Annotated in this window: 109 protein-coding genes and 1 pseudogene (1 of these 110 running past the window's edge); 63 read left to right on the top strand and 47 right to left on the bottom strand. The window is 75.1% G+C overall.

All coding sequences use genetic code 11. The features are described from left to right. Both ABD358_RS19135 and ABD358_RS19130 read left to right on the top strand, forming a co-directional pair. Positions 1–524, top strand: the 3' portion of a protein-coding gene (locus tag ABD358_RS19135; protein WP_344632292.1) for an ester cyclase. The gene continues 172 nt to the left of window position 1, outside the view; 524 of the gene's 696 nt are visible here — the last part of the coding sequence; its start codon lies off the left edge, out of view; it ends in the stop codon at positions 522–524. 194 nt (positions 525–718) lie between these two features. After that, positions 719–1,246: a peptidase inhibitor family I36 protein gene (locus ABD358_RS19130; protein WP_344632291.1), complete on the top strand. Its 528-nt coding sequence runs from the start codon at positions 719–721 to the stop codon at positions 1,244–1,246. 123 nt (positions 1,247–1,369) lie between these two features. On the opposite strand, the gene ABD358_RS19125 is transcribed toward ABD358_RS19130, so the two are convergent. After that, positions 1,370–1,954: a TetR/AcrR family transcriptional regulator gene (locus ABD358_RS19125; protein WP_344632290.1), complete on the bottom strand. Its 585-nt coding sequence runs from the start codon at positions 1,952–1,954 to the stop codon at positions 1,370–1,372. 108 nt (positions 1,955–2,062) lie between these two features. On the opposite strand from ABD358_RS19125, the pseudogene ABD358_RS19120 reads away from it, so the two are divergent. Together ABD358_RS19120 and ABD358_RS19115 are read left to right on the top strand one after the other, a co-directional pair. After that, positions 2,063–2,635, top strand: a pseudogene (locus ABD358_RS19120) (MFS transporter); the annotation flags it as partial. A 35-nt stretch (positions 2,636–2,670) separates the two neighbouring features. Beyond that, positions 2,671–2,886: a hypothetical protein gene (locus tag ABD358_RS19115; RefSeq protein WP_344632289.1), complete on the top strand. Its 216-nt coding sequence runs from the start codon at positions 2,671–2,673 to the stop codon at positions 2,884–2,886. Between the two features lie 97 nt (positions 2,887–2,983). Here the strand turns inward: ABD358_RS19115 and ABD358_RS19110 are convergent, their stop codons facing one another. The 4 genes from ABD358_RS19110 to ABD358_RS19095 form a co-directional block, all read right to left on the bottom strand. Next, complete coding sequence (locus tag ABD358_RS19110; protein WP_344632318.1) at positions 2,984–5,416, bottom strand: Tex family protein; 2,433 nt, start codon at positions 5,414–5,416, stop codon at positions 2,984–2,986. Positions 5,417–5,514: 98 nt separating this feature from the next. After that, positions 5,515–5,640, bottom strand: coding sequence for an LPFR motif small protein (locus tag ABD358_RS19105; RefSeq protein WP_344632288.1), 126 nt, complete (start codon positions 5,638–5,640; stop codon positions 5,515–5,517). A gap of 71 nt (positions 5,641–5,711) precedes the next feature. Further along, positions 5,712–6,575: an SCO6745 family protein gene (locus tag ABD358_RS19100; RefSeq protein WP_344632287.1), complete on the bottom strand. Its 864-nt coding sequence runs from the start codon at positions 6,573–6,575 to the stop codon at positions 5,712–5,714. 10 nt (positions 6,576–6,585) lie between these two features. Beyond that, positions 6,586–7,365, bottom strand: a complete 780-nt coding sequence (locus ABD358_RS19095) for an enoyl-CoA hydratase/isomerase family protein (RefSeq protein ID WP_344632286.1) — start codon at positions 7,363–7,365, stop codon at positions 6,586–6,588. A 252-nt stretch (positions 7,366–7,617) separates the two neighbouring features. Here ABD358_RS19095 and ABD358_RS19090 point away from each other — a divergent pair, with 252 nt between their 5' ends. Then, positions 7,618–8,148 (top strand): ATP-binding protein, encoded by a 531-nt coding sequence (locus tag ABD358_RS19090; RefSeq protein WP_344632285.1) that lies wholly within the window; start codon positions 7,618–7,620, stop codon positions 8,146–8,148. On the opposite strand, the gene idi is transcribed toward ABD358_RS19090, so the two are convergent. From idi to galE, 3 genes are all read right to left on the bottom strand, one after another. Then, positions 8,134–8,694: an isopentenyl-diphosphate Delta-isomerase gene (gene idi, locus ABD358_RS19085; protein ID WP_344632284.1), complete on the bottom strand. Its 561-nt coding sequence runs from the start codon at positions 8,692–8,694 to the stop codon at positions 8,134–8,136. The genes ABD358_RS19090 and idi overlap by 15 nt on opposite strands. Positions 8,695–8,837: 143 nt before the next feature. Further along, complete coding sequence (locus ABD358_RS19080) at positions 8,838–9,773, bottom strand: cation diffusion facilitator family transporter (protein ID WP_344632283.1); 936 nt, start codon at positions 9,771–9,773, stop codon at positions 8,838–8,840. Between the two features lie 154 nt (positions 9,774–9,927). Continuing rightward, a complete protein-coding gene (galE, locus tag ABD358_RS19075) occupies positions 9,928–10,935 on the bottom strand; it encodes a UDP-glucose 4-epimerase GalE (protein ID WP_344632282.1) in 1,008 nt (335 codons plus the stop codon). Between the two features lie 260 nt (positions 10,936–11,195). On the opposite strand from galE, the gene ABD358_RS19070 reads away from it, so the two are divergent. The 11 genes from ABD358_RS19070 to ABD358_RS19020 all read left to right on the top strand — a co-directional run bounded on the left by ABD358_RS19070 (position 11,196) and on the right by ABD358_RS19020 (position 23,280). Continuing rightward, positions 11,196–13,010, top strand: a complete 1,815-nt coding sequence (locus ABD358_RS19070) for a DUF5941 domain-containing protein (RefSeq protein WP_344632281.1) — start codon at positions 11,196–11,198, stop codon at positions 13,008–13,010. Beyond that, on the top strand, positions 13,007–13,756 hold the full coding sequence (locus ABD358_RS19065) for a phosphocholine cytidylyltransferase family protein (protein WP_344632280.1): 750 nt from the start codon (positions 13,007–13,009) through the stop codon (positions 13,754–13,756). The genes ABD358_RS19070 and ABD358_RS19065 overlap by 4 nt, the downstream gene beginning before the upstream one ends. Beyond that, the gene (locus ABD358_RS19060; protein ID WP_344632279.1) at positions 13,744–14,814 is read left to right on the top strand and encodes an iron-containing alcohol dehydrogenase family protein; all 1,071 of its coding nucleotides are present in this window, start codon (positions 13,744–13,746) and stop codon (positions 14,812–14,814) included. Before ABD358_RS19065 ends, ABD358_RS19060 begins: the two co-directional genes overlap by 13 nt. Further along, on the top strand, positions 14,783–15,577 hold the full coding sequence (locus ABD358_RS19055) for a CDP-alcohol phosphatidyltransferase family protein (protein ID WP_344632278.1): 795 nt from the start codon (positions 14,783–14,785) through the stop codon (positions 15,575–15,577). Before ABD358_RS19060 ends, ABD358_RS19055 begins: the two co-directional genes overlap by 32 nt. An 87-nt stretch (positions 15,578–15,664) precedes the next feature. Continuing rightward, complete coding sequence (locus ABD358_RS19050) at positions 15,665–16,537, top strand: glycosyltransferase family 2 protein (protein WP_344632317.1); 873 nt, start codon at positions 15,665–15,667, stop codon at positions 16,535–16,537. Positions 16,538–16,642: 105 nt separating this feature from the next. Beyond that, complete coding sequence (locus ABD358_RS19045; protein ID WP_344632277.1) at positions 16,643–17,590, top strand: ABC transporter permease; 948 nt, start codon at positions 16,643–16,645, stop codon at positions 17,588–17,590. Further along, positions 17,577–18,395: an ABC transporter ATP-binding protein gene (locus ABD358_RS19040; protein WP_344632276.1), complete on the top strand. Its 819-nt coding sequence runs from the start codon at positions 17,577–17,579 to the stop codon at positions 18,393–18,395. Before ABD358_RS19045 ends, ABD358_RS19040 begins: the two co-directional genes overlap by 14 nt. A 401-nt stretch (positions 18,396–18,796) precedes the next feature. Further along, positions 18,797–19,723, top strand: a complete 927-nt coding sequence (hpnC, locus tag ABD358_RS19035) for a squalene synthase HpnC (protein WP_344632275.1) — start codon at positions 18,797–18,799, stop codon at positions 19,721–19,723. Then, positions 19,720–20,682 carry a presqualene diphosphate synthase HpnD gene (hpnD, locus tag ABD358_RS19030; protein WP_344632274.1) on the top strand — a complete coding sequence of 321 codons (963 nt, stop codon included), beginning with the start codon at positions 19,720–19,722 and terminating at the stop codon, positions 20,680–20,682. Before hpnC ends, hpnD begins: the two co-directional genes overlap by 4 nt. Further along, the gene (gene hpnE, locus ABD358_RS19025) at positions 20,679–22,178 is read left to right on the top strand and encodes a hydroxysqualene dehydroxylase HpnE (protein ID WP_344632273.1); all 1,500 of its coding nucleotides are present in this window, start codon (positions 20,679–20,681) and stop codon (positions 22,176–22,178) included. The genes hpnD and hpnE overlap by 4 nt, the downstream gene beginning before the upstream one ends. A 28-nt stretch (positions 22,179–22,206) precedes the next feature. Beyond that, the gene (locus ABD358_RS19020; protein WP_344632272.1) at positions 22,207–23,280 is read left to right on the top strand and encodes a polyprenyl synthetase family protein; all 1,074 of its coding nucleotides are present in this window, start codon (positions 22,207–22,209) and stop codon (positions 23,278–23,280) included. A gap of 76 nt (positions 23,281–23,356) precedes the next feature. Here the strand turns inward: ABD358_RS19020 and ABD358_RS19015 are convergent, their stop codons facing one another. Then, positions 23,357–24,151 carry a tyrosine-protein phosphatase gene (locus ABD358_RS19015; protein ID WP_344632271.1) on the bottom strand — a complete coding sequence of 265 codons (795 nt, stop codon included), beginning with the start codon at positions 24,149–24,151 and terminating at the stop codon, positions 23,357–23,359. A 185-nt stretch (positions 24,152–24,336) separates the two neighbouring features. Here ABD358_RS19015 and ABD358_RS19010 point away from each other — a divergent pair, with 185 nt between their 5' ends. The 6 genes from ABD358_RS19010 to ABD358_RS18985 all read left to right on the top strand — a co-directional run bounded on the left by ABD358_RS19010 (position 24,337) and on the right by ABD358_RS18985 (position 29,017). Beyond that, complete coding sequence (locus ABD358_RS19010) at positions 24,337–25,011, top strand: alpha-ketoglutarate-dependent dioxygenase AlkB family protein (protein ID WP_344632270.1); 675 nt, start codon at positions 24,337–24,339, stop codon at positions 25,009–25,011. Between the two features lie 258 nt (positions 25,012–25,269). Beyond that, positions 25,270–27,048, top strand: a complete 1,779-nt coding sequence (locus tag ABD358_RS19005) for a sensor histidine kinase (protein WP_344632269.1) — start codon at positions 25,270–25,272, stop codon at positions 27,046–27,048. A gap of 47 nt (positions 27,049–27,095) precedes the next feature. Next, positions 27,096–27,512 carry a roadblock/LC7 domain-containing protein gene (locus ABD358_RS19000; RefSeq protein ID WP_344632268.1) on the top strand — a complete coding sequence of 139 codons (417 nt, stop codon included), beginning with the start codon at positions 27,096–27,098 and terminating at the stop codon, positions 27,510–27,512. Positions 27,513–27,515: 3 nt separating this feature from the next. Beyond that, a complete protein-coding gene (locus ABD358_RS18995; protein ID WP_344632267.1) occupies positions 27,516–27,890 on the top strand; it encodes a DUF742 domain-containing protein in 375 nt (124 codons plus the stop codon). Continuing rightward, entirely contained in the window at positions 27,868–28,458 is a 591-nt protein-coding gene (locus ABD358_RS18990) for a GTP-binding protein (protein ID WP_344632266.1), read from the top strand. Before ABD358_RS18995 ends, ABD358_RS18990 begins: the two co-directional genes overlap by 23 nt. Further along, positions 28,439–29,017, top strand: a complete 579-nt coding sequence (locus tag ABD358_RS18985; RefSeq protein WP_344632265.1) for a GAF domain-containing protein — start codon at positions 28,439–28,441, stop codon at positions 29,015–29,017. Before ABD358_RS18990 ends, ABD358_RS18985 begins: the two co-directional genes overlap by 20 nt. Positions 29,018–29,112: 95 nt before the next feature. On the opposite strand, the gene ABD358_RS18980 is transcribed toward ABD358_RS18985, so the two are convergent. Continuing rightward, entirely contained in the window at positions 29,113–30,324 is a 1,212-nt protein-coding gene (locus ABD358_RS18980; RefSeq protein ID WP_344632264.1) for an acyl-CoA dehydrogenase family protein, read from the bottom strand. 432 nt (positions 30,325–30,756) lie between these two features. Here ABD358_RS18980 and ABD358_RS18975 point away from each other — a divergent pair, with 432 nt between their 5' ends. Beyond that, the gene (locus ABD358_RS18975; RefSeq protein ID WP_425576369.1) at positions 30,757–31,677 is read left to right on the top strand and encodes an alpha/beta fold hydrolase; all 921 of its coding nucleotides are present in this window, start codon (positions 30,757–30,759) and stop codon (positions 31,675–31,677) included. A 42-nt stretch (positions 31,678–31,719) separates the two neighbouring features. Here ABD358_RS18975 and ABD358_RS18970 read toward each other — a convergent pair whose 3' ends face one another. Both ABD358_RS18970 and ABD358_RS18965 read right to left on the bottom strand, forming a co-directional pair. Beyond that, the gene (locus ABD358_RS18970) at positions 31,720–32,646 is read right to left on the bottom strand and encodes a transketolase family protein (protein WP_344632263.1); all 927 of its coding nucleotides are present in this window, start codon (positions 32,644–32,646) and stop codon (positions 31,720–31,722) included. 63 nt (positions 32,647–32,709) lie between these two features. Next, the gene (locus ABD358_RS18965; protein WP_344632262.1) at positions 32,710–33,441 is read right to left on the bottom strand and encodes a transketolase; all 732 of its coding nucleotides are present in this window, start codon (positions 33,439–33,441) and stop codon (positions 32,710–32,712) included. A 56-nt stretch (positions 33,442–33,497) separates the two neighbouring features. Here ABD358_RS18965 and soxR point away from each other — a divergent pair, with 56 nt between their 5' ends. Both soxR and ABD358_RS18955 read left to right on the top strand, forming a co-directional pair. Continuing rightward, positions 33,498–33,971, top strand: coding sequence for a redox-sensitive transcriptional activator SoxR (gene soxR, locus ABD358_RS18960; RefSeq protein WP_344632261.1), 474 nt, complete (start codon positions 33,498–33,500; stop codon positions 33,969–33,971). A gap of 77 nt (positions 33,972–34,048) precedes the next feature. Further along, positions 34,049–34,393, top strand: a complete 345-nt coding sequence (locus ABD358_RS18955) for a DUF3140 domain-containing protein (RefSeq protein WP_344632260.1) — start codon at positions 34,049–34,051, stop codon at positions 34,391–34,393. Positions 34,394–34,421: 28 nt separating this feature from the next. On the opposite strand, the gene ABD358_RS18950 is transcribed toward ABD358_RS18955, so the two are convergent. Both ABD358_RS18950 and ABD358_RS18945 read right to left on the bottom strand, forming a co-directional pair. Then, on the bottom strand, positions 34,422–36,614 hold the full coding sequence (locus ABD358_RS18950) for a putative bifunctional diguanylate cyclase/phosphodiesterase (RefSeq protein ID WP_344632259.1): 2,193 nt from the start codon (positions 36,612–36,614) through the stop codon (positions 34,422–34,424). Next, the gene (locus ABD358_RS18945; RefSeq protein WP_344632258.1) at positions 36,611–37,426 is read right to left on the bottom strand and encodes an SAM-dependent methyltransferase; all 816 of its coding nucleotides are present in this window, start codon (positions 37,424–37,426) and stop codon (positions 36,611–36,613) included. The genes ABD358_RS18950 and ABD358_RS18945 overlap by 4 nt, the downstream gene beginning before the upstream one ends. A 194-nt stretch (positions 37,427–37,620) precedes the next feature. On the opposite strand from ABD358_RS18945, the gene ABD358_RS18940 reads away from it, so the two are divergent. Next, positions 37,621–37,971: a DUF8129 domain-containing protein gene (locus ABD358_RS18940; RefSeq protein ID WP_344632257.1), complete on the top strand. Its 351-nt coding sequence runs from the start codon at positions 37,621–37,623 to the stop codon at positions 37,969–37,971. 67 nt (positions 37,972–38,038) lie between these two features. Here the strand turns inward: ABD358_RS18940 and ABD358_RS18935 are convergent, their stop codons facing one another. Next, on the bottom strand, positions 38,039–38,473 hold the full coding sequence (locus ABD358_RS18935; RefSeq protein ID WP_344632256.1) for a DUF2267 domain-containing protein: 435 nt from the start codon (positions 38,471–38,473) through the stop codon (positions 38,039–38,041). 161 nt (positions 38,474–38,634) lie between these two features. Between ABD358_RS18935 and ABD358_RS18930 the strand changes: the two genes are divergently transcribed. Next, a complete protein-coding gene (locus tag ABD358_RS18930) occupies positions 38,635–39,036 on the top strand; it encodes a ChaB family protein (RefSeq protein ID WP_344632255.1) in 402 nt (133 codons plus the stop codon). A 160-nt stretch (positions 39,037–39,196) separates the two neighbouring features. Beyond that, complete coding sequence (locus tag ABD358_RS18925) at positions 39,197–39,598, top strand: hypothetical protein (protein WP_344632254.1); 402 nt, start codon at positions 39,197–39,199, stop codon at positions 39,596–39,598. 45 nt (positions 39,599–39,643) lie between these two features. Here ABD358_RS18925 and ABD358_RS18920 read toward each other — a convergent pair whose 3' ends face one another. The 12 genes from ABD358_RS18920 to ABD358_RS18865 all read right to left on the bottom strand — a co-directional run bounded on the left by ABD358_RS18920 (position 39,644) and on the right by ABD358_RS18865 (position 52,462). Beyond that, positions 39,644–40,633: a glycosyltransferase family 2 protein gene (locus ABD358_RS18920; RefSeq protein ID WP_344632253.1), complete on the bottom strand. Its 990-nt coding sequence runs from the start codon at positions 40,631–40,633 to the stop codon at positions 39,644–39,646. Further along, positions 40,623–41,495 carry a glycosyltransferase family 2 protein gene (locus tag ABD358_RS18915; protein ID WP_344632252.1) on the bottom strand — a complete coding sequence of 291 codons (873 nt, stop codon included), beginning with the start codon at positions 41,493–41,495 and terminating at the stop codon, positions 40,623–40,625. Before ABD358_RS18915 ends, ABD358_RS18920 begins: the two co-directional genes overlap by 11 nt. Beyond that, entirely contained in the window at positions 41,492–42,451 is a 960-nt protein-coding gene (locus tag ABD358_RS18910; RefSeq protein ID WP_344632315.1) for a glycosyltransferase family 9 protein, read from the bottom strand. Before ABD358_RS18910 ends, ABD358_RS18915 begins: the two co-directional genes overlap by 4 nt. A gap of 67 nt (positions 42,452–42,518) precedes the next feature. Next, on the bottom strand, positions 42,519–44,012 hold the full coding sequence (gene rfaE2 / locus ABD358_RS18905) for a D-glycero-beta-D-manno-heptose 1-phosphate adenylyltransferase (protein WP_344632251.1): 1,494 nt from the start codon (positions 44,010–44,012) through the stop codon (positions 42,519–42,521). Then, positions 44,009–44,695, bottom strand: coding sequence for a D-sedoheptulose-7-phosphate isomerase (locus ABD358_RS18900; protein WP_344632250.1), 687 nt, complete (start codon positions 44,693–44,695; stop codon positions 44,009–44,011). Before ABD358_RS18900 ends, rfaE2 begins: the two co-directional genes overlap by 4 nt. 23 nt (positions 44,696–44,718) lie before the next feature. Then, a complete protein-coding gene (locus ABD358_RS18895) occupies positions 44,719–45,951 on the bottom strand; it encodes a glycosyltransferase (RefSeq protein ID WP_344632249.1) in 1,233 nt (410 codons plus the stop codon). Further along, positions 45,948–46,910: a glycosyltransferase gene (locus ABD358_RS18890; protein ID WP_344632248.1), complete on the bottom strand. Its 963-nt coding sequence runs from the start codon at positions 46,908–46,910 to the stop codon at positions 45,948–45,950. The genes ABD358_RS18895 and ABD358_RS18890 overlap by 4 nt, the downstream gene beginning before the upstream one ends. After that, the gene (locus tag ABD358_RS18885) at positions 46,907–47,956 is read right to left on the bottom strand and encodes a glycosyltransferase family 9 protein (protein WP_344632247.1); all 1,050 of its coding nucleotides are present in this window, start codon (positions 47,954–47,956) and stop codon (positions 46,907–46,909) included. Before ABD358_RS18885 ends, ABD358_RS18890 begins: the two co-directional genes overlap by 4 nt. After that, positions 47,953–48,612 (bottom strand): D-glycero-alpha-D-manno-heptose-1,7-bisphosphate 7-phosphatase, encoded by a 660-nt coding sequence (locus ABD358_RS18880; protein ID WP_344632246.1) that lies wholly within the window; start codon positions 48,610–48,612, stop codon positions 47,953–47,955. Before ABD358_RS18880 ends, ABD358_RS18885 begins: the two co-directional genes overlap by 4 nt. After that, positions 48,609–49,664: a glycosyltransferase family 2 protein gene (locus tag ABD358_RS18875; RefSeq protein WP_344632245.1), complete on the bottom strand. Its 1,056-nt coding sequence runs from the start codon at positions 49,662–49,664 to the stop codon at positions 48,609–48,611. Before ABD358_RS18875 ends, ABD358_RS18880 begins: the two co-directional genes overlap by 4 nt. Then, positions 49,661–51,298, bottom strand: coding sequence for a carbamoyltransferase family protein (locus ABD358_RS18870; RefSeq protein WP_344632244.1), 1,638 nt, complete (start codon positions 51,296–51,298; stop codon positions 49,661–49,663). The genes ABD358_RS18875 and ABD358_RS18870 overlap by 4 nt, the downstream gene beginning before the upstream one ends. Positions 51,299–51,496: 198 nt before the next feature. Then, complete coding sequence (locus ABD358_RS18865) at positions 51,497–52,462, bottom strand: NAD-dependent epimerase/dehydratase family protein (protein WP_344632243.1); 966 nt, start codon at positions 52,460–52,462, stop codon at positions 51,497–51,499. 60 nt (positions 52,463–52,522) lie between these two features. On the opposite strand from ABD358_RS18865, the gene ABD358_RS18860 reads away from it, so the two are divergent. Both ABD358_RS18860 and ABD358_RS18855 read left to right on the top strand, forming a co-directional pair. Beyond that, positions 52,523–52,750 (top strand): DUF6480 family protein, encoded by a 228-nt coding sequence (locus ABD358_RS18860; RefSeq protein ID WP_344632242.1) that lies wholly within the window; start codon positions 52,523–52,525, stop codon positions 52,748–52,750. A gap of 14 nt (positions 52,751–52,764) precedes the next feature. Further along, on the top strand, positions 52,765–53,727 hold the full coding sequence (locus ABD358_RS18855) for a polysaccharide pyruvyl transferase family protein (protein ID WP_344632241.1): 963 nt from the start codon (positions 52,765–52,767) through the stop codon (positions 53,725–53,727). A gap of 44 nt (positions 53,728–53,771) precedes the next feature. On the opposite strand, the gene ABD358_RS18850 is transcribed toward ABD358_RS18855, so the two are convergent. Beyond that, on the bottom strand, positions 53,772–54,893 hold the full coding sequence (locus tag ABD358_RS18850; protein ID WP_344632240.1) for an NAD-dependent epimerase/dehydratase family protein: 1,122 nt from the start codon (positions 54,891–54,893) through the stop codon (positions 53,772–53,774). A 282-nt stretch (positions 54,894–55,175) separates the two neighbouring features. Here ABD358_RS18850 and ABD358_RS18845 point away from each other — a divergent pair, with 282 nt between their 5' ends. The 8 genes from ABD358_RS18845 (at position 55,176) to mnhG (ending at position 62,051) form a co-directional block, all read left to right on the top strand. Continuing rightward, positions 55,176–55,559 (top strand): hypothetical protein, encoded by a 384-nt coding sequence (locus ABD358_RS18845; protein WP_344632239.1) that lies wholly within the window; start codon positions 55,176–55,178, stop codon positions 55,557–55,559. Continuing rightward, positions 55,556–55,756 (top strand): DUF2180 family protein, encoded by a 201-nt coding sequence (locus ABD358_RS18840; RefSeq protein ID WP_344632238.1) that lies wholly within the window; start codon positions 55,556–55,558, stop codon positions 55,754–55,756. Before ABD358_RS18845 ends, ABD358_RS18840 begins: the two co-directional genes overlap by 4 nt. A 120-nt stretch (positions 55,757–55,876) precedes the next feature. Then, positions 55,877–58,798 (top strand): Na+/H+ antiporter subunit A, encoded by a 2,922-nt coding sequence (locus ABD358_RS18835; protein ID WP_344632237.1) that lies wholly within the window; start codon positions 55,877–55,879, stop codon positions 58,796–58,798. Next, the gene (locus tag ABD358_RS18830; protein ID WP_344632236.1) at positions 58,795–59,169 is read left to right on the top strand and encodes a sodium:proton antiporter; all 375 of its coding nucleotides are present in this window, start codon (positions 58,795–58,797) and stop codon (positions 59,167–59,169) included. The genes ABD358_RS18835 and ABD358_RS18830 overlap by 4 nt, the downstream gene beginning before the upstream one ends. Then, positions 59,166–60,743 carry a proton-conducting transporter transmembrane domain-containing protein gene (locus ABD358_RS18825; protein ID WP_344632235.1) on the top strand — a complete coding sequence of 526 codons (1,578 nt, stop codon included), beginning with the start codon at positions 59,166–59,168 and terminating at the stop codon, positions 60,741–60,743. The genes ABD358_RS18830 and ABD358_RS18825 overlap by 4 nt, the downstream gene beginning before the upstream one ends. Continuing rightward, positions 60,740–61,390, top strand: coding sequence for a Na+/H+ antiporter subunit E (locus ABD358_RS18820; protein WP_344632234.1), 651 nt, complete (start codon positions 60,740–60,742; stop codon positions 61,388–61,390). Before ABD358_RS18825 ends, ABD358_RS18820 begins: the two co-directional genes overlap by 4 nt. Then, positions 61,387–61,653 carry an MrpF/PhaF family protein gene (locus ABD358_RS18815; protein ID WP_344632233.1) on the top strand — a complete coding sequence of 89 codons (267 nt, stop codon included), beginning with the start codon at positions 61,387–61,389 and terminating at the stop codon, positions 61,651–61,653. The genes ABD358_RS18820 and ABD358_RS18815 overlap by 4 nt, the downstream gene beginning before the upstream one ends. Then, entirely contained in the window at positions 61,650–62,051 is a 402-nt protein-coding gene (gene mnhG / locus ABD358_RS18810; protein ID WP_344632232.1) for a monovalent cation/H(+) antiporter subunit G, read from the top strand. Before ABD358_RS18815 ends, mnhG begins: the two co-directional genes overlap by 4 nt. A gap of 24 nt (positions 62,052–62,075) precedes the next feature. On the opposite strand, the gene ggt is transcribed toward mnhG, so the two are convergent. Beyond that, entirely contained in the window at positions 62,076–63,947 is a 1,872-nt protein-coding gene (gene ggt, locus ABD358_RS18805; RefSeq protein WP_344632231.1) for a gamma-glutamyltransferase, read from the bottom strand. Between the two features lie 250 nt (positions 63,948–64,197). Here ggt and ABD358_RS18800 point away from each other — a divergent pair, with 250 nt between their 5' ends. Continuing rightward, on the top strand, positions 64,198–64,482 hold the full coding sequence (locus ABD358_RS18800; protein WP_344632230.1) for a DUF6343 family protein: 285 nt from the start codon (positions 64,198–64,200) through the stop codon (positions 64,480–64,482). Between the two features lie 93 nt (positions 64,483–64,575). On the opposite strand, the gene ABD358_RS18795 is transcribed toward ABD358_RS18800, so the two are convergent. After that, positions 64,576–65,757 carry a zinc-dependent alcohol dehydrogenase gene (locus tag ABD358_RS18795; protein ID WP_344632229.1) on the bottom strand — a complete coding sequence of 394 codons (1,182 nt, stop codon included), beginning with the start codon at positions 65,755–65,757 and terminating at the stop codon, positions 64,576–64,578. A 170-nt stretch (positions 65,758–65,927) separates the two neighbouring features. On the opposite strand from ABD358_RS18795, the gene ABD358_RS18790 reads away from it, so the two are divergent. Both ABD358_RS18790 and ABD358_RS18785 read left to right on the top strand, forming a co-directional pair. Then, entirely contained in the window at positions 65,928–66,593 is a 666-nt protein-coding gene (locus ABD358_RS18790; protein WP_344632228.1) for a HemK2/MTQ2 family protein methyltransferase, read from the top strand. Continuing rightward, positions 66,577–66,810, top strand: a complete 234-nt coding sequence (locus tag ABD358_RS18785; RefSeq protein ID WP_344632227.1) for a CDGSH iron-sulfur domain-containing protein — start codon at positions 66,577–66,579, stop codon at positions 66,808–66,810. Before ABD358_RS18790 ends, ABD358_RS18785 begins: the two co-directional genes overlap by 17 nt. Before the next feature lie 46 nt (positions 66,811–66,856). Here ABD358_RS18785 and ABD358_RS18780 read toward each other — a convergent pair whose 3' ends face one another. The 5 genes from ABD358_RS18780 to ABD358_RS18760 all read right to left on the bottom strand — a co-directional run bounded on the left by ABD358_RS18780 (position 66,857) and on the right by ABD358_RS18760 (position 70,491). After that, on the bottom strand, positions 66,857–67,288 hold the full coding sequence (locus ABD358_RS18780) for an HIT family protein (protein ID WP_344632226.1): 432 nt from the start codon (positions 67,286–67,288) through the stop codon (positions 66,857–66,859). Positions 67,289–67,363: 75 nt separating this feature from the next. Further along, the gene (locus ABD358_RS18775; protein ID WP_344632225.1) at positions 67,364–67,666 is read right to left on the bottom strand and encodes a DUF6980 family protein; all 303 of its coding nucleotides are present in this window, start codon (positions 67,664–67,666) and stop codon (positions 67,364–67,366) included. Next, positions 67,663–68,154, bottom strand: a complete 492-nt coding sequence (locus ABD358_RS18770) for a hypothetical protein (protein ID WP_344632224.1) — start codon at positions 68,152–68,154, stop codon at positions 67,663–67,665. The genes ABD358_RS18775 and ABD358_RS18770 overlap by 4 nt, the downstream gene beginning before the upstream one ends. A gap of 130 nt (positions 68,155–68,284) precedes the next feature. After that, positions 68,285–69,358 (bottom strand): iron-containing redox enzyme family protein, encoded by a 1,074-nt coding sequence (locus tag ABD358_RS18765; protein ID WP_344632223.1) that lies wholly within the window; start codon positions 69,356–69,358, stop codon positions 68,285–68,287. Beyond that, positions 69,355–70,491: a carboxylate-amine ligase gene (locus tag ABD358_RS18760; RefSeq protein WP_344632222.1), complete on the bottom strand. Its 1,137-nt coding sequence runs from the start codon at positions 70,489–70,491 to the stop codon at positions 69,355–69,357. The genes ABD358_RS18765 and ABD358_RS18760 overlap by 4 nt, the downstream gene beginning before the upstream one ends. A gap of 236 nt (positions 70,492–70,727) precedes the next feature. On the opposite strand from ABD358_RS18760, the gene ABD358_RS18755 reads away from it, so the two are divergent. After that, on the top strand, positions 70,728–71,315 hold the full coding sequence (locus tag ABD358_RS18755) for a hemerythrin domain-containing protein (RefSeq protein WP_344632221.1): 588 nt from the start codon (positions 70,728–70,730) through the stop codon (positions 71,313–71,315). Between the two features lie 105 nt (positions 71,316–71,420). On the opposite strand, the gene ABD358_RS18750 is transcribed toward ABD358_RS18755, so the two are convergent. Beyond that, a complete protein-coding gene (locus ABD358_RS18750) occupies positions 71,421–72,623 on the bottom strand; it encodes a hypothetical protein (protein WP_344632220.1) in 1,203 nt (400 codons plus the stop codon). A gap of 280 nt (positions 72,624–72,903) precedes the next feature. Between ABD358_RS18750 and ABD358_RS18745 the strand changes: the two genes are divergently transcribed. Then, positions 72,904–73,578, top strand: a complete 675-nt coding sequence (locus ABD358_RS18745) for a hypothetical protein (protein WP_344632219.1) — start codon at positions 72,904–72,906, stop codon at positions 73,576–73,578. Further along, a complete protein-coding gene (locus ABD358_RS18740; RefSeq protein ID WP_344632218.1) occupies positions 73,575–75,116 on the top strand; it encodes an FAD-dependent oxidoreductase in 1,542 nt (513 codons plus the stop codon). The genes ABD358_RS18745 and ABD358_RS18740 overlap by 4 nt, the downstream gene beginning before the upstream one ends. Positions 75,117–75,187: 71 nt before the next feature. Here ABD358_RS18740 and ABD358_RS18735 read toward each other — a convergent pair whose 3' ends face one another. Further along, positions 75,188–76,471 carry a transglycosylase family protein gene (locus tag ABD358_RS18735; protein WP_344632217.1) on the bottom strand — a complete coding sequence of 428 codons (1,284 nt, stop codon included), beginning with the start codon at positions 76,469–76,471 and terminating at the stop codon, positions 75,188–75,190. 382 nt (positions 76,472–76,853) lie between these two features. Beyond that, a complete protein-coding gene (locus tag ABD358_RS18730; RefSeq protein ID WP_344632216.1) occupies positions 76,854–77,732 on the bottom strand; it encodes a DUF72 domain-containing protein in 879 nt (292 codons plus the stop codon). Between the two features lie 69 nt (positions 77,733–77,801). Between ABD358_RS18730 and ABD358_RS18725 the strand changes: the two genes are divergently transcribed. Then, entirely contained in the window at positions 77,802–78,236 is a 435-nt protein-coding gene (locus ABD358_RS18725) for a hypothetical protein (protein WP_344632215.1), read from the top strand. 58 nt (positions 78,237–78,294) lie between these two features. Here the strand turns inward: ABD358_RS18725 and ABD358_RS18720 are convergent, their stop codons facing one another. Both ABD358_RS18720 and ABD358_RS18715 read right to left on the bottom strand, forming a co-directional pair. Then, complete coding sequence (locus ABD358_RS18720) at positions 78,295–78,492, bottom strand: hypothetical protein (RefSeq protein WP_344632214.1); 198 nt, start codon at positions 78,490–78,492, stop codon at positions 78,295–78,297. A 217-nt stretch (positions 78,493–78,709) separates the two neighbouring features. Continuing rightward, entirely contained in the window at positions 78,710–78,955 is a 246-nt protein-coding gene (locus tag ABD358_RS18715) for a chaplin (RefSeq protein ID WP_344632213.1), read from the bottom strand. 267 nt (positions 78,956–79,222) lie between these two features. Between ABD358_RS18715 and ABD358_RS18710 the strand changes: the two genes are divergently transcribed. The 9 genes from ABD358_RS18710 (at position 79,223) to ABD358_RS18670 (ending at position 90,755) form a co-directional block, all read left to right on the top strand. Further along, entirely contained in the window at positions 79,223–80,314 is a 1,092-nt protein-coding gene (locus tag ABD358_RS18710) for a DUF3344 domain-containing protein (RefSeq protein ID WP_344632212.1), read from the top strand. Between the two features lie 74 nt (positions 80,315–80,388). After that, entirely contained in the window at positions 80,389–81,669 is a 1,281-nt protein-coding gene (locus ABD358_RS18705; protein ID WP_344632211.1) for a glycosyltransferase family 4 protein, read from the top strand. Beyond that, positions 81,666–83,198 carry a sugar transferase gene (locus tag ABD358_RS18700; protein WP_344632210.1) on the top strand — a complete coding sequence of 511 codons (1,533 nt, stop codon included), beginning with the start codon at positions 81,666–81,668 and terminating at the stop codon, positions 83,196–83,198. Before ABD358_RS18705 ends, ABD358_RS18700 begins: the two co-directional genes overlap by 4 nt. 1 nt (position 83,199) lies before the next feature. Continuing rightward, positions 83,200–84,717, top strand: a complete 1,518-nt coding sequence (locus ABD358_RS18695) for an O-antigen ligase family protein (RefSeq protein ID WP_425576368.1) — start codon at positions 83,200–83,202, stop codon at positions 84,715–84,717. Next, positions 84,714–86,447: a lipid II flippase MurJ gene (locus tag ABD358_RS18690; RefSeq protein WP_344632209.1), complete on the top strand. Its 1,734-nt coding sequence runs from the start codon at positions 84,714–84,716 to the stop codon at positions 86,445–86,447. The genes ABD358_RS18695 and ABD358_RS18690 overlap by 4 nt, the downstream gene beginning before the upstream one ends. Continuing rightward, complete coding sequence (locus ABD358_RS18685; protein ID WP_344632208.1) at positions 86,437–87,270, top strand: polysaccharide deacetylase family protein; 834 nt, start codon at positions 86,437–86,439, stop codon at positions 87,268–87,270. The genes ABD358_RS18690 and ABD358_RS18685 overlap by 11 nt, the downstream gene beginning before the upstream one ends. A gap of 64 nt (positions 87,271–87,334) precedes the next feature. After that, complete coding sequence (locus ABD358_RS18680) at positions 87,335–88,594, top strand: glycosyltransferase (RefSeq protein ID WP_344632207.1); 1,260 nt, start codon at positions 87,335–87,337, stop codon at positions 88,592–88,594. A gap of 8 nt (positions 88,595–88,602) precedes the next feature. Further along, positions 88,603–89,532, top strand: a complete 930-nt coding sequence (locus ABD358_RS18675; RefSeq protein WP_344632206.1) for a YveK family protein — start codon at positions 88,603–88,605, stop codon at positions 89,530–89,532. A gap of 98 nt (positions 89,533–89,630) precedes the next feature. After that, positions 89,631–90,755, top strand: coding sequence for a GNAT family N-acetyltransferase (locus ABD358_RS18670; RefSeq protein WP_344632205.1), 1,125 nt, complete (start codon positions 89,631–89,633; stop codon positions 90,753–90,755). 35 nt (positions 90,756–90,790) lie between these two features. On the opposite strand, the gene ABD358_RS18665 is transcribed toward ABD358_RS18670, so the two are convergent. Next, entirely contained in the window at positions 90,791–91,954 is a 1,164-nt protein-coding gene (locus ABD358_RS18665; protein WP_344632204.1) for a glycoside hydrolase family 26 protein, read from the bottom strand. Between the two features lie 263 nt (positions 91,955–92,217). Between ABD358_RS18665 and ABD358_RS18660 the strand changes: the two genes are divergently transcribed. The 3 genes from ABD358_RS18660 (at position 92,218) to ABD358_RS18650 (ending at position 97,863) form a co-directional block, all read left to right on the top strand. Next, a complete protein-coding gene (locus ABD358_RS18660) occupies positions 92,218–93,621 on the top strand; it encodes a carboxylate--amine ligase (protein WP_344632203.1) in 1,404 nt (467 codons plus the stop codon). Between the two features lie 18 nt (positions 93,622–93,639). Further along, the gene (locus tag ABD358_RS18655; RefSeq protein ID WP_344632202.1) at positions 93,640–94,902 is read left to right on the top strand and encodes an NAD(P)-binding domain-containing protein; all 1,263 of its coding nucleotides are present in this window, start codon (positions 93,640–93,642) and stop codon (positions 94,900–94,902) included. 354 nt (positions 94,903–95,256) lie between these two features. After that, positions 95,257–97,863, top strand: coding sequence for a glycoside hydrolase family 9 protein (locus tag ABD358_RS18650; protein ID WP_425576370.1), 2,607 nt, complete (start codon positions 95,257–95,259; stop codon positions 97,861–97,863). Between the two features lie 121 nt (positions 97,864–97,984). Here the strand turns inward: ABD358_RS18650 and ABD358_RS18645 are convergent, their stop codons facing one another. Then, positions 97,985–98,866: a putative protein N(5)-glutamine methyltransferase gene (locus ABD358_RS18645; protein ID WP_344632200.1), complete on the bottom strand. Its 882-nt coding sequence runs from the start codon at positions 98,864–98,866 to the stop codon at positions 97,985–97,987. Between the two features lie 238 nt (positions 98,867–99,104). Between ABD358_RS18645 and ABD358_RS18640 the strand changes: the two genes are divergently transcribed. Beyond that, positions 99,105–99,986, top strand: a complete 882-nt coding sequence (locus ABD358_RS18640; RefSeq protein WP_344632199.1) for a hypothetical protein — start codon at positions 99,105–99,107, stop codon at positions 99,984–99,986. An 81-nt stretch (positions 99,987–100,067) separates the two neighbouring features. On the opposite strand, the gene ABD358_RS18635 is transcribed toward ABD358_RS18640, so the two are convergent. Beyond that, on the bottom strand, positions 100,068–100,703 hold the full coding sequence (locus tag ABD358_RS18635) for a TetR/AcrR family transcriptional regulator (protein ID WP_425576367.1): 636 nt from the start codon (positions 100,701–100,703) through the stop codon (positions 100,068–100,070). Between the two features lie 122 nt (positions 100,704–100,825). Between ABD358_RS18635 and ABD358_RS18630 the strand changes: the two genes are divergently transcribed. Then, positions 100,826–101,374: an NAD(P)H-dependent oxidoreductase gene (locus ABD358_RS18630; protein WP_344632198.1), complete on the top strand. Its 549-nt coding sequence runs from the start codon at positions 100,826–100,828 to the stop codon at positions 101,372–101,374. Positions 101,375–101,495: 121 nt separating this feature from the next. Here ABD358_RS18630 and ABD358_RS18625 read toward each other — a convergent pair whose 3' ends face one another. Both ABD358_RS18625 and ABD358_RS18620 read right to left on the bottom strand, forming a co-directional pair. After that, on the bottom strand, positions 101,496–103,274 hold the full coding sequence (locus ABD358_RS18625; RefSeq protein WP_344632197.1) for a multicopper oxidase family protein: 1,779 nt from the start codon (positions 103,272–103,274) through the stop codon (positions 101,496–101,498). Between the two features lie 232 nt (positions 103,275–103,506). Next, positions 103,507–104,508 (bottom strand): hypothetical protein, encoded by a 1,002-nt coding sequence (locus tag ABD358_RS18620; RefSeq protein ID WP_344632196.1) that lies wholly within the window; start codon positions 104,506–104,508, stop codon positions 103,507–103,509. Between the two features lie 219 nt (positions 104,509–104,727). On the opposite strand from ABD358_RS18620, the gene ABD358_RS18615 reads away from it, so the two are divergent. Continuing rightward, complete coding sequence (locus ABD358_RS18615) at positions 104,728–105,306, top strand: sugar O-acetyltransferase (RefSeq protein ID WP_344632312.1); 579 nt, start codon at positions 104,728–104,730, stop codon at positions 105,304–105,306. 115 nt (positions 105,307–105,421) lie between these two features. Beyond that, on the top strand, positions 105,422–106,570 hold the full coding sequence (locus tag ABD358_RS18610) for a glycoside hydrolase family 12 protein (protein WP_344632195.1): 1,149 nt from the start codon (positions 105,422–105,424) through the stop codon (positions 106,568–106,570). A gap of 112 nt (positions 106,571–106,682) precedes the next feature. On the opposite strand, the gene ABD358_RS18605 is transcribed toward ABD358_RS18610, so the two are convergent. Both ABD358_RS18605 and ABD358_RS18600 read right to left on the bottom strand, forming a co-directional pair. Beyond that, positions 106,683–107,351 carry a peptidoglycan recognition protein family protein gene (locus ABD358_RS18605; RefSeq protein WP_344632194.1) on the bottom strand — a complete coding sequence of 223 codons (669 nt, stop codon included), beginning with the start codon at positions 107,349–107,351 and terminating at the stop codon, positions 106,683–106,685. Between the two features lie 150 nt (positions 107,352–107,501). Beyond that, complete coding sequence (locus ABD358_RS18600; RefSeq protein WP_344632193.1) at positions 107,502–109,163, bottom strand: IclR family transcriptional regulator domain-containing protein; 1,662 nt, start codon at positions 109,161–109,163, stop codon at positions 107,502–107,504. Between the two features lie 163 nt (positions 109,164–109,326). On the opposite strand from ABD358_RS18600, the gene ABD358_RS18595 reads away from it, so the two are divergent. Further along, the gene (locus tag ABD358_RS18595) at positions 109,327–110,082 is read left to right on the top strand and encodes a CoA transferase subunit A (protein ID WP_344632192.1); all 756 of its coding nucleotides are present in this window, start codon (positions 109,327–109,329) and stop codon (positions 110,080–110,082) included. Further along, entirely contained in the window at positions 110,082–110,729 is a 648-nt protein-coding gene (locus ABD358_RS18590; protein WP_344632191.1) for a CoA transferase subunit B, read from the top strand. The genes ABD358_RS18595 and ABD358_RS18590 overlap by 1 nt, the downstream gene beginning before the upstream one ends. Positions 110,730–110,831 lie beyond the last annotated feature (102 nt).

Raw genomic sequence — 110,831 nt, 5'->3', positions numbered from 1 at the left:
ACGAGGAGGCGATGAGGAACTCGCACCTGCCCGAGACCGACCGGATCTTCCAGGAGATGCTGCGGATCTGCGACGAGGCGCCCACGTTCACGGACCTGGACGTCTCCCGCGACGAGCAGCTCAACACCGGCATGGCCCGCACCTTCGTCGAGGAGGTGATCAACCGGAGGAACTACGACGTGGCGGACGCGCTGTGCACCCCCGACTACAGGGAGCACGACCCCGCCCTGTCGTCCTACGGCGTCGGGCTCGCGCGGGCCAAGGAGGAGAACCGGGAGATCCTGGAGGCGTTCCGGCCCGTGCTCACCGTCGAGAGCATGATCGCCGAAGGCGATCTGGTGTGCGCGCGGCTCTCCTACACGGGCCGCCACGTCGGCCCGTTCAAGGGCGTCGAGCCCACGGACCGGGAGATCACGGGGACCGGCCACGTCACCTTCCGCTGCGAGAACGGGAAGATCGCGGAGGGCTGGTGGAACTGGGACGACCTCGGCCTGCTGCGGCAGATCGGTGCCGTCGAGATCTAGCGCCCGGCGTTTGGCCGCGGTGCGCGGGAGCGTGGCCGAGGATGTGACACGCCGTCAGGCCACTGTCACCCACATGGGTGTTGTTCGCCCCTTTCGCGGTGAAACGCCTGCCGGATTCGCGAGGATGACGGCGACCGTTTCACCAGGCCGCCCCTCCTCTCCGGGGAGGGGCGGCGACCGGAAGGGGGAAATCCATGCGTACACGTGTGGCGCACTTCGTCGGTGCCGTGGCCCTTGCCGCGGGGCTGCTCACGGGGGCTCCGTCCGCCGCCGTCGCCGAACCCGCCGCGACGGGAGCGGTGGCCCTCTACGAGGGCCAGCGGATCAACCTGCTCAAGGACGGCTGGAGGGGGGCCCACACCTGTGTGGTCACCACCGCGCAGGACGTCGACTGCTACGGCACGCGCGGTGAGGCCGACGCCGCCCTCGGCCACGACGGGTCCGCCGGGACGAAGGCCCTCCCGGACTGCGCCCGGGGCTGGCTGTGCATCTTCGAGCACGCCAACGGAGGCGGACGCCGGCTGATCTTCAACGACGAGCAGTGGCACGACCTCGACCAGTACGGCTTCGCCAACCGGGCCAGCTCGTGGCGGAACAACCAGAGCCGCGGCGACTCGGGCGGCCTGCAGATGGGCAACGGGCAGCAGATCTGGCTCGGCGCCCCGGAGTACAGCGCCAACCTCGGCAGCTACAACGACCGCGCGCGCTGGGTCCACGGCTGACGGACCGGCGACACCGGCTCGAGGAAGAGGAAGGGGCCGGGCCCATCGGGGCCCGGCCCCTTTCGCCGTCCGGGCGTCCGGGCGCCCTGGAGCGGGAGGAGGCGTCCCGGGACCGGAGGGGCGTCAGGAGAACGGCGTCGCCATCTCGTCGAGGATCTCCTCGATGACCTCGGCGGGGTCGCGCGTCTGCTCCTCCTCGGTCCACAGGTGCATGCCGATCCGCGCGGCGGTGAGGAACGCCGCCGCCACGACCTGCGGACGCACCCCCTCGGGGCACTGCCGCTCGGCGAGGGCGAGGGCGAGGTCGCGTTCGAGCGCCGCGTGGTTGGCGAGCTGCCGGGCGAGGACGGAGGGGTGCCGTTTGGCCAGGCGGGTGCGCACGGCCCACTCGGGGTCCAGGCGGCCGTGCCGGTGGAACAGGGCGCGCACCGCCCGGCGGAGCGCGGTCCAGGCGGGCTCGTCGGCGGGGCGGTCCCGCACGGCCCGGACGAACGCGCGGATGTGCTCCTCCTCGCCGTAGAGGAGGGCGTCCTCCTTGCCGGCGAAGTAGTTGGAGAACGTCCTGCGCGAGATCCCGGCCATGTCCGCGATGGCCTCGACGGTGACGTGCTCGAAGCCGTGCTCGACGGCGAGGCGGAGCGCCGCCTCGTGTACGGCCTGCCGGGTGGCGGCCTTCTTGCGCTCCCGCAGTCCCAGTGTGTTCTCCATGCCGCCATCATCCTACGGTCGGTAAAGACTTCCCAATGAGAAAATTTGCTCACCGGGCATGCAAAGCGCAGGGGTTCCCCGTCCCCCTTCCCCTTCCGGAGGTTGTGCGTGAGCGCACACACGGCCGCGCCCGCGGAAGCCGGGCCGGCGGACCACCGCGCTGTCCTGCGCTCGTTGACCGGGCTGCTCATCGTGCTGTTCACGGCGGTGATCAGCAGCACCGTCGTCTCGGTGGCGCTCCCGCAGATCGTGGGCTCGCTCAAGGGCTCCCAGACCCGGTACACCTGGGTCGTCACCGCGATGCTGCTGACGTCCACGGCGTCCACCCCGGTCTGGGGCGGGCTCGCCGACCTGTTCAGCAAGAAGCTGCTGTTCCAGATCGCGATCGGCCTCTTCGTCGTCTCCTCGCTGGCGTGCGGTTTCGCCCGGAACACCGGCCGGTTGATCGCCTTCCGCGCCGTCCAGGGCCTGGGCGTGGGCGCGCTCCAGACCCTGGTACAGGTGATCATCGCCGCGATGATCAGCCCCAGGGAGCGCGGCCGGTACAACGGCTACCTCGGCGGCGTCATGGCCGTCGCCACCGTCGGCGGGCCGCTGCTGGACGGCGCCATCACCGACGTCTCCTGGCTCGGCTGGCGCTGGTGCTTCTTCATCGCCGTCCCGTTCACGCTGGCCGCCGCGGAGCGGGCGGCGGGTCCACGCTCGACCTGACGGGCATGCCGCCCGCCGCCGTGGAGATCGTCCGCGCCGCCTACGGCGACGGCACCGGCCACATCTTCCTGATCTCCGCGGGCATCGCCGCGGTCGGCGTGATCGCCACCCTGTTCCTCACCCCCGTGAGGCTCCGCGACAGCGTCGACCTGACGCCGGGCGCGGGCGGGACGGACGACCGGGCCCCGCTGGAGAAGACCGGCGGGACCGCGGCCGGCTGACCCGCGGCGACGCACCCGCGGCGGGAAGCGGCCGGGCTCCGGCGGACCAGCCGTCCGCCGGAGCCCGGCCGCCGTGTTTCCGGTCGGCCTGCGCGGCTCAGCGGCCGCCGGAGCCGAGCAGGCCCGCGCGGCGCAGGGCCTCGGCCATCTCGCTGTTGACGGGAGCCGCGTCGCGGTTCCGGCCGCCGCCCCGCCGCTGGCGCTGGCCCTGCCCCTGGCGCTGGCCCTGCCCCTGGCGCTGGCGCGGGGCGCCGCCGCGCCGCTCGCGCGCCGGACGGCCGCCCTGCTCGCCGCCCGCCGCCGGACGGGCGTCGTCGTCCAGCCGCATCGTCAGCGAGATCCGCTTGCGCGGCACGTCCACGTCCAGCACCTTGACCTTCACGATGTCGCCCGGCTTGGCGACCTCGCGCGGGTCCTTCACGAAGGACCGCGACATCGCCGAGACGTGGACCAGGCCGTCCTGGTGGACGCCGATGTCCACGAAGGCGCCGAACGCGGCGACGTTGGTCACCACGCCCTCCAGGACCATCCCCGGCTCCAGGTCGCCGATCTTCTCCACGCCCTCCCTGAAGGTGGCCGTGCGGAAGGCCGGGCGCGGGTCGCGGCCCGGCTTCTCCAGTTCCCTGAGGATGTCGGTGACCGTGGGCAGGCCGAAGGTGTCGTCCATGAAGTCCTGCGGGCGCAGGCTGCGCAGCACCTTCGTGTTGCCGATGAGCGCCGCCACGTCCTCGCCCGTGGCCTTCACCATCCTGCGCACCACCGGGTACGCCTCGGGGTGCACCGCGGAGGCGTCCAGCGGGTCGTCGCCGCCGCGGATGCGCAGGAAGCCCGCGCACTGCTCGTACGCCTTGGGACCCAGCCGGGGGACGTCCCGCAGCGCCCTGCGGCTGCGGAAGGGGCCGTTGGCGTCGCGGTGGGCGACGATGTTCTCCGCCAGCCCCGGGCCGATGCCCGACACCCGCGACAGCAGCGGCACCGAGGCGGTGTTGACGTCCACGCCGACGCCGTTGACGCAGTCCTCGACGACCGCGTCCAGCGAGCGGGACAGCTTCACCTCGGACACGTCGTGCTGGTACTGGCCGACGCCGATGGACTTGGGGTCGATCTTGACCAGTTCGGCCAGCGGGTCCTGGAGGCGCCGGGCGATGGAGACCGCGCCGCGCAGCGAGACGTCCAGGTCCGGCAGCTCGCGGGAGGCGAAGGCCGAGGCGGAGTACACCGAGGCGCCCGCCTCGGAGACCATCACCTTGGTCAGCTTCAACTCCGGGTGCGCGGCGCACAGTTCGGCGGCCAACCGGTCCGTCTCCCGGGAGGCGGTGCCGTTGCCGATGGCGATCAGCTCGACGCCGTGCTCCCTCGCCAGCCGCGCCAGGGTCGCCAGCGACTCCTTCCAGCGGTTCTGGGGGACGTGCGGGTAGACGGTGTCGGTGGCGGCGACCTTGCCGGTGGCGTCGACGACCGCCACCTTCACGCCCGTGCGGTAGCCCGGGTCCAGGCCCATCGTGGCGCGGGTGCCGGCCGGGGCGGCCAGCAGCAGGTCGCGCAGGTTGGCGGCGAACACCGCGACCGCGTCGTCCTCGGCGGCCGTGCGCAGCCGCAGCCGCAGGTCGATGCCCAGGTGCACCTGGATGCGGGTCCGCCAGGCCCAGCGCACCGTGTCGGCCAGCCACTTGTCGGCGGGACGGCCGCGGTCGGCGATGCCGAACCGGCGGGCGATGGCGCGCTCGTACTCGCCCGGGCCGGCGGGCGCGCCCTCGGCGGCGTCCTCCGGCTCCGGGTCCATGGTGAGGTCGAGGACCTCCTCCTTCTCGCCCCGGAGCATCGCCAGCACCCGGTGCGAGGGCAGGTCGGTGAACGGCTCGGAGAAGTCGAAGTAGTCGGCGAACTTGGCGCCCTGCTCCTCCTTGCCCTCCCGCACCTTCGCCACGAGCCGGCCGCGCCGCCACATCGTCTCGCGCAGTTCGCCGATGAGGTCGGCGTCCTCGCCGAAGCGCTCGGTGAGGATCGCCCGCGCGCCCTCCAGCGCGGCGGAGGCGTCCGCGACGCCCTTGTCCGGGTTCACGAACGCCGCCGCGGCGGCGGCCGGTTCCACCGTCGGATCGGCCAGCAGCCCGTCGGCCAGGGGCTCCAGCCCCGCCTCGCGGGCGATCTGCGCCTTGGTGCGCCGCTTGGGCTTGTAGGGCAGGTAGATGTCCTCCAGCCGCGCCTTGGAGTCGGCGGCGCGGATCCGGGCCTCCAACTCGGCGTCGAGCTTGCCCTGGGCGCGCACGGACTCCAGGATCGCCGTCCGCCGCTCCTCCAGTTCCCGCAGGTAGCGCAGCCGCTCCTCGATCGTGCGCAGCTGCGCGTCGTCCAGGGCGCCGGTGGCCTCCTTGCGGTAGCGCGCGATGAACGGCACGGTCGAGCCGCCGTCGAGCAGTTCGACGGCGGCCCTGACCTGCCGTTCGCGTACGCCGAGTTCCCCGGCGATCCTGCCCTCGACGGACGCCGGGCCGGCCGCTTCGCCGGCCGCAGCTCCCTCGACGGGCATCTCTCCGATGGACTGTGTCACGATCCGTTCCGCCTTCTCGGTGCTGGGTGTTCCCCCGGTAGCCCGCATTGTTACAGGCGGCACCGACGCGCGGACGGTCAGACGCGGCGACCGGCGTGGGAAGCCCCGCCGAAGAGGCGGGCCAGGAGACGGAAGGGCAGTGTCACCACGGTGGCGACGGCGCCGCCGACGGTACGGAGTGCGTCTGCTATCGCTTTGAACATGCCATAACGGGTGACCGCTCGGATTCCGGGCAAACCACCGGATCCGCCGGCCCGTTACCGGCCCCGCCCGCTCAGCCCTTGCCGAACAGGCCGTCGGGGAAGGCGCCCGCGCCGACGACCGCGGCGGTGAAGGCGCCGCACAGCTCGGTCAGCCGCTCGGTGCCGGCCGCGCCCAGGTGCTCGTAGGGGGCGCGGTCGAGCCGGTCGGTCTCCTCCTCCAGCTCCTTGCGCAGGGCGACGCCGGCCTCGGTCAGCTCGCCCTCGGCGTCCAGCAGTCCGCGCCCGCGCAGCCGCTCCTGGGCCTCCTCCCAGTCCCGCCGGGTGTGGCCGCGGGTGGCGAGCACCCACCTGGGAGCCATCCCGCGACCGCTGGCGGTGTGGCTGACCAGCGCCTCCAGCGGGTCCAGCCCGGCGTGCCGCAGGGCGATGACGTGGCCGTCGCCGCGGTGCTCGCGCAGCAGGGAGGCCGCGTGCCACAGCGCCAGGTGAGGGGCCTCGGGCACGGGGAGGTCGGCGTGCGCGGCGTACAGCGGGCGGCCGGGACGGACACACCCCTCCGCGGCGCGCAGCGCCAGCCCGGCCGCCTCGGCCATCTCCCCGGAGGCCACCGCCTCCTCGCCCAGCAGCCGCCGCAGCATGGAGTCGGCGGCGCGCAGCCGCGCGGCGAGCACGGTCTCGGGGGAGGCCAGTTCCCACACGCCCGGCAGGTGGCGGGCGACGAGGTCGTGGTGGAAGTTGTAGAAGGTTGCGGTGACGACCCCGGGACCCACCCGGCCGAGCGCCGCGGCACGCGCGGCGAAGTAGACCGCGGAGGGGTCCTCGATGCCGTAGGGGGCGAGCTCCCGGGCCAGGTCGGGGGCGAAGTACAGGGCCGAGTGCAGCGGGTTGACGACGTTGTGGCAGCGCCGTCCGGCGCGTGCGGGGAGCGAGGTCATGACCGGCACGCTACCTGCCGGTAATGGGCCAGGTGAAGACCGGCGGGCGTCGTTCGAGGAAGGCGGCGACCCCCTCGGCGGCCTCGCCGCTCTCCCGCGCCCGGCGCTCCCAGTACGCGATCCGCTCCGGGTCCGGCGGGGCGCCCGCGCCGTCGGCGAACTCCTTGGCCGCGGCCTGGGTGAGCTGCGAGCGCGAGACCAGCAGGCGTGCGAACTCCGCCACCCGGCGGCCGAGTTCCGCGTCCGGGTGCACCTCGTCGACCAGTCCGGTCCGCAGGGCGCGTCCGGCGTCGATCAGCTCGCCGGAGAACAGCAGGTACTTGGCGGTGGCCGGGCCGACCAGGGACACCAGCCGACGGGTGGAGGAGGCCGGGTAGACGATGCCCAGCTTCGCCGGGGTGATCCCGAAGAGGGACCCCTCGGCGGCGAAGCGCAGGTCGCAGGCGGCGGCGAGCTGGCATCCGCCGCCCACGCAGTGGCCGCGCACGGCCGCCAGGGTGGGGCGGGGGAAGGCCGCCAGGGCCTCCTCGGCGGCCACCGCCAGTCCCCTGGACTCCCCGGGACCGCCCCGCAGCGCGCCGATGTCGGCGCCCGAGCAGAAGGTGTCCCCCGCGCCGGTGAGGACGAGCGCCCGTACCGCGGGGTCGGCGGCGAGCTCCTCCAGCACGGCGGGGACGCGACGCCACATCCCGGGCGTCATCGCGTTCCGCTTGGCCGGGTTGCGGATGGTGAGGGTGGCGACGCCGCCCTCGACGGCGGTGAGCACGGCCGGCTCGGTGGGCTGGGGCATGGGCCGGATGGTAACGGCCGCGGGGACGGGCCCCCGTCGCGGGCCGCGGGGCCCGGCGCGCAGGGTCGGTCACGGCCGTGAACGGTGCGTAAGTCTTCTGTCAATTGCCATCGATAAGTGCCGACTTGCGGTCACCCCGCCGGACCGCCCGCGCCGGGGCCCAACACTCGACCCGATACTCGACGGAGCGCCGGTCCACGAGGCCGGGCCGGCGGACACACGGCGGGCGAGCCGGGAGCGGGGGGCGGGCAGATGGAGATCCGTGGGGACGCCTTCCCCGAACCGGACGGGCACGCGCCGGCCCCGGGCGGGCCGGCGGTGCGGCCGCAGCCCTACGAGGGCACCTGGCGGTTCACCGCCCCGGTGCGGGACTCCTCCGTGCCCCGGGCCCGCCACCTCGTGCGCGACCTCCTCCGGCGCAGGGGCGCCCCCGTCTCCGACGAGCTGCTCCACGGCCTGCTGCTGATTCTCTCGGAGCTGGTCACCAACGCCGTACGGCACGCGGCCCTGCTCTCGGAGGAGATCGGCGTGGAGGTGGCCGTCGGCCCGGACTGGGTGCGGATCGGGGTCGAGGACGGCCACCCCTACCGCCCCTCGGCGCCGCCCGCCGACCCGGCCCGGGAGCACACCGGAGGGCGCGGCCTGCTCCTGGTCGAGGCCACCGTCACCGAGGCGGGCGGGATTTTCGAGGTGCACCGGACCGCGTCCGGCGGCAAGGTGGTGTGGGCCGTCCTGCCGATGGGCCGCCGGCCCGCCGGAGGACCGGGGTCACCAGCCCGCTGAGGCCCCGGCCACCTCGCGGATGCCCGCGCGCGCCGCGTCCAGCACCGTCATGAACCAGGCCGAGAACGGCTCGGCCTCGTGCCGCTTCAGCAGCTCCTCGGGCGTCACGAACGCCGTCTCGGCGATCTCCTCCGGGTCCGGGCGCGGGGTGTCCCGCACCAGTCCGGCGAAGAGGTGGTTGTACTCCTGCTCCACCAGGCCCGAGGCCGGGTCCGGGTGGTTGTAGCGCACCGTGCCCGCCTCCCGCATCAGCCAGGGAGCCACCCCCAGCTCCTCGCCCACCCGGCGCGCGGCGGCGGCGAAGGGCGGCTCACCGGGGTACGGGTGACCGCAGCAGGTGTTGGACCACACGCCGGGGGAGTGGTACTTCCCCAGCGCCCGGCGCTGGAGGAGCAGCCGGCCCATGTCGTCGAAGAGGAAGACGGAGAAGGCCCGGTGCAGGCGGCCGGGGGCTTGGTGGGCGGACAGCTTCTCCGCGGTCCCGATGGTCGCGCCGTTCTCGTCGACCAGTTCGAGCATGATCGGGTCCGCCGTGCTGTTCGTCATGTCCGCCCTTCGCCAGAATGTGCCGGAACAGTGCTTCTCCGATGTTCCGACTTTCCGTCCCAGTGTGCCGCACGCCACCAGGTGGTGCGCGCCGTCCCGGGGCGGAGCGGACGGCCGCGGACGGGCCGCGGACCCGTCCCGTCTCAGTGGCACAGACGGCCCTCGTACGCCGCGTGCCCGCGCGGTTCGAGCTGGAAGGTGCAGTGCTCGACGTCGAAGTGACGGCCCAGGCAGCTCTGCAGGTCGTGCAGGATCCTGTCGTGGCCCGCCGACTCCAGCTCCGCCCGGTCGACCACCACGTGCGCGGAGAGCACCGGCATGCCCGAGGTGATGGTCCACACGTGCAGGTCGTGCAGGTCCTCCACGCCCGGCACCCCCAGGATGTGCTTCCGCACCTGGGCCATGTCCACGTGCCGGGGCGCGGCCTCCAGCAGGACGTCGACCGCCTCGCGCGCCAGCCGCACCGTGCGCGGCACGATCAGCACCGCGATCAGCAGCGAGGCCACGGCGTCGGCCCGCTCCCAGCCGGTCACCACGATCACCAGCGCGGCGACGATCACGGCGAGCGACCCCAGGGCGTCCGCCGCCACCTCCAGGAAGGCGCCGCGCACGTTCAGGCTCTCCCGCTGCCCCTTCATCAGCAGCAGCATGGACAGGCCGTTGAGGGCCAGACCCACCACGCCGAACAGGACCGTCAGCCCGCCGGGCACCTCCTCCGGACGGTGCAGCCGGTGCAGGGCCTCCACCAGGATGTAGCCGCCGACCCCGAGCAGCAGCACGCAGTTGAGCAGCGCCGCGAGGATCTCGGCCCGGGCGAACCCGAAGGTGCGGCGCTCGCTGCCGGGCCGGTTGGCGACGTGGATCGCCAGCAGCGCCATCCCGACGCCGACCACGTCGGTCGCCACGTGGCCCGCGTCCGCCAGCAGCGCCAGCGAACCGGTCAGGGCGGCGCCGGCGGTCTCGGCCAGCAGCAGCACGACCGCGATGGCCAGGGCGGCGCGCAACCGCCCCCGGTACGCCGCCGCCGCGGTGCCGGGGCCGCCGGGAGGCGGCCCGCCGTGGTTGTGCCCTGCGCCCATGGTCGATGCCTCCGTCATATCGCGGTCGATCGGCGGACGACCTCAGTCAACTACGGGAGGGGGGTATGGGGCAACGCGGCACTGAACACCGTTGTCATCCCCTGTGACCTGCGCTTTCCCGGTTCGCTGCCCGGTGGCCCGCCCGGCCGCCCCGTCAGCCGTCCGACCCCGTCCCGCCGGGCGCGGCGGCCTCCGGACGGCGCAGGCGCCAGCCCTCCCACGCCGAGGCCACCATCTGGCGTACCCCGTACCGGGGGGCCCAGCCCAGCTCCCTGCCGATCCGCTCGGCCGAGGCGACCACCCCCGCCGGATCCCCCGGACGGCGGGGGACGACCACGGGAGCGGGCTCGCGGATCCCCGTGACCTCGGCCACCAGATCGGCCAGCTCCCGCACGGACACGCCCCGGCCGGTGCCCACGTTCACCGTCAGGTCCTCGCCGGGCGGAAGCTCCGCCAGCCGGCGGGCGGCGGCCAGGTGGGCGTCGGCCAGGTCCGCCACGTGGACGTAGTCGCGCACGCAGGTCCCGTCCGGCGTGGGGTAGTCGTCACCGAAGATCCGCGGCGCCTCACCGCGCGTGAGGGCGCCGAAGAACATCGGGATGACGTTGGACACACCGGTGTCGGCCAGTTCCGGCCGCGCCGCCCCCGCCACGTTGAAGTAGCGCAGGCACGCGGTGGCCAGCCCGTGCGCCCGCCCGGCGGCGCGGACCAGCCACTCGCCCGCGAGCTTGGTCTCGCCGTACGGGTTCAGCGGGGTGCACGGGGTGTCCTCCGTGACCAGGTCCACATCCGGCATGCCGTAGACGGCGGCGGAGGACGAGAACAGGAAGCGCCGCACCCCCGCCGCGACCACCGCCTCCAGCAGCACCGTCAGGCCGTGGACGTTCTCCCGGTAGTACGTCAGCGGCCGCTCCACGGACTCGCCGACCTGCTTCCTCGCCGCCAGGTGCACCACGCCCGTGACGCCGTGGCCGGCGATCGTCTCCTCCAGCAGGGAGCGGTCGGAGACCGCGCCCCGCACCAGCGGCACGCCGGGCGGCAGCCGGTCCGGCAGACCGGTGGAGAGGTCGTCGAGCACGACGACCCGCTCACCGGCCCCGGTCAGGGCCCGCACCACGTGCGCGCCGATGTATCCCGCTCCACCTGTGACCAGCCATGTCATGCCCGCAGCCTAGCCACACCGCCCCGGAAGGCGGATCACCGAGCCGGTCGCCGCGGTCCGGGACGCCGGACGCCGCCGCGTGACGGCGGTGCAACCCCTCTCCGGTGAATCCGCGGTGAACTGCCGCTTCCGCCGATCCGATAACCTCTGGCCACGTGTTGCCCGCCCCGGACGGGTGAGGGCGCACTGTGACGCTGCCCGGTCGCCGTCCGCAGGGACCGCGCCGCGGACAACACGGCTTCCAAGGAGTGAGTTCGTTCTTGTCGACCGCCATTCTCACCGGTCCGCCGGTCGCGGGGGCGCCCCTGGAGGGCGATCTGCGGTCGCTGGGGTTCGACGTGCGGGTGGCGGCCGACGCCGCCGGGGTGGCGGCGGAACTGGCCGCCGTCCCGGCGGGCGAGCGCGTCGCCCTCGTCGACCCCCGCTTCGTCGGCCACCTCCACAGCCTGAGGCTGGCCCTGACCGACCCGCGCTTCCCCGCCGCCGCCGTCCCCGGCGCCCTCACCGCCCGGCCCGAGGCGCGCGCCGCCCTGGCCCGGGCCGTGGCCGCCACGGCCCCCACGGACACAGCCCGGGACGGCCTGCCCGACCGGGTGGCGGCCGCCCTGGAGGACGACGCGGACGCCCCCGCCGTCCACCGGCCCGAACTGGGGACGCTCGTCGCCGCCGTGCCCGCCGGCGAGGCGGAGCGGGAGGAGGCCCGGCGGGCCGTGGCGGCCGTGGACGAGGAGGCCGTGCGGCTGCGCTCGGCCGTGAAGTCCCGCGACGGCTTCTTCACCACCTTCTTCATCAGCCCCTACTCCCGCTACATCGCCCGCTGGTGCGCCCGCCGCGGACTCACCCCCAACCAGGTGACCACCGCCTCGCTGCTCACCGCGCTGATCGCGGCGGCCTGCGCCGCCACCGGCACGCGGGGCGGCTTCGTCGCCGCCGGCGTGCTGCTGATCGCCTCGTTCGTGCTGGACTGCGCCGACGGCCAGCTCGCCCGCTACGCGCTGAAGTACTCCACGCTCGGCGCCTGGCTGGACGCCACCTTCGACCGCGCCAAGGAGTACGCGTACTACGCGGGCCTGGCGCTCGGCGCGGCCCGCGGCGGCGACGACGTGTGGGCGCTGGCCCTGGGCGCGATGGTGCTCCAGACCTGCCGGCACGTCGTGGACTTCTCCTTCAACGAGGCGAGCCACTACGAGGGGGAAGGGACGGCGGGCGGCGCCGGCCCCACCGCCGCCCTCTCCGGGAGGCTCGACAGCGTCGGCTGGACGGTCTGGGCCCGCCGCATGATCGTGCTGCCGATCGGCGAGCGCTGGGCCCTGATCGCCCTCCTCACCGCGCTCACCACCCCCCGCACGACCTTCGTCGTCCTGCTGGCCGGCTGTGCGGTCGCCGCCTGCTACACCACCGCCGGACGGGTGCTGCGCTCGCTCGCCCGCAGGGGCCGGCGCACCGACCGCGCCGCCCGGGCCCTGGCCGACCTGGCCGACTCCGGGCCGCTCGCCGGGGCACTGGCCGCCGCGCTGAAGGGCGTGAGGCTGCCGGCCCCCGCCGTACCGGCCCTCGCCCTCCTGGGCTCGGCCGCCCTGCCGGCCGCCGCGCTGTGGACGCCCGTGGGCAGCCCCTGGCCGGTCCTGGCCGCGGCGGTCCACGCCCTCCTGGCCGCGCTCGCCGTCGCCCGTCCCCTGAAGGGCGCACTGGACTGGCTGGTGCCGCCCCTCTTCCGCGCGGCGGAATACACCACGATCCTGGTCCTGGCCGCACGGTCGGGGACGGACGGCGCCCTGCCCGCCGCCTTCGGGCTGGTCGCGGCGGTCGCCTACCATCACTACGACACGGTGTACCGCATCCGCGGTGGCACCGGAGCCCCTCCGCACTGGCTGGTGCGGGCGATCGGCGGACACGAGGGACGCGCCCTGGCGGTCACGGCCGCCGCCGCCCTCTGGGCCGGGAGCCAGGGCTTCACGATCGCGCTCGCGGTCCTGGCCGGGGCCCTGGCGCTCACGGTGCTCGCCGAGAGCGTCCGCTTCTGGGTGTCCTCGCAAGCACCCGCCGTACACGACGAAACAGGAGAACCCGCATGATCGGCCTCGTGCTGGCCGCCGGCGCCGGACGGCGTCTGCGCCCCTACACCGACACCCTCCCCAAGGCCCTGGTGCCGGTGGACCCGGAGGGCGAGGGCATCACGACCGTGCTCGACCTCACCCTCGGCAACTTCCGCGAGGTCGGCCTGACCGACGTCGCCGTGGTCGTGGGGTACCGCAAGGAGGCCGTGTACGAGCGCAAGGCCGCCCTGGAGAAGAAGTACGGCCTCACCCTCCACCTGGTGGAGAACGACAAGGCCGAGGAGTGGAACAACGCCTACTCCCTGTGGTGCGCCCGCGAGGTGATCAAGGAGGGCGTGATCCTCGCCAACGGCGACACCGTCCACCCCGTCTCCGTGGAGCAGACGCTGCTGGAGGCCCGCGGGAAGGGCCAGAGGATCATCCTCGCCCTCGACACGGTCAAGAAGCTCGCCGACGAGGAGATGAAGGTCGTCGCCGAGCCCGGCCGGGGTGTGCGCAGGATCACCAAGCTGATGGACCCCGCCGACGCCACCGGCGAGTACATCGGCGTGACCCTCATCGAGGGCGAGGCGGCCGCCGACCTGGCCGACGCCCTGAAGACCACCTACGAGCGCGACCCGCAGCTCTACTACGAGGACGGCTACCAGGAGCTGGTGGACCGCGGCTTCACCGTCGACGTCGCCCCGATCGGCGAGGTGAGCTGGGTCGAGATCGACAACCACGACGACCTGAACAAGGCGCGGGAGATCGCGTGCCGGTACTGACCCGTCTCATCCCGTCGCCGGTCGTCGTCGACATCAGGCCCGGCGCGCTGGACGACCTGGCGGGTCTCCTGGTCGACCAGCGCATCTCGGCCTCCGGCAAGCTGGCGATCGCCATCAGCGGCGGTTCGGGGGCGGCACTGCGCGAGCGGTTCGCCCCCGCCCTGCCGGGAGCCGACTGGTACGAGGTCGGCGGCGGCACCCTGGACGACGCGATCAAGCTCGCCGACGCCATGAAGTCCGGCCGCTACGACGCGGTCGTCGGCATGGGCGGCGGCAAGATCATCGACTGCTCGAAGTTCGCCGCGGCCCGCGTCGGCCTGCCCCTGGTCGCCGTCGCCACCAACCTCAGCCACGACGGGCTGTGCTCCCCGGTCGCCACGCTCGACAACGACGCCGGCCGCGGCTCGTACGGCGTGCCGAACCCGATCGCGATCGTCATCGACCTCGACGTCATCCGCGAGGCACCGATCCGCTTCGTCCGCTCGGGTGTGGGAGACGTCATCTCCAACATTTCCGCCGTCGCCGACTGGGAGCTGTCCCACCGCGTGACCGGCGAGCAGATCGACGGCCTGGCCGCCGCCATGGCGCGCCAGGCCGGCGAGGCGGTGCTGCGCCACCCGGGAGGCTGCGGCGACGACGAGTTCCTCACGGTGCTCGCCGAGGGGCTGGTGCTGACCGGCATCTCCATGTCGGTGGCCGGCGACAGCCGCCCCGCCTCGGGCGCCTGCCACGAGATCAACCACGCCTTCGACCTGCTCCACCCCCGGCGCGCGGCCGCGCACGGCGAGCAGTGCGGACTCGGCGCCGCCTTCGCGATGCACCTGAGGGGAGCGGAGGAGCAGGCGGCACTGATGATCGAGGTGCTGAGACGGCACGGCCTGCCCGTGCTGCCCGGCGAGATCGGCTTCAGCGAGGACGAGTTCGTCGAGGTGGTGGAGTACGCGCCGCAGACCCGGCCCGGGCGCTACACGATCATCGAGCACCTGGACCTGTCCACCGACCAGATCAGGGACGCGTACGCCGACTATGTCAAAGCTGTCAAAGCCGTCAGTGGCTGAACTCCGCCCGGTCGTCCACCCCGCGGGGGTGAAGGACCGGCGGAGCGGTGAGCACTGGGCCGGGCGCCTGTACATGCGGGAGATCTCGCTGCGCTGGACCCGGCACCTGGTGGGCACCCGGATAACCCCCAACCAGCTCACCTACCTGATGGTCGTCGCGGGCGTGGCCGCCGGCGCGGTCCTGCTGGTGCCCGGCCCGGCCGGGGCGATCGCCGCCGCCCTCCTCATCCAGCTCTACCTGCTGCTGGACTGCGTGGACGGCGAGGTCGCCCGCTGGCGGAAGCAGACGTCCATCACCGGCGTCTACCTGGACCGGGTGGGCCACTACCTGGCCGAGGCCGCCCTCCTGGTGGGCTTCGGCGTGCGGGCGGCGGACGTCTTCCGCACCGGGGGCGCCGCACCGGACTGGCTGTGGGCCTTCCTGGGCACGGTGGCCGCGCTCGGGGCGATCCTGATCAAGGCCGAGACGGACCTGGTGGACGTGGCCCGCTCCCGCAGCGGTCTGCCCGCGGTCAAGGAGGAGGCGGCGGTGCCGCGCTCCTCGAAGCTGGCGCTGGCCCGCCGGGCGGCGGCGGCGCTGAAGTTCCACCGGCTGGTCGGCGGGGTCGAGGCGTCCCTGGTGATCCTGGCGGTGGCCGTGGCGGACACGGTGCGCGGCGACCTGTTCTTCACCCGCCTGGGAGTCGCCGTCCTGGCGGGGATCGCCGTCCTGCAGACGCTGCTGCACCTGGTGTCCATCCTGGCGTCGAGCAGGCTGCGGTGACGCGGCGGCCCGCGGCCGGACACGGTGGCGAGCGGCGGACGGCGGCGAGGAACGGTGAGTGAGATGAAGGACACGGACGGCAGGAGCCTGACCCTCGGGGCGGTCATCCTGACCATGGGCAACCGCCCCGAGGAGCTGCGCGCCCTGCTCGACTCGGTCGCCAAGCAGGACGGCGACCCCATCCAGGTGGCGGTCGTCGGCAACGGCGCCCCCCTGCCCGAGCTGCCCGAGGGCGTGCGGACCGTGGAGCTGCCGGAGAACCTCGGCATCCCCGGCGGCCGCAACGTCGGCATCGAGGCGTTCGGACCCGGCGGGCGCGAGGTGGACGTCCTGCTCTTCCTCGACGACGACGGGCTGCTGCCCAACACCGACACCGCCGAGCTGGTCCGGGAGGCGTTCGCGGCCGACCCGAAGCTGGGGATCATCAGCTTCCGCATCGCCGACCCGGACACCGGCGTCACCCAGCGCCGCCACGTACCGCGGCTGCGGGCGTCGGACCCGATGCGCTCCTCGCGGGTGACGACCTTCCTCGGCGGAGCCAACGCCGTGCGCACCAAGGTCTTCCAGGAGGTCGGCGGGCTGCCGGACGAGTTCTTCTACGCCCACGAGGAGACCGACCTGGCGTGGCGGGCGCTGGACGCCGGGTGGATGATCGACTACCGCTCCGACATGGTGCTCCACCACCCCACCACCCTCCCCAGCCGGCACGCGGTCTACCACCGGATGGTCGCCCGCAACCGGGTGTGGCTGGCCCGCCGCAACCTGCCCCTGCCGCTGATCCCCCTCTATCTGGGCGTCTGGCTGCTGCTGACCCTGCTGCGGCGCCCCTCCCGGCCCGCGCTGCGCGCCTGGATGGGAGGCTTCAAGGAGGGCTGGACCACTCCCTGCGGTCCCCGCCGGCCCATGAAGTGGCGTACGGTGTGGCGTCTGACCCGACTCGGTCGCCCTCCCGTCATCTGAATCTGACAAGCTCTGTCCGAGGGCATCGGGTCCGGCTGACAGGACCGGGTTCCGCTGTACTCATCCCACAACCCGGCTGCGCACTGTGAGGACGAAAGTTTCAACGTGAGCGAGACAACGCACGGCGGTGCGATCGCGACGAGCGAGCCCCCGCGTTCACCCGACGACGGCCTGTCCCCGGCCGAACTCGCCGCCAAGTACGGCCTGACGGCGAGCGGGGTGCGGCCCTCCCTGATGGAGTACGTCCGGCAGCTCTGGGCGCGGCGGCACTTCATCCTCACCTTCTCCCGCGCCAAGCTCATGGCGCAGTACAGCCAGGCCAAGCTCGGCCAGCTGTGGCAGGTCGCCACACCGCTGCTGAACGCGGCGGTGTACTTCTTCGTCTTCGGCGTCCTGCTGGGCGGCCGCGAGGGAGTGCCGGGAGGCAAGGGGAACTACGTCCCGTTCCTGGTCACGGGCGTCTTCGTGTTCACCTTCACCCAGACCTCGGTCCTCTCCGGGGTCCGGTCCATCTCCGGGAACCTGGGACTGGTGCGCGCCCTCCACTTCCCGCGCGCCGCCCTCCCGATCTCCTTCTCCCTCCAGCAGCTCCAGCAGCTGCTGTACTCGATGATCGTCCTGGCGGCCATCCTCCTCGGCTTCGGGCACTTCCCGGACTGGACCTGGCTGCTGGTGGTGCCGGTCCTGGCGCTGCAGCTGCTCTTCAACACCGGGCTGGCGATGGTCATGGCCCGGCTGGGCAGCAGGACCCCGGACCTGGCCCAGCTGATGCCCTTCGTGATGCGGACCTGGATGTACGCGTCCGGCGTGATGTTCTCCCTGGAGTACATGCTCAGGGAGCGGGCCGGCGCGCCGGAGTGGCTGGTGACCGCGGCCCAGGCCAACCCTGCGGCCGTCTACATGGACCTCATGCGCTTCGCGCTCATCGACGGGTACACCGTCTCCGATCTCCCGCCGTACGCCTGGGCGCTCGCCGCGGGGTGGGCCGTCCTGATCGGCGTCGGTGGTTTCGTGTTCTTCTGGAAGGCGGAGGAGCGGTATGGCCGTGGCTGAGAAGGGCCTGGAGAAGGACGCCGCCGCCGAGCCGGCACAGGGCGGCGAGCGCCGCCCCACCGTGATCGCCGACGACGTGCACATCGTCTACCGCGTCTACGGCGGAGCCCGGGGAAGGGGCAGCGCCACCGCCGCCCTCAGCCGGATCCTCCGCCGCAAGCCGGGCGGGAACGTGCGGGAGGTGCACGCCGTGAAGGGCGTGACCTTCACCGCCTACCGGGGCGAGGCGATCGGTCTGATCGGCTCCAACGGCTCGGGCAAGTCGACTCTGCTGCGCGCCATCGCGGGCCTGCTGCCCGTCGAGCGCGGCAGGGTCTACACCGACGGCCAGCCCTCGCTGCTGGGCGTCAACGCGGCGCTGATGAACGACCTGACCGGCGAGCGCAACGTCATACTGGGCGGTCTGGCGATGGGCATGACCAAGACCCAGATCGAGGAGCGCTACCAGGACATCGTCGACTTCTCCGGCATCAACGAGAAGGGCGACTTCATCAGCCTGCCGATGCGCACGTACTCCTCCGGCATGGCGGCCCGGCTGCGGTTCTCCATCGCCGCCGCCAAGGACCACGACGTGCTGATGATCGACGAGGCGCTGGCGACGGGCGACAAGAGGTTCCAGAAGCGCTCGGAGGCCCGCATCCGCGAACTGCGCAAGGAGGCCGGCACGGTCTTCCTGGTCAGCCACAACAACAAGTCGATCCGGGACACCTGCAACCGGGTGCTGTGGCTGGAGCACGGCGAGCTGCGCATGGACGGCCCGACGGACGAGGTGCTCAAGGAGTACGAGGAGTTCACCCGCAAGTAGCCGCGACGGCGGCAGGGGGACGGCCCCCGCGACCCGGAGACGGGCCGCGGGGGCCGTCCCCTTCTCCGGCCCGCCTCTCCTCCCTCGTCCGCCGCCCCGTCCGCCGCTCCCCGCCCCGCCGGACCCGCAGGGCAGGGCACCTCGGAGTACGACGTAAGCTGAGCCGGAGTCGGTGATCGGCGCGCCGGGCGGCACTGCCCCGGTCGGCCGAGCGGCGGAGCATGCACGAGGCGCACCCGAAATAGGATGTTCTGCGCGGCAGGCGCCGCGGACACCGCGGACGGGAGGTCGCCGGTGTCCACCGACGTCCCGCCGCCGTCGGTGTCCGCGGGCGCCGGCGCGCCGTGGACACGGCCGGGTGGGAGGAACGGAGAGGTGACGGCGATGGCTACGGGCGGCACATGGTGACCCCGCCCACGGAGGCGCGGGCGCGCTTCGTCCTCGACAAGGCCGCCCACGAGAACTTCCCCGTGGCACCCCGCTTCCTCCCCCGCGCCTGGCGGGACGACCTGATGGCCGTCTACGGCTGCGTCCGGCTCCTGGACGACATCGGCGACGGGGACCTCGCCCCCGGCGGCTCGGACGCCGCCGCGCTGGGGGTGGACCCCGGCCGGGCCGGCGACCGCCACGTCCTGCTGGACGCCTTCGAGGCCGACCTGCGCCGCGTCTTCCGCGCCGCCGGCGGCCCCGGCGCGGCGGACGGCGACGGCCCCCGCCACCCCCTGCTGAGCGCCCTGGTGCCGACCGTGCGCCGCCGCTCCCTGGCCCCCGAGCCGTTCCTCGCCCTGATCGAGGCCAACCGGCGGGACCAGGAGGTCCGCCGGTACGGCACCTGGGAGGAGCTGCTGGACTACTGCGCGCTGTCCGCGAACCCCATCGGCCGGCTCGTCCTGGCCGTCACCGGCACCACCACCCCCGAGCGCGTCCGCCGCTCCGACGCCGTCTGCACCGCCCTGCAGATCACCGAACACCTCCAGGACGTCGCCGAGGACCTGGCGCTGCGCGACCGGATCTACCTCCCCGCCGAAGACCTGGACCGCTTCCGCGTCACCGAGGCCGACCTCGCCGCGCCCGCCGCGAACGCGTCGGTGCGCGCCCTGGTGGCCTGGGAGGCGCGGCGCGCCCACGACCTGCTGAACGAAGGAGACCCGTTGGTGGCAAGCGTCCCCGGGGTGCTGAAAGTCCTCCTCGCCGGATTCGTCGGCGGCGGCCGGGCGGCGCTGCGCGCCATCCGGTCCGCCCGGTACGACGTCCTGGCCGCCACCCCCCGCCCCACCCGGACCGGTGTGCTGCGCGAGGCCGCCGCGACCCTGGGGAGGGCGCGGTGAGCCCGGCCCCGGACCGGCCCGGAGGGGCGCTGCCCCCCTCCCCGCAGGTCTTCGCCGCCTACCGCTACTGCGAGGCCGTCACCGAACGCCAGGCCCGCAACTTCGCCTACGGCATCCGGCTGCTGCCCACGGCGCGGCGGCAGGCGATGTCCGCCCTCTACGCCTTCTCGCGGCGCGTGGACGACATCGGCGACGGCCCGCTGGAGCCGGAGGTCAAGCGGGCCCGGCTGGAGGAGACCCGCGAACTGCTCGGCCGCGTCCGCGCCGGGGACGTCCCCGAGGACTCCACCGACCCGGTCGCCGTCGCCCTGGCCGACGCCGCCCGCCGCTTCCCCATCCCGCTCGGCGGACTCGACGAGCTGATCGACGGGGTCCTGATGGACGTCCGCGGCCGGACGTACGAGACGTGGGAGGAGCTCAAGGAGTACTGCCGCTGCGTCGCCGGCGCCATCGGGCGGCTCTCCCTCGGGGTCTTCGGCACCGTGCCCGGCGCCCGCGACGCCGAGCGCGCTCCCCACTACGCCGACACCCTCGGCCTGGCCCTCCAGCTCACCAACATCCTCCGCGACGTGCGGGAGGACGCCGAGGAGGGCCGCACCTACCTGCCCCGCGCCGACCTGGCCGCGTTCGGCTGCGCCGCCGGATTCGACGGCGGCGCGCCGCCGCCCGGCGCCGACTTCGCCGGGCTCGTCCGCTTCGAGGTGCGGCGCGCCCGCGCGCTGTTCGCCGAGGGGCTGAAGCTGCTGCCGCTGCTCGACCGCCGCTCCGCCGCCTGCGTGTCGGCCATGGCCGGGATCTACCACCGCCTGCTGACCCGCATCGCCCGCGACCCCCACGCCGTGCTGCGCGGCCGGGTCTCCCTGCCGGCGCGCGAGAAGGCCTGGGTGGCCCTGCGCGGCCTGTCCGGGCTGGACACCCGCCGGGCCGCCCGCCTCACCGCCGGGGAGGGCCCGCGGTGACCGCCCCCCGGACCGACCCGCGGCGCGACGGCGCCTCCGGCGGCGATCCCGCCCCCCGCGCCGTCGTCGTCGGCGGCGGGCTGGCGGGCGTCACCGCGGCGCTGCGCCTGGCCGACGCGGGGGTCCGCACCACCCTGGTGGAGGCCAGGCCGCGGCTCGGCGGGCTCGCCTTCTCCTTCCGCCGCACCGGCGGCGCCGGCGAGCTGACGGTGGACAACGGCCACCACGTGTACCTGCGCTGCTGCACCGCCTACCGCTGGTTCCTGGAGCGCATCGGCGCGAGCGCGCTCGCGCCCCTCCAGCGGCGCCTGGACGTCCCCGTGTTCGACGCCCGGCGCCGCCGCCTCGGCCGGCTGCGCCGCACCGGCCTGCCCGTGCCGCTGCACCTGGCGCCCGGCCTGGCCGCCTACCCCCACCTGAGCCCGGCCGAGCGCGTCCTGGCCGGACGGGCCGCGCTCGCCCTCAAGCGCCTGGGGACGGTCGACCCGGCCGACCCCGCCCTGGACGGGACGGACTTCGCGAGCTGGCTGCGCCGCCACGGCCAGTCGCCGCGCGCCGTGCGGGCGCTGTGGGACCTCGTCGGCGTCGCCACCCTCAACGCCCGTGCCCAGGACGTCTCGCTCGGACTGGCCGCGATGGTCTTCCGCACCGGCCTGCTCAGCGACCCCGGCGCCGCGGACATCGGCTGGTCGAGGGTCCCGCTGGGGCGCCTCCACGACGAGCTGGCCGGCGCCGTGCTGGAGAAGGCGGGCGTGCGCGTGGTCCGGCAGGGCCGCGTCAGGGCGCTGCGCCGGGAGCCGGACGGCGCCTGGCGGGTCCCGGTGGACAGCGGGCCGCACCGTTCGGGGGAGGCCGGCGAGACGCTGACCGCGGAGACGGTCGTCCTCGCCGTGCCCCAGCGGGAGGCCCACCGGCTGCTGCCCGAGGGGGCGCTGTCCCGTCCGGAGCGGCTGCTGGAGATCGGCGACGCGCCGATCCTCAACGTCCACGTGGTGTACGACCGGAAGGTGCTGCACCGCCCGTTCCTCGCCGCGCTCGGCACCCCCGTGCAGTGGATCTTCGACCGCACCGAGGCGTCCGGGCTGGGCGGCCCCGCCGGAGAGGGCGGGGGAGGGGGAGCCGCGGGGGAGGAGGGCCAGTACCTGGTGGTGTCCCAGTCCGCGGCGCAGGACGAGATAGGCGTGCCCGCCGCCGTCCTGCGCGAGCGCTACCTCCCCGAGCTGGCCCGTCTGCTGCCCGCCGCCCGCGGCGCGCGGGTGCGCGACTTCTTCGTCACCCGGGAGCGGGCCGCCACCTTCGCTCCCGTCCCCGGCGTGGGACGGCTGCGGCCCGGAGCCCGTACGGAGGCCCCCGGGGTGTGGCTGGCCGGCGCGTGGACCGCCACCGGCTGGCCCGCCACGATGGAGGGCGCCGTGCGCAGCGGCCTGACCGCGGCCCGGGAGGCGCTGGCGGCCCTCGGACGGCCCCAGGACGACGTCCTCCCAGAGGCGGCTTGAGCATGACAACGAAACCAGAGGAGACCCCGTGACCCCGGCGATCCCGACGAACGCAGCCCTCGACACCGCGAGTGTCACCGCGCTGCTGGAGCGCGGCCGTACGCTCGCCACGCCGGTGCTGCGCGCCGCCGTGGCGCGGCTCGCCCCGCCCATGGACACCGTCGCCGCCTACCACTTCGGCTGGATCGACGCAGAGGGCAGGCCCGCCCGCGGCGACGGAGGCAAGGCCGTGCGCCCGGCGCTGGCCCTGCTCTCGGCCGAGGCCGCGGGCGCCGAGCCCGCCACCGGCGTCCCCGGCGCGGTGGCCGTCGAACTGGTCCACAACTTCTCCCTGCTCCACGACGACCTCATGGACGGCGACGAGCAGCGGCGCCACCGCGACACGGTGTGGAAGGTGCACGGCCCGGCCCAGGCCATCCTCGTCGGCGACGCCCTGTTCGCGCTGGCGGGCGAGGTGCTGCTGGAGCTGGGCACCGCCGAGGCCGCGCGGGCCACCCGCCGCCTGACGCTGGCGACCCGCAGGCTCATCGACGGGCAGGCCCAGGACATCTCCTACGAGCACCGGGAGAAGGTCACCGTCGAGGAGTGCCTGGAGATGGAGGGCAACAAGACCGGCGCGCTGCTGGCCTGCTCCGCCTCCATCGGGGCGGTCCTGGGCGGCGCCGACGACGCGACCGCCGACGCGCTGGAGGCGTACGGCCACCACCTGGGCCTGGCCTTCCAGGCCGTCGACGACCTGCTGGGCATCTGGGGCGACCCGGAGGCCACCGGCAAGAAGACCTGGAGCGACCTGCGGCAGCGCAAGAAGTCCCTGCCGGTCGTCGCGGCCCTGGCCGGGGGCGGTCCGGCCGCGCGGCGGCTCGGCGAGCTGCTGGCCGAGGACGCCACCAAGAGCCAGCGGGAGTTCGAGGACTTCAGCGAGGAGGAGTTCGCGGCGCGGGCGGAGCTGATCGAGGAGGCCGGCGGCCGCGAGTGGACCTTCCGGGAGGCCCGCCGCCAGCACGCCACCGCGCTGCGGGCGCTGGAGGGCGTCGACATGCCCGGTCGCGTCCGGGAGCAGTTCGCGGCCCTGGCGGACTTCGTCGTCGTCCGCGAGGGCTGACCCCCGGAAGCCGGTGCCGGACGCCCGGTGCCGGACGTCGCCGGGCCGCGGGTCCGGCGGCGTCCGGCATCTCGGGTCACGACTCCAGGAGGCGGTCCCGCAGGCGCTCGCGGATCTCCGGGGTGAGGCCGAGGCCCCGGGCGAAGTAGCCCTCCGTCCCGCCCCAGTGGTCGTCGATGGCGTCGAACGCCGCGTGCAGATAGGCGGGCCGCACGTCGAAGAGGGGAGCGATCAGCTCCATCACCTCCGGCGACAGCCCTTCGGGGGCCGAGGAGGAGCGGTGGATCCGGTAGCGGCGGTGGGGGGCGTTGGACTCCAGGTAGTCCGCCTCGATCGCCTCCCGCTCCACGTCCAGGGCCAGCAGCGTCACGGCGACCGACAGCCCGGCCCGGTCCTTGCCCGCGGCGCAGTGCATCAGCGCGGGCACGCTGTCCTCGGCCAGGGCCCGCAGCACCCGGCCGTGCTCGGCCGCGCGGTCCGTGATGATCTCCCGGTAGGTGTCGATCATCCGCGCCTCCGCCTGCCCGTCGCCGAGCGCGGCCCGCAACTCCGCGATGCCGCCCTCGCGGACCATCGTCCAGAACTCGGCGCCGTGCGCCGGGTCCGTCAGCGGGATGTTCACGTTCCGCACACCCGGCAGTTCCACGTCCGGGCCCTCCAGGGCCTGGTCGGCGGAGTTGCGGAAGTCGAAGACCGTGTGCAGCCCGAGCCGGGACAGGAACGCGGCGTCCTCCTCGGTCGCGTGGGCCAGGTGCCCGCTGCGGTAGAGCACCCCCCGCCGCACCCGCCGCCCGTCGGCGGTGGGCAGCCCGGCCACCTCCCGGAAGTTGCGCACCCCGGTCAGCACGGGTTCCACGGTCTCGGACGTCACGGCCACTCCTCGTTCTCGGGGTTCCCGGGCGGTGTATCCGGTCGCTCCCCACGGTCTCGGGGCGTCCCGGCGGGGAGGGCCCCCGGCCGGCGCCGCCCGCGGCGGACGGATCGCTGCCGACCATACGGCATGAGTGGCGGATACATCCGGTGCCTCCGGTGAACGGTCCGTGGAACAGTGGCGGCATGGACGGTGTCACGGGAGGCTTCCGGGACGGGAGCGCGGACGACGGACTGTTCTCCCTGCCGGCGACAAAGCCGGCGCCGGGCGCGGTGCACCTGCCCGGCCATCTGGACCGGGCCGCGCAGCGGGAGCTGCTGGACGCCTGCCGCGCATGGGCCCGGCCGCCCGCCGGACTGCGCACGGTGCGGATGCCCGGAGGCGGCAAGATGACGGCCCGTCAGGTCTGCCTCGGACGGCACTGGTACCCCTACGGCTACGCCCGCACCGCGGTGGACGGCGACGGGGCACCGGTCAAACCGTTCCCCGAGTGGCCGGGGGAGTGGGCGCGGCGGGCCGTGGAGAGGGCGTACGGCGAGCCGTGCACGGCCGGTTACGACATCGCGCTCGTCAACTTCTGCGGGGAGGGGGCGCGGATGGGCATGCACCGCGACGCCGACGAGCGGTCGGACGCCCCCGTGGTCTCGTTCAGCCTCGGGGACACCTGCGTCTTCCGGTTCGGCAACACCGCAGGGCGCGGCCGGCCGTGGACGGACGTCGGGCTGCGCAGCGGGGACGCCTTCGTGTTCGGCGGTCCCTCGCGCCTCGCCCACCACGGCGTTCCGCGGGTGCGGGCCGGCACGGCACCGCCGGTGCTCGGGCTGCGGGGCCGGGTCGGCGTCACGGTCAGGGAGCGGTAACTTGCCGCTGGCACACGAGGGTTATGATCTGTGCCACCCGTCCACGAGACGTGCTGCTTTCACTCGTTGGTGGGGCCGGCGAAGAGTGGCGAATATGTCAACTGCGCCTGCACTTCCTCTGGGTGACGACTAGCGTTGCGGCGGTGCCGAGAGTGCCGTGTCCGCCGGCCCGCCGAGACGACCTCAACTTTTCCGAGGACTGCGATGCCTGAACCCCCGAGCTATGCGGTGCGAGAGGGAAGGGGAAGCTCCGCTCCCATGCCCACAGCGCCCCCTCCGCCCGGCTTCTCCGGTCCCGTCGGCTTCGGTGGAGCACCGGGCTCCCCGCCCGCGCCGGGGAGCGAAAGGGAGCGGAGCGGGAACGGAGGCACCGCGCTCGACGGAGGACGGCGCGGCCGGCGCGGACGGCGGCCGGCGCGGGAAGCCGCCCTCGACGCCGCCCTGCGCCGCCGGATGGTCCGCCTGGCCGTCCTGCCCGCCGCGCTGATCACGGTCACCGCCGCCGCTGTCGTCGCCTATGTGCTGCGCTCCGCGGGCGGCGCCGAGGGAAGCGCGACGGGACCCGACAGCGCCACCGTCTGGGGCGTGCTCGGCGGCGCGCTGCTGATCTGCTGTGCCGTGGTGATCGGCGCCGCGCTCTTCGCGTCCTCCGAGGCGCGCGCCGTCCTCGAACGCTACGCCGCGCTGCGGCAGTCGGCCGCCCACCACCAGGCCGAGATCCAGGCGATGCTGCGCCGCCTCGAACAGGGCGAGTGGCTGCGCCCGCCCGTCCACGGCCCGCTGCCCGAGCCGGACGGCGACCCCCTGGGACTCCTCGTCCACGACGTCGTCCAGGCCCAGCGCGCCGCCGAACTGGCCGTGGTCCAGGCGGTCGCGCTGGTGCGCAGCAGCGCCAGCGGCAGCGAGGAGAAGGTCGAGGTCTTCGTCAACCTCGCCCGCAGGCTCCAGTCCCTGGTGCACCGCGAGATCGAGCTGCTGGACGAACTGGAGAACGAGGTCGAGGACCCGGACCTGCTCAAGGGCCTCTTCCACGTCGACCACCTGGCCACCCGCATCCGGCGGCACGCCGAGAACCTCGCCGTCCTCGGCGGCGCGGTCTCCCGCCGCCAGTGGAGCCGCCCGGTCACCATGACCGAGGTGCTGCGCTCCTCCATCGCCGAGGTCGAGCAGTACCCCAGGGTCAAGCTGGTGCCGCCCATCGAGGGCACCCTGCGCGGCCACGCCGTCGCGGACGTCATCCACCTGCTCGCCGAGCTGGTCGAGAACGCCACGGTGTTCTCCGCCCCCCACACCCAGGTCCTGCTGCGCGCCCAGCGCGTCACGGCCGGACTCGCCGTCGAGGTCGAGGACCGCGGCCTGGGCATGACGCCCGCCGAGCAGAACCGGATGAACGGGCTGCTCGCCGACCCCGAGCGGGTCGACGTCGCCGAGCTCCTCCAGGACGGGCGGATCGGTCTCTTCGTGGTCTCCGCGCTCGCCCGGCGCCACAACATCACCGTCCAGCTCCAGACCAACATCTACGGCGGCACCCAGGCGGTGCTCGTCCTGCCCGACGCCCTCCTGGGCGACGGCACGGAGGACGCGCCGCGTCCGGCGGCGGCCGGAACGGGCGGAGCGCACCGGCCGCTGCCGGACGCGGCGGCGCGGAGCGACGCGCCTCCCGCCGTGCCGCAGGGCCCCGGGCCCGGCGCGCCCGAGCACCGGCCCGCGCCCGCCTCCGCGCCCCGGAGCGCACCGGCCGCCGCTCCGGCCGTGCCGGCGGCAGCGCCCTCAGCAGCGTCCCCGGCCGCGTCCCCGGCCGCCGCTCCGTTCCCGCAGCCGGACTCCCCCGCCGGAGCCGGGGGACCGGACGGCGGCGAGCGGCCGCAGCTCCCCCGCCGCCGCCGGCAGGAGCACCTCGTCCCCGAACTGCGGCAGCCCCCGCGGGTCGCCGGATCGCCGGACGAACCCGAAGTGGAGCACAACCCCGGACTGATGGCAGCCTTCCGCCGGGGCGCCAGCCTCGCCGAGGAAGCCGACGAGAACAGCCCCCGCTAGCCCCCGACTGCCCGGCCTCTCACCCCCAAGAGGAGAAGAACGCGATCATGGTGAGCGATGCCCCCATCGGCCAGACGACGGACCTGTCCTGGCTGCTGACCGGTCTCGTCCAGCGCGTGCCGCACACCCGCAGTGCCCTGCTGCTGTCCTCCGACGGTCTGGTGAAGGCCGCCCACGGCCTGGACACCGACACCGCCGACCATCTGGCGGCGCTGGCCTCGGGACTGTACTCGCTGGCCCGCAGCGCAGGAGTCCGCTTCGGCAGCGGCGGCGAGGTACGGCAGGTGGTCGTCGAACTCGACACCGCCCTGCTGTTCGTCTCGACCGCCGGCTCCGGCGCCTGCCTGGCCGTCCTCGCCGACACCGAGGCGGACGCCGCCGTGCTCGGCTACGAGATGGCGATGCTCGTCAAGAGCGTCCGCCCCTACCTGGCCACTCCCGCGCGCCAACCGGCGGGGCAGTAGGCGATGCCGGAGCCCGAGGAGGCGCTGTGGATGGACGATGCGGCCGGACGCCTGGTCCGGCCGTACACCGTCAGCAACGGACGGACCCGCCCGACGGCGGAGTTCGACCTGCTGACGATGGTGATGGCCACCGGCGTCAAGCCGCAGACCTATCTGGGGCCGGACCACGCCCATGTGCTGAGCCTGTGCGACGGACCGATGACCGTCGCCGAGATCGCCGCCCACGTGCGGCTGCCCGCGGTGGTCACCAAGGTGCTGCTCTCCGACCTGGTGGACTGCGGTGCGGTGACCACCCGGGCCCCCCTGCGGATGGGGGCGGACCCGACCGACCGAGAACTGCTGGAGGCGGTGCTGCATGGACTCCGTAAACGACTCTGATCCGTTTCCGACCGCCCTGAAGATCCTGGTCGCGGGCGGGTTCGGCGTCGGCAAGACGACCTTTGTGGGCGCCGTCAGCGAGATCGAGCCGCTGAGCACGGAGGAACTGCTCACCCAGGTCAGCGCCGCCACGGACAGCCTGGAGGGGGTGGAGGACAAGAGGACCACCACCGTCGCGATGGACTTCGGGCGGATCACCCTCAGCGCCGAGCACGTGCTGTACCTCTTCGGCACCCCGGGCCAGGAGCGCTTCTGGTTCATGTGGGACGAGCTCTCCAACGGCGCGCTCGGCGCCGTGGTGCTCGCCGACACCCGGCGCCTGGACCAGTGCTTCGCCGCCGTGGACTACTTCGAGCGGCGCGGTCTGGGCTTCGTCGTCGCTGTCAACGAGTTCGACGGCGCCCACCGCTACCACCCAGACGAGGTGCGGGCGGCCATCGACCTCAAGCCCGAGGTGCCGGTGGTGACGTGCGACGCGCGGCACGCCAGCTCCGGCACACAGGTTCTCGTCACCCTTGTCCAGCATCTGATCGAAACGAGGAGCGGTCATGTCCCCGACGTCGTATGACCCCACCAGCCACCTGCTGCTCACCCCCGAGGACCGCGAGGCGCCGGCGCGGGTGACGAGGCTGCGCGAGCTGGGCATCGGGGACGCCCCGATACCCGAGTTCGACGAGTTCGCGCGGAGGCTGGCGCAGATCACGGGCGCTCCCTACGCGATGGTCAACTTCATCGACGAGGAGCGCCAGTACTTCGCGGGCCTGTACGCCCCGGGGAGCGACCGGACCGTGGAGCTGGGCCCCGCGCAGCCGGCCCCCCAGGTGGGCCGGGTGATGGCGCGCGACCACGGCTACTGCCCGCACGTCATCGTGCGGCGCAAGGCCCTGGTGCTGGAGGACGTCTGCGACTACCCGCGCTTCGCGGGGAACCCGGTCGTGGACGAGATCGGCATCCGCTCGTACCTGGGCGCGCCGCTGATCGACCGCACCGGCACGGCGCTCGGGACGGTGTGCGTGGTGGACCAGGAGCCCCGTCCGTGGGGCCGCCAGGGTCTGGAGACCATCAAGGGGATGGCCGCCGAGCTGGTGGAGGAGATCCACCGGATGGAGCAGCGGCAGGGCGCCTGACCGTCCGTTCCGTGAGCGTTCCGGCGCTCACGGAACGGTTGCTCCGGCCCCGGCGGGGACGCCGGGGCGCGGACCGGCTCGCACGGCGGACCGGCTCAGACGGCGGGCTCGGGCTGGAACTCGTCCATCCGCACCAGGTCGGAGAGCCGCTCGGACCACTCGCCCTTCGCCGTGCCCATGGCCACCTCGCCCAGCCGCAGCCGCTGGATGTCGGAGGTGCCGGCGGGGGCGAAGATGTGGTGGGCGTCGCGCAGGTAGCGCTCGATGGGGCGGTCGGTGAACAGCCCGGCGGCGGCGTGGATCTCCATGGCGTCGCGCGCCGAGTCCAGCGCGTACTCCACGTTCACCAGCTTGGCGTTCATCAGCTCCGCGTCGCACGGGACGCCGCGGTCCAGCAGGTGCACCGCGTGGTACGCGGCCAGCCGCGCGGTCATCAGCCGCGACTGCATCTGCCCCAGCTTCAGCTTGACCGACCCGAGCTCGCCCAGGGGAGCGCCGTACCGCTCCCGCTCGGCGCAGAACCGTGCCGTCTCGTCCATGATGGCCTGGTGGATGCCGAGGGACACGGCGGTGAGGTTGGGGCGTCCGTACAGGACGCTGGAGGAGTAGGCGACGGCCAGGCCGTCCCCCTCCTCGCCGAGCCGGTTGGCCGCGGGGACACGGCAGTTGTCGAAGATCAGCTCCCCGAAGCTGAAGCCGTGCAGCCCCATCGCGGGCTTCTGGGGGGCGAGGGAGAAGCCGGGGCGGTCGGACTCCACCAGGAAGGCGGTCAGCCCCTTGGAGCCGGGGCCGGTGCGCACCACGACCCCGTGCACGTCGCCGACGTGGCTGTTGCCGACGAAGACCTTGCGGCCGTTGAGGACGTAGTCGTCGCCGTCGCGGACGGCGGTGCTGGCCATGCCGAGGACGTGGCCGCCGGACTCCGGCTCGGTGACGGCGATCGTCGGCAGGCAGTCGCCCGAGGCGATGGCGGGCAGCCAGGTCTTCTTCTGCTCCTCGTCACCGAAGTGGATGATCTTGGCGACGCCGAGCTGGGACGCCTGGACCATGGCGCCCATGGCGCCGCTCACACGCGCGAGCTCCTCGATGACGATGGTCTTGGCGAGGTGCCCGGCGCCCATCCCGCCGTACGCGGCCGGTATCGTCACCCCGATCCACCCCTGGCGGGCTATCAGCCGGGACAGCTCGTGGGAGACGGTGCGGGAGGCCTCCATGCCGGGTATTCGGGGGCCGACCTCGCGTTCGGCGAACTCCCTCACCTGACGGCGCAGTTCCCTGTGCCGCTGGTCGGCGAAATAACGATCCATGGCGAACTCTCTCCTGCTGTTGCGCCCCGCCTGGCGGCCGGGTGGGGCCGGAGCGGCGGCAGTTCCGTCGGGTGCGGCCGACGTCGCCACCGTCGTCTCCAACATGTCGGTCATAACAAGATCACTTCGAGGGCGCGGCGGCAAGTGCCGCCGCTCGGGGGCGGGGCCCCTCCCACGAGTGAGCGGTGCGGACACGGGCATGATCAAGGTCGGGCGAATGTCCCGGGAGCACTACCCAGGGGCATAGCCCGGGTACACGCCCGCCCGCTGTTGCCGACATCACACCCTCGGGTTTCCCGGAAATCCTGCGCCGGGTCAACCGGCATGATAGAGGCGGGAGTTGCGGAAGCCGTCCGGCCCGCCCCGCGCCGTCCGAGGGGGCCGCGGCGGGAAGGACCGCTTCCGCGCATCCACGAGGAAGGGACGACAGCCGTGACCCTGCGCGCCGACACCACCGAGGCGTCCGACGGAGTGCCCGTGACCACCTACACCTGGCTCCCGCCGGACGCGCCGCCCCGCGCCCTGGTGCAGATCGCCCACGGCGCGGCCGAACACGCCCGGCGCTACGACGGGTTCGCCCGCTTCCTGGCCGGCCACGGCTACGCGGTCGTCGCCTCCGACCACCGCGGCCACGGGGCCACCGCCGAACACACCGGCGGCTACGGCGTGGTGGGGGAGAGCGGCTGGCGGGCCGTGGTCGAGGACCTGAAGGCGGTCGGCGACCGGCTGCGCGCGGAGGTGCCCGGCGTGCCTCACGTCCTCCTCGGGCACAGCATGGGGTCCCAGCTCGCCCGGGACTTCGCCCAGGAGTACGGCGGGGAGCTGGCCGGGCTGGTGCTCTCGGGCACCTTCCGCTCGCTGCCCGGCGCGGAGCCGCAGACCGCGGTGGAACGGCTGGAGGAGGAGATCGCCCGCGGCGGCCGGGACGCCCTCTCCGGTTTCGTGCCCGGCCTGTTCGCCTCCTTCAACGACCCCTACGAGCACCGCACCGGCTTCGAGTGGCTCTCCCGCGACGAGGCGGAGGTCGACCGCTACGTCGCCGACGAGCGGTGCGGCTTCCCGTTCAGCGCGGGCCTGTCGCTGGACTGGGTGCTCGGGGTCCGCAAGACCAACGACCCGGAGCAGCTCGGCCGCGTCCCGCGCGACCTGCCGGTGCACATCGCGGTCGGCGACCAGGACCCCTGCCACCAGGGCATGACGCTGGTCTACGAACTCCTGGAGGACTTCCGCTACCTGGGGCTGCGGGACCTCACCTGGCGGGCCTACGAGGGGGCCCGGCACGAGATCCTGAACGAGACCAACCGCGACGAGGTCCGGGCCGACCTGCTGGCCTGGCTCGACCGGCACGTGTGAGGACGCCCGGCCGCCGCGCCGCCCGGGCCCGCGCGGCTCCGGTCAGCCGGCGGCGCGGGCGGTGAAGTCGGTGAAGGCGGTGATCCGCTCCCGCAGCGAGCGCGGGTCCAGCCCGTGGGCCGCCACGTGCTCCCCGACCGTGCCGTAGCGGCGCAGCTCGGCCCGCGCGGTGCCCAGCCCGAGCACCCGGTGCGGGACGTCGGCCAGGGCGTCGGCGACCGCGGCCGTGGAGGTGCCCGCCAGGTACGGCTCGACGAGGACGACCTCGGCCACGGGCGCGCCGGCCACGGCCGCCCGCAGGGCCGGGGCGTCGAAGGGGCGGACGGTGGCGGCGTACAGCACCGTCGCGTCCAGCCCCTCGACGGCGGCGAGGGCGTTCTCCAGCAGCGGGCCGACCGCCACCACCGCGGGCGCCCCGGGCCGTCCGCGCCGGACGGTGAGGAAGCCCCCGCCGGTGACCGGCCGGGGGCGGGCGTTGGTCTGCGCCGAAAGCCGGACGTACACCCTGTCGTCCCCGGCCGCGTACGCGTGCCGCAGCAGGGTCTCGGCCTCGTCGGGGTGGCCGGGCACGTGGACGGTCCAGCCGTCCAGGGTGTCCAGCAGCGCCACGTCGCCCGGGGCCATGTGAGTGAAGCCCCCGGCGGGCCAGTCGTAGGAGCCCCCGGCGCTCACCAGCACCCCGCCCACCCCCTGGTGCCCGAAGTCCAGCTTCACCTGCTCGAAGGGGCGCTCGATCAGGAAGGGGGCGAAGGTGTGGAGCACCGGGCGCAGCCCGGCCAGGGCCAGCCCGCCGCCGACCCCGACCAGGAGCTGCTCCCGGATGCCGACGTTGACCACCCGGTCCGGGTGGCGCTCGGCGGCCCGGCGGAAGCCGTCCGTGCCGATGTCGGCGAGGACGACCGCCAGACGCGGATCCTCGTCCAGCAGGCGGGAGGTGACGGAGGCGAAGCGTTCGCGCATGGTGTCCACGGCGGAGGGGTCCTTTCGGCGGGCTGGGGGAGGAGGTGGGAAGCGGCGGCGGGCCGGAGGCGGTCAGGCGTGCTTGGGCTCGACACGGGCGACCACCGCGTGCGGGCGCCCGGGGTGCGGCCGGGTGTACGCGTCGTACAGCGCCTCGTGGTCGCGGCCGTCCACGGCCGCCACCGACCAGCCCGCGGCGGCGAAGGGGGCGGCGACGCCGCCGGGCAGGGCGTGGGAGGCCGAGGAGTTGTCGATCACCAGGGTGTGCAGCCGGTCCAGGCCGGTCGCCCCGGCGAACGCGATCGCCTCGTGGTTGCTGCCCTCGTCCAGTTCGGCGTCCCCCACCAGCACCCACACCCGCGGACCGGACAGCCCCCGGGCGCGCAGTCCGAGCGCGGTCCCCACGGCCAGCGGGAGCCCGTGTCCGAGCGAGCCGCTGCCGATCTCGGCGCCGGGGACCAGCGTCCGGTCCGGGTGGTGGCCCAGCGGGGAGCCGTAGGAGCCGAAACCGGGCAGCAGGCCGGCGGGGAGGAAGCCCTTGGCGGCGAGGACGGCGTAGTACGCCATGGGCCCGTGCCCCTTGGAGAGCAGGAAGCGGTCCCGGCCCGGGTCGCCTGCGCGGTCGGGGGAGACCCGCAGCACCCGGTCGTAGAGGACCCACAGGGCGTCCAGGGTGGAGGTGGCGGCCGGGCCGTGCTTCTCGTCGCCGGTCATCAGGGACATCAGCGCGGGCAGGTCGGCGTACCCGTACGCGCGGTCCGGGGCGGCGGGGGGCGGGGCGGCGGCCGGTGTCGTCGGTGTCATGGACAGAAGGCTGCAATCTCAAGTCCCCTTGAGGTCAAGGCGGTATGCTCGGCGCCATGACGGACCGAGACGGACGACTGGCCATCGGCGAACTGGCGGCCCGCTCCGGTGTCGCCCCCTCCGCCCTGCGCTACTACGAGGAGCTGGGGCTGATCCATTCGGAGCGGACGGCGGGCAACCAGCGCCGTTACCCCCGCACGGCCCTGCGCCGGGTCGCCTTCGTACGGGCCGCCCAGCAGGTCGGCCTGTCCCTGGAGGAGGTCCGCGCCGCGCTGGACCGGCTGCCCGTGGACCGGGCGCCCAGCGCCACGGAGTGGAACGCCGTGGCACGCACCTGGCAGCGGAGGATCGAGGACCGGATCGCCGAACTGGAGCGGCTCAAGGAGCGGCTGACCGGCTGCATCGGCTGCGGCTGCCTCAGCCTGCGCAAGTGCGGCCTGTACAACCCGCACGACGCCGCCGGCAAGCACGGCCCGGGCGCCCGCTACCTGATGGAGGAGGACGACCCGGAACCGGCCGGGACGCGCTGAGGCCGCCGCCGCGGCCGGGGTTTCCCCCGGCCGTACACGGGCACTCGCCGGGCCCGAGATCCGGGAGGTGCAACACGATGGCCGACATCTCCGCAGCGGAGCTGGAGACGCTGTGGGACGAGTTCCACAGCGTGGTGAACATGAACTCGAACGAGCTGGGCGCCTGGCTCAGGACGAGCGACGCCGGCGAGCGGGGCGAGGAACTGCCCGAGCGGGCCGGGTCGGAGACCGGCCAGCGGGTGCTCGCGATCCTGCGGAAACGGCGCACCGACCTCACCGACGACGACGTCGCGGTGATGCGCGAGGTGGTGGACACCGTCAACGCCGAGCGCGAGCGGGTGCAGGTCGCGGACGCGGTACGGGACCCGGAATGGCGGCGCCGGATGATGTCGCTGGGGCACGACCCCGTCAAGACGACCTGACGCCCGCGGCCCCCCGCCCCGGCGGCGGTCACTGCCCGGCCGCCACCGGCAGCGCGCCGCCCAGGCTCTCCGGGGGCCCGGGCCGGGCGTAGTACCAGCCCTGGGCGGAGTCGCAGCCCAGGTCGCGGAGCTGCTCCGCCTGGGCCGCGGTCTCCACCCCCTCGACCGTCACGGTCAGGTCCAGGGCGTGGGCCAGCGAGACGATGCCCTCGACGACCTTGAGGTCGACCGGGTCCGCGGGGTGCTGCTGGAGGCCCCGGGTGAAGGACCGGTCGAGCTTCAGCGTGGTCGCGGGCAGCCTGCGCAGGCTCGCCAGGTTGGAGTAGCCCGTGCCGAAGTCGTCCAGGGCGATCCGCACGCCCAGGTCGGCGAGCCGGCGCAGGGGCTTCAGCTCGTCGTCGTCGGCGCGGATGAGGGCGCTCTCGGTGACCTCCAGGCACAGCGAGGACGGGTCGAGCCCGGCGTTCTCCAGGATCGCCACGGTCTCCGGCACCAGCTCCGGGTGGCGGAGCTGCCGCGGCGAGAGGTTGACGTTCACCCGCAGCGGCCGGGCGCCGCCGATGCCGCGCACCTGCCACTCGCACGCCTGCCGCACGGCCCGGTCCAGCACCCAGCGGCCGAGCGGCACGATCAGCCCGGTGTGCTCGGCGAGCGGGATGAAGCGGTCCGGCCCCAGCACCCCGTGGCGCGGATGAGCCCAGCGCACCAGGGCCTCGGCGCCCTCCACGCTGCCGTCGCCCATCCGCACCAGCGGCTGGTACTCGATGAAGAACTCCTCGTTCTCCAGGGCGGCGGGCAGGTGGGTGGTCAGCATGTGGCGGCTGATGGTCCGGGCGTCGGAGTCGGGGTCGGCCAGCTCGTAGCGGTTGCCGCCGAGGGCCTTGGCCCGGTACATGGTGATGTCGGCGCTGCGGAGCACCTCCGCGGGCGTCAGCTCGCCCACCGGGCCCTCGACGATGCCGATGCTGGCGCGCACGGTCAGCTCCCGGCCGCCCAGCGGGATCGGGGCGGACAGCGCGTCCAGCGCCCGCCGGGCCAGGTCGGTCACCTCCGAGGGGGACACCGGGTCGCTGACCAGCGCCACGAACTCGTCGCCGCCGATCCGCGCCACCATCTGGCGCTGGGAGGTCACACAGCTCTGCAGCCGCTCGGCCACGTTGACCAGCAGCTGGTCGCCCACGGAGTGGCCGAGGCTGTCGTTGACGGTCTTGAAGCCGTCCAGGTCCAGGTAGCACAGCCCGATCCGGGCGGTGCCGGAGTCGGGGGAGAGGGCGTGCTCCAGGCGCTCGAAGAACATCGTGCGGTTGGGCAGGTCCGTCAGCGCGTCGTGGGTGGCCTCGTAGCGCAGCCGCAGGTTCAGCAGCCGCCGCTCGGTGACGTCCTCCATCAGCGCCAGCATGTAGCGCGGCTCGCCGTCGGGGTCGCGCAGCAGCGAGACGGTCAGGTTGGTCCACAGCACGGTGCCGTCGCTGCGGGTGTACGGCTTCTCCACCCGGTAGTGGTCGCGCTCGCCGCGCACCAGCTCCTCGTGGACCCGCCAGACGCCCGGGGCGTCGTCGGGGTGGACCCAGTCGGAGACGCGGCGGCTGCGCACGTGGTGCTCCGACCCGCCGAACATCCGGGCCAGGGCGCTGTTGAGGTCGAGGATCCGGCCCTCCATGTCCGCGATCCCGATGCCGATCGCGGCGCCCTCGAACACCGCCCGGAAGCGGGTCTCGCTCTCGTGGAGGGCCTTCTCCACGCTCTCCCGGGCCGCGAGCGCGGCCCGGGAGAGCGCCTCCTGCTCGGAGCGGGTGCGCTCCTGGAGGGCCTGGGCGAACCCGGCCGAGATGGCGTGCTGGAGCCGGGCACAGCGGGCCCGGCCCTCCTCGGTGGGCAGTACGGCCGGATCGCTGCAGTACAGCAGCAGGTAGGCGTCGACCACGCCCAGCACCTGCGGCAGCGCGTCGGGGGCCGTGCAGTGCGCCGCGACCAGCGCCGCCCCCACCCGGCGCCCCGGCGACGGGTCGAAGGGACGGGCGTGCAGCGCGTCGCCGAGCAGGCGTGCCAGGGGGAGCAGGTACTCCTCGAACTCGGCGCGGGTCATCGACGTGGCCGTGGCGGGGTAGACCGCCCGGCTCCAGATCCTGGTGAAGCGGCGGTGTCCGTCGTTGGGTTCGTCGGGACCGTCCGGCGCGGGAGGGCGGCCGGACTCGGACGGTCTCCGGGCCGACAGGCTCACGCCTTGCGTCCCACTCCGCCGAAACCGGTGAAGACCACCGGGTCCTCCTGGTCCACCGGGCCGTCCGGGCGCCAGTTCGGCATGGCCACCAGACCGGGCTCGACCATCTCGAAGCCGTCGAAGAACCGTTCCACCTCGGAGCGGGAGCGCAGGATCAGCGGCGAGCCGATGTCGCGGTAGACGCCCTCCACCTCGTCGCCCTGCTCCGGTCCGCGCGGGCCGCCCTCGACCGAGGCGTGGGTGAGGACCAGCAGGCTCCCGGGGGCCAGCGCGTCGCGCAGCTCGGCGACCTTCCCCCACGGGTCGTCGCGGTCCTCCAGGAAGTGCAGCAGCGCCACCAGCAGCAGGGCCACCGGACGGTCCAGGTCGAGCAGGCGGCGGACCTCGTCGCTGCCGAGGACGTCCGCCGGCTCGCGGACGTCCGCGGCCACGACCCCGGTGCGGGCCTCGTCGCCCTCCAGGACGGCCCGGCTGTGGGCCACGGCCACGGGGTCGTTGTCCACGTAGACGACCCGGGCCCCGGGCGCGGCGGCCCGGGCGACCTCGTGGACGTTGCCGAAGGTGGGGATGCCCGAGCCGATGTCGAGGAACTGCGTGACGCCCTCGTCCACGGCGAAGCGGACGGCGCGGCGCATGAACGCGCGGTTGGCCTGCATGATCTTGGGGAGTCCGGGGAACGCCTCGATGGCCCGCCGGGCCGCCTCCCGGTCCGCCTCGAAGTTGTGCGACCCGCCCAGGTAGTAGTCGTAGATGCGGGAGACGCTCGGTACGGACAGGTCTATGCCGTGTGGAGCCCAGGCGGGACGCTCCATGGAAGTCTCCAACCGGTAGCCGAATATGACACTGGGACTCCAGAGGCTACTGATCCCGGAGGGACGGGTACACGGATTCTCGCCAGTCGCGCTCCGGGCGCGAGCCGCTACGTATAGCTTGCCCCGGTTCCCCCGGTCGGCCAATCACGGCGGGGACGGTGTTTTCCGCCGGATGCGGCGGTTACCCGGGGAGAATGAGCACCACCGACCACAGCGAACTCCCACTGCCCGACTACGACCACCTGTCCGCGGGCGAGCTGGAGCACCGCATCCGCTCCCTGTCGCACGAGGAGCTGGAACGGCTGCTCGGCTACGAACGCGACCACGCGAACCGCGCCCATGTGACCGCGCTGCTGACGGCCCGTCTCCACCAGCTGGAGGAGGGCAGCCCCCAGTCGCCCGGCAGCAGGGTGCCGCCCTCCGGGCCCAAGGGCGAGCCCAAGGGCTCCCCCGTCAGCCCGGCGACCTCGCCGGAGCCGTACAACCCGCCGCCGCACGGGACCCCCGACCAGCCGGCCAAGCCGGTGGGCAACCGCTTCCGCTGACGGTTCCCCCGCGGCGCGCAGCCCCCGGAGGCCTCCGCCCCGGGGGCTGCCGCGCGCTGTCCGGAATTCAGCCCTCCGTGGCCCGCGAGGACGGCAGCAGCTCCCGGATGTCCGGGGGCAGGACGTGACCGACCTTGGTCATTAGCTCGGGGGAGACCGCCGCGTCCAGCACCTCCAGCACCGCCGTGGCCTCCCGCAGGGCGGTGTCCTCCGAGGCGTGGGACCGCCAGGCCACCCGCCCGGCGAAGGTGGTCAGGTCGAACGGCTCGCCGTGGCTGCGGGTCTCGGCCCGGCGGTGCGGCGAGGTCTCGTCCCCGGCCACCACCCGGCGCAGCGCCTCCGCGGCCTCCCCCGGGAGCTGGGCCGCCAGATGGTCGGCCACCCCGTCCGGGATCCGCTCGGCCAGCGTCTCCAGAGTGGCCCGCACCGCCCGCTCCGCCGACTGCCGGTCGGGCAGTTCCGCGTGCGCCTGGACCTGGCCGGTGAGTTCCTCGTAGCGCATGGTGGGCACCCTCCTCCGGGTCTCCTCCGGTCCTTCCCGGGGCCTCCGCCCGCCCCGGCCCCTGGATGCGGGTGACCCGGCGGGCGCGTGCCGACACCTGCCGTTTCCGTGACCGGGGTCAGGGCATCCGGTACGAATACGGACAATCGGAGGTGAGGAACGTGCCGGGACGGAAGGAACTTCCTTCGACCCTGGAGCGCTCTCCCCAGGAGGCGCAGCGCACCTGGATCAAGGCGCACGACTCCGCCGTGAAGGAGTACGGCGAGGGCCGCCGCGCCCACCAGACCGCCTTCAGCGCCCTCAAGCACAAGTTCGAGAAGGTGGGCGACCACTGGGAGCGCAAGGAGGGCGGACGCAAGGGCCCCTCGGACGAGCGGGCCGCCCGCCCGCGCGGGAAGGGCGGACGCTCCGGCGAGGGCGTCGACGAGAACGCCTCCAAGGAACACCTGTACTCCATCGCCCGGCGGCTCGGCGTCAGCGGCCGGTCCCGGATGACCAAGGACGAGCTGCTGCGGGCCATCCGCAGGGCGAACCGCTCCGAGACCCGCAGGGCGCGCTCCTAGCGCACCCGCCGGTCCGCCCTCCGGTGCCCGCCGGAGGGCGGACCGGCCGCCGCCCCGCACACGGCCCCGCCTCCCCGCCGGCTCCCGCCCGGGAGGCGGGGCCGTGCGCGGGACCGGGCGCACTTGACCTCAAGCGCGCTTGAGGAGGCAGGGTCGGTCCATGACCGCACAGGACGACACCACCCTCCTCTTCCGCAACACCATGCGCATCACCGACGGGCATCTGGAGAGCTTCCGCGACGCCATCGCCCGGGCCGTGGAGTTCGCCCGGCGGCACGGGCCGCAGCTGATGGTGGAGACCTTCCTCGACGAGGAGCGGATGCTCGCGCACAGCTTCCAGCTCTACCGGGACTCCGACGCGGTCCGCACCCACTGGAGACTCGCGGACCCGTACATCCGGGAGGTGATGGAGCACTGCCGGGTGGAGCGCTTCGAGGTGTTCGGCGAGCCGGACGCCGATGTGACCGCGGGCGTGCGCTCGGCGCTCGGGGAGCAGTGCCCGCTCACGTTCCACCCCCGCATCGCCGGCTTCGTCCGCCTCGCCGGGGAGCCCCGGACGTAGCCGGCGGGCCCGGCCGCGGCACCGGGACGGCGCCGCCCCGCCGCCTCAGCCGACGTACCGGCGGGCGGTGGAGCGGCGCTGCTCCGCCTCCAGCAGCCGCAGCCTCTCCTCCACCTCCCGCGGCACCACCCGCCGCTCGCGCAGCACCCACGGCAGACCGGCCAGGGCCCGCCCGAACGCCCGCGCCGACGCCGCGTCGCGCGGCACCGTACGGGCCAGGAAGGCGGTGCGGCGCAGCGCCGCCGGCAGCGGGCGGCGCAGCCAGGTGAACCACAGGGTGTTGCGCAGCCCGTCCTCCCGCCGCCGCGTCGCGTCCCGCGCCCTGGAGGGGGCGTGGTGGACCGTCAGCTCCTCGGCATAGACCAGCCACCAGCCGCGCACCGCCAGGTCGACGGCCAGCAGCTCCTCCTCGCCGCCCAGCCACAGCCGCGGCGAGAAACCGCCCGCCGCGCGGAAGGCGTCGGCGCGCAGCACGGTCGCCGCGGCGAGGAACGAGCCCAGCGCCGGGCCGGGCAGCCAGCCGGGCCCGGACAGCGGCGAGTTCCGCAGCTCGGCGACGATCGGGTCCTCGGAGCCGCCCGGCTCCACCACGATGCGCGCGGTGACCGCCGCCAGCCCCGGGTGGGCGTCCAGCAGGTCGGCCGCCGCGCCCAGCGAGCCCGGCTCCCACCACGAGTCGTCGTCGCAGAAGGCCACGTACGGCGTGGTGACGCGCTCCACCGCCACATTGCGGCCCACCGCCCCCAGGTTCCGCTCCGCCCGCAGCAGCCGCACCCACGGGTGGACGCGGGCCACGGTCTCGCAGGTGCCGTCCGAGGAGGCGTTGTCCACGACGAACACCGGCGGACGCTCGGGCAGTTCGGCCAGCCGGCCCAGGGTGCGCAGCAGCTCCGCGCGCCGGTTGTGGGTGATCACCACGACCGAGACCCGGGGGTCCGGGTCCCGGGGGCCGGTGGACCCGGCGGCCGGGGAGGGACCCGCCGAGGGGTCCGCCGGAGGCCGTCCGGTGCTGCGGGAGGCCGTCTCAGGGGCCACGGTGCTGTCCTTCCACACGGCGTGCGGCTTCTTCCACGTACGGCGGCAGGGGCCTGCGGGCGCGCAGGGCCGCGGGCAGCGCGGCCAGCACCTCGCGCAGGACGTGCCGGGCCGCCGGGTCCCGGCGGGCCTCGGCGGCCAGCGCGCGGGTGCGGTCCAGCGCCAGCGGCAGCGGGCGGCGCAGCCAGCAGGTGAGCAGTTCGTTGCGGCGCATCCGGACGCTGCGCCCGGACCGGGGGGAGGGGTCCGGGTGGTGGTGGGCGGTGACCTCGGGGCAGTAGCTGACCCCCCAGCCGCGGGCGGACAGGTCGTAGGCGAGCAGGGTCTCCTCGGCGGCGAAGAACAGCAGGGGGTGGAACCCCCCGGCGTCCAGGAACGCCGACCGCCGCACCACCGAGGCGCACGCCAGGAACCCCAGCACCTGCGGGCCGGGCAGGTCCCCGGCCGGGCCCAGCGGCGAGGTGTCCAGCACCTCGTTGAGCGGGTCGGGACGCTCCTCGGGCCCCACGCAGGTGCGAGCGGCGATCAGCCCCAGCCGGGGGTGCCGGCGCATCAGCCCGGCGGCCCGCGCCAGCGCGCCCGGCTCCCACCACGAGTCGTCGTCGCTGAAGGCCACGCAGGGGGTGCCGATCGCCTCCACCCCCAGGTTGCGGGCGACGGCCCCCCGGTTGGCGGGCAGCGGCAGCAGGTCCACCCGTGGGAACAGGGCCGTGACCATGGTCCGGGTGTGGTCGGTGGAGGCGTTGTCGACCACCAGGATCCGGGGCCGCTCGGGCAGCTCCGTCAGCCGGCGCAGGGTCCGCGCGAGGCTGTCGGCGCGGTTGCGGGTGGCGATGACCACGCCGATCGGCGGGTCCGTCATACGGCAGGCACCTCCGGCAGGCGGGACAGGGCGGCCAGCACCTCCTCGGGTCGGATGCGCAGCAGCAGCGGGTCGGGGTCGCGGCCGTGCGGATCCCCCGGCGGACCGGGGTGCCACAGCACCCGGTGGCGCGGCAACGGCGGCGGACCCCACAGCCGCGGCGGCACCGGCCCGAAGAGGGTGACCGAGGGGGTGCCCAGGGCGACCGCCAGATGGGCGATCCCGGTGTCGCCGCTCACCACGGCCGAGGCGTCGGCCACCAGCGCGGCCAGCTCCTCCAGGGGCGGGCCGCACAGCACGTCCGTGCCGGGCAGGTCCGCCAGCTTGGCCAGCCGCGCGGCCGGTTCGCGCTCGTGCGGCCCGCCGGTGACCACCACCCGGCGCCCGGAGCGCCGCAGCCCGGCGGCGACGGCCGCGTACCGCTCCACGGGCCAGCAGCGCGCCGGGGAGCCCGCACCGGGATGGAGCACCACCGCGCCCGGGGCGGGGGATACCGCGCCGGGGCGGGGCAGCCGCAGGTCCCGCGGGTCGGCCGGCACGCCGTACTCGGCCAGGAAGCGGCACCAGCGGTCCCGCTCGTGCTCCTCGGCGTACCACTCGGGTCCGTCGGGGGCGGCGAAGGCCAGCAGGCGGCGCGGGTTCAGCCGCAGCAGGGGCCGCATGCTCTCCGGCCCCCTGCCGTGGAGGTCCACGGCGACCTGCGGCGGCGGCCCCTGCCAGCCGATCTCCCCGGGCACGGCGCGGCCGGGGGCCGAGGCGTGCAGGAGGGTGTCCACGGCGCCGCTGAGGCGGGCGAGCGGCTCCAGCTCCCGCGGCGCGGCCAGCACGATCTCGCACTGCCGGAACTCCCGCCGCAGCGCGCGCAGCGCGGGCACCCCGGCCAGCAGGTCGCCCAGGCCCAGCGCGCGCAGCACCAGCACCCGGGGCCGGCAGGGGGCGCCCGCCGACCCGTTCACCGCGCCGGACGCCGGGCTGCCGGCCGAGTCGTTCCAGGGGGTGTTCACCGGACCGGTCACCGGCGGCTCACCGCACCGGGTTCCGGGTCACGGACACCGCCGCCCGCGCCGCGATGCGGCTGCTGGAACGGCCGTCCAGGTACGGCAGCAGCACCACCTGCCCGCCCCAGCTCTCCACCAGCGCCGCCTCCGGCAGGTCGGCGAGCGCGTAGTCGCCGCCCTTGACCCACACGTCCGGGCGGAGCCGCTTCAGCAGCTCCTCGGGGGTGTCCTCGTCGAACACCGCCACCGCGTCCACGCACTCCAGCGCGCGCAGCACCCGCACGCGGTCGGCCAGGGGGTTGATGGGACGGCCCGGTCCCTTGCGGCGGCGCACCGAGGCGTCGGAGTTGAGGCAGACCACCAGGCAGTCGCCGGTGCGCCGGGCCGCCTGGAGCAGCCCCACGTGCCCGGCGTGCAGCAGGTCGAAGCAGCCCCCGGTGGCCACCACGGTGCCGCCCGACGCCCGCACCCGGGCCACCAGCCGCTCGGCGTCCTCCCCGGCCGGGGGCGGGGGCGCGGCCCGGTCGGGGAAGGCCAGCGCCCCCGCGCCCCCGGCCGCCACGTAGCCGGTCGCGGCGGCCACCGCGCCCCGGACGGCCGTCTCCGGCAGCGCCCCGTCGGCGAGGAGCCCGGCGGCACTGGCCGCGAACTGGTCGCCCGCGCCGCAGGAGTCGCCGCTGTGCCGGGCCGGCGCGGGCACCAGCAGCGGATGGTCGCCGTAGGACAGCAGGGCGCCCCGGTCGCCGAGGGTGACGGCCACCGAGCCGACGCCCCAGGCGTCCGCCAGCGCCCGCGCGTGCCGGGCGGCCGTGTGGAGGTTCTCCGGCCCGTCCGCCCGGCCCGGCGGGCCCGGCCGGGCGGAGCCGTCCAGCCGGGAGGCGAACAGGGCGGCCTCCTTCGCCGTCGGGGTCACCAGCCGGGTGCCGGGGACCGGCTCCCGGCCGCGCGGGTGCGGGTCCCACACCAGCGGCACCCGGCCGGCCCGCTCCGCCAGCAGCCCGCGCACCGCGTCCGCCGCGCCCCGGCCGTAGTCGGAGACCAGCAGGGCCGGGGCCGAGGCGATCGCCTCGCGGACCTCCCCGGACACGGAACCGGGGGAGCCCGCCGCGGCCCGGCCGTCGCCCCGGTCCAGCCGGACCACCGGGCGGCCCCCGGCCAGCACACGGGTCTTCTCCGACAGGGAGCCCTCCAGCGGCAGCGCGGCCACGGTGACCCAGGGGGCCAGCAGCTCGCGCAGCCGCGCGCTGGCCGGGTCCTCGCCCAGCGCGGCCACCAGGACCACCTCGCGGCCGGCGAGCGCCGCCACATAGGCGGCCAGGGCGGCGCCGCCCGGCCTCAGCAACTCCTCGCAGCCCTCCAGCACCGGCACCGGGGCGTCCGGCGCCAGACGCTCGGCGCGGCCCACCAGATCGCGGTCGAGGAGGGCGTCGCCGACCACGACCAGCGGCGAGGCGGCGGCCGGGAACTCCTCGGACGGCGCCGGCGGCGCCGGCGGCGTCGGCGGTGTCGTGGGCGTCATCGCCGTCCCTCCCCCTTTCCAGGACCTGCCAGGACGTGCTCCAGGGCGGCGTCGAAGGCGGCGCACACCATGTGCACCGTCACCAGGTGGAGCTCCTGCACCGTCGCGGTGGTGTCCGCGCGCACGCACAGCGACTCGTCGCTGCCCGCGGCCAGCGGGTTGGGCGCGGGCCCGGTGAGCGCCCACACCGACATGCCCGCCCCGCGTCCGGCCTCGGCGGCCGACAGGAGATTGGCGCTGGCGCCGCTGGTCGACAGCAGCATCAGCACGTCGCCCTCGCGGCCGTGGGCCCGCACCTGGCGGGCGAACACCTCGTCCACGCCGTAGTCGTTGGCGATGGCGGTGGTGGAGGAGGTGTCGGCGTGCAGGGCGATGGCGGAGAACGGCGGGCGGTCGTCGCGGTAGCGGCCCACCAGCTCGGCGGTCAGGTGCTGGGCCTGGGCGGCGCTGCCGCCGTTCCCGGCCGCCAGCAGCCGCCCGCCGCCGGCCAGCACCTCCGCCAGCCGCTCGCCCCACCTCCGGGCGGTGCCCACCTGGGAGCGGAAGGGGACGAGGGCCTGCAGCAGCGCGTCGCAGTGGGCGGTCGCGGCCCCGTCGGCCGCCGGGGCGGCCCGGACCTCCTCCGGCGGCGGCGCGTGGGACGCGCGGGCCGCCTTGGCCCTGGGCGGGGTCTTGGACGTCATCTGGGACGTGGTCCTGGGCGTCGTCATCGGATGGCCCCCGTCGGGACGCGGTGGCTCGCGACCACCTGGGCGTACACCTGCTCGGCGCCGTCGGCGACCCGCTCCCAGGAGAAGCGGGCCAGGGCGCGTTTCCGGCCGGCCTCGCCGTAGCGCCGCAGCAGCTCCGGCGAGCCGGTCAGCTCGTTGACGGCGCGGGCGAGCGCGCCGGGGTCCCCCGGGGGCACCAGCCGCCCGGTCACCTTGTCGGCGACCGAGTCCAGGTGGCCGCCGACCCCGGTGGCCACGACGGGCACCCCGCAGGCCATGGCCTCCAGCGGGACGATGCCGAACGGCTCGTAGCGCGGCGTGGACAGCACCAGGTCGGCGCCGCGGATCAGGCCGGGCATCCGCTCGTGCGGCACGGCCCCCAGCAGCCGCACCCGGTCCGCCACGCCCAGTTCCCCGGCCAGCCGCCGCAGCCGCCGCGCCTCGGGGTCGGAGTCCAGCAGCGCGGGCTCGGGGCCGCCGGCGATCAGCAGCTCGGCGCCGGGCACCTCCGCCAGCGCCGCGATCGCCTGGTCGAAGCCCTTGCGCGGCACCAGGCGGCCGATCGCCAGCAGCCGGTGGCGGAAGCGCCGCCCGCCGTCCCCGGCCGGGAAGTCGTCGGGGGCTGCTTCGGGGCTGAACTCGCCGGTGTCCACGCCGCACGGCACGACCGAGGTGCGCTCCGGCGGCACGCCCATGGCGGTCAGCTCGTACACCTCGTCCGTGCAGGTCGCCATGACGCGGCCGCACTCGCGCCCGATCCGCCGCTCCACGTCGATCCGCTCGGGCGGGCTGGTGTCCTCCGCGCCCTGGTGGCGCCGCTTGACGGTGCCCAGGGCGTGGAAGGTCTGCACGACGGGGATCCCCAGCCCGCGCGAGCCGGCCAGCGAGGCCAGGCCCGACATCCAGAAGTGCGCGTGCACCACGTGCGGCCGCTGCTCGGTCCAGCGGCGGGCCAGGTGGGCGCCGAAGGCGGGCATGTGCTCCGGCAGGTCGTCCTTGGGCACCGGCCGCGCCGGCCCCGCGGGCACGTGCTCGACGGTGACGCCCGGCCCGAACGGCACCCGGTCGGGCGGCTCGGGGGCGTCCCGGCGGGTGTACACGGTGACGAGGTGACCCCGCCGGGCGAGCGCCTTCGACAGTTGGGCGACGTACACGTTCTGGCCACCTGCGTCGGGGCCGCCGAGCGCCGCGAGGGGACTCGCGTGCTCGGACACCATGGCGATCCTCATCGGGTCACTTCCTTCGTCAGCCGTTCCCAGTCGTCCAGGAAGCGCGCCAGCCCGTAGCGGGCGAGCGCGGCCGCCCGGGCCCTCTCGCCGACCGCCCGCGCGTAGGCGGGGTCGGCGACGAAGTCGCGTACGGCGTCGGTCAGTACGTCGAGCCGGTTGGAGAGCACCCCGGCTCCCCGCGGCACGGCCGCGGACGCCTCGGTGGTGTCGAGGGCGACCACGGGCATGCCCAGGTGCATGGCCTCCAGCAGGGACAGCCCGAGCGAGGTCCAGCGGACCGGGTGGACGTACACCCGGCGCCTGGCCATGGCCCGGTGCAGCTCCCGCTGGGGGAGGTCCTGGGAACGGCAGCGCTCCCGGGGCAGGCCGAGCCGTTCGGCCAGCCCCCGCGTGCGCATGCCGAAGACGTCCAGGGGCGCGGCCTCCGCGAAGCGGGGCAGCAGGTCGGTCCCGGTGGTGCGGCCGCGGCGCAGCGGCTCGTTGACCACCACCGCAGCCCGCGCCAGCTCGCCCGTCCACAGCGGTCCGGGGTCGACGATCCCGTGCTCGACGACGGCGGTGGGCGTGGTGCCGCAGTCCCAGAACAGCCGGTTGAAGTGGGTGACGTGGACGACCGTCAGGTCCGTGCGGTCCGCCATGGGGTGGCGGGTGTCGGGCACGTTCCCGTCCGGCGCGTTGTGCTCCAGGTAGACCGCGGGGACGTCGCGGCCCGGCCGTCTGCCCAGCCAGCGCTCGGCCAGGCCGGGCTCGTGCGGGCGCTGGAGCACCACCAGGTCGACGTCCGTCTCCCGCAGTTGCTCCGGCGTCAGCTCCACCACGCTGTCGGGCCAGTCGAAGGTGGCGGCGCGCCCGAGTCCGTCGGGACCCCGGTCGGGGGTGACGGGGACGAGGTAGGTGTGCGGGCCCTGGACGAACGCGGTGGTCCAGGAACCGTGCACGTGCCACAGCAGGATCCTCATACGGCCCCTTTCCGTCCGCCTCCGGCGGCTGTGCTCTGTCGTCCGCCTCCGGCCGCGGCCTTCTCCACGGCGGCGACCACCTCCTCCGGGGTCACCCGGTCCAGGCAGGGGTGCCCGGGAACCGGGCAGACCCGGGCCCGGGTGCCCGCGCACGGCGCCCGCTGGTCGCCCAGCAGCACCAGCGGGACGCGGAAGGGGGCCCAGCGCCCGGCCGGGACGACGGGGGAGAAGAGCGAGACCACCGGCACCCCCACGGCGGCGGCCAGGTGGGCCGGCCCGGTGTTCCCGGTGACCACGGCCTTCGCTCCCGCCAGCACCCCGGCCAGCTCCTCCGGCGAGGTGCGCCCGCCCAGGTCGAGCCCGTCCGATCCGGCCACGTACGCGGTCAGCTCGCGCTCCTCGGGCACGCCGGTGACCACCACCCGGTGCCCGGCCGCGGCCAGGGCGGTCACGGCCTCCGCCGACAGCTCCGGGCTCCAGCGGCGGGCGGGCACGCTCGCCCCCGGGTGGAGGACGACGTAGCCCGGCGGGCCGGTCAGCCCCTCCGTCGGCGGAGGCGGCAGCACCCGCAGCCGTCCGTCGTCGCCGGGGGGCAGGGGGAAGCCCGCCGCCTCGGCCAGCGCCAGCGCGGCCTCGGCCTCGTGCGCGTGCTCGTCGCGCCGGTGGCGCACGTCCAGCAGGGAGCCGGGGTAGTGGACGCTGTCGGCTGCGACGCGCGCGACGCCGGCCATCCGCAGCACCAGCGCGGTCGGCAGGGGACTCTGGTGGGCCGAGGCCAGGACCAGCGCGGTGTCGCAGCGCCGGGCCGCGATCTCCTCGACGGCCTTCTCGATGTCGGCGCGGTCGGCGGGAGGCGGGTCGAAACCCACCCAGGGCGCGTCCCAGACCAGGACCTCGTCCACGCCGGGCAGCATCCGCCCGGCGGGGGCGCCGCGCGGTCCGCACAGCAGCGTCACGCGGTCGGCGCGCGCCGCCACGGCGCGTACCGCCGGGCCGGCCAGGAGCACGTCGCCGAAGCTGTCCAGGCGTGCGACCAGTGCTCTCATGACGGCCTCCGGGCGGTCGGTCGGGCGGTGGAACGGGCGAGGGCGGACGCGGGACGGCACCCGGCCGGACGCTCCCCGGCGGGGTCTCCCCCGGCGGACGCGGACACCGGCGCCCGGTCCCGGCCGGACGCCCCGGGCGGTCCGTCCAGCGCGATGCGCACGGCGGCGAGCAGGTCGGAGGCCACCATGGGCGCGTCCCGGACCTCCTCCGGCAGCGTGACGGGGGTGGGGACCAGCACGCCGAGGGCCCCGGCGGCCCGCGCCGCGCCCACGTCGGAGCCGATGTCCCCGACGACCGCGCACTCGTGGGGGGCCACGCCCAGCCGCCGGGCGACGTCCAGCACCAGACCGGGGGCGGGCTTGCGGCACCCGCAGCCGTCGCCGGGGCCGTGCGGGCACACGGCCCAGGCGTGGAAGGGGCCGAGCAGTTCGTCGATCCGGGCGTGCACCCGGGTCATGTCGTCCCAGCCGATCAGCCCGCGGGCGATGCCGGACTGGTTGGTGACCACCGCGGCCGGCACGCCGCGGGAGCGCAGCAGGGCCATCGCCTCGGCCGCGCCCGGCATGGGGCGCACCAGCGCCGGGTCGCCGTTGTAGGGGACGTCCTCCACGAGGGTCCCGTCCCGGTCGAGGAGCACCGCGCGCACCGCCGTCATGGGCCCACGCCCCCGCCGCCGGCGGCGGGGGCGGTGGCCCCGTCCGCGTCCCAGGGGGAGGCGTGGCGGTGGCGCAGCGTCCCCGCCGCCCGGTGCCAGACCGCCAGCGGCGGTATCAGGACGCTGGTCGCCAGCATGGTCGCCACCTCCTCGCGGTCGCGGGGGCCCGGGGCGATCCGGGCCCAGGCGAACTCGGCCGTGCCCAGCAGCCAGCCCGCCCCGGCCAGGACGGCGCTCCACCGCCGTCCGGCGGCGGCCAGGGCCAGCGCCGCCGCCCCGGCGGCGGTGACCGCGGCGTGGCGGCGGATGCGTCCCCTGGGCGCGGCGGCCCGCCGCCACCAGGCGGGTCCGTGCAGCCGCAGCATCAGGGCGTCGTCGGCGTTGCCGCGCTGCGTGCGCAGCGACACCCAGCGGTCCGCGGGCCGCACCGGGTGCGTGGTCAGCCGGCTGCCGCGCCGGATCCGCCAGCCGTCGTCGAGGATCCGCAGCGCCAGGTCGGCGTCCTCGCGGAAGGCGCGGGGGAAGCGCTCGTCGAAGCCGCCGACCGCCTTGAGCGCCTCGGTGCGGTAGGCCATGTCGGCCGTGGCCCACTGGGCGCGGGCCAGTCCGGCGGTGTTGCGCTCCCAGTCGGTGGGCCGCCGCCCGGTGGGCAGCGGCACGTCCAGGACGCCCTGCACCCCGGCGACGGTGGGGTCCGCCTCGGCCAGGTCGCGGGCGAGGGACTCGCGCCAGCGGGCGCCGACCCGCACGTCGTCGTCGAGGAACGCCACCCAGGGGGCGGTGACCAGCCGCCAGCCGACGTTGCGGGCGCCGGCCGGGCCCCGGCCGCCGGTCTGCACCACGGTGGCGCGCTCCCGCAGCGGGCCCAGGGCGCCGAGCGGCAGGCCGTCGCGGAGCGGCCGGGGCTGGGGGCGGTCGTCCACCACCACGATCTCGCGGGGCTCCGGGCCGAGCGACTCGCCGAGCGCCCTCAGGCAGTCCGCCAGACAGGGGCGCCCGACGGTGGGTATGACCACGGAGTAGTCGGTGGCCGCCCGGTGGGGGGCGCTCATGCGAACGCCTTCCCGCGGCGGACGGCGAACGGGCCGATCGCCAGCAGGTCCACGGGCGAGGAGCCGAAGCACTCCAGCGCGTCGCGGGGGGAGTCCACCATCGGCCGCCCGGCGGTGTTGAGGCTGGTGTTGACCACCACCGGCAGCCCGGTGCGGCGCTCGAAGGCGTCCAGCATCCGCGCCACCAGCGGCTCGGTGTCCGGGTTCACGGTCTGGATGCGGGCGGTGCCGTCGACGTGCACCACGGCCGGGATGCGGTCCCGCCACTGCCTGGCGACGTCGTGCACGAACAGCATGTACGGGCTGGGGAGCGGGCCGTCGAAGATCTCCGCGGCGCGGCGCTCGGCGACCATGGGGGCCACCGGGCGGAACTCCTCGCGCCCCTTGACCCGGTTGAGCCGGTCCAGGTTCTCCGCCCGGCCCGGGTGGGCGAGCAGCGAGCGGTGGCCCAGCGCCCGGGGACCGTACTCGCTGCGGCCCTGGAACCAGGCGACGATGCCGTCGCCGGCGAGGGCCTCGGCGACGGTCTCGGCGATGTCGGCGGGCCGCTCGTAGGGCACGGCCGCCTCCTGCAGGAAGCCCTCGATCTCCTCGTCGGTCCAGCCGCGGCCCAGGTCGGCGCCCGGCATCGGCCGCGGGGACTCGCCCCGCTCGGCGGCCAGGTGGAGGGCCGCGCCCAGCGCGGTGCCCGCGTCGCCGGCGGCGGGCTGCACCCACACCCGGCGGTAGGGGCCCTCGGCGGCGATCCGGGAGTTGGCCACGCAGTTGAGGGCGACGCCGCCGGCCATGGTCAGCTCCTCGCCGCCGCTCTCCGCGTGCAGCCAGCCCACCAGGTCCAGCAGGGTCTCCTCCAGCACGGCCTGGGCGCTGGCGGCCAGGTCGGCGTGCTCCTGGGTCCACTCGGCGCCCGGCCGGCGCGCCGGGGCCAGCGCGGCCCACTCGACCCCGTGGGCGCGGAAGCCGCCCCCGCCGGTGGCGTGCACCCACTCCCGCAGCTCCGGGAGGAAGCGCGGCTTGCCGTGGGAGGCGAGCGCCATCACCTTGTACTCGTCGGAGGAGCGGAGGAAGCCCAGGTGCTCGGTCAGCTCCTCGTAGACCAGGCCGAGGGAGTGGGGCAGCCGCTGGGCGGCCAGCACCTCCAGCCGGTCGCCGTGGTAGCGGCCGGACAGGTGGGACGCGCACTCGCCGCGGCCGTCCAGGACCAGCACGGCGGTGTCGCGGTGCGGTCCGGCGATCCCCGCGGAGGCGGCGTGCGCCATGTGGTGGGGCACGAAGCGGACGATGGACGGGTCCAGCCCCGGCAGCGCGTCGGCCAGGAAGGACGGGGCGCGCCGGGCGTACTCCCGGCGGAGGTGGTCCCAGGGGTCGTCCAGGCCCAGGGAGTCGGCCGGGGCGGCCAGGTCGGGGTCGAAGGAGTAGGCGACGGCGTCGAGGTCGGCGGGGGTGAGGCCCGCCTGCCGCAGGCACCAGGCCGCGGACTGCTCGGGCATCTCCCAGGCGGAGAAGGGCACCGGCCGCTTGCCGTGCTTGCGGCGGCTGAACCGCTCCTCCTCCGCGGCCGCGACCGTCCTGCCGTCGATCACGAGCGCCGCGGCCGGGTCGTGGAAGACGGCGTTGATGCCGAGGATGCGCATAGGGGGTGCCTCCGTTGTCCGTCCCGACGGGGCCGGGATGTCTGGCGTCCGTGGTTACCCTCGGCAGCGCCGCCAAACTCGGGAGATCGACTCTTTCGGGGGGAAGTGACTCCCCAGCGTGAGGGGAGGCGGCCGGCGCCGGCCGGCCGCGGCGGGGGAGGAGAGGCGGGGGAGCGGGGAAAGAGCCGGGTGGACGGATCAGGCGGCGGCCCGGCGGGCGAACCACGCGATGGTCCGCTCCAGCCCCTCCTGCCAGCCGACGCGCGGCTTCCAGCCCAGCTCCTCCCTGGCCAGCCTGGTGTCCGGGCGGCGGCGGGCGGGATCGTCCCCGGGGCGCTCGACGAACACGACCGGGGACGGGGAGCCGGTGAGCTTGACGATCCGGCGGGCGATGTCCAGCACCGTGGTCTCCTCCTCGCCGCCGATGTTGACCGGCCCCGGGAGGTCGCTCCCCGCGAGGGCCAGGATGCCCGCCACGGTGTCGTCGACGTAGCACAGCGAACGGGTCTGGCTGCCGTCCCCGGCCACCGTCAGCGGCTCGCCGGCCAGCGCCTGCCGGATGAAGGTGGGCACGGCGCGGCCGTCCCCGGCCCGCATCCGGGGCCCGTAGGAGTTGAAGATCCGCACGATCGCGGTGTCCGTGCCGCGGACCTGCCGGTGGGCGGTGACCAGCGCCTCGGCGTACCGCTTGGCCTCGTCGTAGACGCTGCGCGGGCCGACGGGGTTGACGTTGCCCCAGTAGTCCTCGGGCTGCGGGTGGACCTGCGGGTCGCCGTACACCTCGGAGGTGGAGGCCAGCACCATCCGCGCGCCGTCCCGGGCGGCCAGTTCCAGGGCGTTGCGGGTACCGCTGCTGCCGGTCTCCAGGGTCTCCAGCGGCAGCCGCAGGTAGTCGGCCGGGGAGGCCGGGCAGGCCAGGTGGAACACCAGGCAGAAGGGGCCGCCGGGCAGGCCGGTCAGGGCGTTCGGCGCGCACACGTCGCGCCGCAGGAAGGCGAAGCCCGGCCGGCCGAGCAGGTGGGCGACGTTGCCCTCGGCGCCGGAGACCAGGTTGTCCACGGCGAGCACGTGCCAGCCGTCGTCGAGCAGTCGTTCGCACAGGTGCGAGCCCACGAACCCGGCGCCGCCGGTGACCACGGCCCGCCGGTGACGTTCATCCGTCATCGAGCAACCTCATTCCCTCTGGCTGGTGTAAGGGGGCGGCCTGCTGCGCACTCGGGAGACATGAACGAAACGCATCCGGACCCGGACCCGAAGCGGACGCCCGGCCTCGACAGCGGCGGCGGGGTGCCGCCCGGCGAGACGCCGCCCGGTGAGAGCAGCACGCCCGCGGGAGCCCCGGACCAGAACGCCAACACGCCGAGCGGCTGGGGTCCCGCCCCGCTGATCGCGCTGCTGGTCCTGGCGGTCCTGGTCGCCGCGTTCTTCATCGCCTACGCAGTGGCGTTGTGACGCCGGGTCCCCGGATGACGGCGCGGAAAACCCACAGGCCCCCCAGGACGCTGCTGACCGGCTGGTTCACCTTCCTGCACGGGGAGGTGACGGCCGGTGACGAGCTGGCCCTGCGCCGCGTCCAGGAGGTCCTGGACCGCGCCGGGGTCCCCCACGACACCGCCTGGAGCCCCGGTTTCCGGCCGGACGCGCTGAGCCTGGAGGAGGCCGACCCGGAGCGGTACGGCCATCTGGTGTTCGTCTGCGGCCCCCTGCACGGCCCTCAGATCGCCGCCCTCCACGAGCGTTACGCCCACTGCGTGCGCACCGCCGTGGGCGTGTCCGTCATCGACCCCGACGACCCCGCCGTCCGCGGATTCCACCGCGTCCTGCCGCGCGACGCCCCCGGCGTCCGGGCGGCCCCCGACCTGGCCGCCGCCGCGCCTCCCCTGCCCGCCACCCCGGTCGCCGGGGTGGTGCTCACCCGCGGCCAGGGGGAGTACGGCGCGCGCCGCCGCCACGAGGAGGCCGCCGAGCGGATCACCGGCTGGCTCGCGGGCCTCGACTGCGCCCGGGTGGAGCTGGACACCCGGCTGGCCCGCGACGACTGGCGGCTGTGCCGCACCCCGGCCCAGTTCCAGTCCCTGCTCGCCCGGCTCGACGTGGTGGTCACCGACCGGCTGCACGGCCTGGTGCTGGCCCTGCGGGCCGGGGTGCCCGCCCTGGCCGTCGACCCGGTGGCCGGCGGGGCGAAGGTGACCGCCCAGGCGCGGGCGTACCGCTGGCCCGCCATGGTCCCGGCCGAGCGGCTCGCGCCGCGGGAGCTGGACCGGTGGTGGCGGTGGTGCCTGGTCTCGGGCCGGGCGGCGGCGCGGCGGAGGCGGGACGCCTTCCGGGACGTTCCCGGGGACGACCTCGGCGCCGCGCTGACGGCGGCTCTGCCGGATCTGCCGGAGCCGGGTCTGCCAAAGGAGCCGCCCGCGGCCGTACGCGGCTGAGCGCACGGGAGCCGGGCCGCCGACCCGCCGCCGGGCCCGGCCGCTCAGGGCCGCGCCCCCACCCCGGTGGCGATCTCGCGCAGCCGCCCGCCGTCCGCCACGGGCGCCAGCGGCGCCGTCGGCGCGCCCGCCACCTCGCGCATGCCGCGCAGCAGCTCCCGGAGCGCCTCCTGCGCCGAGTGCCGCGGGGTCCAGCCCAGTTCCCGCTCGGCCCGGCCGGTGTCCATCACCGGCAGCCGCAGGAACGCGTCGAACAGCCTCGGCTCGGCGGGCGCCAGCCGCAGCCGCCACGCGGCGGCCACCGCCGCCCGCACCGGCCCCAGCGGCAGCCGTACGGCCTTCGCGCCGAGCAGGTCGGCCAGCACGGACGCGTCCACCGCCGGGCCGGCGGCCAGGTTGAAGGCGCCGTGCACCGGCTGGACGACCGCGAGCCGGTACGCCTCGGCGGCGTCCTCGGTGTGCAGCACCTGGAAGCGCAGCCCCGGCAGGTCCGGCACGACGGGCACCAGGGCGGACCGGACCAGCCGCTGGGGCAGGAACGGCCCGGCGAACAGCCGCCGCTGCTCGCTCGCCGACTCCCGCTTGAAGATGAAGCCGGGCCGCATCCGCACCACGCGGACCTCGGGATGGTCGTGCTCGAACCCGTCCAGCAGCCGTTCCGTGTACGCCTTCTCCCGGCAGTACGCGGCGTCCGGCCGGCCGCCGTGGGTCGGCCACGACTCGTCCACGGCCCGGTCGCGGGGGCCGGGGGAGTAGGCGCCCACCGAGGAGGCGTACACCAGCGCGGGCACCTCCGCCGCCGCCACCGCCCGCAGCACCCGCGCGGTGCCCAGCACGTTGGTGCGCCAGGTGGTCAGCGGATCGCGCATGGGCTGCATCAGCCAGGCCAGGTGGATCACGGCGTCGGCGCCCCGGAACAGGTCGGTCAGCCGCTCCTCGGTGGCCTGCCCCGCCCGGTCGCCGCCGCCGGGCGCGTCGCCGCCGGCCCCGATGTCCGCGCTCGCCCACTCGGTCTTCGGAGGCGTCCACAGCGGTACGCGGCGGGCCACGCCCAGCACCGAGGCGATCCGCGGGTCCTCTCCCAGGCGCGCCAGCACCGAGGTGCCCACGTTGCCGGTGGCGCCCAGGACCACCACGCGCAGCCCCGCCCCGTCCCGTTCGCTCATCTCGCTCGTCTCCCCTCGCGCGGCCCCGCCGCGCCGTGTTCTCCGGTGTTCTCCGGTGTCCGTCGTTCGGGTGTTTCCGCGGTTCCGCGTCTCCCCGGGTGCGGAGAGCGCATCGCTGGGTACCCGTGTGCCCGGCGGGGAAACGGTTCGCCCGGTGTCCGGGCGGCCGCCGTCCCCCACCCCGCCGCCGGACCGCGGGACGGCCCGGACCCCCACACAACCGGCGTTTCCGCCGCCGCGCGCTGGGTACCGCGCGAGACGCGGAAGGAGGGAAGGTGCGGCATGCTGGTCAGCCTCCTGGCCCTGTTAGCGGCCTACCTGACGGCCGCTCTGGTGACGGCCCGGGTGGGATACGGCATCGAGCGCGCCCGGATCATCGAACTCGAGCGCGACTGGCACGCCGACGAGGACCCGGTCGAACGCTTCCGGGAACAGGGCCAGTCGGTGGCGGCCTCCACTGCCTTCCTCTACGGCCTGGCCTGGCCGGTCGTCGTGCCGGCCTACGTCTTCTACCGCTGCGCCGCCCTGGTGATCACGCGGCGGCCCCCGCTCACCCCCTATGAGCGCGCCGCCCGCGCCGAACGGCTCGACGCGCGCATCCGCGAACTGGAGGAATCGCTCGGACTGCGCGGGCGGGCCCTGGACGAGAACGGACCGCTGCCGTGAACTGCTACGAATGCCACTCGGAGGGCCGGACCGCCACCGCCGTCGCCGTGTGCTCGCGCTGCCACGCGGGGCTGTGCCCCGACCACCTGACGGTGGAGTCCCGGCTCGTCCGCGAACCGCGGGGCATGGGCCAGGTCACCCAGGGCCCGGAGGCCCGCCGCGTGCTGTGCGGGGTGTGCGCGCGGGCCGAGGGCTGACACCCGGTCACCCGCCCGGCCCATGAACGGAGAAGGCCCGGCCGGGCCGCGGACGGCCGTGCAACCGCGCGCTACGCGCACCGATATGTACGCTTACGCGTGGTTCATCCAGGAGTGCCCTTGCTGGTTCTGATCGCCGCCCACGCCGTCGTGGCCGCCGCCCTCCCCGCCCTCGCGGCGCGGCTCGGCCGTGCCGTCTGGGCGGTCGCCGCACTGGTGCCGCTGGCCGCACTGGTCTGGGCGGCGGCGCTCACCCCGGCCGTCCTGGACGGCGAGACGCCCCTCGAACGCCTCTCCTGGGCGCCCTCGCTGGGGCTGGAGGCCGTCATGCGGCTGGACCCCCTCTCCCTGCTGATGGTGTTCGTCATCAGCGGTGTCGGGGCCGCCGTCCTGCTCTACTCCGCCCGCTACACAGAGGAGGGCCACGGCCGCGAGTCCGCGCTGCTGCTCGTCTTCGCCGGGGTGATGCTCGGCCTGGTCACCGCCGACAACCTGCTGGTCCTCTACGTCTTCTGGGAACTGACCACCGTGGTGTCGTTCCTGCTCATCGCGGGCCGCGGGAGGAGCGCGGAGCACCGCACCGCCGCCGAGCAGGCGCTGGTGGTCACCACCGGCGGCGGACTGGCCATGCTGCTCGGCTTCGTGATGCTGGGCGAGTCCGCGGGCACCTACCGGATCTCCGAACTGGTCGCCGACCCCCCGAGCGGCGGCTACGTGCCCGCCGCGCTGGTGCTCGTCCTGGTCGGCGTCTTCACCAAGTCCGCCCAGATGCCCCTCCACGGCTGGCTGCCCGCCGCGATGGTGGCGCCCACCCCGGTGAGCGCCTACCTCCACGCGGCCGCCATGGTCAAGGCGGGGGTGTACCTGGTGGCCAGGCTGGCGCCTGGCTTCGCCGACGCCGCGCCCTGGCGTCCCCTGGTCCTCACCGTCGGCCTGGTCTCGCTGCTGGCCGGCGCGTGGCGGGCGCTGTGGGAGAGCGACCTCAAGCGCGTCCTGGCCTACGGCACCATCAGCGAACTCGGCCTGCTCATCGCCCTGCTCGGGTACGGCACCCGCAACGCCGCGCTCGCCGGCGAGGTGATGCTGCTGGCCCACGCCACCTTCAAGTCCGCGCTGTTCCTCGTCACCGGCCTGGTGGAGCACCACACCGGCACCCGTGACCTGGAACGGCTGTCCGGCGTGGGCCGCCGCAGACCGGCGCTGCTCGCGCTGGCCGCGCTCGCCGCCGCCTCCATGGCCGGACTGCCGCCGCTGGTCGGCTACCTGGGCCACGAGGCGTACTTCGACACCTTCTGGGAGGCGGCCCGGCACGGCGCCGGGACGGGCGAGGTGTGGGTGGTGGCCGCGCTCACCGCCGGATCGGCGCTGACCGTGGCCTACGCCGTCCGCTTCCTGTGGGGGGCCTTCGCGGACAAGCCCGGCGTGCCGTCACCGCCCGCCGGCGCCGGCGACCGGGCGCTCGGCATGGCGGCGCCCATCGCGGTCCTGGTGGCCGCCGCCCTGGCGGCGGGCGTGTGGTACCCCGGCACCGAGGCGCTCACCGAGCCGTACGCGGCCGGGCTGCCCCGGTTCCAGGAGCCCTACCACCTCGCGCTCTGGCACGGTCCGACCCCCGCGCTCGCCCTGTCCGCCGGAACCCTGGCCGCGGGCCTCGTCCTCCACCGCGCCCGCCCCGCCCTGGCCGCGGCGCGCGCCCGGGCGCCCCGGTTCCCCGACGCGCAGGAGGGCTACCGCCGCCTGCGCCACGGGCTGGACGGGGCGGCCGTGCGGTTCACCCGGCACACCCAGGTCGGCTCCCTGCCGGCCTACCTCACCGTGCTGCTGGCGGTCGTGCTGGCGGTGCCCGGCACCGCCCTGCTGCTGCGCGACGTCCCGCTGCCCGCCCCGCCGCTGTGGGCCTCGGCCGTCCAGGCGCCGCTCGCCGCGGTGGTGCTGGTCCCGGCGGTCGCCCTGGCCCGGGTGCGGAGCAGACTGGCCGCCACCCTGCTGGCCGGCGCGGTCGGCTACGGGACCGCCGGGTTCTTCCTGGTGCAGGGGGCGCCGGACCTGGCGCTCACCCAGTTCCTCGTCGAGACCCTGACCCTGGTGATCGTCGTGCTGGTGCTGCGCGGCCTCCCGGCCGACTTCGGCGCCCGGCCCGGTTCGCCGCCCGTCCGCCGGATGCGGCTCGCCCTGGCCGCGGCCGCGGGGACGCTCGTGGCGCTGCTGGCGGTGGCGGCCTCCGCCGCCCGGCGGGAGCGCCCGGTCTCCGGCTACTACGCGGAGCACGCGGCGGACGCCGGGGTCCACAACGTCGTCAACGGCATCATCGTGGACTTCCGGGCCATGGACACCCTCGGCGAGATCGCCGTGCTGATGGTGACGGCCGTCGGGGTGGGCGCCCTGATCACGGTCCGCGGCGACGCGTACGGCGGCGAGGAGGACGGCGGGGCCAGGACGCTCCGGGCCAGGCCCTTCTCCGTGCTCCGCCACCCGCGCACCGCCCGCTGGTCCGTCCCCCGCGAGCAGTGGCTGCCGGAGGCGCGGGAGCTGCCCGCCCACGAGCGCTCGCTCCTGCTGGAGGTCGTGACCCGGATGCTGTTCCCGGCCGTCCTGGTGCTCTCGGTCTACCTGCTCTACTCGGGCCACCTGCGGGCCGGGGGCGGCTTCGCCGCGGGCCTGGTGGCCGGTCAGGCGTTCACCCTGCGCTATCTGGTGGGCGGCCGGGCCGACACCGCGTTCGCCGGGCCCCTCGACCCCCGCGTCGTCGCGGGCGGCGGACTGGCCCTGGCCGCGGCCGCCGGGCTGGCCCCGGTCGCCTTCGGCGGCGAACCGCTGTCCACCGCGCTCCTGGCGGGGACGCTGCCGGTGCTCGGCCACGTCGAGGTGACCACCAGCGTGGTCTTCGACACCGGGGTCTACCTGCTGGTCGCCGGGGTGTGCCTGAAGCTGCTGTCGGCCGTGGGCCCGGCCCAGGTGTCCGTCCAGGAGGCCGCGCGGGAGGCCGCCGGCGCGACCGGGGCGTCCGGCGCCCCCGACGACCCCGGGAGCCGCGAGCGATGACCGTACTCGACCTGACGTCGGCCGTGACGGTGGGCGGGCTCTTCGCCGTCGGATTCCACCTGCTGCTGCAGCGCTCCCTGATGCGCCTGCTGCTCGGCTTCCTGGTGCTCGGGCACGCCACCAACCTGCTGGTGCTGCTGGCCGCCGGGCCGCCGGGCAGACCGCCGGTCACCGGGAAGGGGGAGGACACCGGGGCGTTCGCCGACCCGTTGCCGCAGGCCATGGCCCTGACCGCCATCGTCATCACCTTCGGTGTCAGCGTCCTGCTGCTGGCCCTGGTCTACCGGGGCCGGCAGCTCCTGGGCCACGACGAGGTCCGCGACGACGTGGAGGACCGCAGGCTGGGGGAGAAGGAGGCGCGGGAGAGGTGACCGACTGGCTGCTCTTCGCTCCCGTCGCGGTCCCCGTACTGGTGGCGGGCCTTTCCCTGGCCGTGTGGCGCAGGGCCCCGGTCCAGCGGCTGCTGGGCGTCGGGGCGCTCCTGGCCGTCCTGGCGGACGCCGTGGTCCTGCTGGTCCTCGCCGACCGGCGCGGCCCGCTGGTGGCCGACGTCGGCGGCTGGCCCGCGCCGGCCGGGGTGTCCCTGGTGGCCGACCGGCTGTCGGCGCTGCTGATGACGATGGCCCTGACGGTGACGCTCGCCGTGCTGCTCTTCGCCATCGGGCAGGGCACCGCCGAGGGCGGCGACCCCGTCCACGCGCCCTTCCACCCCACCTACCTGCTGCTGGCGGCCGGGGTGGCCCTGGCGTTCCTCGCCGGGGACCTGTTCAACCTGTTCGTGGCGTTCGAGCTGATGCTCGCCAGCTCCTACGTGCTGATCAACCTGGACACCGACTCCGGCCGGGTCCGGGCCGGGATGACGTACACCATCACCAGCCTGCTGTCGTCGCTGCTGTTCCTCACCGCCATCGGGCTGGTCTACGCGGCCACCGGCACGGTCAACCTGGCCGACCTCTCCCACCGCGTCCCGGAGCTCCCCGGCGGCCTGCGGACCGTCCTCAGCCTGCTGCTGCTGATCGTGTTCGGCATCAAGGCGGCGGTGGTGCCGCTGCACTTCTGGCTCCCGGACAGCTACCCGACCGCCCCCGCGCCCATCACCGCCGTCCTCGCCGCGCTGCTCACCAAGGTCGGTCTGTACGCCATGGTGCGCACCCAGACGCTGCTCTTCCCGCGCACCGAGCCCTGGACGCCGCTGCTGGTCGCGGCGGCGCTCACCCTCCTGGTGGGCATCGTGGGCGCCGTCGCCCAGCAGGACCTCAACCGGCTGCTGTCCTTCGTGCTGGTCAGCCACATCGGCTACATGCTCTTCGGGCTCTCCCTCTACACCGTCGCCGGGCTCGCCGGGACCGTCCTGTACGCCGTCCACCACATCGCAGCCCAGGCCGCGCTGTTCCTCATCGCCGGCCTGGTGGCGAACTGGAGCGGCAGCGCCAAGCTGCCGCAGCTCGCCCGGGCGGCCCCGCCGCCCGGGCTGGTGGCGGGACTGTTCATGGTCTCCGGCCTCAGCCTGGCCGGCATCCCGCCGCTGTCGGGGTTCGTGGCCAAACTCGCCCTGCTGCAGGCCGGGACGGCCCGGGGCGGCCCGGCCGTCCTCGCGCTGCTGGCGGCGGCCCTGGTCACCAGCCTGCTGACGCTGTACGCGATGGCCCGGGTGTGGCAGGCGGCGTTCGCCGCGGGCCCCGAACGCCCGCCCGCCGTACGGCGGTACGGCGGCGGCGGACTGCGGCTGATGCTCGGCGCCACGGCCGGCATCGTGCTGGCCGGGCTGGCGGTGGCTGCGGCCGCCGGTCCGGTGGCGCGGGTCAGCCAGCGCGCCGCGGTGGACCTCCTGGACCGCGAGGCGTACCGGGACGCGGTGCTCGGGCAGCCGGTCGGCGACGCCGGTTCCCCCGGGGCGTCCGAAGCGTCCGGAACATCCGGCGAACGGCACCGGGAGCGCCCATGACCGGGACGGAGAACCCCACCGGCCTTCCGCACCAGGCCCGGCGGCGGTGGCCGGTGGCCGCGGGACTGTGGGTGCTGTGGATCGTGCTGTGGGGGTCGGTGAGTCCGCTGGTGCTCGTCTGCGGGCTGGTGGTGGTCGCGCTGGCGGTGCTCCTGTTCCCCCTGCCCCCCGTCACCCACCGGGTGAGGGTCCGCCCGCTGTGGGCGGCGGCCATGGCGGGACGCCTCCTGGTGAACCTGGTCGGCTCGGCCCTCACCGTGGCCCGGGAGGCGCTGCTGCGCGGTCCCCGGGCGCGGGCGGCGGTGCTGGAGGCGCCGCTGCGGGTGGACACCGACCTGCTGATCACGGCGACGGCCCACCTCACCGCGGTGACACCGGGCTCGATGGTGCTGGAGATCGACCGCGAGGGACGGCGGGTCTACATCCACGCGCTGCCCGTGCGCGACGCCGCGGAGGCCGAGGCGCAGCGCGGGGACGTCGCGGCCGCCGAACGCTGGGTGGTGCGGGCCCTGAGCACCACCCGGGCGCGCCGGGAGCTGCGCCGTCGGGCCCGCCGGTACGGCGGGGGGCAGGACGGCGAAGGACGGAACGGCGGGGGGCAGGACGGCGGGGGACGGGACGGCGGACGAGGGGAGGGGAGGCGGTGAACGCGGTCGCGGTCGTCGCCCTGGCGCTGCTGTCGGCCGCCGGGCTGCTGGTGCTGGTCAGGCTGGTGCGCGGCCCGCGGGCCCTGGACCGGATCGTGGCGGTGGAGGTCCTGGTGTCGCTGGTCGTCGCCGGGTCCTGCGTGGGCATCGCCGTGTGGGGGTACACCGCGTTCGTGCCCGTGCTGATCGTGCTGGCCCTGCTGGGCTTCATCGGGTCGGTGGCGGCGGCACGGCTCGTCGAGGAACGGGAGGACCTGAGGTGAGGGGACTGCCCGCGGCGGCGGTGGACGCCGTCTCGGCCGTACTGCTGCTGACCGGCGCCGTCTTCTGCCTGCTGGGCGCCGTCGGCCTGCTGCGCTTCCCGGACACCCTCTCCCGCCTGCACGCCTCGTCCAAGGCGCAGACCCTGGGCGTGCTGCTGGCCCTGCTGGGCGCGGCCGTCCGGGTGCCGCTGCCGTACGCCGGGCTGCTGCTGCTCATCGCGCTCTTCCAGCTGTTCACCGCGCCCGTCACCGGCCAGGTCGTCGGCCGCGTCGCCTACCGCACCGGCGCGGTGGACCGCCGCACCCTGCTCACCGACGACCTGGCCGGACGGCTCGCGCCCCCGGACCCGCCGGACGGCCGGGGAGGCGCCGGGGAGGGCCGGGGGCGCGGGACGTGAGGCGGCGACGGGAAGCGGGGCCGGTCAACGGGCCGGACGCAGCACCATCGCCGAGCCTCCGCCCCGCCGCCGGGGTTCGGCGACGGCCACCGTCCGCCCGTCGCCGAGGAGTTCGAGCGCTGCGACGGCCCCGATCTCCGGCGCCGGGGTGAAGGTCTGCGGCGGGGGGACGAACCGGTGCCCCAGCCGCTCCAGCGGCGCCCGCTCGGGGGAGGAGTCCAGGAACTCCGGCTCGGCCTGGGTGGTGGCGGTGTTGCGCTGCGACATCCGCGGCGCGGCGACCGCCTGGGGCAGCGTCATGCCCAGGTCGAGCCGGTTGACCAGGGTCTGGAGGACGGTGGTGATGATGGTGGAGCCGCCCGGCGAGCCCAGCGCCAGCAGCGGCCGGCCGTCCTCCAGCACGATCGTGGGCGCCATGCTGCTGCGCGGGCGCTTGCCCGGACCGGGCAGGTTCGGGCCGTCCGCCGTCTCCGACAGGGGCGTGAAGTCGAAGTCCGTCAGCTCGTTGTTGAGCAGGAAGCCGCGGCCGGGCACGGTGATCGCCGAACCGCCGGTCTGCTCGATGGTGAGCGTGTAGGAGACCACGTTCCCCCAGCGGTCCGCGGTCACCAGGTGCGTGGTGGACGGCCCCTCGTACGGCTCGCCGCCGCCCCGGCCCGCGGCGCAGTCCCAGGAGGCGGGGTCGCGGGGGTCGGCGGGCGCCAGCGGGCTCGTCAGCGCCCGGCCGGGGTCGATCAGGCAGGCCCGCTCCTTGGCGAAGCGCTCCGACAGCAGCTCCTCGGTGGGCACGTCGGAGAACGCCGGGTCGCCCACCCACCGGTTGCGGTCGGCGTAGGCGATGCGGCTCGCCTCCAGGTAGTGGTGGAGCGCCTGGGTGCGGTCCATCCCGGCCAGGTCGGTGTTCTCCAGGATGTTCAGCGCCTCGCCGACCGTGGTGCCGCCGGAGGACGAGGGCGCCATGGAGTACACCTCCACGCCCCGGTACTCCACCTTCGTCGGCTTGCGGAGCAGCGCGCGGTAGCGGTCCAGGTCGGCGGTGGTCATCAGCCCGGGGCGCACCGTGCGGTCCGCGCCGGGCGCCACGGGCGGCTTCCGCACCGTGCGGACGATCTCGCGGGCCAGCGGCCCCTCGTAGAGGGCGTCGGCGCCCTCGCGGGCCAGCAGCCGGTAGGTGCGGGCGAGGCCGGGGTTGCGGAACACCGAGCCCACCTCGGGCAGTTCGCCACCCGGCAGGAACAGCTCGGCGGTGGGGGCGAAGTCGCGGAAGCGGTCCTCGTTCAGCGCGGTCTGGGCGCGGAACTCCTCGCCGACGACGAAGCCGCGCTCGGCGATCGCGGTGGCCGGCCGCAGCGCCTCGGCCAGGGAGACGGTCCCCCAGCGGTCCAGGGCCTTCTCCCAGGTGGCGGGCGTGCCCGGGACGCCCACCGAAAGGCCCGAGTTGACCGCCTCGTCGAAGGGGATCGGTCGGCCGGTGGCGGGGTCGAGGAAGGCGTCCGGGCCCATGGCGGCCGGTGCGGTCTCCCGCCCGTCGACGGTGTGCACCCGCCCGGTGCGGGCCTCGTAGTGGACGAGGTAGCCGCCCCCGCCGATCCCCGCCGAGTAGGGCTCGACGACACCGAGCGCCGCCGCGGTCGCCACGGCGGCGTCCACCGCGTTGCCGCCGGCGCGGAGCACCTCCAGCCCGGCCCGGGAGGCGTACGGGTTGACGCTGGCGACCGCCCCGCCGTACCCCGTCGCGACGGGCCGCTTGGCGGGCGGCTCCCGGCCGGAGTCGGCCGCGGCGGACGGGGCCGGGCCCGCCGGGGACAGCAGCGGCAGGGCCAGGGAGAGGACCAGGGACAGGGCCGCGGCGACGGCGCCGCGGCGGCGGGAGGGACGCGGGACGCGGACGGGCATGGAGCCTCCGTGACGGGACGGGAACGCTCGAACTGCCGGACGACGAAACCCTGGCAGCCCGCCGCGGCCGGGGCAACAGCGCCGCGCCGATCGGGCGAGGGGCCGCACCGGGCATGGCCGGAAACGGAGCCGGGTACCCGTCCGGCCGGCCGGACCGGCCCACGGAAACCGGTGGAAAAGCAGGAAGCAGCAGTAAGCAGCAGCAGTAAGTAGCAGGAAGCTACAGGAAGCGACAGGAGGTGCACCGGCGATGCGGATCCCCGGCCGGTCGCGCACCGGAACCGAACCCGTGACGGCCCGCAGCGCCCTGGGGCTGCGGCTGCTGCTGTCCGCCCTCTACGTCCCCGTGTTCCTCGCCGGAACGGTGTTCTTCGCCCTGTGGGCGGCGGACGCGGAGCCCGGCGACGCCCCGAGCGGGGAGTCGCTCACCACGATCGCCTGGATCTGCGCCGCGCTGACCCTGGTGGCGGCGGCCGACCTGGTCGTCGTCCTGGCGCGCCGCAGGCGGCAGAGGGAGGGGCGGCGCGGGCGCTGACGGTCCGGTACGGCCGCGCCGCCCCCGGCCGCCCCCGGCCGGAGAGGCCCCGCGCCGGGAGCGCCCGGAACGGGGCCGGGCGGGAACCGGGGTTCAGGGCCGCAGGACGACCTTCACCGCACCGTCGGCCTTCTTCTGGAACATCTCGTACGCCTCCGGCGCCTTCTCCAGCGGCATGTGGTGGGTGGCGAAGTCGTCCACGCCCAGCGGGTCGCCGTCCGTCAGCAGCGGCATGATGTCCGGCACCCAGCGCCGTACGTTGGCCTGCCCCATGCGGAGCTGGATCTGCTTGTCGAACAGGGTCATCATCGGCAGCGGGTCCGTCATGCCGCCGTAGACGCCGATGACCGAGATCGTGCCGCCGCGCCGCACGGCGTCGATGGCCAGGTGGAGAGCGGCGAGCCGGTCCACGCCGGCCGTGGTCATCAGCTTCTGGGCGATCTTCTTCGGCAGCAGCCCGGCCGACTTCTGCGCCAGCGCGGCGGCCGTGCTGCCGTGGGCCTCCATGCCCACCGCGTCGATCACCGCGTCGGCGCCGCGCCCCCCGGTCATGCCGCGGATGACGTCGGCGACGGCGTCGTGCTCGGAGAAGTCCAGCACCTCCACACCGCGCGCCCTGGCCCGCTCCAGCCGCTCGGGCACCAGATCGACCCCGATCACCTTCTCCACGCCCCGGTGGAGGGCGATCCGGCAGCACATGTCGCCGATGGGCCCCAGCCCCAGTACGGCCAGCGTGCCGCCCGGGGGAGTGTCCGCGTACACCACGGCCTGCCAGGCCGTCGGCAGCACGTCCGACAGGTACAGGAAACGCTCGTCCGGCGGGCCCTCGGGCACCTTGATCGGCCCGTAGTGCGCCTGCGGCACCCGCAGGTACTCGGCCTGCCCGCCGGGCACCGCGCCGTAGAGCCTGGTGTAGCCGAAGAGGGAGCCGCCCATGCCGGTCTCGCGGTTCTGGGTGGTCTCGCACTGCGTCTGGAGATCCTGGGAGCACATGTAGCAGGTGCCGCAGGCGATCTGGAACGGCATCACCACACGGTCGCCGGGGGCGAGGTGCTCCACCCCGGGGCCGACCTCCTCCACGATCCCCATCGGCTCGTGGCCGAGGATGTCGCCCTCCGTCATGAACGGGGTCAGCACGTCGTACAGGTGCAGGTCCGAGCCGCACAGCCCGGAGGACGTGATCCGCACGACGGCGTCCGTGGGCTCGCGGACGACCGGGTCGGGCACCTCCTCCACCCGCACGTCGCGCCGGCCGTGCCAGACCGCTGCCTTCATGGATCTCCTCCTCGTGTCCGGAATCGCCCGTTCGGGTTCCCGCTCGGCGGGATCGGCCGGGTACCCCCGTACGGGCCGCTCAGTCGGCCCGCGCCGCGCACCGGACCGGGCACGGGGAGCTATGGGGAGAAGGTGCGTTAGGGAAGCGGCAGAAGAGGTATCCGGTGTGCATGTTGTTGCTCAGGCCCCCAGGGGTGTACGCGCCGCAGGACGACACCTGGCTGCTCAAGCAGGCCCTCCACGACGCCGCACTGGCCCCCGGCTCCCGCGTTCTCGACCTGTGCACGGGCACCGGAGTGCTCGCCATGGCCGCCCTGCGGATGGGCGCCGCAGAGGCCGTCGCACTGGACGCCTCGCCCCGCGCCGTGCTCGCCGCGCGCTGCAACGCCCGGCTGCACCGGCTGCCGATGACCGTGCGGCGCGGCGACCTCGCCGACGCCGTGGCCGAGGCGGAGGAGGGCGGGCGCTTCGACGTGGTCCTCGCCAACCCGCCGTACGTGCCCTCCCCGAGCGCCGAGCTGCCGCGGCGCGGGCGCGCCATGTGCTGGGACGGCGGGCCGGACGGCCGCGCGGTCCTGGACCGGCTGTGCGCCTCGGCGCCGGCGTTGCTGGCGCGGGGCGGCGCGATGCTGGTGGTCCACTCCGAACTGTGCGGCATCGAGACGACGCTGGCCCTGCTCCGCGAGGAGGGCCTGAAGTCCGCGGTGGTGGCCCGCAGCCTCATCCCGTTCGGGCCGGTCCTGCGCGAGCGCGCCGCCTGGCTGGAGGCGCGGGGGCTGATCTCCCCGGGGCAGCGGACGGAGGAACTGGTGGTGATCCGTGCCGACCGGCCCTGAGCAGCCGTCCGCCCGGCGCGTGGTGGTCGACCCCGAGGGCCCGGTGCTGATCGAGGGCCCGGTGGAGATCGACCTCCCCGACGGCAGCACCGCCCGCTCCGACCGCTTCGTGGTGGCGGTGTGCGCCTGCCGCCGCAGCCGGAGCTACCCGTGGTGCGACACCAGCCACCGCCGCAAGGAGCGCCGCACCCGCGACACGGGCGGGGACGGCGGCTGACGGGCCTGACGGTCCGCCCCCCGTCCCGCGCCCGTCCCGGCCCGCCTCACGCCTCCCGGGCCAGTACCCGCCGCAGCGCGGAGGCCCGCGCGAGCCGGACCTCGCGCGGCGCCTCTGACAGGCCCGGTTCGGGGATCCGGAACGCGTCGCCCTCGAACCGGGGGACGACGGAGACGTGCAGGTGGTGGAGGACCTGGCCGGGCGCGGTGTTGTTCTGCACGACCGTGCTCCCCACGGCCCCGTACGCCTCCCGCACCGCGGACACCACCCGGGCGGCGACCCCGAACACCTCCCGCAGGAGGCCGGGCGGCGTCCCGTCCAGGCCGGTCACATGGGGAACGGGCAGGACGAGCGTGCGGCCGGGGTTGTTCTCCCGCTGCAGGAGCGCGGGAACGACGCAGACGTCCCCGGACCGGTACGCGACCAGATCCGCGTCGGCCTCGCCCCGGCCGATCGCACAGAACACGCAGCCGTCCACGGCGACGCCTCCCTCCTCCCCCGGAGCGGCAGACCGGGCAGGGCCGTGTTCCGGCCCGGGCACCCGCGGCCGCCTTCAGGGGCCGAGCCACCGGCCGTCCCGGAACTCCTCGGGGATCTCGTCCTCCCACGGGTCGATCCCGCGGCTCTCCAGCTCGTCGAACCAGCGGTCCCGCGCCGACTCGGGGAGCTTCCGCCCGCACCAGGGGCAGAAGGCGATGCCGATCACCGACGTGCCGCCGTCGTGGACGATCAGCCCGTACTCCCGGAACCGGGCGTCGAAGCGGACCACGGCGTCGGGGCAGTCGAAGGGGCTCGGGTGCGAGCCGCACTCCCAGGCCGCCCGGCGCGCCATCTCCGCGCAGCAGTGACGGGTCACGGGCGCGGCCCGTCGACGGGGGAGAGCCAGTCCCCGGTGTGGCGGTGCCGACCGAGCCCCACGGCCTCGAACTCGTCGAAGGCCCCCTCGGCGCTCGCCCCCAGACGGCGCAGCGCCCGGGAGACGGGACCGCCCCCGGCGGGGAAGGGCTCGCCCTCCGCCAGGCGCAACGGGCCCAGGGCGAGCGCGCCCGCGTCCCACACGGCGGCGCTCTGCCCGCCCGTGCCGCCGAAGTACTCCGCCTCCACGTAGGCGACGGGCCCGGGGACGGACCAGCGCGCCAGGGTGCGGTCGAAGCCGCCGGGCAGCTTCCACGGTCCCGGCAGCGAGCCGCCCGGACCGTTTGCGACGGCGTCGAAGAACTCGTCCGTCACGGGCAGCAGCGCCAACCCCTGCCGCAGTGGCACCGTTCGGGCGGCCGGCAGGCCGCGCGCGGCGGCGCGCAGCGTCTCCTCACGCGCGACCACCGCCTGGAGCACGTATCCCAAACCGGCCTCCCCACCCGGAACTTCACAGCGGGGGCCATTCTGACACCGGGCGCACCACGCCGGCGCCCGGTTTTCCGGACCACGCCGGGCGCGCCCCGGCGACCCTCCCGGCGACCCTCCCGGCGCCGCGTCAGCCTCCGAGCGGACGCCGCAGCGAACTGGCGTTCCGGCGCCAGGAGTTCAGCAGGTGGCCCGCCAGCCGCTCCTCCAGCAGTTCGGTGGCGCGGATCCCGAGGACCACATCGGCAGCGAGTTCCGGTTCGCGCTCCAGCAGGTCGCCGATGACGTCCCGGCGCATCACCTGCTCGTGCACGGCGTCCGCCTCGATGTGCTCGGTGAAGAACAGCACGCACTCCGGGGCGGCGCCCATCCGCTCCAGCGCGCGGGCCATCTTCCGCGCGCTGGGGGCCGTGCTGATCTCGGCCGCGGCGAAGTGGCCCACCAGCGCGCCGCGCAGCGCCCGGTGCAGCCCGCACAGCGACATCAGGTTCACCGTGGCCAGGGCCGGGGCGGGCACGTCGTCGAGGTAGCGCAGGTAGGACGGGTCCAGGCCCGCGCCCGCCATCAGGTCGGCGAACAGCCGCGCGTGCACCCGCTCGCCGCGGCCCCCGCCGAACTCGTCGTACTCCACCGCCACCAGCGCCGCCTTGGCCCGGCCGTCGAGGCGGGGGATGACCCAGGCGTGCGGGTCGGCCTCCTTGAGGTGGTAGACCGAGCGGTGCGCGATGTACTCGCGCATCTGCCACCACTCGCCCTCGCGGAGCAGGAAGTCCGAGACGCCGCCGCCCTCGGCGGGCTCCACCAGCAGCGGCTCCAGCGCGGCGGCCACGTCCGAGTCGGAGGGGGCGCCGGTGAGGGTGTCGCGGCGCAGCGCGTCCAGGAAGACCCGCTCCAGCCCGGCGCGCAGCCGCAGCAGGTCCGGATCCCACTCCCAGTCGGGCGACACGCCCGCGAAGCCCCGGTAGTGCAGCTCGTAGCAGACGTACAGGGCCAGCTGGAGGTCGTCGCCGTAGGGGTCCGCGCCCTCCACCGCCTTCCCCGGGAACGACGGCAGCCGCCCGGGAGGCGGGGAGGCCAGGACGTCCAGCACCGCGGCGCTCACCTCGCCGCGCGCCCGGGGGAGCGCGGCGGTGTCGGCGGAGACGGCGGGGACCGCGGCGACGGCGCCGGAGGCCGTGCCGGGTGCGGTGGGGGTGGTGGTCATGTGTCCTCGTGCTCCCTCGCGTCGGTCAGACTCGCCAGCAGTTCCACCACCGCCAGGGGCCCGCCGCTCCTCCAGGCGCGCCGCTGGCGGTCGGCTCCGGTGCCGTCCCGGAGCACGGCGGCCACCAGGGCCCGCACGGTCCCGGTGTCGCCGGTCTCCTCCAGCGCGGGCTCGACGTGCCGCAGCAGCGCGCCGACCAGTTCCGCGGCCGGCCTGCGGGCACGGGTGAGCGGATCCACGCCGTCGCCCGCGACCCCGTACCGCGCCGCGGCCCACACCGCCGCCGCGGCGGCCCGGTCGTCCAGCTCCGGCTCCGGCGCCCCCGCCTCCAGGTCGGCCAGGGCCCGGCGCACCAGCGCCCGCCCCAGGGCGGCCTGGAGCACGGCGTCGTCGACGGTGGCGGCCGCGTCCGCGACCCGGAACTCGACCGTGGGCAGCCACGGCGAGGGGCGCATCAGCCAGAAGCTCATCCGGTCGTCGACCAGCGCGCCGTACGACACCAGCCGTTCCACCTCCGCGTCGTGGGCGGCGGCGTCGGCGAAGCGGGGCGGCATCCCGGAGGCGGGGAAGCGCCGCTGCTCCATCATGCGCCAGCTCGCGTAGCCGTGGTCCCGGCCGTGGGAGATGGGGGAGTTGGCCGACAGGGCCAGCAGCGTCGGCAGCCAGGGGCGCACCCGGTTGACCACGGCCACCGCGGTCTCCCGGTCGGGGACGCCCACGTGGACGTGGCAGCCGCAGACCTCGTAGTCGTCCACGACGTCGGCGAAGATCTCCGAGATGCGCCGGAACCGCTCCCCCTCGGCCACCGGCGGCCGCCCGCCGTCCACCACGGCCGTACCGCTCGACAGCAGGTACAGGCCCTCCTCCCGGGCGGCGTCCACCAGACGGGCGCGGTCCGCGGCCAGCCGGCCGCGCAACTCCTCCAGCGTGGTGCACACCGCGGTCGCGGACTCCACCTGCGTGGCGAGGAACTCGGCCTTGCAGCCGGATCCGTCGGCCGCGGAGGCGTCCTGGTGCACGCGGCGCAGCACAGCCCGCGCACCGGGCACGGTGCGCGCGGTCGTCGGGTCGGCCAGGAGGAACTCCTCCTCGACCCCCATGGTCAGTCCCCCGGTGGTTCCGTCCCTGGTCACGGCAGTGTGAGTACCCCCGGCCCGCGCGGCGAAACGGGCGGGGGTTTCCCGGGAGGGGTCACGGGTACCGCAGGGGTCCCGTACCCAGGGTCACGAGTACGGCTGCGGAACGCACCCCGGACGCCCCGGACACCCTCCGGACGGCGGCCGGCCCATGACGGCATTCCGCGGCATTCCACGCCAGTTCACGGCATTACACGGCATCACAACGGCATTCCACGGAAGGAAACCCACACATGGCGCAGCGGCAGGACGCGAAGAGGAGCGGAATCAGCGGTGACGACGACGTCGTGGCGCTGCTGATGCGGCAGCACGGCGAGATCCGCAACCTCTTCGACGAGGTGGAGGCGGCCCGGGGCGACGCCCGGCGCGACGCCTTCCACCGCCTGGTGAGGATGCTGGCGGTGCACGAGACCGCCGAGGAGGAGGTGGTCCACCCCTACGCCCGGCGGAACATCGACGGCGGCGACGCGGTGGTCGACCGGCGCCTGGAGGAGGAGAAGCAGGCCAAGGAGACCCTCAAGGCGCTGGAGGACATGGACCCGGAGGACCCGGCGTTCACGGCCCGGCTGCAGACCCTCCGCCGCGAGGTGGAGGCGCACGCCCGCGCCGAGGAGCGCTACGAGTTCAACCACATCGCGCACAACACCGAACCCGAGCGGCTCCGCACCATGGCCAGGGCCGTCCGGGCGGCGGAGGCGACGGCTCCCACCCACCCGCACCCCGGGACGGAGACCGCCGCGGGGAACCTCGCCGTGGGCCCGCTGGTCGCCGTGGCCGACCGCGCCCGCGACGCCGTGCGCAAGGTCATGGGCAAGGGCTGAGCCGGACGCGGCCGGGCCGCCGCCCCCGGGAGGGAGCGGCGGCCCGGCGCCGGGAGGACGGGAAGGGACCGGGGACGCGGACGGGGCCGGAGGGGAAGAGCGGGGTCAGACCCGCTCGCGCAGCGACACGTCCGGGTGCTCGCCCTCGGTGCTCAGCCGGTACTCCTGTCCGAACCCCTCCCGGTGCATGTCGATCACCCGCTCGCTCGGCGGCTCCTCGCCGCCGTGGATCTGCTCCTGCATCCGCTCGAAGCGCTCGTGCGCCTCGCGCACGTAGCCGGCGCCCAGCGTCGTCAGGTCCAGCTGGGTGGCCAGCAGCTCCCGGATGTACTCCTTGTTGGGCTCGAAGGTCAGGACGCTGGGGAGCTGCGGCGCCAGGATCTCCTCCGGCTCGCGGCCGTCGTACCGGCGCATCAGGTCGCAGGCGATGCGCAGGTGCTCCAGCTCCATGTTCAGGTGGAGCTCCCAGACGGCCTTGACCTTGGGGTCGCTCTCCTGCTCCATGAACGAGTAGTACAGGTAGCACTCGTTGTACTCGTGGTTGACCAGGCGCTCCCACCAGGTCTCGCCCGGGTCCACCAGCGACTCGTAGTGCGTGACGTGCTCCTCCTCGATGAGCCCGATCTCCTGGTAGAGCTGGCGGGCGATCGGCTCCATGTACTGGGGGCCCACGTTCATGTAGAAGTTCATGGTCTGCTGCTCGGCCGACATGATCGTCAGCGCGTGCAGCTTGGAGAGCGGGTCCGTCCGGTCCTTGTCGTACGGGTCGCGGACGTTGTCGGCCGGGTGCCGGTGGTGGTACTTGGTCGGCCGGCCGGGGATGACCTCGGTGAGCTGGTCGACGATCTTCTCGGCCTTGCGGTGCTCGATCATCTCGTACAGGTTCGAGTACCGGTACAGGTGGTCGAAGTCCTCCAGGACGCCGAACTGGTAGGCCTGCTTCAGATACGGATCGGGCTCCATCCGGGCCACCCAGGCGGTGAGGTCCACGGCCACCTGCTCGTAGGCGATCGTCGTCTCCAGCACCGACGAGACGCCCGGCAGCATCCAGTTGACCACCTTCTGCTGCTGCTGCTCGATGTTGCGCACCTCGGCGAGCTGCCGCTTGACGTCCATGTCGGGGCACACCCGCGCGAAGTGGTGGCTGAACATGATCGCCTCCACCTCGATGCCGTTCATGGTGATGATGCGGCAGCGGGTGTAGGGGTCGGCGTGGTTGGGGTCGATCTGGTCGACGTCCAGCTCACGCCAGTTGCGGAGCTGGCGGTCCAGAGGGATGCCGCGCTGCTCCAGGGGGTTGAAGGTCACCTGGGTCCTCCTGCTCGTCTGTGGTCCGGAGCGCCCGGTGCCGTCCCGGCGGTCGTCTCCCGCGCGCCGGTCGCGTCGCTCTCCGCTGATTCCCCCGTACCGGGCGTGGCCGCCGGAGTACCCCGGCCCCGCCCGGCGAAACGGGGTGATCGGTGCGCGGCCCGGACAGGGCGGGCGTTTCCGGACGGTAACGGCGGGTACCGGCGGGCGGTGAGGATCGATCGGATCACCGACGCGTGTACGTCCCCGACCGACACCGGGACCCGGAGGGAGAGCGACCATGGCCGACCGGACGCCTGATGAGAACGAGCCCACCGGAGCGGACGACAGCAGGCCCGAACTGACCGAAGAGGGCGGAACCGCCACCGACGACGAGAACCCCGGTCTCCCGCCCGACGACGCCCCCGCCACCGGCCCCAGCCCCGGCGACTCGGTGCTGGACGGCCCCGACGACCCCGGCGGCAACCCGGAGGACGAGGGCATCCCCGACCTGCAGAACGGCACGCCCGAGCAGCAGTGGATGAACGACCCGCAGCAGATGCCCGTCCCCGGTGAGCGGGCGGTGGCCGCCGACCGGTGGGGCACCACCTACGCCGAGCAGGTCGAGGGCGAGTCCCTGGACCAGCGGCTGGCGCAGGAGGAGCCGGAGGTGAGGGAGGACGCCTCCGCCGGCTACGGCCCCCCGGCGGACAGGACCGGCCAGCTCAGCTACGACCCCCTCGACGACCGGCCCGCCAACCAGGACGTGTTCTCCCACGAGTCCCCGGTCGAGGGGATGAGCCCGGAGGAGTCGGCCGTCCACACCGTCGACGACGACCGCGACATCGGGCAGCTCCGCGGCGAGAACGACGAGGACCAGACGGGCGCGCCCGAGGGCGTGGGCGAGGTCGGCCCGTCCGGAGAGGGCGAGGGCACCGGCGTGCACCCCGACCGGGGAGGGACGCGGAACCGGTGAGCGGACTCCCCGCGGAACACGAGTCGTACTGGCTGGCCTCCGCCCCCGTCACCCCCGCCGTCACCCACCCGCCGCTGGAGCCCGGCAGCGAGACCGACACGGACGTGGTGGTGGTCGGCGGCGGCATCGCGGGCCTGTGCACCGCCTGGGAACTGGCCCGCGCCGGCCGCGAGGTCACCGTCGTGGAGGCCGACCGGATCGCCGCCGGGGTGACGGGCCACACCACGGCCAAGGTCACCGCCCAGCACTCCCTGATCTACGACGACCTGCGGCGCGGGCACGGCGCCGAGGGCGCGGGACTGTACGCGCGCTCCCAGCAGGACGCGATCGCGCATCTGGCCGCCGTGGTGCGCGAACTGGGCGTCGACTGCGACCTGGAGCGCGTCCCGGCCTACACCTGGGCCGAGTCCGAGGAGCAGGACGAGAAGGTCCGCGCCGAGGCCGAGGCCGCCGCCGAGGCCGGACTGCCCGCCTCCTACGTCACCGACACCGGGCTGCCCTTCCCGGTGCGGGGCGCGGTCAGGGTGGAGGACCAGGCGCAGTTCCACCCCCGCAGGTACCTGCTGGCGCTCGCCGAGGACCTGGTGCGGCGCGGCGGGCGCATCGCCGAACGCACCCGCGTGGTCGGCCTGGAGGAGGGCGAGCCGTGCCGGGTGACCGCCGAGAACGGCGCCACGGTCACCGCCCGCGCGGTCGTCGTCGCCACCCACTACCCGGTCTTCGACCGGGCGCTGCTGTTCTCCCGGCTGGAGCCGCACCGCGAACTGGTGATCGCGGCCGAGATCCCCGCCGACCGGGACCCGGCCGGGATGTACATCACCCCCGAGGACGGCACCCGCTCGGTGCGCACCGCCCCCTACGGCGACGGGCGGCGACTGCTGATCGTCACCGGCGAGCGGTTCCTGCCCGGCACGGCCGACGTGGAGGAGCGCTTCGAGCGGCTGGGCGCCTGGGTCGCCGAGCGCTTCCCCGAGGCCCGCGTCGTCCACCGCTGGGCCACCCAGGACAACGACTCCACCGACCGGGTGCCGTACATCGGGCCCTTCCACCCCGGCACGCGGCACACCTACGTCGCCACCGGCTTCGGTGGCTGGGGGATGACCAGCGGCATCCTCTCCGGGCGGCTGCTCGCCGCGTACCTCACCGGCGCCGAACTCCCGCCCTGGGCCTCCCTGTACGACCCCCGGCGGCTGCCGGGTCTGCGCGAGGCGCCCTCGCTGCTGGGCCTCCAGGCGACCGTCGCCAAGCACTTCGTCGGCGACCGGCTGCGCTCCACCCACGTGGACTCCGTCGACGAGATCGCCCCCGGCGGCGGTGCGCTGGTGAGGATCGACGGCCGCCGCTGCGCCGTCCACCGCGACGAGGCGGGGCAGCTGTACGCCGTCTCCTCCCGCTGCACGCACCTGGGCTGCCTGGTCCACTTCAACGAGGCGGAGCGGGCCTGGGAGTGCCCGTGCCACGGTTCGCGCTTCGCCCCCGACGGCTCGGTCCTCCAGGGCCCGGCGACCCGCCCCCTGGAGAAGCGCGACCTCGGGTGACCGCCGCCCCCACGGAAGCGGCGGTCACCCGAGGGGCCGCCGGCGGCCGGGGCGTCGGAGGCGCTGCGGGCTCAGATCCGGACGCCGTGGGAGCGCAGGTAGGCCAGCGGGTCGATGTCGGAGCCGTAGCCGGGGCCGGTGCGGACCTCGAAGTGGAGGTGCGGGCCGGTGCTGTTGCCCGTGGATCCCGAACGGCCGATCCGCTGGCCCGCGTTGACCTGCTGGCCGGCGCGCACGGAGATCGCCGAGAGGTGGGCGTACTGGCTGTAGCGGCCGTCGGTGTGCCGGATGACGACCTGGTAGCCGTACGCGCCGCCCCAGCCGGCCGAGACGACCTGGCCGCGGCTGACGGCCTGCACCGTCGTGCCGGTGGACACGGGGAAGTCGACGCCCGTGTGGTAGCCGCTGGACCAGCTGCTGCCCGACTGCCGGTACGCGGTGCTGGGGCCGACGCCGGGGACGGGGGAGGTGTAGGCGGGGGAGCCCTGCGCCTTCGGGGGCTTGCGGTCGGTCTTCTCCGGCCCGGCCTGGGCCTTGACCTTCTGCCGGGGTTCGGCCTTCGGCTTCTCCTGCGGCTTGGGCGTCTGCCGGGCCTCCGGCTTCTCCTGGGGCCGGGGCTTCTCCCGGACCTCGGGCTTCTGCTGCGCCTTCGGCTTCGCCCGGGTCCCGGAGTCGTTCCGCCCGGCCTCGGGTGCCGGTTCCCCGGCCGTCCCCCGGCCGCTCAGCTGGAGCCGCTGCCCGGGGAAGATCAGGTTCGGGTCGTCGCCCACCACCGAGCGGTTGCGCTCGTACAGCGCCTGCCAGCCGCCGCGGACGCCGTGCTCGCCGGCGATCCCGGACAGCGTGTCGCCACCGGCCACCGTGTACGCCCGGCCCGACTCGTCGGGCCGTTCGCGCGGCTCGCGCGGCTCCGTCCGTCTCTCCCCGGCCCCGGCCTGCTCCGCGCGGGGGGCGGGGACGGTCGCGGAGCCCTGGCCGTCCCGGGTCAGCCCGGCCCGGGAGGAGCACACCGGCCAGGCGGCCGGGCCCTGCCCGTCGAGGACCTTCTCCGCGACGGCGATCTGCTCCTCCTTGGTCGCCAGGTCGGCGCGGGGGGCGTAGGCGGTGCCGCCGAATTCCTGCCAGGTGCTCTGCTTGAACTGCAGTCCGCCGAAATAGCCGTTCCCGGTGTTGGTATTCCAGTTGCCGCTGCTCTCGCACGCCGCGACCTTCTCCCAGACCTCCTCCGGGGCGGCGTGGGCGGCGGTGGCCCCGATCAGGGGTATGGCGATTCCCGCCCCGCTCGCGGTGACGGTCAGCGATGCCCGGGAAACAGCGTTGGGCTTGTAGCGGCGATGACGTCCTCGTCCGGCCACGGCCGGTCCCCTCCCCTTGCGCCGCCGTGCTGTCGGGCACTTTCGGCGCTCCGTCGGTTGAGCATTCACGCAATTCGGTCGACGAGCGGGCCAAACATAGACGGGGCCGTGACATTCCGGCAAGGGGCGGCCGTGAACGGTCCGTAAAAGCGCGGAGGAACACCGGTCCGGGGCGCACAACGGCGTGAAACGGAGGGTAATGGAGCGGGAGGGGAGCGGGAAGGGAGCGGAAAAGAAAAAGGAATTGAGCATTCCGCCAGCGCGGCACCCGTCCGCCCGGCGGTTCTCCGCGCCCGGGGGCGGTGCGGGCGGGGCACCGCGGCCGGGTGGGACCGGCCCCCGCCCCGGCGGTTCCGGCGGCCCCGCCCCGCGCGACCCCGTGTCACTCCAGCAGGCCGGCCATGGTCCCGGCGGCGTCGACCGCCGCGTCGCCGCAGCAGTTGTTGAACAGGACGTGGACCTGTTCCGTCCGCTCCGCCAGGGCCTTGATCCGGGGGACCCACTCGGCCAGTTCCTCCTTGGTGTAGCGGTGGCGGTAGGCGTCCTCCTTGCTCCCCGTGCCCCAGTGCGGGCTGCGTCCGTGGAACCGCACCACCGACAGCTCCGGAGCGGTCGCGACGGCGACCGGCGGCACGGACGCCGGAAGCCCCCGGGCGGAGTCCACGGCCACCAGCGCGGCCTTGTGCCGCCGTGCGAGGCCGGCGGTCCGCGCGCTCTGCCCGGGGGCGTACCAGCTCGGGTCGCGGAACTCCACCGCCGTGCGCCAGCCGAGCGACCCCGCGCGCTCCAGGGTCCGGTCCAGGAAGTCCTCGGCCGCGGCCCCGGGACGCAGCGACGGGGGGAACTGCATCAGCACCGCGCCCAGCCGCCCCGCGGCGCGCAGCGGCTCCAGCGCGGCGGCGAAACGCCGCCACACCTCGTCGACGGCCGCGGGCGGCAGGGCCCCGGCCCGCACCCGGGCGCCGGCGGCCCCGGCCGGGCGCAGGTCCGCCGGCAGCGAGCCGATCCGGGCGGCGTGGCCGGTGAGGAGGGAGAACGCCTTGACGTCGAAGACGAACCCGTCGGGGGTGCGCTCCGCCCACAGAGCGCTGTTGCGCGCACTGGGCAGCCCGTAGTACGTCGCGTCCACCTCGACCAGCCCGAACCGCTCGGCGTAGTACCGCAGCCGCCCCTCCGCGTCCCGCGCGCCCGGGGGGTACCAGCCGCCGGCGACCAGCGCGGGATCCGTCCACGAGCAGGTGCCCACCAGAATGTTTCCCATGGTCACGGGGTACCCGCGCGGCGTCGGCACGATCCGTCACCAGGGAGCACCCGTGAGAGGAGCGAGGCCATGACCGGCGCGGACAGGGACGCCATGGGCGGCAGGGACGCCAAGGACGCCAAGGACGCCGAGCGGGAGGAGCGCGAGCGGCGCGCCCGCGAGATAGCGGAGGCCGCCGAGCGGACCCGGAACCCGGGGAACGCCGTTCCGCGCGGGGGCGGGGACCCGGGCACCGGAAAGGAGAACTGGGAGGAGTCCAGGGAAGGGGAGGAGCGGCCGTCCCCGCTGGGCAAGGGCGACGTCCACGCCGTGGCCGGCAGCGACGTCGAACAGCCGGAGATCGCCGAGGGGCCGGTCCCGGGGCTGCAGCCGGGCGAGAAGGTGGAGCGCGGCCCGTGGATCCCCCCGGTGGAGGTGGACCCGCCCAGGGGCGCGGACCTGCCGCAGGGCGCCTCGGGCCGGCCGGACGAGGTCCGCGAGCAGAAGGAGGAGGGCGGTCCCTGACCGCCCTCCGGCGCGAGAGGCCGGGCCGCGCGCCGTGCGGTTCGCCCGCCCGGGACCGTCACTCGTTCCCGGGGCGCTCCCCCTTGGGGCCGCGGCCGCGCTCGGTGCGCGGCCCGGAGGTGCGCCACCGGGGGTCCTGCTGGATCGACTCGTTGGCCGCCTCGTTGGCGTTCTTGTCCGGGACGCCGCTCCGCTCGGCCTCCTTGCGGCGCCGCGCGCGCTTCTTGTCGTAGCTCTTGCTGCCGGGCTCGGGCATGGTGCTCACCTCCGGGCCCGCGAGTTCCCACCGCGCCGGAGGCGAAACGGTCCCGTCCGGCCGGCGGCCCGGCCGCGCGGAGGAAGGCACGGCACACGGGCGCGGCACACGGACGGGTGCGGGGCCCGCGGAGTACCGGAAAGGTCTCCGCGGGCCCCGTACCGTGGCCGCCGCCCGGGCGAGGGCGGCGGTGGGGGAACGGCCGTGGCCGTCCGGGTCACTTGTTGACGCAGGCGTTCCCGAAGGCAGGGTTGAGCGCGCCGATGACGCTCACCGAGTTGCCGCAGACGTTGACGGGCACGTGAACCGGGACCTGGACCACGTTGCCGCTGATGATGCCGGGGGAGCCGAGGGCGGCCCCCTGGGCCTGGGCGCCCTCGGTGGCCGACGCGGTGCCGGCACCCCCCAGGACCAGGGCGCTGCCGACGGCGGTGAGAGCGGCGGCCTTGGCGACACGGATCATCGCCGGTCTCCTTTCGGATCGTGAATGGGACACCTGGCCCAACGAGGGCTTATGCGAGGGGATGCGCATGATCACTCGATAGGCTTATTCAGATCACCATTCCGGCCCGCAGGAAAGCCCGGGCTGTTATCACCTCCGCCGCCTTCTCCGATGCCCCCTCGGGGTGATCACACTCTCGGCTCAATCCCCCGCGCGTCTCCGCCGGGATGGACGCTCTGCTCTGTCATGGTTTGCTCCGGTTTGGATGGCGTCGATCGGAGAAGATCCATGCGTGTTTCCCTGGGGCTCGCCGGCCGAGGACTGCTGTGCGTGCTGGCGTCCGCAGCCCTGACGGCGGCGCTGCCGCCGACCGCCGCCGCACCCGCCCCCGGCGAGGCGGCGCGCATTCCGTTCAGCGAGCGCTACCGCGCCACCCAGCACGGCGGCATCGTCCGCGCGGCCAACGCCTCCGCCACCTGCGAGACCCCCGTCGTCGCCGAGGCCCCGTCCTGCGAGGCCGCGCGGGAGGGCGCCGCGGGCGTCAACGGCCAGTACGAGATGACGTACATCGACCTCGACGACGACCCCAACACCTACAACTCCAGCCAGGCGGAACTGCGCCTGCCCCCCGGCGCGCGCGTCACCTACGCCCGGCTGTACTGGGGCGGCAACCTCCGCGTCGGCGAGCAGAAGCCGCCGGAGGACAACGGGCGGGTGCTGATCGCCGAGCCCGGGGGCAACTACAAGGAACTCCTCGCCGACACCGTCGTCGGCCACCGCACCACCGGGCTGATGGACGGCTACACCGCGTCCGCCGACGTCACCGACCTCGTCGCGGACTCGGGCAGCGGCTACTACACCGTCGGCCAGGTCAACGTCGCCAAGGGCCGCACCTCCGCGGGCGCCTGGGGCGGATGGACGCTGGTGGCCGCCTACGCCCACCCGAACGAGCCGCTCCGCCACCTGGCGATCATGGACGGCTACGAGGCGCTGGCCTCCGACCGGCGCACCCTCGACATCACCGTGGAGGACCTGCCGGTGCCCGCCGGAGCCGACGGCTCCCTGGGCGTGGTGGCCTACGACGGCGACCGCGGCCACGCCGACGAGTCCCTGACCGTCCGCGCCGGGGACGCCCCGGCGATGCGGGTGCGCGACGAGGCCAACCCCGCCGACGACTTCATGAACTCCACCATCACCGACCACGGACGCCCGGGCCCCGGCCGGCTGCCCGCGCACCCCAACACCCTGGGCTACGACTCCGACGTCTACGGCATCACGCCCGCCCTGGAGCACGGCGGCGACTCCCTGACGCTCCGCTTCACCACGAGCGGCGAGGGCTACCAGCTGGGCGCCCTCTTCGTCCAGGCCGAGGCGAGCTGACGCGAGGCGAGGAGCCGCGCCCCGGACCGCCGGGGCGCGAGACCCAGCAGGTTCCCCCGTACGGAGAGCTCAGCGTGCCTGACAACGAGAGAACAGCGGCGCCTCGCACGGTGCTGCACCTGTCCCAGCCCGTCGAGGGCGGCGTCGCCCGGGTCGTCACCGACCTGGTGCGCGCCCAGACCGAGGAGGGGATGCGGGCCGTGGTGGCCTGCCCGCCCGGCGGCAGCCTGAGCCGGGACGCCGCCGCGGCCGGCGCCGAGGTGGTCCCCTGGCCCGCGTCCCGCGAACCGGGCCCGGGCCTGGCGGGGGAGACCGCGCGGGCCGCCCGGCTGGTGCGGCGGATCGGCCCCGACCTGGTGCACGCGCACAGCGCCAAGGCGGGACTGGCCGCCCGGCTCGCCCTGCGCGGCCGGGTACCGACCGTCCACCAGCCGCACGCCTGGTCCTTCGACGCGGTCGGCGGCGCCACCGCCCGGCTCGCCCTGCACTGGGAGCGGCTGGCGGCCCGCTGGGCGGACCGCGTGCTGTGCGTCAGCGAGGACGAGCGGCGGCACGGCCTGGAAGCGGGGGTCCACGCCCGCTGGGAGGTGATCCGCAACGGCGTGGACACCGACCGCTTCCGCCCGGCGTACGCCGACGCCCGCGCCCGCGCGCGTGTCACCCTGCCCGCGCTCGACGGCCTGCCCCCGCACGCTTCCCTGGTGGTGTGCGTCGGCCGGCTGTGCCGGCAGAAGGGCCAGGACGTCCTGCTGCGGGCGTGGCCGGAGGTCGCCGGCCGCGTCCCCGACGCCTGGCTGGTCCTGGTCGGCGACGGTCCGCAGCGGCGGGAACTGGGCGGGGCGGCCCCCCGGCGGGTGCTGTTCGCCGGCGCCGCCGACGACACGGTGCCCTGGTACGCGGCGGCCGACGTGGTCGTGCTGCCCTCCCGCTGGGAGGGCATGGCCCTCGTCCCGCTGGAGGCGATGGCCTGCGGACGCCCGGTGGTGATGACCCAGGTGACCGGAGCGGCCGAGAGCCTTCCCCCCGGACACGCCGCCCACTGCCTGGTCCCTCCGGAGCACCCCGCCGCCCTGGCCCGCGCGCTGACCGGCCTGCTGGCCGACCCCGGACTCCGGCGCGACCTGGAGCGGCAGGCCGCCGACCACGTCCGCTCCGCCTTCGACGTGAGGCGGACGGCGGCCGGGGTCGCGCGTCTGTACGAAGAGGTGCTGGCCGAGCGCCGCGCCGCCCCGGCCCCCGGGCCCGCCCCCTCCACCGAGCCTTCCCTTCCCCCGCACCGCGGGCCATCCCCCCGCACCCCCGACGAACCGTCCGTCCTTCCCCACACCGAATCCACGGAGCGCACCAGGCGATGACCACGGAGAACACCGGGACATCCACTTCCCGTCCGAGCCAGGTCCTGCCCCCGCCGGAACCCAAGGCCCGCGCGGCGACATCCGTCGTCACGCCGCGCGGGCCCGCGCCCCGGCCCCTGCCGTCCCACCTGAGGAGAAGACCACACCGCCACCGCGCCGGGGCGCTCCTGGCGGTCTCCGACTGCCTCGTGGCGGTCGCGGTGGCCGCCGCGGCGGTCGCGTCGGCCGGCGGGGACGGGACACCGCTCGCCCTCGCGGCCGTCTGCGCCCTCGTACCGGCGGTCCTGCTGCCCCTCAACGCGCACGGCGGCCTGTACCGCACCGCCCTGGCCGCCTCCGCGATCGACGAGCTGCCCGCCCTGCTCGGCCGCGCGGCGGTCGCCTGGTGCGCGGCGGCGGCCGTGCCGGCCGCCGTCCACCCCGACCGGGCCCTGGACTGGACGACCCTGACGGCCGCGGTGGCGGCCCACGCGGCGCTGGCCTGCGCGGCGCGCGGCGCGATCCACCTCGGGCGGCGCCGGGCCGGACGCCGCAGGCCGTGCTCCGCCCTGGTGGTGGGCACCGGACCGACCGGGCGGAAGGTCACCGCCGCCCTCCACGAGCACCCCGAGTACGGGATGCGCCCGGTCGGCATGGTCGAGCCCGGCGGACCGGCCGGCGCCCTCCTGGCCGAGGACGCCGGCGTGCCGGTGCTCACCGGCCCGGAGGACATCGTGCGGGCCGCCATCCAGAACTCGGTGCGGGACGCGGTGTTCACCAGCGATCCCTGGACGGACCCGGAGACCGCGGCCCTCGTCCCGCTCTTCGCGGACCTCGGCTGCACCGTGTGGCTGGTCGGCGGCGGCCCGGTCCCGGACGCCGGACCGCTCCCCGCCGCCCGGCCCGTCCGCGGGGGCGACCACCTGTGGGGCTTCGCCTGCCACCGCCTGGACCCGCCGCCCTTCCGCTCCGCCGGACTGCGCTGCAAGCGCGCCCTGGACGTCGCGGTCGCGGCCGCTGCCCTGCTGGCCGTCTCACCCGTGCTGCTGGCCTGCGCGCTCGCCGTCCGCCTCGCCGACGGCCCCGGTGTGATCTTCCGCCAGGAACGCGTCGGGCAGGACGGCCGCCCGATCACCGTGCTGAAGTTCCGCACCCTGCGCCCCCGCGACGAGCACGAGTCGGCGACGCGCTGGAACGTCGCCGACGACCGGCGGATGAGCACGGTCGGCCACCTGCTGCGCCGTACCTCGCTCGACGAGCTGCCCCAGCTGTGGAACGTGCTGCGCGGCGACATGAGCCTGGTCGGCCCCCGGCCCGAACGCCCCTACTTCGTCCAGCGGTTCAGCCAGCTCCACCCCGGCTACGCGGCACGCCACCGGATGCCCGTCGGGATCACCGGGCTCGCCCAGGTGAACGGGCTGCGCGGCGACACCTCCATCGAGGACCGGGCGCGGTTCGACAACCACTACATCGACACCTGGTCGCTGTGGCAGGACGTCCGCATCCTGCTGCACACGGCCGGTTCCGTCTTCCGGCTCGGAGGCAGCTGAGGTGACCTCGGCCACCACGGCGATCACGCCCCCCGGCCCGCCGCCGGGGGGCCCGGCCCGCCACGGGGCGAGGGACCGGGCGCGGGAACTGGCGGCCGCCCACTGGCCGGTGCTGCCCGCGCTCGCCACCGTCCTGCTGGTCTGCGTGCCCGTGACCGACCGCGCCCCGGCCGGCACGGCCGGGGGAGGAGGCGCCACCGTCGCCGACGCCGCGTCGGCGGTCCTGGTCGGGTGCTGCGCCGTCCTGGTGCTGCGCACCCGGACACGGCCGCTGGACCGGACGGCCGCCGCCGTGCTGGCGCTCCCCGCCGTCGCGTTCGCGCTGTCGACCGTCGCCTCCCACGACCCGGCGGCCTCGGCCACCGGCTTCGTCCGCCTGCTGCAGGTGTTCGTCCTGGTGCCGGCCGCGCTGGTGCTCGTGCTGCGCTCCCGGCGGGAGGCCCGGCTGCTCGCCGCCTCCCTGGTGGCGGTCGCCCTGTTCCAGGGCGCGATCGGCGTCCACCAGTACCTCACCGAGACCGGCGCCTCCTACGCGGGCCGGGACGTCCGGGCCGTGGGCACCTTCGGCCCGCTGGACGTCATGGGGATGTCGACGGCCGTCTCCTGCGGCATCGTCGTCGCCCTGGCCGCGGGCCTCGCCCCGCCCCCCGGCGCCTCCCGCCGGCTGCGGCCCCTAGCGCTGACCGCCGCCGCCGTCCTGCTGGTGCCGCTGGTGCTCTCCTTCAGCAGGGGAGCGTGGATCTCCACGGCGGCGGCCTGCACGGCGGTGCTGTTCCTGGCGGGGGCGCGGACGGCGCTGCGCACGCTGGCGGTCGTGGCGGCCGCGGGGGTGATCCTCGTCGGCGGCGCGGGCGTGGGCTCGCAGCTCGTCGCCGAGCGGGCGGACAGCATCACCCGGGTCGCCGACGCGCCCGACCAGTCGGTGACCGACCGCTACGCCATGTGGGCCGCGGCGGTGGAGATGTGGCGCGGGAACCCGGCGACCGGGGTGGGCCCCAGGGGCTTCCCCGAGCACCGCGACGCCCACGCCTCCCTCGCGCTGTCCTCGGCGAGCGACACCGCCGGGGCGGGGCACGGCTTCCGGCGGCAGCCGCTGCTGTCCCCGCACAACATGTACCTGCTCCTCCTCGCCGAGCTGGGTCTGGCGGGCGTCACCGCCACCGTCGGCGGCTGGGCGGTGCTGCTGGTGTTCGGGGTGCGGCGGCTGCGGCGGGCCCGGCCGGCGGAACGGACCGCCGGCCCGCGCACCGACCGCGGAGCCGACTGCGGCCTGATCGCGGTCGGCCTGCTGGTCCTGAACTGCGTCGACTTCCTGTACGCCGACATCGGCGGCCCCTCGACCGTCCTGACCGCCGTGACGTTCGGCCTGGCCGCCTGGTGGGCTCTGGCGCCCGCCGCCGCGGGAGCCGCGGGAGAGACCGCGGGACACGCCACGGGACACGCCACGGGGCACGCCACGGCACACGCCATGCGACACGCCGCGGGACGCGCCGCGGCAGAAGGGGGAGACGCCCGGTGACCACCGCACCCACCGCCCCTCCGCCGCCCCCCGGGCCGCGCCCGTCCCCGCCGTCCGGCTCCCCGCCGCCGGCCGCGCCCGGGCGGATCCGGAAACCGTCCCGCCCCGCACCGGGCGGGCGGCTCGTCGCGCGGGCCGCCGCCGCCACCGCCGTCCTGACCGCCGTGGGCTCCTTCCTCGGCCTCCTGCGGGACCAGACCGTCGCCCACCTGTTCGGAGCGGGCAGCGACACGGACGCGTTCCTGGTGTCGTGGACGATCCCGGAGTTCGCCGCGACGATCCTCATCGAGGACGCCATGGCGCTGGTGCTGGTGCCGGCGTTCAGCCTCGCGCTGTCCCGCCGCGCCGCCGCCCGCGGAGGCGGGGACGGCACGGAGGCGGACGCCGGGGACACCCCCCGGGACACCCCCGGGGACACCGGGGAGGACCCCGTCCGGGCCCTGCTGGCGGCGACGCTCCCCCGGCTGCTGCTGGCCCTGGCGGGCGCGGCGGGGGTCGCGGCGCTCCTGGCCCCGCTGCTGGTGGACGCCCTCGCACCCGGCCTGGCCGACCCCGGCCTGGCCGTGGACTGCACCCGGCTGACCGCCCTGACGGTGCTGGGCTTCGGCACCGCCGGATACTTCAGCGCGGCCCTGCGCGCCCACCGCAGCTTCGTCCCCCCGGCGACGATCTACGTCGCGTACAACCTCACCATCATCACCGCCGTGCTGCTCCTCCACGGCCGGTGGGGCGTGCGCGCCGCCGCGTTCGGGGTGGCCGCGGGCAGCCTCGCGATGGTCCTCGCCCAGCTCCCGGCGTTCCTGCGGCACCTGCCCGTCCGCCGGCGGCGCCCGCGGGACCGGCGCGGGGCACGGGCCCCGCGCGCCGCGGCGCTGGTGGCCGGGACGGTGCTCGCGCCGGTGGCCGTCTTCGCCCTCTCCCGCCAGTCCCAGGTGCTCGTCGAGCGCTTCCTGGCCTCCTCGCTGCCGGCCGGCGCCATCTCGCACCTGAACTACGCGCAGAAGGTCGCCCAGCTGCCCATGACGTTCTCCCTGCTGCTGTGCACGGTCACCTTCCCGATGGTCGCGCGGGCCATGGCCGACGGCCAGACGGAGAGGGCCAGGCGGCGGGTGGAACGCGATCTGGTGCTGGCCGCCCTGGTGGTGCTGCTCGGCGCCGCGTACGTGGTCGCCTACGCCCCCCAGATCATCGAACTCCTCTTCCAGCGGGGGGCCTTCGACGCCGCCGACACCGCCGCCACGGCCTCGGTCATGCGCGTCTACGCCCTCGGCCTGCTCGGCCACAGCCTGGCCGGCGCCCTGGTGCGGCCGTTCTTCTCCACCGGCAGGCCCACCTGGTACCCGGCCGGGGCGATGGCCGTCGGCCTGCTGCTGACGGTCGCGGCCGGCGCCCTGACCGCCCCGCGCTGGGGCGTCCACGGCATCGCCGCGGCCAACGCCGCCGGCATCACCACCACCGCGCTGCTGCTCCTGCGCGGTCTGCGCACCCGGATGCTCCCCATCAGGGTGCGCAGGGTGACGGCCGGCCTGGGCCGCCTGACGGTGGCCGCCGCGGCCGCCACCGCGGCCGGCTGGGCCGCCGCGCCGCTGATCGGATCCCCGCTCCTCACCGCCCTGGCCGGGGGGCTGGTCGTCCCGGCCGTGTTCACCGCCGCGGCGCTCGCCGTCCGCGCACCCGAAGTAGCAACGCTGTCCACCGCCGTCACACGAAGGTTCCGCCATGTCCGCTGACCCGGCACACGTCCCCGCACCCGTCGCCGTCCCCCTCGCGAAGGCCCTCCCGCCCGTCCGGCCGAGACCGGCGCGCCCCTGGGTGCTGATGTACCACTCGGTGGCCGAGCACACGGAGGACCCCTACAACGTCACCGTCTCGCCCGGCCGCCTGGACCGCCAGCTCCGCTGGCTGCGGCGGCGGGGCCTGCGCGGCGTGGGGGTGGGCGAGCTGCTGCGCGAGCGCGCCGCCGGCCGGGGCTCCGGCCTGGTGGGCCTGACCTTCGACGACGGCTACGCCGACTTCATCGAGGAGGCCGTCCCGCTGCTGCGCCGCCACGGCTGCACCGCGACCGTGTTCGTCCTGCCCGGCAGGCTCGGCGGCAGCAACGAGTGGGACCCGCTCGGCCCCCGCAAGCCGCTGCTGACCGAGACCGGGATCCGCGCCGCGGTCGGCGCCGGGATGGAGATCGGCTCCCACGGACTGCGCCACCGCGACCTGACCCGGACCGACGACGACACCCTCCGCCAGGAGACCGAGGGCAGCCGCGCGCTGGTGGAGGAGATCACCGGCCGCCCGGCGCGGGGCTTCTGCTACCCGTACGGCACGATCGACCGCCGCGTGGTGCGGGCCGTACGGGAGGCGGGCTACGAGTACGGCTGCGCCATCGACCCCGGGCCGCTGACCGGGACGCACGCCCTGCCCCGCGTCCACGTCGGCGAGGAGGACACCGCGCTGCGGCTGTACGCCAAGTGGCTGCTGCACCCGCTGCGCCGCCGGGCCCTGCCCGGCGGACCCGCCGCGCCGGCCGCCGGCGCCCCCCTCACCGGAGCCGGACGGTGACCCCGGCGCACCGGGCGCGCACCCGGGCCGGCACCAGCGCGCGCACCGGGACGGAGGAGGGCCGATGAGGGTACTGCACGTGATCACCGGGCTCGGCGCGGGCGGGGCCGAGCAGCAGCTGCGGCTGCTGCTGCGCCACATGCCGCTCTGCTGCGACGTCGTCACCCTCACCAACCCCGGCGCGGTCGCCGGGGGCATCGAGGCCGACGGCACCGCCGTCACCCACCTGGGGATGACCGGCAACCGCGACCTGTCCGCCCTGCCCCGGCTGGTGGACCTGATCCGCGCCGGGCGCTACGACGTCGTCCACACCCACCTGTACCGGGCCTGCGTCTACGGCCGGATCGCCGCCCGGATGGCCGGGGTGCGGACCGTGCTCGCCACCGAGCACTCCCTGGGCGAGAAGATGATCGAGGGCCGCCCGCTCACCCCGGGGGTCCGCGCCCTGTACCTGGCCACCGAACGCCTGGGCAGCGGGACCGTCGCGGTCTCCGCCACCGTCGCCACCCGGCTGCGGCGCTGGGGCGTGCCCGGCTCCCGCATCCACCTGGTGCCCAACGGCATCGACGCCGCGCGCTTCCGCTTCGACCCCATCGCGCGGACGGCCGTGCGGGCGCGCCTGGGACTGCCCGCCCACGACCTGGTGGTCGGCGGCGTCGGCCGGCTGGTGCCCGGCAAGCGCTTCGACGTCGCCGTGCGGGCCGTCGCCCAGCTTCCGGGCGCCCGCCTGCTGCTGGTCGGCGACGGACCGGAGCGCGAGCGGCTGCGCGGCCTGGCCGCCTCGCTCGGCGTGGCCGACCGCGTCCTGCTGCTGGGCGAGTGCGGGGGAGCGGTGGCCGCCGGAGAGGGCGACGGCCCCGACATCCCCGGCCTGCTGAGCGCCATGGACGTCTTCGTCTCGACGTCGGCCGAGGAGTCCTTCGGGCTGGCCGTGCTGGAGGCGCTGGCGGCCGGGCTGCCCGTGCTCCACGTGACCTGCCCGGCGATCGACGAACTGCCGCCCGGCCACGCCCCCGGGGCGCACCGCATCGGCCCCGGGGTCCAGAGCCTGGTCACCGCCCTGCGGGAGCCGTCCTCGGTGCCCGCCGGGATGCGCCGCGCGCCGGTGTGCGAGGCCGTGCGCCACTACGACGTCGCCCGCAGCGCCGACCGTCTCATGGCCCTCTACGAGGAGCTCCACGGGCGTCCCGGCGGACGCGCGCCGGTCCGCGTCCCCGCTCCCGCGCCGTCCGCGCCCAAGACCCCCGCGGGCACGTCCACGAGGCCCCTCGCGAGGCCCTCCGCGGGGACACCCGCACCGACATCCGCACCGACGAAGAGGTGAACCCCGTCTTGACCACGTCGCGCACGACCCGCACCACCGCGCCGTCCGGACGCCCCGGTCCGCTGGACCGGCTGCGCTCAAGGCTCCCGTGGCGCGGCTCCGCCCTGCCCGCCTGGGGAGCGCCGGCCCTGGGCGCCCTGCTGGGACTGACCGGTGGAGCGGCGTACGGCCTGTTCACCGCGCCCGAGTACACCGCGACCAGCTACGTGGTCGTGGTGCCCGGCGCGGGATCGGACTCGGCGACGGCGCTCGGCTTCGCCCAGGCGTACGGCCGCATCGCCACCGACGGCGCCGTCCTGGCCAGGGCACGGGCGGCGGCGGGGATGCCGGCGGACGAGCTGAAGGCCGCCGTACGCTCCGCCACCTCCCCGGACGCCCCCATGGTGGAGATCACCGGGACCGCGTCCCGGCCCGACCGCGCCGCGGCCGTGGCCAACGCGGTCGCCAACGCCCTGACCCGGAGCGGCAACCTGGCCACCGGCAACACCGGGGTCCAGCTGTCGGTGTTCTCGCCGGCCGTCGAACCCGCCGGCCCCACCTCGCCCTCCGTCCCGCTCTCCGCCGCCGTGGGCCTGTGCGCGGGCGGACTCGCCGGCTCCCTGGTCCGCCTCGCCGCGCCCCGGGGCCGCCGCGAGCCGGAGGCCCCGCACACCCCCGGCGTTCCGGCCCCCGCCAACGGCGGCGACCGCGACCGGGACACCGGCTCCGCGGCTCCCGCCCCGCCGTCCGGCCGCGCCGCGGTCGCGGCCCCCGCCAAGCCCGCCCCGGAGCCGGCCCCCGGGTCCGCCGCTCCGGCCAAGCCCGCCGCCTCCGCCAAGTCCGCCGCTCCGGCCAAGCCCGCCGCCTCCGCTCCGGCGGCCGTGGGCGCGCCCACGGCGCCCGCCGCGGGGAAGCCGCAGGGAGAACGCCGCCGGCGCTACCGGCGGTCGGCCCGATGACCGGTCGGGCGACCTCGCGGGCGCCCGGACCGGCGCCCCGGCCGCCGGAGACGGCGGCTCTCCCGGAGAGCCGCCGGAGACCGCCCGCCGCCCTGCGCGTGACCCTCTGCCGCGATCCGGCGCGTTTCGCGGGCCTGGCGCCGGCGTGGGACGCCCTCCACGGCCGCTGCGGTGCCGCCACTCCCTTCCAGAAGCACGCCTGGCTGTACTCGTGGTGGCTGTCCTACGGCGTTCCGGGACGGCTGAGGCTGGTGCTGGTGCACCGGGACGGGGAGCTGGTCGGCGCCGCGCCGCTGATGCTGGCGTTCCGGCCCCTGCCCGTCCTGGTCCCGCTCGGCGGAGCCGTCACCGACTACTGCGACGTACTGCTGGACGACGCCTGCGCCGAGGAGGCGGCCGCCGCGCTCGCCCGGGGCCTGCTCCGGGCGGCCCGCACCGCCGTGCTCGACCTGCGGGAGGTGCGGCCCGGAGGCCGCGCGGAACTGCTGTACGACCACTGGCCCGGCCCCCGGCGCAGGCTGGCGGACTCGGTGTGCCTGGAACTCCCCGGACTCCCGGTGGACGACCTCGTCGCACGGATGCCAGCCAACGCCGCCCGCCGGATGCGGCGCGCGCTCCGCAGGCTCGACCGGGTGGGCGTCGAACAGCGCACGGTGCCCGAGGAGGAGGTGCCCGCGGCGGTCGCCACGCTGCTCAGGCTGCACGTGGCGCAGTGGCGGGGCCGCGGGATCACGCCCGAGCACCTCAGGCCCCGGTTCGCCGAGCACCTCATCCGGGCGCTCACCGCGATGGCGCGCGACGGTGCCGCCCGGCTCACCGAGTACCGCGTCGACGGCCGGGTGATGGCCGCCAACGCGCTGCTGCTCTCCCCGGACCTGGTGGGCGGCTACCTCTACGGCGCCCACCCCGAACTGCGCGCGAAGGCCGACATCGCGGCCCTGCTGCTGCGGAACGACGCCTCGTGCGCGGCGGAGACCGGCCGGAGCGTGCTGAGCCTGCTGCGCGGCACCGAGCCGTACAAGTTCGGCTGGCGGCCCGAGACCGTCACCAACCTGCGGCTGCTGCTGGCCCACCCGGCCCTGGAGCCCGCCCTGCTGCTGCACGCGGCCCAGCAGGACGCGCGCGCCCGCCTGGCCGGGGCGCTCCGGGACCGGGATCCGAGCCCGAACGCCTGGTGGCGCCGGCTGAACCGGCGGTACGCGCGTCTGGCCGGGGCGCGGTGAGGGCGCACCGCCCCCCGGCACACGGGCCGGGGGGCCTAGGGCCTCCGCCCCCACGAGAAGCCGACGCACAGGCGACGGTCGCCGAACAGGCCCCCGAACCAGTCGCCCAGGTCCACGCAGAACCCCGGCCGTCCCGGCCGCTTCCCGCCGGGGGTGAGCATCTCCCGGAAGACCGCGGAGGACTTCGGGTTCTCCGCGCACCGCCACACGCCGTGCGGGCAGTAGTCGCTGATGGTGTGGTACAGCGGCTTCTGCCGGTGGATCCACTTCAGCATGCGGCGCATGTAATCGGGGTTGTCGCCCCTGCGGAACAGTCCCCACTCGGGATAGGAGATGGGTTTTCCGTGTTTCCTGGCGAAATCCACCTGGTGCCGCAGGCCGTAGGGCTGGTTCAGCTGGTCGTCGAACGTCTCGCCCGGCGGCTGGTCGTAGGAGTCCATTCCGATGATGTCCACCACGTCGTCGCCCGGGTAGCACTCCGTCCAGCCGATGGCGTCCATTCCGCGGCTGGGCGCGAAATCGAAACGGAATTCCTGCCCGGGCACCGACCGCATGGTGGAGACGATGCGCCTCCAGTACGCCTTCCAGCCCTGCGGGTCCGGCGCGCAGCGGTGGGTGTAGGTGGTGCCGTTCATCTCCCAGCCCAGCACGATCACCGTGTCGGGCACGCCCAGTTCGACCAGATGCCCGGCCAGGGTGCGGAAGTGCCGGTCGAACTGGCCGTCGAGGCCCTGGCGGATCAGCTCGCGCACCTCGTGGTCGGGGACCCCCTCCTCGTTGCGGGCCTGCATCGGCACGTTGAGGACCAGCATCCGGTCGCGCTCGGCGCGCCGCCACTCGGCCCAGGGGCGGAGGAACGCCTCGTCGCCCGCGATGCGCTCCCAGGTGTCGCCCGGCATGTAGGTGTGCCCCACCCGCACGCGCGCGCCGCCGAGCCAGTCGCTCAGCTCCGCCAGCCGCCGCACCCCGTCGGAGCCCGACCCCAGGAAGGCGCCCAGGGCGGTCCCGGAGGACGCCCTCGGCGGAGGGGACTTCGCGTCCTCGTCCAGCCAGGTGCCGGTCGCGACGGCGCCGCCGACGACGAGCGCCCCGGCGACGACGGCTCCGACGCAGGCGGTCGTCACCCGGCGGCGCCGCCGGGACGCCGTCGGCCTGCGGTGCCGGCCGGACCCGTCCGGCCTGCTGTCTCGATGGGGCATCCGTGCCTCCTTGATGCGTGGCCGGAACGGTCTGCCCATGGTTTCCCCGTCCCTGCGCCCGTTCCTTGCCGACACTAATCGGAGGATCTGTCGAATGAGCTGCCCGACTGCTTTCTGATAACCCGTTCGCGATTTTCCTCGCCCCATCGGACGAGCCGGGCGGGGAAAAACGCGTGCGCCGTCGACGCTAAGAAAACGACAACCGGCGAGACCGCGGACGAGGTCTCCCGAAACACCGTCAGGAAAACCGAGGGACCCCAGTGATGTCGCCACCTCTGGACACCGATGTACCCGCACTGCTGCTCAGGATCGACCGGAATCCCTTCCACCACGGCACACTGGGGGCGATCCGCTCCCTGGGCCGCGCCGGTGTCGAAGTCCACGCCGTCGTCGACTCGCCGCACTGCCCCATCGGCCGCTCCCGCTATCTGAGCCAGGGTCACCACCTGCCGGCGGACGGCGTCTACCAGGCGCACCCCACGGGCAGGCCGGTCCTCACCGACGGACTGTCGGACGGACAACTGGAACAGACGCTCCGTCAGATCTCCGACCGCATCGGGCGGACCGCCGTGCTGATCCCCATGGACGACATGGGCGCCATCGCCGCGGCCCGCCTCGCGGACCGGCTCTCCGGCCGCTTCCTGCTGCCCGCCCAACCCCCCGGGCTGCCGGAGCGGGTGGCCGACAAGGCGGAACTCGCCGAACTCTGCCGGCGCCTGGACGTTCCGCACCCGACCACCGTGGTGCCGCGCAGCGCGGCCGAGGCGGCCGCAGCCGCCGAGGAGTTGGGACTCCCCCTGATCGCCAAGTGGAGCCGCCCCTGGCTGCTTCCCCACGACAGCGGACTGCGCAGCACCACCGTGGTCGGCACGGCCGAGGAGGCACGCGCCCTGTACGCGCGCGTCCGCGAGGCGGGAAGTCCGCTGCTGCTCCAGCGCCGGGTGCCCGGCGGCCGGGGCACCGACTGGTTCTTCCACGGCTGCTTCGGCGAGGGAGCGGCCTGCCTGATCGGCGGCGCGGGACGCAAGGACCACTCCTGGCCGGTGAACGCCGGACTGACGGCCGTCGGCCGGTGGCTGCCGAACCCCGAGGTGGAGGAGGCGGCCCGGCGGCTGGCCGAGCACCTGGACTACCGGGGCATCCTCGACCTGGACTTCCGGTTCGACACCGCCACCGGCACCTACCAGCTGCTCGACTTCAACCCGCGCCCCGGCGCGCAGTTCAGGCTGTTCACGGACCGGGAGGGGCTGGACGTCGTCCGGGCCCTGCACCTGGACCTCACCGGACGGGCCGTCAACCCGTCCCCGCCGGTGCCGGGCCGGGTCTTCGTGGCGGAGAACTACGCCCTGCTCTCCTCCCTGTTCTCCCTGTCCTCCACGGCGCGGCCGTTCGGCGCGCGGCGAGGCCGGGAGGCCCCGGCCCGGGGCGGCCGGCGGGAGACGGAGACCGCCTGGTTCGCCGCCGACGACCCGGCCCCCTTCCTCGCCATGACCACCACCTGGCTGGGACAGGGCGGACGGAAGGCCCTCCGGCGCACGCGGCAGCGCGTCCTGCACCCGCCCCGGCAGCGGCGCTCCGAGCCGGCGCCGGAGGAGACGGCGCGGACCGGGCACTCCGGCGCCCGCCGTCCCGCCGGCGACAACGGCACCACATCCCCACGACGATAAAGAGAGCGGAGACCAACCATGTACGACCTGGTAGTGGTGGGCGCGGGACCCTACGGACTGTCCATCGCGGCCCACGCGGCGGCGGCCGGGCTCAGCCTCCGCACGTTCGGCCGCCCGATGGCCTCCTGGCGGGACCACATGCCCGAGGGCATGTTCCTCAAGTCCGAGCCGTGGGCCTCCAACCTGTCCGACCCGGCCGGCGAGCACACCCTGGCCGCCTACTGCGCCTCACGCGGACTGAGAGCCGAGCACGGCAGACCGCTGCCCATCGGCACCTTCACCGACTACGGCCTGTGGTTCGGGGAGCGCGCCGTGCCGGAGGTCGAGGAGGAGACGGTCGCCTCCGTACGCCCCCAGGCCGACGGCTTCCTGGTGGCGACCGAGGGAGGCGAGACGATCACGGCGCGGACCGTCGCCCTGGCCGTCGGCGTGATGCCCTTCGTCCACCGCCCGGAGGCACTGCGGGCACTGCCCCGCGAACTGGCCTCGCACAGCAGCCACCACCGGGACCTGTCCGGGTTCCGGGACCGGGACGTGACGGTGATCGGCGCCGGGCAGGCGGCCCTGGAGACCGCCGCGCTGCTGGCCGAGTGCGGCGCCCGTCCCCGGGTGGTGGCCCGCGCCGACCGCGTCAACTGGAACACCGCGCCGAAGCCCCTGGAGCGGTCGGCGCTGCGCTCCCTGCTCGACCCGCACTGCGGGCTGGGCACCGGCTGGTCCAGCTGGGTGTGGGCCGAGACCCCCTGGGCGGTCCGCCGGCTGCCCGGCGCCCTGCGGGCCAGGATCGCGGACACCGCGCTGGGCCCGGCCGGCGCCTGGTGGCTGCGCGAGCGCGTCGAGAGCAGGGTCCCCGTGCTGCTGGGGCACCGGCTGCGGGCGGCCATGCCGACGGGAGGGGGAGTGCGGCTGACCCTGGTCACCGCCGCCGGGGCGAGCACCGTGCTGGAGACCGACCACGTGGTGGCGGCCACCGGCTTCGTCCCGGACATCGGCCGGCTGGACCTGCTGGACCCGTTCCTGCGCGGCCGTCTGCGGCTGGCGGGGACCAGCCGGGCGCCGGAGGTGGACGGCCGCTTCGAGTCCTCCGTGCCGGGGCTGTTCTTCGCGGGGCTGCTCACGGCCCCGTCCTTCGGCCCCTCCATGCGGTTCGTCTACGGGGCGGCCTTCACGGCGGAGCGGCTGGTGCGCGGCGTCCGGCGGCGGCTGGGCGACCGCCGCGTCGCCGCGGTGCCCGGTTCGCGGCCCGTCGTCCGCTCCCGGGCCACCGCCTCCCTGGGCTGATCCCGCCCGGTCCGTGCGGCCCCGTTCCCGGCGGCCCGGCCCCGCCCGCGCCGGCCGGCCGCCGCGGGCGGGGCCGTCCGCGGCGGCCGTGCGGGACCGCCCGGACGCGGAGGCCGCGGGGGAGCGCGGCTCTGCGGGAGCGGCCGTTCGTCCCGTCGTACGTCTTGACGTCGACTGCCGCGCCCCCCACGATGCATGGGAGCGCTCCCACCCCCACGGGGGAGTGTCGCTCGGCCATGCCGTCGCATCGTCCCCATCCGTTCCACCCCCCGCCGGAAGGACCGAACTGTGACACCTCATCCGTCCCATCAGCCCCAAGCGCCGGGCCGCCCGCGCCGCGGCAGACGCCGCGCGCTGGGCGCACTGGCCGCCGCCGGACTGCTGGCCGGTGTCCTCACCGCACCCACCGCCTCGGCCGCGGCGGCCGACGGCCCGGAGCTCATAACCAACGGCGACTTCTCGGCAGGCACCACCGGCTGGTGGTGGACGGAGAACAGCCCCGGCGAGGTCGTGGACGGACGCCTGTGCGCCGATGTGCCCGCGGGGACGGAGAACCCGTGGGACGCCATCGTCGGGCAGAACGACATCCCGCTCACCGCGGGCGAGGGCTACGAGCTGAGCTTCACCGCCAGCGCCACGGCGCCCGTCACCATCCGCACCAACGTGCAGATGGCCACCGAGCCCTGGACCACCGAGCACGCCTCGGCCGACCGGATCGGGGAGACGGCCCAGACCGTCACCCACGTCTTCACCGCCCAGGCCGACCACGAGGCCGCCCAGCTCGCCTTCCAGATCGGCGGCAGCGAAGAGGCGTACACCCTCTGCCTGGACGACGTCTCGCTCACCGGCGGCGCCGAACCGCCCGCGTACGAGCCCGACACCGGATCGCCCGTCCGGGTGAACCAGGTCGGCTACCTCACCAAGGGCCCCAAGAGCGGCACCTTCGTCACGGACAAGACCACCGCCCTGACCTGGACCCTCAAGGACGCCGGCGGCACCACGCGGAAGACCGGCACCACCACCCCCAAGGGCGTCGACCCGACCTCCCGGCAGAACGTCCACACCTTCGACTTCAGCGACTTCGCCGAGGCCGGCAAGGGCTACACCGTCACCGTCGACGGGCAGACCAGCGAGCCCTTCGACATCGGCGACGACCTGTACGCGTCGCTGCGCTCGGACGCGCTCGCGTACTTCTACCACAACCGCAGCGGCATCGAGATCGACGCCGACCTCGTCGGGGAGAAGTACGCGCGCCCGGCCGGCCACGTGGGCGTGGCGCCCAACCAGGGCGACACGAAGGTCCCGTGCCAGCCGGGGGTGTGCGACTACACCCTGGACGTCTCCGGCGGCTGGTACGACGCCGGCGACCACGGCAAGTACGTCGTCAACGGCGGCATCTCCGTCGCCCAGGTGATGTCCACCTACGAGCGCACCCGCACCGCCGAGAACGCCGACGGCACGGCGCTCGGCGACGGCAGGCTGCGGGTGCCCGAGCGCGGCAACGGCGTCCCGGACGTCCTGGACGAGGCCCGCTGGCAGATGGACTTCATGATGCGGATGATGGTGCCCGAGGGCGAGGAGTTCGCCGGCATGGCGCACCACAAGATCCACGACAAGGCGTGGACGGGCCTGCCCATGCCGCCGCACCAGGACCCGCAGCCGCGCGAGCTGCACCCGCCGTCCACCGCCGCCACCCTCAACGTGGCCGCCTCCGCCGCGCAGTGCGCCCGCCTCTTCAAGGAGTACGACGCGGACTTCTCCGCCCGGTGCCTGAAGGCCGCCGAGACCGCCTGGGCCGCCGCCAAGAAGTACCCGAACAAGCTCGCCGACCCCAACGACGGCACCGGCGGCGGCGCCTACAGCGACAACGACGTGCGGGACGAGTTCTACTGGGCCGCCGCCGAGCTGTTCGTCACCACCGGCAAGGACGCCTACCGCCAGGAGGTCCTGAACTCCCCGCTGCACGGCGACGCCGGGGCCGTCTTCCCGCGCGGCGGCCTCTCCTGGGGGTCCACCGCCGGCCTGGGCGCCCTGAGCCTGGCCACCGTGCCCAACAAGCTGACCGACGCCCAGATCAAGAGCGTGCGCGAAATGGTCACCGAGGCCGCCGACGGCTACGCCGCCGACTCCCGGGGCGCCGCCTACGGCGTGCCCTACGCCCCGGACGACAACCACTACGTGTGGGGCTCCAACAGCCAGGTCCTCAACAACATGGTGGTCCTCGCCACCGCGCACGACCTGACCGGCAAGGCCGACTACCGCGACGCGGTGCTGCGCGGCCTGGACTACCTGCTGGGCCGCAACCCGCTCAACCAGTCCTACGTCACCGGCTACGGCGAGCGGGACTCCCGCAACCAGCACCACCGGTTCTGGGCCAACCAGCTCGACCCCGAGCTGCCCAACCCCGCGCCGGGCTCCGTCGCGGGCGGCCCGAACGTCGAGATCCAGGACCCGATCGCCCAGGACAAGCTCCAGGGCTGCGCCCCGGCGATGTGCTACATCGACCACATCGAGTCCTGGGCCACCAACGAGATCACCATCAACTGGAACGCCCCGCTGGCCTGGATCGCCTCCTACGCGGACGACCTCGGAGCCGGCGGCGGCGACGGCGGCCAGGACCCGGGCGAAGACCCCGGCGACACCCCGTCCTGCGAGGTCACCTACACCTCGCACCGGTGGAACAACGGCTTCACCAGCAACGTGACCGTGAAGAACACCGGCACCACCACGCTCAACGGCTGGGAGCTGACCTGGGCCTTCGCCGACGACCAGAAGATCACCCAGGCGTGGAACGCCCAGATCACCCAGACGGGGCGGAACGTCGTCGCCAAGCCCGCCCAGTGGAACGGCACCATCCCCACGGGCAGCACGGTGGGCTTCGGCTTCAACGGGACCGCCGGCGGCCAGGCGGCGAACCCGAAGGCCGTCTCCCTGAACGGGAAGCCGTGCACGGTCAAGTGACCTGACACGCGGCGCACCGGCACCACCGGCGCCGTCCCACAGGAGGGCCGGGTACCCCGCACGGGGGCCCGGCCCTCCGCCGCGTCACCGGGCCGGAGCCCGCGGACCGGCCGCGCCCGGCTCACCCCCGGGAGGCGGGCCGGGTGCCGACGACGACGGTGGCGTCCCACTCGCCGGAGGCCGCCACCCGCGGCACCAGTCCGGCACGGGCGACCGCCTCCGCCGTCAGCGGCGCCTGGCGCCCGCTCGTCTCCACCAGCAGCGAGCCGCCCGGCGCCAGCCACGCCGGAGCCCCGGCGATCACCCGCCGCTGCACCTCCAGGCCGTCCGCGCCGCCGTCGAGCGCCACCCGCGGCTCGTGCACGCGGGCCTCCGCGGGCAGCAGCCCGATCTCCCCGGTGGGGACGTAGGGCGCGTTGGCCAGCAGGACGCCGACGCGACCGCGCAGCACGGCGGGCAGCGGCCCGTACAGGTCGCCCCGGTACACCCGTCCGCCGACGGCGGCGACGTTGCGGCGGGCGCAGCGCACCGCGGCCGGATCGACGTCGGCGGCGTGCAGATCGACGGGCATCCCGTCCCGCCCCAGCGCGGTGGCCAGCGCGGCGCCCACCGCGCCCGAGCCGCAGCACAGGTCGACGACGGTCAGCGGCCGGTCCGGGGCCACCCGCCGGGCGGGGCCGGACCGGCTGACGGCCTGGCTGACGGCCTGGCGGACGAGGAACTCGGTACGCCGGCGGGGCACGAACACCCCGGGGTCCACGGCGATCCGCAGCCCGCAGAACTCCGCCCAGCCCAGGACGTGCTCCAGGGGCAGTCCGGCGGCCCGCCGGTCCACCATGGCGGCGAGTTCGCCCGGGGTCCGGGCGGCGGAGAGCAGCAGGCGCGCCTCGTCCTCGGCGAAGACGCAGCCGGAGGCCCGGAGCCTGTCGGCGACGGCGGCCGGGGACGGGAGGGAGGAAGAGGAGGCAGAGGCAGAGGCGGGAAGGGGGGCGGAATGCGACATCGAGAGCCTTTCGGGACGCGAAGGGCGCTCTCCGGGCCGCCTACACCGAGGGGGCCGCGAGGACGTGAGACGGGAGCGCCCGGTTCGACCTGGCGTTGATGGGTCTCACCTCCCTGCGGACGTCTGCTGTGGGACGGAAACCCTACCAGAGGGGGAACGGGCCGGTCGCGGTACGTGACGGGCGCCCCGGTGGCGCGCGCCTTCGGCCCCGGAGGACGATCGGGCGGGGGTGAGGCGGATGACGCGGACGCGGAACGCCGGCGGCGGGGACTTATGGGGAGCGGGCGCCTTCCGCGTGTCGGTGGCGGCGCTCTGCGTGGAGAGCGTGTTCCTCGTGGAGGCGTACGCCCTCTGGAACCTCACCCAGGAGTCGCCCGCCCCTCATGACGGGCCGGGCTCGTCCCTGCTGTTGCTGCCCTTCCTGGCGCTCTGCACCCTCCCCGCCCTCCTCGTCCTGACGGCGCTGGTCGTGCTGCCCGCGGCCGCCCTGGCGCGCCGGCTCGGCCCGGCGTGGTGGTGGACGCCGGCCGTCGCGGCGGCACCGGCGTCGGCGGCCGTCCTCGCCGCGGTCCTCGCCGCGGAACCGGGCGTCGCGGGCGCCGCCGTGCTGTGGACGGCGGTGTGGGCGGGGACGGCGGTTCCGGCGCACCTCGTCCGCACCGCCGCGCTGCCCGCCGGGGCCGGACGCCCCCGGTGGCCGGCGGCGCGGACGTACGGCTACGGAACCCTGGCCGTGCTGCTCCTCATCGGCACGGGCGGCGCCGCCCGGGGAACCGGTCTGCTCGACGTGTACGAGCCGCCCCTCCTGCCGCGCGAACGGGTCGCCGGCACCTGGACCGACGGCCGGGGAGGCGTCCTCCGCCTCGCCCCGGACGGCACCGCCACCGCCGACGGCCTCCTGGACGAGGACCTCGACCACGACTTCGGCGAGGTGCGGTGCGACGCGTCCGGCACCTGGTCCTACGAGCAGGGGGGCCGGTGGGACCAGGAGGTCGCCGTCGACTTCGACGACTGCCTGGTCCGCGAGTGGTCCGTCGGCGGCACCGACGCCCGGCCGAAGCTCAACCACGAGCACGGCGACCCGGATTCGCCGGACTGGTACGTGCTGACACGGCGCTGACGCCGGAACGGCCCGCTCGGCCGGGAGCAGTACCCGCTGTGCTTCGTGCGGCGGGTTTGGGGGTGAGGCCGGGCCGCCGGGTCAGGCCGGGCGGGCGACGCGGGCCACCAGGTCCTGCCAGCCCGCCTCCAGGCGGTCCAGCGTCATGCCGCGCTGCTGGGTGAGGTGGTGGAGGAGCGCGACGTCCAGGTAGCCCACGAGGGACTCGGCGAGCAGTTCGGTGTCGCCGCCGGCGCGGGCCTCCCGCAGCAGCGCGGTGACGTGGGCGACGCGGACGTGGCGGGGCGCGAAGTCCAGCCGGCGGCACGCCTCGGGCTCGGCGGACAGCAGCAGTTCCCGGTGGGCGTCCAGGTGCCTGAGCGTGGCGACGCCGAACGCCTCCAGGCGTCGCACGGGAGGCGCCCCGGGGCCCAGCGGCGGGGGGCCGCTGATGAAGGCCTCCTGGTAGAGGCGTTCGGAGCGGTCCAGAAGGGCCATGATCAGGCCGGTGCGGTCGCCGAAGCGGCGGAAGACGGTGCCCTTGCCGACCGACGCGGCGGTGGCGACGGCCTCCATGGTCAGGCAGTCGGCGCCGCGCTCGGCCACCAGACGGGCGGCGGCCTCCAGCAGGCGCGCCCGGTTGCGGGCCGCGTCCGCGCGCATGGGCGGCGCCTGGCCCGCCAGGGGCAGCGGCGGAGGGCCGGACCGTTCGTCGTCGAGCGGCGCGATGGAGTTCACAAAGCCACAGCGTACCGGCAGGGAAGAAAATGGACCACGGTCCGGTTCTCGTGTTAGAAAGTCATCCGGACCACGGTCCGCATACCTTCCCCCTCCCGGTCATCACGTTTGGAGACCCCACCATGGCCGTCCGCATCCTCGGTCTCGTCGGCAGCCTCCGCGCCGGCTCGCACAACCGCCAGCTCGCCGAGACCGCCGCCAAGCACGCCCCCGAGGGCATCGAGTTCGCCCTCTACGAAGGGCTGGCCGACCTCCCCTTCTACAACGAGGACATCGACGTCGAGGGCTCGGTGCCCCAGGCAGCCGCCGAGCTGCGCGAGACCGTCGGCGCCGCCGACGCCCTGCTGCTGTTCTCGCCCGAGTACAACGGGACCATGCCGGCCGTCCTGAAGAACGCGATCGACTGGATCTCCCGCCCCTACGGCGCCGGCGCCGTGTCGGGCAAGCCGGTGGCCGTCGTCGGCACCGCCTTCGGCCAGTACGGCGGCGTCTGGGCGCAGGACGAGGCCCGCAAGGCCGCGGGCATCGCCGGAGGCGCGGTCCTGGAGGACGTCAAGCTCTCCATCCCCGACTCGGTCGGCCGCTTCGCCGAGACCCACCCGGCCGACGACGCCGAGGTCGTCGAGCAGCTCACCGAGGTCCTGCGGAAGCTCGCGGCCGCCGCGGCCTGACGACCCCTCCCCGCGCTCCTTCGCCGGGAGGCGCGGGGCATCCCGCGAAGGGGGCGCCCTCCGAAGCCGGAGGGCGCCCCCTTCGCGCCGTCCCGCCGCGCGGAGCCGGCCGGGCGGCCCGTCAGACGACCCGGTAGTTGCGCATCATCTCGTGCTCCTCGTGCTCCAGGATGTGGCAGTGCCAGACGTAGAGGCCGCACTTGTCGAAGTGCGCCTTGATCCGGGTGACCTGGCCCGGCGGCGCCAGCACGGTGTCCTTCGGTCCCGTCTCGCCGGGGTCCGGCGGCTGCGTCCGCCCGACCGAGATGTCGGACAGCGCGCCGGTCCGCGGGTCCCGGGTGGCGGTGAACGGCGCCCGGCCCAGCACCTGGAAGTGCGCCAGGTGCAGGTGGACCGGGTGGGTCTCGTACGTGGCGTTGAACACCTCCCACACCTCGGAGGTGTTCAGGCGCGGGTCCTCGGTGACCGGGTCGTTCCATCCCAGCGCGCCGCGCTCCACCGTGCCCAGGCGCGGCTTCGGCCTGCCGAACCCGTCCCTGCCGTCCAGCAGCAGCAGCCGGCGGGTCCGCGCGGGAGAGCCCGCCACCCGGTAGGGGGCCTCGCGGAACGCCCCGGGGAGCAGGGGCTCGGCCACCTTCCTGTCGTACGGCCGGGTGACCCGGAACTGTAGGACCTTGTCGGTGGGCGGAGCGGCGGGGGCCCCCTTGGGGAAGGGCGTCGGGGCGTCGTTGCCGAGCTCGAGGACCGCCCCCCGCAGGTCCCGGAAGTCGACGACCAGGTCCGCCCGTTCACCGGGGGAGAGCACCAGCGGCCCGTCGAGCCGGTGCGGCTTGTGGAGGAAGCCGCCGTCGGCGCCGATCCAGGTGGCGGGGAACGGCCACCCGCCCCCCACCGACAGCCGGTAGAAGCGCGAGTTCGACGCGTTGAGCAGCCTCAGCCGGTACTGGCGCGGCTCCACCTCCACATAGGGCCAGGCCCTGCCGTTGACCGTGATCACCCGGCCGAAGAACTCGTGCTGGACCGACGGTCCGCCCTGCCACAGGGGCGAGGAGGCGGGGACGTCGGGGTAGGCCAGCCGCCCGTCCGGATGGAACATCCGGTCCTGGATCATCAGTTCCAGCTCGTAGGGGCCGCGGGGCAGCCGGTTCTGCTCGATCAGCGCGAGCTCCCGGTCGTCGCGCAGGAGGTAGAACCCGGCCAGACCGGCGTAGACGTTGAGCCGGGTGAGGCCCATGGTGTGGTCGTGGTACCAGAGGGTGGCGGCCTCCTGGTCGTTGCCGTAGTGGAACCGCGTCCTGGCGAAGCGCGGTCCGGTGACGCCCGCGGGCGTGTACCAGGCGTCCGGGTGGCCGTCGTCCTCCGGGCAGGTGTGCCCGCCGTGGAGGTGCACCACGGTCGGCACGCCGTGGTCGGCGATGGTGCGGTCGGTGTGGGAGTAGGCCCAGTGGATCGTGGTGTCCACCGGGAGCATGTGCTCGAACGGCAGGGCGTTGACCCAGCGGATCCGCACGGGCCTGTGCTTGCGCGCCACGAGGGTGGGACCGGGCCAGGTCACGGGCGCGCCTCCGGCGCCTCCCCGGCGCCGGGCGGTCCCGGCCTGCCCGAAACCCCACACCGGCGTCCTCAGCCCCGGGCCGCCGCCGAGGACGTCCTGCAGGGCCGGGCCCATGACGAGGGTCCGGTCGCCGCCGTTCAGCAGGTTGACACGGGTGGGCCGGGGGAGCTCGTTCACGAACCGGGGAATGGCGCCGGGATCGGCGATCGGAGTCCGGTACAGCCGGTCGTCGGCGTGCGGGAGCCGGGTGCCCGGTGTGGCCCGGGCGGGCGCCGTGCCGAGCTCGGGAAGGAGCAGGACTCCCCCCGCCAGTGAGGTGGCCCGGAGGAACCGTCTTCTGTCCACAGCCTGTCGTCCCCTCGTGGTCGTGGATCACTGCGACCCCGCGATGATCCACGCAGAAAGGGGGTGAATGCGCCGACAGACCATCAGAAAGGGCTGAACGGGGGACAAAGAGTGATAATGCTTTCCGGTGTGCCGGGCCCGCGTCCCGCGGTCCCGCGGAGGGGCGTCCCGGTCCGCCGGGGTGCCGCCTGCCGGAGGGACGTCTCCGCGGCAGGCGGCACCCCGCGCGGTGTCACAGGCCGCCCAGCGCGATGACCAGATCGAGGTCCTTGGTCAGCAGCCGGCCCGCCCGCCTGTGCTCCGGACGGTCGGGGACGGTCACTTTCACCCCGGGCCGGTCGCCGCGCAGCACGGTCACCTCCGACCCCCGGTAGCGGTCGCCCTTCTCCCCGACGACCTCCTCCAGCTCCTTCGCGGCCCGTTCGGCGGTCCTCTCGTCCTCCGTCGGCGCGCAGATCACCCCGGAGGTCTTCCCCGGGTCCCCGGCGGCCTGTCCGATCCCGATGAGCGGAACGGTCTCGTCGTCGCCGCGGCGGGTGATGTCCACCCGGTAGACCTTCCCGAGGCAGTCGGCCAGCCACTGGTGACCGGGGTCGTCCGCGAGGGAGCCGCCGGGTTCGGCGCCGACCTGCTCCAGCCGGTCCGGGCGCGCTCCGTACGCGATGCCCCGGTCCGACACCTCCCACACCAGATGGGGCGCCGGCCCCTTCTCGTCCGGCTCGGCCAGCACGGTGCGTCCGTCCTGTTCGCTCTCCCGGTACCCGTCGGCCTTCAGGGTCGTCGTGACGCGCTCCGCGTCGAACGAGCCCAGGAGCAGTCCGGTCATGTCCCCCAGGGCCAGGGAGAGTTCCACGTCCTCCGTACCGATTCCCATGTCCTCCGGCTCCCGGAACTGCGGGTGCAGCGCGGGGCTTCCCAGCGGGTCGGTGAAGCCGAACCACTCCGGGTGGGCCTCGGACAGCTTCCGGAACTCGGCGCTGTTCATGAAGGCGACGGTCTCGCCCGCCCCGTCCCGGGGCGCCGCGTGCGCCAGCGCGGTCAGCAGTCCCGACGGGTCCTTCCCGGACGCGCCCGGCCCCTTCCCCGCGTCCTCGCCGGGGCCGCATCCCGATGCCAGCAGCGCGGCGCACAGGGCGCCCGCCACGGCGGCCGGTATGCGGCGTCGCGCGGAGCGCGTCCCGCGCGGGAGGAGGGACGGGAGGGCGGTGGTGTCGGGGCGTTCTCTGTTCGGCATGGCGGGACGCTACTGCACACCTCCGCGGGGCGGACCCGCGGTCGCACGACGGGGGCACGGCCGTCACGGTCGTGTGACGGGCGGACGTCCTCCGCGGCGCCTTCCCGGCGCCTTCCCGGAACCGGGCCGGATCCCGCCGCGGCGCCGGTAGGTTGGGCGGTGGAGCGACGGCCCGCGGCGCCGACGGAAGGGAACACCGTGACCAGCCAGAAGGAACGCATGCTCGCCGGTGAGTTCTACATCGCCGACGACCCCGAACTGGCCGCCGACCTCCGGCGGGCGGCGGAACTGAGCGAGCGCTTCAACACCTTCCCGGCGGCGGACCCCGAGGGGCGGCGGGCGGCGCTCTCGGAGCTTCTGGGCGGGCTGGGCGAGGGCGCGGAGGTCCGGCCGCCGCTGTACGTCGACTACGGGTACCGGATCACCATCGGGCCCGGAACGTTCGTCAACTTCGGCGCGGTCATGCTCGACGTCGCCCGGATCACCATCGGAGCCGACGTCCAGATCGGCCCGAACGTCCAGCTCCTCACCCCGACCCACCCGGTCGACCCGGCCAGGCGCCGCGCCAAGTGGGAGGCGGCGCAGCCGATCGTCATCGGCGACAACGTGTGGCTCGGCGGCGGCGTCATCGTCTGCCCCGGCGTGACGATCGGCGAGAACACCGTCGTCGGCGCGGGGGCCGTCGTCACCCGGGACCTGCCCGCGAACGTCGTGGCGGTGGGCAACCCCGCCCGGGTCGTCCGCGAGATCCGTCCCGGGGAAGAGGGAGAGGGGAAGGAGGGAGGGGAGGACGGATGAGGGCCGTCCGTGCGGCTGGTCTTGTCATGACCGCGAGATGCTCGTAGAGTCCGCCGCGCAGTGCATGGGAGCGCTCCCAGGAACCTCCCTGCCCCACCGCTGCCGAAAGGACACCATGAGACTCGCACGACCCTTCCCCCGGATACGCTCCGCCGTCCTGGCCCTGGCCCTGGCCGTGGGCTCCCTGACGGCCCTGACCGCCACGGCGCCGGACGCCCGCGCCGACCAGCAGATCTGCGACCAGTACGGGAGCACCACCGTCCAGGGCCGGTACGTGGCGCAGAACAACCGCTGGGGAACCAGCGCCACCCAGTGCATCAACGTGACGAGCACCGGCTTCCAGCTCACCCGGGCCGACGGGTCCGTCCCCACCAACGGGGCCCCCAAGTCGTACCCGTCGATCTACAACGGCTGCCACTACACCAACTGCTCCCCGGGCACCAACCTGCCGATGCAGATCAGCTCGATCGGCAGCGCGCCCAGCAGCATCTCGTACACCTACGTCAACAACGCGGTGTACAACGCCTCCTACGACATCTGGCTCGACCCCACCCCCAGGAAGGACGGGGTCAACCGGACCGAGATCATGATCTGGCTGAACCGCGTGGGCCCGATCCAGCCCATCGGCTCGCGGGTCGGCACGGCCAGTGTCGGAGGCCGCAGCTGGGAGGTGTGGACCGGCAGCAACGGCTCCAACGACGTCATCTCCTTCGTCGCCCCGTCGGCGATCGGCAGCATGAGCTTCGACGTGATGGACTTCGTCGACGAGACGGTCAGGCGCGGCATGGCCCAGCCCTCGTGGTACCTGACCAGCGTCCAGGCCGGGTTCGAGCCCTGGCAGGGCGGCGCCGGCCTCGCCGTCAACTCCTTCTCCTCCTCCGTCAACGCGGGGAGCGGCAACGACGGAGGCGGTGACGACGAGCCGCCCACGGGAGGGCAGCCCGGCAGCTGCGAGGTGACGTACACCGCCAACACCTGGCCCGGCGGCTTCACTGCCAACACCACCGTCACCAACACCGGTTCCACCGCGATCGACGGCTGGGAGCTGAGCTTCCCGCTGCCCGGCGGGCAGTCGGTCACCAGCGCCTGGAACGCGTCGGTCTCCTCCAGCGGCGGCACGGTGACGGCCCGTCCCACGGAGCACAACCGCACGATCGCGCCCGGCGCGAGCCAGTCCTTCGGCTTCCAGGGCACCTACTCCGGGAGCACGTTCAGCGAGCCGACCCGGTTCACGCTCAACGGGACCGCCTGCACGGTGAAGTGACCCTCCGGCGCCGGACCGGCGGTCCGGCGGAGGAAGACGGCGGAACAGGGGCCCGGACCGGCCGGCAGGGCGGTCCGGGCCCTCTCGCGTCCGGCCCCGGCGGGACCGGACGCTACCCCGGCGGGGCGGCCGCCTCGTCGCGCAGCCGCGGCAGCATGTCCTGGAGGGCGCCCGGGCACAGGGTGCCGCCGAAATCGGCGTGGCCGCGGATCTGTTCGGCCCGGACGCCGTACCGCGCGCACGCGTACGCGCACAGGGCCACCAGGGCCTTCCACTGGGCCTGCGGGGGCGTCGCTCCCGTGTGGTAGGAGCCCTCGGCCGCGATGCCGAGGGTCCGGACGTTCTGGCCGACGGTGTGGGCGCCGAGCACGAAGTCGTCTCCGCCGCGGAGGGCCCGCAGGCTGCCGTGCCGTCCCTCGGTGATCCAGCCGCCCCGGCTGACCAGGAAGTGGTAGCCGGTGTCGATCCACTCGTTGTCGTCCAGGTGGACGTCCTGGACCCACCGGGCGTGGGCGTGCGCCCGGGCCCGGGAGAAGTCGGAGGTGTTCGGGCTCGCCGTGTGGTGGACGACGATCCCGCTCGGCCGGTACGGGAGGACGTCGACGCTCTCCCGGGGCGGCCGGGCGTTCCACTCCCGGGTGCCGTCGATGTCCGGCTCGCCGGCTTCGGGTTCGTCGGTGTCCGGGGCCCCGGCCCGGGCGGCGCCCGGCAGGGCGGCGGCGGCCAGGCCGGCCGCGCCGGCGAGCAGGAGGCGGCGGTGGAGCGATTTCTCGCCGTTCACGATCACTCCTCGGAGAGCGCGCTGGAGACGGGGAGGGCCGGCTGCCGCCGGCCCCCTGCGATCTTGCGCCGCGGGAGCTCCGGGGAGCGCGCGCGGGATCCACGGCGTGTCGCCGGCCGGGACCGGAGCCGGCCGCCCGGGCGCGCCGCCCTACGCCATGGCGATCCGCGCGTAGCGGCCGGCGATCCGCAGGTCGGCCTCCAGCGCCGCGGCCGCGTCGAGCAGCGGAGGCAGCAGCTCCGCCCGGGACCGGTCGGCCGGGGCGCGTCCGCTGTGGGTGGACACGTTGACGGCGGCGACCACCCGTCCGGAGCCGTCGCGCACGGGGGCGGCGATCGACCGCAGCCCCTCCTCCAGCTCGTCGTCCACCTGGGCGTACCCCTGCCGGTCCACCTCCGCCAGGATCCCGGCGAGCCGCTCCCGGGAGGTGACGGTGCGCCGGGTCAGGGGCGCGAGCTCCATGCGGGCGAGCCGCTCGGAGCGCTCCGGCTCGGGCAGCCCGGCCAGCAGGACGCGGCCCATGGAGGTGGCGTGGGCCGGGAAGCGGGTGCCGACGGTGATGTTGACGCTCATGATGCGCACGGTCGGGACGCGCGCCACGTACTGGATCTCGTCGCCGCTGAGCACGCACATCGACGCCGATTCGTGCACGCGCTCCACCAGCGCCTCCAGGTGCGGGTGGGCGATCTGGGGGAGCGTCAGGCAGGACAGCGGGGTGAAGCCCAGCTCCAGGACCCGGGGCGTGAGGCGGAAGAGGCGTCCGGAGCCCGCCGCGTAGCCCAGGTGCTCCAGGGTGATCAGCGAGCGCCGCACGGTGGCGCGGGGCAGGCCGGTGGCCTCGGCGACGGCGGTGAGGGTCAGCCCGTCGCGGCCGCGGCCCAGGGCGGTCAGCACCGTCAGGCCGCGGGCGAGGGACTGGACGAACTCGGGTCCGATCTCCCGCTTGGACTCCCGCAGCCGGGAGGCGGGGGTCTCGCCGACGGGGGGCGCCGCGGGCGGCGGCGCCTTCAGGGCCTCCTCCATGGCGGCCACCGTCCTCCGCAGCGGGGGGAGGACTGCGTCGGCCAGTGAGGCGGCGCTGTGCCGGCTGGTGTGGCTGACCACGCTCACCCCGCACACCTGCCGCCCCGACGGGTCCCGGACGGGGACGGCGACGGCGACGAGGCCGGGCTCGATCATCTGGTCGTCCAGCGTCCAGCCCTGCTCGCGGGCGGCGGCCGTGCGCTCCGCGAACGAGGCGTGGGCGGCCCCGTACCCCTGCGGCAGCACGGGGAAGCCGGCGTCGAGCGGGTCGGCCTCGCGCCGCAGCCGCCACCTCTCCCAGTCCTCCTCCGTCCAGTCGGCGGCGAACAGGGCGCCGCCCGCGACGCGTTCGGCGGGCAGCAGGTCCCCGATGCGGAAGGTGAGCGACATCGCCCGGCGCCGGGGGGCCTGGTGCACGAAGCGCACGCCGTCCAGGTCGGGGACGGCGATGGACACGGACTCGTCGAGTTCGTCGGCCAGCGCGTCGGCGAGCGGGCCGAGTTCGTCCGGCAGCCGGGAGGACGCCAGGTACGCGTTGCCCAGCTCCATCAGGCGGGGGGCGAGGACCGCGTCCCGGCCCTCCAGCCGCAGGTGGCCGATGTGCTCCAGGGTGCTGAGCACCCGGTCCACGGTGGCGCGGGCGAGCCGGGTGGCCCGGGCCAGGTCGCTGACGGGCCGCCGGCCGCCGGCCGCGGCCAGCGCGCGCAGCACCGTCAGACCGCGGATCAGGGGACCGAGGGCCTCCCGGGGCGCGGATCCGGCCCGGGAAACGGCCGTGGGAGAGGTCATGCGGGACTCCAGCGGGGTGGGCGTGCGTCGAAACCGTACCTGTTCGGGGCGTTGACAGCCGTGGTGGCCGGGGGCAGACTCAGCCGTGGAGTATTTATGAACTAAAGTTCACTGGGCGAACACAATGGCGGCCGGGCCGCCGCCCGGAGAGGAAACGGCGAGGATGGACAAGGTGGTCGCGTCGGCCGCGGAGGCCGTGGCCGACGTCCGCGACGGAGCGTCGCTCGCGGTCGGCGGCTTCGGGCTCTGCGGTGTTCCCAACACGCTGATCCAGGCGGTGTACGACTCCGGCGTCGGCGACCTCTCCGTGGTCTCCAACAACTGCGGGGCGATGGAGTCGGGGCTCGCGGTGCTGCTGGCCGCGCACCGCATCCGCAGGGTGACGGGCTCCTACATCGGCGCCAACAAGGAGTTCGCCCGCCAGTACCTGGCCGGGGAGATCGAGGTGGAGATGATCCCGCAGGGCACCCTGGCGGAGCGGCTCCGGGCCGGCGGGGCCGGCATACCGGCCTTCTACACCCCGGCCGGGGTGGGCACCCAGGTCGCCGCCGGCGGGCTCCCCTGGCGGTACGACGGCCGGGGCGGTGTGGCGGTGGCCTCGCCGCCGAAGGAGGTCCGCGAGTTCGACGGCCGCCACTACGTGCTGGAACACGGCATCACCTGCGACTTCGCCCTCGTCCGCGCGGCGAGGGGCGACCGGCACGGCAACCTCGTCTTCGCCAAGTCGGCCCGGAACTTCAACCCCCTGGCGGCCATGGCGGGCCGGATCACCGTGGCCGAGGTGGAGGAACTGGTCGAGCCCGGGGAGCTGGACCCGGACCAGGTGCACCTGCCGGGCGTCTTCGTCCAGCGCGTGGTGGCCCTCACCCCCGAGCAGGCCGCCGACAAGAGGATCGAGAAGAGGACGGTGCGAGCCTGATGTCCTGGACCAGAGAGGAGATGGCCGCCCGCGCCGCCCGCGAGCTGGAGGACGGCCAGTACGTCAACCTCGGCATCGGCCTGCCCACCCTGATCCCCAACCACCTGCCCGAGGGCGTCGAGGTGGTCCTGGAGTCGGAGAACGGCCTCCTCGGCGTGGGGCCCTACCCGGCGGACGACGAGGTCGACCCCGATCTGATCAACGCGGGCAAGGAGACGGTGACCGTCCTGCCCGGCGCCTCGTACTTCGACTCCGCCCTGTCGTTCGCGATGATCCGCGGCGGCCACATCGACGTGGCGGTGCTGGGGGCGATGCAGGTCTCCGCCCGAGGCGACCTGGCCAACTGGGCCGTCCCCGGCAAGATGATCACCGGGATCGGCGGGGCGATGGACCTGGTGCACGGCGCCCGCCGCGTGATCGTGGTGATGACGCACACCGCCAAGGACGGCAGCCCCAAGATCGTCCAGGAGTGCACCCTGCCGCTGACCGGCCAGGGCTGCGTGGACCGGATCGTCACCGACCTCGGCGTCCTGGACGTCACCGCCGACGGTCTGGAACTGGTGGAGTGCGCGCCCGGCGTGACCGCCGAGGAGATCCGGGAGAAGACCGCCGCCGAGATCCGCGTTCCCGAAGGGATTCCCTCATGAGCCTGCGTGATGTGTATGTGGTTGATGCGGTGCGTACCCCGGTCGGCCGGTACGGCGGTGCTCTGTCCCGGGTCCGCCCGGACGATCTGGCGGCGTACACGA

This window comes from Streptomyces glaucosporus (genome assembly GCF_039533345.1).
Lineage (GTDB): Bacteria > Actinomycetota > Actinomycetes > Streptomycetales > Streptomycetaceae > Streptomyces > Streptomyces glaucosporus.
Note: the sequence above shows the minus strand (reverse complement) of the source record. Positions and strands in the feature narration are given on the sequence as shown.

What these genes read in the sequence shown, in the direction of transcription:
- ABD358_RS19130 (WP_344632291.1), top strand. Translation starts at nt 719, where the DNA reads ATGCGTACACGTGTGGCGCACTTCGTCGGTGCCGTGGCCCTTGCCGCG.
- ABD358_RS19125 (WP_344632290.1), bottom strand. Translation starts at nt 1,954, where the DNA reads ATGGAGAACACACTGGGACTGCGGGAGCGCAAGAAGGCCGCCACCCGG.
- ABD358_RS19115 (WP_344632289.1), top strand. Translation starts at nt 2,671, where the DNA reads ATGCCGCCCGCCGCCGTGGAGATCGTCCGCGCCGCCTACGGCGACGGC.
- ABD358_RS19110 (WP_344632318.1), bottom strand. Translation starts at nt 5,416, where the DNA reads ATGCCCGTCGAGGGAGCTGCGGCCGGCGAAGCGGCCGGCCCGGCGTCC.
- ABD358_RS19105 (WP_344632288.1), bottom strand. Translation starts at nt 5,640, where the DNA reads ATGTTCAAAGCGATAGCAGACGCACTCCGTACCGTCGGCGGCGCCGTC.
- ABD358_RS19100 (WP_344632287.1), bottom strand. Translation starts at nt 6,575, where the DNA reads ATGACCTCGCTCCCCGCACGCGCCGGACGGCGCTGCCACAACGTCGTC.
- ABD358_RS19095 (WP_344632286.1), bottom strand. Translation starts at nt 7,365, where the DNA reads ATGCCCCAGCCCACCGAGCCGGCCGTGCTCACCGCCGTCGAGGGCGGC.
- ABD358_RS19090 (WP_344632285.1), top strand. Translation starts at nt 7,618, where the DNA reads ATGGAGATCCGTGGGGACGCCTTCCCCGAACCGGACGGGCACGCGCCG.
- idi (WP_344632284.1), bottom strand. Translation starts at nt 8,694, where the DNA reads ATGACGAACAGCACGGCGGACCCGATCATGCTCGAACTGGTCGACGAG.
- ABD358_RS19080 (WP_344632283.1), bottom strand. Translation starts at nt 9,773, where the DNA reads ATGGGCGCAGGGCACAACCACGGCGGGCCGCCTCCCGGCGGCCCCGGC.
- galE (WP_344632282.1), bottom strand. Translation starts at nt 10,935, where the DNA reads ATGACATGGCTGGTCACAGGTGGAGCGGGATACATCGGCGCGCACGTG.
- ABD358_RS19065 (WP_344632280.1), top strand. Translation starts at nt 13,007, where the DNA reads ATGATCGGCCTCGTGCTGGCCGCCGGCGCCGGACGGCGTCTGCGCCCC.
- ABD358_RS19055 (WP_344632278.1), top strand. Translation starts at nt 14,783, where the DNA reads ATGTCAAAGCTGTCAAAGCCGTCAGTGGCTGAACTCCGCCCGGTCGTC.
- ABD358_RS19040 (WP_344632276.1), top strand. Translation starts at nt 17,577, where the DNA reads ATGGCCGTGGCTGAGAAGGGCCTGGAGAAGGACGCCGCCGCCGAGCCG.
- hpnC (WP_344632275.1), top strand. Translation starts at nt 18,797, where the DNA reads ATGGTGACCCCGCCCACGGAGGCGCGGGCGCGCTTCGTCCTCGACAAG.
- ABD358_RS19010 (WP_344632270.1), top strand. Translation starts at nt 24,337, where the DNA reads ATGGACGGTGTCACGGGAGGCTTCCGGGACGGGAGCGCGGACGACGGA.
- ABD358_RS19005 (WP_344632269.1), top strand. Translation starts at nt 25,270, where the DNA reads ATGCCCACAGCGCCCCCTCCGCCCGGCTTCTCCGGTCCCGTCGGCTTC.
- ABD358_RS19000 (WP_344632268.1), top strand. Translation starts at nt 27,096, where the DNA reads ATGGTGAGCGATGCCCCCATCGGCCAGACGACGGACCTGTCCTGGCTG.
- ABD358_RS18995 (WP_344632267.1), top strand. Translation starts at nt 27,516, where the DNA reads ATGCCGGAGCCCGAGGAGGCGCTGTGGATGGACGATGCGGCCGGACGC.
- ABD358_RS18990 (WP_344632266.1), top strand. Translation starts at nt 27,868, where the DNA reads ATGGACTCCGTAAACGACTCTGATCCGTTTCCGACCGCCCTGAAGATC.
- ABD358_RS18985 (WP_344632265.1), top strand. Translation starts at nt 28,439, where the DNA reads ATGTCCCCGACGTCGTATGACCCCACCAGCCACCTGCTGCTCACCCCC.
- ABD358_RS18980 (WP_344632264.1), bottom strand. Translation starts at nt 30,324, where the DNA reads ATGGATCGTTATTTCGCCGACCAGCGGCACAGGGAACTGCGCCGTCAG.
- ABD358_RS18965 (WP_344632262.1), bottom strand. Translation starts at nt 33,441, where the DNA reads ATGACACCGACGACACCGGCCGCCGCCCCGCCCCCCGCCGCCCCGGAC.
- soxR (WP_344632261.1), top strand. Translation starts at nt 33,498, where the DNA reads ATGACGGACCGAGACGGACGACTGGCCATCGGCGAACTGGCGGCCCGC.
- ABD358_RS18955 (WP_344632260.1), top strand. Translation starts at nt 34,049, where the DNA reads ATGGCCGACATCTCCGCAGCGGAGCTGGAGACGCTGTGGGACGAGTTC.
- ABD358_RS18945 (WP_344632258.1), bottom strand. Translation starts at nt 37,426, where the DNA reads ATGGAGCGTCCCGCCTGGGCTCCACACGGCATAGACCTGTCCGTACCG.
- ABD358_RS18940 (WP_344632257.1), top strand. Translation starts at nt 37,621, where the DNA reads ATGAGCACCACCGACCACAGCGAACTCCCACTGCCCGACTACGACCAC.
- ABD358_RS18935 (WP_344632256.1), bottom strand. Translation starts at nt 38,473, where the DNA reads ATGCGCTACGAGGAACTCACCGGCCAGGTCCAGGCGCACGCGGAACTG.
- ABD358_RS18925 (WP_344632254.1), top strand. Translation starts at nt 39,197, where the DNA reads ATGACCGCACAGGACGACACCACCCTCCTCTTCCGCAACACCATGCGC.
- ABD358_RS18915 (WP_344632252.1), bottom strand. Translation starts at nt 41,495, where the DNA reads ATGACGGACCCGCCGATCGGCGTGGTCATCGCCACCCGCAACCGCGCC.
- rfaE2 (WP_344632251.1), bottom strand. Translation starts at nt 44,012, where the DNA reads ATGACGCCCACGACACCGCCGACGCCGCCGGCGCCGCCGGCGCCGTCC.
- ABD358_RS18900 (WP_344632250.1), bottom strand. Translation starts at nt 44,695, where the DNA reads ATGACGTCCAAGACCCCGCCCAGGGCCAAGGCGGCCCGCGCGTCCCAC.
- ABD358_RS18895 (WP_344632249.1), bottom strand. Translation starts at nt 45,951, where the DNA reads ATGAGGATCGCCATGGTGTCCGAGCACGCGAGTCCCCTCGCGGCGCTC.
- ABD358_RS18890 (WP_344632248.1), bottom strand. Translation starts at nt 46,910, where the DNA reads ATGAGGATCCTGCTGTGGCACGTGCACGGTTCCTGGACCACCGCGTTC.
- ABD358_RS18885 (WP_344632247.1), bottom strand. Translation starts at nt 47,956, where the DNA reads ATGAGAGCACTGGTCGCACGCCTGGACAGCTTCGGCGACGTGCTCCTG.
- ABD358_RS18880 (WP_344632246.1), bottom strand. Translation starts at nt 48,612, where the DNA reads ATGACGGCGGTGCGCGCGGTGCTCCTCGACCGGGACGGGACCCTCGTG.
- ABD358_RS18875 (WP_344632245.1), bottom strand. Translation starts at nt 49,664, where the DNA reads ATGAGCGCCCCCCACCGGGCGGCCACCGACTACTCCGTGGTCATACCC.
- ABD358_RS18870 (WP_344632244.1), bottom strand. Translation starts at nt 51,298, where the DNA reads ATGCGCATCCTCGGCATCAACGCCGTCTTCCACGACCCGGCCGCGGCG.
- ABD358_RS18865 (WP_344632243.1), bottom strand. Translation starts at nt 52,462, where the DNA reads ATGACGGATGAACGTCACCGGCGGGCCGTGGTCACCGGCGGCGCCGGG.
- ABD358_RS18860 (WP_344632242.1), top strand. Translation starts at nt 52,523, where the DNA reads ATGAACGAAACGCATCCGGACCCGGACCCGAAGCGGACGCCCGGCCTC.
- ABD358_RS18855 (WP_344632241.1), top strand. Translation starts at nt 52,765, where the DNA reads ATGACGGCGCGGAAAACCCACAGGCCCCCCAGGACGCTGCTGACCGGC.
- ABD358_RS18850 (WP_344632240.1), bottom strand. Translation starts at nt 54,893, where the DNA reads ATGAGCGAACGGGACGGGGCGGGGCTGCGCGTGGTGGTCCTGGGCGCC.
- ABD358_RS18845 (WP_344632239.1), top strand. Translation starts at nt 55,176, where the DNA reads ATGCTGGTCAGCCTCCTGGCCCTGTTAGCGGCCTACCTGACGGCCGCT.
- ABD358_RS18830 (WP_344632236.1), top strand. Translation starts at nt 58,795, where the DNA reads ATGACCGTACTCGACCTGACGTCGGCCGTGACGGTGGGCGGGCTCTTC.
- ABD358_RS18820 (WP_344632234.1), top strand. Translation starts at nt 60,740, where the DNA reads ATGACCGGGACGGAGAACCCCACCGGCCTTCCGCACCAGGCCCGGCGG.
- ggt (WP_344632231.1), bottom strand. Translation starts at nt 63,947, where the DNA reads ATGCCCGTCCGCGTCCCGCGTCCCTCCCGCCGCCGCGGCGCCGTCGCC.
- ABD358_RS18800 (WP_344632230.1), top strand. Translation starts at nt 64,198, where the DNA reads ATGCGGATCCCCGGCCGGTCGCGCACCGGAACCGAACCCGTGACGGCC.
- ABD358_RS18795 (WP_344632229.1), bottom strand. Translation starts at nt 65,757, where the DNA reads ATGAAGGCAGCGGTCTGGCACGGCCGGCGCGACGTGCGGGTGGAGGAG.
- ABD358_RS18790 (WP_344632228.1), top strand. Translation starts at nt 65,928, where the DNA reads ATGTTGTTGCTCAGGCCCCCAGGGGTGTACGCGCCGCAGGACGACACC.
- ABD358_RS18765 (WP_344632223.1), bottom strand. Translation starts at nt 69,358, where the DNA reads ATGACCACCACCCCCACCGCACCCGGCACGGCCTCCGGCGCCGTCGCC.
- ABD358_RS18755 (WP_344632221.1), top strand. Translation starts at nt 70,728, where the DNA reads ATGGCGCAGCGGCAGGACGCGAAGAGGAGCGGAATCAGCGGTGACGAC.
- ABD358_RS18745 (WP_344632219.1), top strand. Translation starts at nt 72,904, where the DNA reads ATGGCCGACCGGACGCCTGATGAGAACGAGCCCACCGGAGCGGACGAC.
- ABD358_RS18730 (WP_344632216.1), bottom strand. Translation starts at nt 77,732, where the DNA reads ATGGGAAACATTCTGGTGGGCACCTGCTCGTGGACGGATCCCGCGCTG.
- ABD358_RS18725 (WP_344632215.1), top strand. Translation starts at nt 77,802, where the DNA reads ATGACCGGCGCGGACAGGGACGCCATGGGCGGCAGGGACGCCAAGGAC.
- ABD358_RS18720 (WP_344632214.1), bottom strand. Translation starts at nt 78,492, where the DNA reads ATGCCCGAGCCCGGCAGCAAGAGCTACGACAAGAAGCGCGCGCGGCGC.
- ABD358_RS18715 (WP_344632213.1), bottom strand. Translation starts at nt 78,955, where the DNA reads ATGATCCGTGTCGCCAAGGCCGCCGCTCTCACCGCCGTCGGCAGCGCC.
- ABD358_RS18710 (WP_344632212.1), top strand. Translation starts at nt 79,223, where the DNA reads ATGCGTGTTTCCCTGGGGCTCGCCGGCCGAGGACTGCTGTGCGTGCTG.
- ABD358_RS18700 (WP_344632210.1), top strand. Translation starts at nt 81,666, where the DNA reads ATGACCACGGAGAACACCGGGACATCCACTTCCCGTCCGAGCCAGGTC.
- ABD358_RS18685 (WP_344632208.1), top strand. Translation starts at nt 86,437, where the DNA reads ATGTCCGCTGACCCGGCACACGTCCCCGCACCCGTCGCCGTCCCCCTC.
- ABD358_RS18680 (WP_344632207.1), top strand. Translation starts at nt 87,335, where the DNA reads ATGAGGGTACTGCACGTGATCACCGGGCTCGGCGCGGGCGGGGCCGAG.
- ABD358_RS18665 (WP_344632204.1), bottom strand. Translation starts at nt 91,954, where the DNA reads ATGCCCCATCGAGACAGCAGGCCGGACGGGTCCGGCCGGCACCGCAGG.
- ABD358_RS18660 (WP_344632203.1), top strand. Translation starts at nt 92,218, where the DNA reads ATGTCGCCACCTCTGGACACCGATGTACCCGCACTGCTGCTCAGGATC.
- ABD358_RS18655 (WP_344632202.1), top strand. Translation starts at nt 93,640, where the DNA reads ATGTACGACCTGGTAGTGGTGGGCGCGGGACCCTACGGACTGTCCATC.
- ABD358_RS18645 (WP_344632200.1), bottom strand. Translation starts at nt 98,866, where the DNA reads ATGTCGCATTCCGCCCCCCTTCCCGCCTCTGCCTCTGCCTCCTCTTCC.
- ABD358_RS18640 (WP_344632199.1), top strand. Translation starts at nt 99,105, where the DNA reads ATGACGCGGACGCGGAACGCCGGCGGCGGGGACTTATGGGGAGCGGGC.
- ABD358_RS18630 (WP_344632198.1), top strand. Translation starts at nt 100,826, where the DNA reads ATGGCCGTCCGCATCCTCGGTCTCGTCGGCAGCCTCCGCGCCGGCTCG.
- ABD358_RS18620 (WP_344632196.1), bottom strand. Translation starts at nt 104,508, where the DNA reads ATGCCGAACAGAGAACGCCCCGACACCACCGCCCTCCCGTCCCTCCTC.
- ABD358_RS18615 (WP_344632312.1), top strand. Translation starts at nt 104,728, where the DNA reads ATGCTCGCCGGTGAGTTCTACATCGCCGACGACCCCGAACTGGCCGCC.
- ABD358_RS18610 (WP_344632195.1), top strand. Translation starts at nt 105,422, where the DNA reads ATGAGACTCGCACGACCCTTCCCCCGGATACGCTCCGCCGTCCTGGCC.
- ABD358_RS18600 (WP_344632193.1), bottom strand. Translation starts at nt 109,163, where the DNA reads ATGACCTCTCCCACGGCCGTTTCCCGGGCCGGATCCGCGCCCCGGGAG.
- ABD358_RS18595 (WP_344632192.1), top strand. Translation starts at nt 109,327, where the DNA reads ATGGACAAGGTGGTCGCGTCGGCCGCGGAGGCCGTGGCCGACGTCCGC.
- ABD358_RS18590 (WP_344632191.1), top strand. Translation starts at nt 110,082, where the DNA reads ATGTCCTGGACCAGAGAGGAGATGGCCGCCCGCGCCGCCCGCGAGCTG.